Annotated in this window: 94 protein-coding genes and 4 pseudogenes (1 of these 98 running past the window's edge); 57 read left to right on the forward strand and 41 right to left on the reverse strand. The window is 67.0% G+C overall.

Annotated features, from left to right (window positions below):
• Complete coding sequence (locus PQB87_RS17680; protein ID WP_021163723.1) at positions 1 to 1,368, forward strand: replication initiation protein; 1,368 nt, start codon at positions 1 to 3, stop codon at positions 1,366 to 1,368.
• Positions 1,369 to 1,458: 90 nt separating this feature from the next.
• Here PQB87_RS17680 and PQB87_RS17685 read toward each other — a convergent pair whose 3' ends face one another.
• The gene (locus PQB87_RS17685; protein ID WP_021163724.1) at positions 1,459 to 2,520 is read right to left on the reverse strand and encodes a ParB/RepB/Spo0J family partition protein; all 1,062 of its coding nucleotides are present in this window, start codon (positions 2,518 to 2,520) and stop codon (positions 1,459 to 1,461) included.
• A 23-nt stretch (positions 2,521 to 2,543) separates the two neighbouring features.
• Positions 2,544 to 3,206, reverse strand: a complete 663-nt coding sequence (gene parA / locus PQB87_RS17690) for a ParA family partition ATPase (protein ID WP_027790199.1) — start codon at positions 3,204 to 3,206, stop codon at positions 2,544 to 2,546.
• 215 nt (positions 3,207 to 3,421) lie between these two features.
• Here parA and PQB87_RS17695 point away from each other — a divergent pair, with 215 nt between their 5' ends.
• Both PQB87_RS17695 and arsC read left to right on the forward strand, forming a co-directional pair.
• Positions 3,422 to 4,216, forward strand: coding sequence for a hypothetical protein (locus PQB87_RS17695; RefSeq protein WP_489243407.1), 795 nt, complete (start codon positions 3,422 to 3,424; stop codon positions 4,214 to 4,216).
• A gap of 391 nt (positions 4,217 to 4,607) precedes the next feature.
• Complete coding sequence (gene arsC / locus PQB87_RS17700) at positions 4,608 to 4,964, forward strand: arsenate reductase (glutaredoxin) (protein ID WP_059688143.1); 357 nt, start codon at positions 4,608 to 4,610, stop codon at positions 4,962 to 4,964.
• A gap of 122 nt (positions 4,965 to 5,086) precedes the next feature.
• Here arsC and PQB87_RS17705 read toward each other — a convergent pair whose 3' ends face one another.
• Positions 5,087 to 5,302, reverse strand: a complete 216-nt coding sequence (locus PQB87_RS17705; RefSeq protein ID WP_091920804.1) for a zf-HC2 domain-containing protein — start codon at positions 5,300 to 5,302, stop codon at positions 5,087 to 5,089.
• Complete coding sequence (locus tag PQB87_RS17710) at positions 5,280 to 5,879, reverse strand: RNA polymerase factor sigma-70 (RefSeq protein ID WP_042976293.1); 600 nt, start codon at positions 5,877 to 5,879, stop codon at positions 5,280 to 5,282. The genes PQB87_RS17705 and PQB87_RS17710 overlap by 23 nt, the downstream gene beginning before the upstream one ends.
• Positions 5,880 to 6,244: 365 nt before the next feature.
• Between PQB87_RS17710 and PQB87_RS17715 the strand changes: the two genes are divergently transcribed.
• Positions 6,245 to 6,799: an NADPH-dependent FMN reductase gene (locus PQB87_RS17715; protein ID WP_059688142.1), complete on the forward strand. Its 555-nt coding sequence runs from the start codon at positions 6,245 to 6,247 to the stop codon at positions 6,797 to 6,799.
• A gap of 45 nt (positions 6,800 to 6,844) precedes the next feature.
• Here the strand turns inward: PQB87_RS17715 and PQB87_RS17720 are convergent, their stop codons facing one another.
• Positions 6,845 to 9,103, reverse strand: coding sequence for a hybrid sensor histidine kinase/response regulator family protein (locus PQB87_RS17720; RefSeq protein ID WP_059688141.1), 2,259 nt, complete (start codon positions 9,101 to 9,103; stop codon positions 6,845 to 6,847).
• Between the two features lie 481 nt (positions 9,104 to 9,584).
• Here PQB87_RS17720 and PQB87_RS17725 point away from each other — a divergent pair, with 481 nt between their 5' ends.
• From PQB87_RS17725 to PQB87_RS17735, 3 genes are read left to right on the forward strand one after another with little or no spacing between them, the layout of a single operon-like run.
• The gene (locus PQB87_RS17725) at positions 9,585 to 9,953 is read left to right on the forward strand and encodes a response regulator (RefSeq protein WP_021161390.1); all 369 of its coding nucleotides are present in this window, start codon (positions 9,585 to 9,587) and stop codon (positions 9,951 to 9,953) included.
• Positions 9,946 to 10,572: a chemotaxis protein CheC gene (locus PQB87_RS17730; RefSeq protein WP_021161391.1), complete on the forward strand. Its 627-nt coding sequence runs from the start codon at positions 9,946 to 9,948 to the stop codon at positions 10,570 to 10,572. Before PQB87_RS17725 ends, PQB87_RS17730 begins: the two co-directional genes overlap by 8 nt.
• Positions 10,569 to 11,507, forward strand: coding sequence for a GGDEF domain-containing protein (locus PQB87_RS17735; RefSeq protein ID WP_111938665.1), 939 nt, complete (start codon positions 10,569 to 10,571; stop codon positions 11,505 to 11,507). The genes PQB87_RS17730 and PQB87_RS17735 overlap by 4 nt, the downstream gene beginning before the upstream one ends.
• 56 nt (positions 11,508 to 11,563) lie before the next feature.
• On the opposite strand, the gene PQB87_RS17740 is transcribed toward PQB87_RS17735, so the two are convergent.
• Positions 11,564 to 12,448 carry an alpha/beta fold hydrolase gene (locus PQB87_RS17740; RefSeq protein ID WP_059688139.1) on the reverse strand — a complete coding sequence of 295 codons (885 nt, stop codon included), beginning with the start codon at positions 12,446 to 12,448 and terminating at the stop codon, positions 11,564 to 11,566.
• A 175-nt stretch (positions 12,449 to 12,623) separates the two neighbouring features.
• Between PQB87_RS17740 and PQB87_RS17745 the strand changes: the two genes are divergently transcribed.
• From PQB87_RS17745 to PQB87_RS17765, 5 genes are all read left to right on the forward strand, one after another.
• Positions 12,624 to 12,956 (forward strand): hypothetical protein, encoded by a 333-nt coding sequence (locus tag PQB87_RS17745; RefSeq protein WP_027790205.1) that lies wholly within the window; start codon positions 12,624 to 12,626, stop codon positions 12,954 to 12,956.
• 259 nt (positions 12,957 to 13,215) lie between these two features.
• Positions 13,216 to 14,064: a presqualene diphosphate synthase HpnD gene (gene hpnD / locus PQB87_RS17750; protein WP_027790206.1), complete on the forward strand. Its 849-nt coding sequence runs from the start codon at positions 13,216 to 13,218 to the stop codon at positions 14,062 to 14,064.
• Positions 14,065 to 14,077: 13 nt separating this feature from the next.
• Positions 14,078 to 15,331, forward strand: a complete 1,254-nt coding sequence (gene hpnE / locus PQB87_RS17755) for a hydroxysqualene dehydroxylase HpnE (RefSeq protein WP_111938666.1) — start codon at positions 14,078 to 14,080, stop codon at positions 15,329 to 15,331.
• A gap of 15 nt (positions 15,332 to 15,346) precedes the next feature.
• Entirely contained in the window at positions 15,347 to 17,320 is a 1,974-nt protein-coding gene (gene shc, locus PQB87_RS17760) for a squalene--hopene cyclase (RefSeq protein WP_021161397.1), read from the forward strand.
• Between the two features lie 24 nt (positions 17,321 to 17,344).
• Entirely contained in the window at positions 17,345 to 18,028 is a 684-nt protein-coding gene (locus PQB87_RS17765) for a phosphorylase (protein ID WP_153490792.1), read from the forward strand.
• A gap of 137 nt (positions 18,029 to 18,165) precedes the next feature.
• On the opposite strand, the gene PQB87_RS17770 is transcribed toward PQB87_RS17765, so the two are convergent.
• The gene (locus PQB87_RS17770) at positions 18,166 to 19,125 is read right to left on the reverse strand and encodes an MlaA family lipoprotein (RefSeq protein WP_060068032.1); all 960 of its coding nucleotides are present in this window, start codon (positions 19,123 to 19,125) and stop codon (positions 18,166 to 18,168) included.
• Complete coding sequence (gene hpnN / locus PQB87_RS17775) at positions 19,118 to 21,751, reverse strand: hopanoid transporter HpnN (RefSeq protein ID WP_489243408.1); 2,634 nt, start codon at positions 21,749 to 21,751, stop codon at positions 19,118 to 19,120. Before hpnN ends, PQB87_RS17770 begins: the two co-directional genes overlap by 8 nt.
• 305 nt (positions 21,752 to 22,056) lie before the next feature.
• On the opposite strand from hpnN, the gene PQB87_RS17780 reads away from it, so the two are divergent.
• A complete protein-coding gene (locus PQB87_RS17780; protein ID WP_027790211.1) occupies positions 22,057 to 22,653 on the forward strand; it encodes an MlaC/ttg2D family ABC transporter substrate-binding protein in 597 nt (198 codons plus the stop codon).
• Positions 22,654 to 22,823: 170 nt separating this feature from the next.
• Here the strand turns inward: PQB87_RS17780 and PQB87_RS17785 are convergent, their stop codons facing one another.
• The 5 genes from PQB87_RS17785 to PQB87_RS17805 all read right to left on the reverse strand — a co-directional run bounded on the left by PQB87_RS17785 (position 22,824) and on the right by PQB87_RS17805 (position 29,019).
• A complete protein-coding gene (locus PQB87_RS17785; RefSeq protein ID WP_489243409.1) occupies positions 22,824 to 24,005 on the reverse strand; it encodes a fimbrial protein in 1,182 nt (393 codons plus the stop codon).
• Positions 23,993 to 26,572: a fimbria/pilus outer membrane usher protein gene (locus PQB87_RS17790; RefSeq protein ID WP_489243410.1), complete on the reverse strand. Its 2,580-nt coding sequence runs from the start codon at positions 26,570 to 26,572 to the stop codon at positions 23,993 to 23,995. Before PQB87_RS17790 ends, PQB87_RS17785 begins: the two co-directional genes overlap by 13 nt.
• A 120-nt stretch (positions 26,573 to 26,692) precedes the next feature.
• Entirely contained in the window at positions 26,693 to 27,466 is a 774-nt protein-coding gene (locus tag PQB87_RS17795; RefSeq protein WP_489243411.1) for a fimbria/pilus periplasmic chaperone, read from the reverse strand.
• A gap of 89 nt (positions 27,467 to 27,555) precedes the next feature.
• The gene (locus tag PQB87_RS17800; RefSeq protein ID WP_174413348.1) at positions 27,556 to 28,104 is read right to left on the reverse strand and encodes a fimbrial protein; all 549 of its coding nucleotides are present in this window, start codon (positions 28,102 to 28,104) and stop codon (positions 27,556 to 27,558) included.
• A gap of 273 nt (positions 28,105 to 28,377) precedes the next feature.
• On the reverse strand, positions 28,378 to 29,019 hold the full coding sequence (locus PQB87_RS17805; protein WP_060058053.1) for a TetR/AcrR family transcriptional regulator: 642 nt from the start codon (positions 29,017 to 29,019) through the stop codon (positions 28,378 to 28,380).
• Positions 29,020 to 29,163: 144 nt separating this feature from the next.
• Between PQB87_RS17805 and PQB87_RS17810 the strand changes: the two genes are divergently transcribed.
• Entirely contained in the window at positions 29,164 to 30,687 is a 1,524-nt protein-coding gene (locus PQB87_RS17810) for an MFS transporter (RefSeq protein WP_489243412.1), read from the forward strand.
• A 49-nt stretch (positions 30,688 to 30,736) separates the two neighbouring features.
• Here the strand turns inward: PQB87_RS17810 and PQB87_RS17815 are convergent, their stop codons facing one another.
• The 8 genes from PQB87_RS17815 to glcD all read right to left on the reverse strand — a co-directional run bounded on the left by PQB87_RS17815 (position 30,737) and on the right by glcD (position 41,544).
• On the reverse strand, positions 30,737 to 31,381 hold the full coding sequence (locus PQB87_RS17815) for a response regulator (RefSeq protein WP_489243413.1): 645 nt from the start codon (positions 31,379 to 31,381) through the stop codon (positions 30,737 to 30,739).
• A gap of 29 nt (positions 31,382 to 31,410) precedes the next feature.
• On the reverse strand, positions 31,411 to 32,793 hold the full coding sequence (locus tag PQB87_RS17820) for a cache domain-containing protein (RefSeq protein WP_059688127.1): 1,383 nt from the start codon (positions 32,791 to 32,793) through the stop codon (positions 31,411 to 31,413).
• 147 nt (positions 32,794 to 32,940) lie between these two features.
• Entirely contained in the window at positions 32,941 to 34,503 is a 1,563-nt protein-coding gene (locus PQB87_RS17825) for a sensor domain-containing diguanylate cyclase (protein WP_060068026.1), read from the reverse strand.
• Positions 34,504 to 35,082: 579 nt separating this feature from the next.
• On the reverse strand, positions 35,083 to 37,257 hold the full coding sequence (locus PQB87_RS17830; protein WP_124546474.1) for a malate synthase G: 2,175 nt from the start codon (positions 37,255 to 37,257) through the stop codon (positions 35,083 to 35,085).
• A 41-nt stretch (positions 37,258 to 37,298) separates the two neighbouring features.
• Positions 37,299 to 37,703, reverse strand: coding sequence for a GlcG/HbpS family heme-binding protein (locus tag PQB87_RS17835; protein WP_027790222.1), 405 nt, complete (start codon positions 37,701 to 37,703; stop codon positions 37,299 to 37,301).
• Between the two features lie 20 nt (positions 37,704 to 37,723).
• Positions 37,724 to 38,944, reverse strand: a complete 1,221-nt coding sequence (gene glcF / locus PQB87_RS17840) for a glycolate oxidase subunit GlcF (RefSeq protein WP_059688124.1) — start codon at positions 38,942 to 38,944, stop codon at positions 37,724 to 37,726.
• Positions 38,945 to 38,968: 24 nt separating this feature from the next.
• Positions 38,969 to 40,045 (reverse strand): glycolate oxidase subunit GlcE, encoded by a 1,077-nt coding sequence (glcE, locus tag PQB87_RS17845; protein ID WP_489243414.1) that lies wholly within the window; start codon positions 40,043 to 40,045, stop codon positions 38,969 to 38,971.
• Positions 40,045 to 41,544 carry a glycolate oxidase subunit GlcD gene (glcD, locus tag PQB87_RS17850; RefSeq protein ID WP_060068019.1) on the reverse strand — a complete coding sequence of 500 codons (1,500 nt, stop codon included), beginning with the start codon at positions 41,542 to 41,544 and terminating at the stop codon, positions 40,045 to 40,047. Before glcD ends, glcE begins: the two co-directional genes overlap by 1 nt.
• 230 nt (positions 41,545 to 41,774) lie before the next feature.
• On the opposite strand from glcD, the gene glcC reads away from it, so the two are divergent.
• From glcC to PQB87_RS17870, 4 genes and pseudogenes are all read left to right on the forward strand, one after another.
• Positions 41,775 to 42,545 (forward strand): transcriptional regulator GlcC, encoded by a 771-nt coding sequence (gene glcC / locus PQB87_RS17855; protein WP_027790226.1) that lies wholly within the window; start codon positions 41,775 to 41,777, stop codon positions 42,543 to 42,545.
• A gap of 247 nt (positions 42,546 to 42,792) precedes the next feature.
• A pseudogene (locus PQB87_RS17860) lies at positions 42,793 to 43,230 on the forward strand (DUF6306 domain-containing protein); the annotation flags it as partial.
• A 35-nt stretch (positions 43,231 to 43,265) separates the two neighbouring features.
• Positions 43,266 to 43,563 (forward strand): annotated as a pseudogene (locus tag PQB87_RS17865) (DEAD/DEAH box helicase); the annotation flags it as partial.
• A 190-nt stretch (positions 43,564 to 43,753) separates the two neighbouring features.
• Complete coding sequence (locus tag PQB87_RS17870; RefSeq protein ID WP_489243415.1) at positions 43,754 to 45,028, forward strand: tetratricopeptide repeat protein; 1,275 nt, start codon at positions 43,754 to 43,756, stop codon at positions 45,026 to 45,028.
• Positions 45,029 to 45,239: 211 nt separating this feature from the next.
• Here the strand turns inward: PQB87_RS17870 and PQB87_RS17875 are convergent, their stop codons facing one another.
• The 5 genes from PQB87_RS17875 to PQB87_RS17895 form a co-directional block, all read right to left on the reverse strand.
• The gene (locus PQB87_RS17875; RefSeq protein ID WP_489243416.1) at positions 45,240 to 46,091 is read right to left on the reverse strand and encodes a carbohydrate ABC transporter permease; all 852 of its coding nucleotides are present in this window, start codon (positions 46,089 to 46,091) and stop codon (positions 45,240 to 45,242) included.
• Between the two features lie 26 nt (positions 46,092 to 46,117).
• Complete coding sequence (locus tag PQB87_RS17880) at positions 46,118 to 47,086, reverse strand: carbohydrate ABC transporter permease (RefSeq protein ID WP_489243417.1); 969 nt, start codon at positions 47,084 to 47,086, stop codon at positions 46,118 to 46,120.
• A gap of 70 nt (positions 47,087 to 47,156) precedes the next feature.
• Positions 47,157 to 48,416 carry an ABC transporter substrate-binding protein gene (locus tag PQB87_RS17885; RefSeq protein WP_489243418.1) on the reverse strand — a complete coding sequence of 420 codons (1,260 nt, stop codon included), beginning with the start codon at positions 48,414 to 48,416 and terminating at the stop codon, positions 47,157 to 47,159.
• 66 nt (positions 48,417 to 48,482) lie between these two features.
• On the reverse strand, positions 48,483 to 50,474 hold the full coding sequence (locus PQB87_RS17890) for a beta-galactosidase (protein ID WP_489243419.1): 1,992 nt from the start codon (positions 50,472 to 50,474) through the stop codon (positions 48,483 to 48,485).
• 9 nt (positions 50,475 to 50,483) lie between these two features.
• Positions 50,484 to 51,632, reverse strand: a complete 1,149-nt coding sequence (locus PQB87_RS17895) for an ABC transporter ATP-binding protein (protein ID WP_059622172.1) — start codon at positions 51,630 to 51,632, stop codon at positions 50,484 to 50,486.
• A gap of 189 nt (positions 51,633 to 51,821) precedes the next feature.
• On the opposite strand from PQB87_RS17895, the gene PQB87_RS17900 reads away from it, so the two are divergent.
• Complete coding sequence (locus PQB87_RS17900; protein WP_059688117.1) at positions 51,822 to 52,862, forward strand: LacI family DNA-binding transcriptional regulator; 1,041 nt, start codon at positions 51,822 to 51,824, stop codon at positions 52,860 to 52,862.
• 196 nt (positions 52,863 to 53,058) lie between these two features.
• Here the strand turns inward: PQB87_RS17900 and PQB87_RS17905 are convergent, their stop codons facing one another.
• On the reverse strand, positions 53,059 to 53,700 hold the full coding sequence (locus tag PQB87_RS17905; RefSeq protein WP_060068006.1) for a GntR family transcriptional regulator: 642 nt from the start codon (positions 53,698 to 53,700) through the stop codon (positions 53,059 to 53,061).
• Positions 53,701 to 53,831: 131 nt separating this feature from the next.
• On the opposite strand from PQB87_RS17905, the gene PQB87_RS17910 reads away from it, so the two are divergent.
• The 6 genes and pseudogenes from PQB87_RS17910 (at position 53,832) to PQB87_RS17935 (ending at position 67,159) form a co-directional block, all read left to right on the forward strand.
• Positions 53,832 to 54,308, forward strand: coding sequence for an OsmC family protein (locus tag PQB87_RS17910; protein ID WP_027790236.1), 477 nt, complete (start codon positions 53,832 to 53,834; stop codon positions 54,306 to 54,308).
• A gap of 28 nt (positions 54,309 to 54,336) precedes the next feature.
• A pseudogene (locus PQB87_RS17915) lies at positions 54,337 to 54,615 on the forward strand (glutathione S-transferase N-terminal domain-containing protein); the annotation flags it as partial.
• Between the two features lie 297 nt (positions 54,616 to 54,912).
• Positions 54,913 to 64,329, forward strand: a complete 9,417-nt coding sequence (bcpA, locus tag PQB87_RS17920) for a contact-dependent inhibition toxin BcpA (protein WP_489243420.1) — start codon at positions 54,913 to 54,915, stop codon at positions 64,327 to 64,329.
• Between the two features lie 2 nt (positions 64,330 to 64,331).
• Entirely contained in the window at positions 64,332 to 65,144 is an 813-nt protein-coding gene (gene bcpI / locus PQB87_RS17925) for a contact-dependent inhibition immunity protein BcpI (protein WP_175892972.1), read from the forward strand.
• Between the two features lie 71 nt (positions 65,145 to 65,215).
• A complete protein-coding gene (bcpO, locus tag PQB87_RS17930; protein ID WP_226159916.1) occupies positions 65,216 to 65,398 on the forward strand; it encodes a CDI system lipoprotein BcpO in 183 nt (60 codons plus the stop codon).
• A gap of 75 nt (positions 65,399 to 65,473) precedes the next feature.
• A complete protein-coding gene (locus tag PQB87_RS17935) occupies positions 65,474 to 67,159 on the forward strand; it encodes a ShlB/FhaC/HecB family hemolysin secretion/activation protein (RefSeq protein ID WP_369869661.1) in 1,686 nt (561 codons plus the stop codon).
• A gap of 166 nt (positions 67,160 to 67,325) precedes the next feature.
• Here PQB87_RS17935 and PQB87_RS17940 read toward each other — a convergent pair whose 3' ends face one another.
• Positions 67,326 to 68,276: a LysR substrate-binding domain-containing protein gene (locus tag PQB87_RS17940; protein WP_174413357.1), complete on the reverse strand. Its 951-nt coding sequence runs from the start codon at positions 68,274 to 68,276 to the stop codon at positions 67,326 to 67,328.
• A gap of 114 nt (positions 68,277 to 68,390) precedes the next feature.
• Between PQB87_RS17940 and PQB87_RS17945 the strand changes: the two genes are divergently transcribed.
• The 7 genes from PQB87_RS17945 (at position 68,391) to PQB87_RS17975 (ending at position 76,870) form a co-directional block, all read left to right on the forward strand.
• Positions 68,391 to 70,142, forward strand: a complete 1,752-nt coding sequence (locus PQB87_RS17945) for an IlvD/Edd family dehydratase (protein ID WP_027790240.1) — start codon at positions 68,391 to 68,393, stop codon at positions 70,140 to 70,142.
• Positions 70,143 to 70,270: 128 nt separating this feature from the next.
• Complete coding sequence (locus tag PQB87_RS17950) at positions 70,271 to 71,200, forward strand: dihydrodipicolinate synthase family protein (RefSeq protein WP_489243421.1); 930 nt, start codon at positions 70,271 to 70,273, stop codon at positions 71,198 to 71,200.
• 36 nt (positions 71,201 to 71,236) lie between these two features.
• Entirely contained in the window at positions 71,237 to 72,166 is a 930-nt protein-coding gene (locus tag PQB87_RS17955) for a Gfo/Idh/MocA family protein (RefSeq protein ID WP_111938681.1), read from the forward strand.
• A gap of 85 nt (positions 72,167 to 72,251) precedes the next feature.
• Positions 72,252 to 73,265 carry an arabinose ABC transporter substrate-binding protein gene (locus tag PQB87_RS17960; protein WP_059688111.1) on the forward strand — a complete coding sequence of 338 codons (1,014 nt, stop codon included), beginning with the start codon at positions 72,252 to 72,254 and terminating at the stop codon, positions 73,263 to 73,265.
• Between the two features lie 20 nt (positions 73,266 to 73,285).
• Complete coding sequence (gene araG, locus PQB87_RS17965; protein WP_489243422.1) at positions 73,286 to 74,863, forward strand: L-arabinose ABC transporter ATP-binding protein AraG; 1,578 nt, start codon at positions 73,286 to 73,288, stop codon at positions 74,861 to 74,863.
• 30 nt (positions 74,864 to 74,893) lie between these two features.
• A complete protein-coding gene (gene araH, locus PQB87_RS17970; protein ID WP_059688109.1) occupies positions 74,894 to 75,919 on the forward strand; it encodes an L-arabinose ABC transporter permease AraH in 1,026 nt (341 codons plus the stop codon).
• A 51-nt stretch (positions 75,920 to 75,970) separates the two neighbouring features.
• The gene (locus tag PQB87_RS17975; RefSeq protein WP_489243423.1) at positions 75,971 to 76,870 is read left to right on the forward strand and encodes an SMP-30/gluconolactonase/LRE family protein; all 900 of its coding nucleotides are present in this window, start codon (positions 75,971 to 75,973) and stop codon (positions 76,868 to 76,870) included.
• Positions 76,871 to 76,931: 61 nt separating this feature from the next.
• Here the strand turns inward: PQB87_RS17975 and PQB87_RS17980 are convergent, their stop codons facing one another.
• Complete coding sequence (locus PQB87_RS17980; protein ID WP_059676673.1) at positions 76,932 to 77,822, reverse strand: amidohydrolase family protein; 891 nt, start codon at positions 77,820 to 77,822, stop codon at positions 76,932 to 76,934.
• Between the two features lie 169 nt (positions 77,823 to 77,991).
• Between PQB87_RS17980 and PQB87_RS17985 the strand changes: the two genes are divergently transcribed.
• The 8 genes from PQB87_RS17985 (at position 77,992) to PQB87_RS18020 (ending at position 89,187) form a co-directional block, all read left to right on the forward strand.
• Positions 77,992 to 78,819, forward strand: a complete 828-nt coding sequence (locus PQB87_RS17985) for a p-hydroxycinnamoyl CoA hydratase/lyase (RefSeq protein WP_021163522.1) — start codon at positions 77,992 to 77,994, stop codon at positions 78,817 to 78,819.
• 43 nt (positions 78,820 to 78,862) lie between these two features.
• Entirely contained in the window at positions 78,863 to 80,314 is a 1,452-nt protein-coding gene (locus PQB87_RS17990) for an aldehyde dehydrogenase (RefSeq protein WP_060067991.1), read from the forward strand.
• Between the two features lie 101 nt (positions 80,315 to 80,415).
• Positions 80,416 to 82,320, forward strand: a complete 1,905-nt coding sequence (locus PQB87_RS17995; RefSeq protein WP_175830380.1) for a feruloyl-CoA synthase — start codon at positions 80,416 to 80,418, stop codon at positions 82,318 to 82,320.
• Between the two features lie 10 nt (positions 82,321 to 82,330).
• On the forward strand, positions 82,331 to 84,082 hold the full coding sequence (locus PQB87_RS18000) for an acyl-CoA dehydrogenase (RefSeq protein WP_489243424.1): 1,752 nt from the start codon (positions 82,331 to 82,333) through the stop codon (positions 84,080 to 84,082).
• A 171-nt stretch (positions 84,083 to 84,253) separates the two neighbouring features.
• Positions 84,254 to 84,748: a MarR family winged helix-turn-helix transcriptional regulator gene (locus PQB87_RS18005; RefSeq protein ID WP_059487681.1), complete on the forward strand. Its 495-nt coding sequence runs from the start codon at positions 84,254 to 84,256 to the stop codon at positions 84,746 to 84,748.
• Between the two features lie 273 nt (positions 84,749 to 85,021).
• A complete protein-coding gene (gene mhpT / locus PQB87_RS18010) occupies positions 85,022 to 86,227 on the forward strand; it encodes a 3-(3-hydroxy-phenyl)propionate transporter MhpT (RefSeq protein ID WP_059651509.1) in 1,206 nt (401 codons plus the stop codon).
• 67 nt (positions 86,228 to 86,294) lie between these two features.
• Positions 86,295 to 87,434: a porin gene (locus tag PQB87_RS18015; protein ID WP_027790253.1), complete on the forward strand. Its 1,140-nt coding sequence runs from the start codon at positions 86,295 to 86,297 to the stop codon at positions 87,432 to 87,434.
• A gap of 28 nt (positions 87,435 to 87,462) precedes the next feature.
• Complete coding sequence (locus PQB87_RS18020) at positions 87,463 to 89,187, forward strand: tannase/feruloyl esterase family alpha/beta hydrolase (protein ID WP_060067987.1); 1,725 nt, start codon at positions 87,463 to 87,465, stop codon at positions 89,185 to 89,187.
• Between the two features lie 83 nt (positions 89,188 to 89,270).
• Here the strand turns inward: PQB87_RS18020 and PQB87_RS18025 are convergent, their stop codons facing one another.
• Positions 89,271 to 89,747 carry an Lrp/AsnC family transcriptional regulator gene (locus PQB87_RS18025; protein WP_027790255.1) on the reverse strand — a complete coding sequence of 159 codons (477 nt, stop codon included), beginning with the start codon at positions 89,745 to 89,747 and terminating at the stop codon, positions 89,271 to 89,273.
• Between the two features lie 180 nt (positions 89,748 to 89,927).
• Between PQB87_RS18025 and PQB87_RS18030 the strand changes: the two genes are divergently transcribed.
• On the forward strand, positions 89,928 to 91,160 hold the full coding sequence (locus PQB87_RS18030; RefSeq protein WP_489243425.1) for a diaminopropionate ammonia-lyase: 1,233 nt from the start codon (positions 89,928 to 89,930) through the stop codon (positions 91,158 to 91,160).
• A 49-nt stretch (positions 91,161 to 91,209) separates the two neighbouring features.
• Positions 91,210 to 92,394, forward strand: coding sequence for a M20 aminoacylase family protein (locus PQB87_RS18035; protein ID WP_489243426.1), 1,185 nt, complete (start codon positions 91,210 to 91,212; stop codon positions 92,392 to 92,394).
• Positions 92,395 to 92,582: 188 nt separating this feature from the next.
• Here the strand turns inward: PQB87_RS18035 and PQB87_RS18040 are convergent, their stop codons facing one another.
• Complete coding sequence (locus PQB87_RS18040) at positions 92,583 to 93,941, reverse strand: aspartate aminotransferase family protein (RefSeq protein WP_489243427.1); 1,359 nt, start codon at positions 93,939 to 93,941, stop codon at positions 92,583 to 92,585.
• Positions 93,942 to 94,068: 127 nt separating this feature from the next.
• On the opposite strand from PQB87_RS18040, the gene PQB87_RS18045 reads away from it, so the two are divergent.
• Both PQB87_RS18045 and PQB87_RS18050 read left to right on the forward strand, forming a co-directional pair.
• The gene (locus tag PQB87_RS18045) at positions 94,069 to 94,344 is read left to right on the forward strand and encodes a hypothetical protein (RefSeq protein ID WP_489243428.1); all 276 of its coding nucleotides are present in this window, start codon (positions 94,069 to 94,071) and stop codon (positions 94,342 to 94,344) included.
• 254 nt (positions 94,345 to 94,598) lie between these two features.
• Positions 94,599 to 94,802, forward strand: a pseudogene (locus PQB87_RS18050) (endopolygalacturonase); the annotation flags it as partial.
• A gap of 75 nt (positions 94,803 to 94,877) precedes the next feature.
• On the opposite strand, the gene PQB87_RS18055 reads toward PQB87_RS18050, so the two are convergent.
• Together PQB87_RS18055 and PQB87_RS18060 are read right to left on the reverse strand one after the other, a co-directional pair.
• Positions 94,878 to 95,387 (reverse strand): GNAT family N-acetyltransferase, encoded by a 510-nt coding sequence (locus tag PQB87_RS18055; protein ID WP_113044862.1) that lies wholly within the window; start codon positions 95,385 to 95,387, stop codon positions 94,878 to 94,880.
• 164 nt (positions 95,388 to 95,551) lie between these two features.
• Positions 95,552 to 96,187 (reverse strand): helix-turn-helix domain-containing protein, encoded by a 636-nt coding sequence (locus PQB87_RS18060; RefSeq protein ID WP_489243429.1) that lies wholly within the window; start codon positions 96,185 to 96,187, stop codon positions 95,552 to 95,554.
• A gap of 299 nt (positions 96,188 to 96,486) precedes the next feature.
• Between PQB87_RS18060 and PQB87_RS18065 the strand changes: the two genes are divergently transcribed.
• The 3 genes from PQB87_RS18065 to PQB87_RS18075 all read left to right on the forward strand — a co-directional run bounded on the left by PQB87_RS18065 (position 96,487) and on the right by PQB87_RS18075 (position 99,620).
• Complete coding sequence (locus PQB87_RS18065) at positions 96,487 to 96,840, forward strand: RidA family protein (protein ID WP_489243430.1); 354 nt, start codon at positions 96,487 to 96,489, stop codon at positions 96,838 to 96,840.
• 31 nt (positions 96,841 to 96,871) lie between these two features.
• A complete protein-coding gene (locus tag PQB87_RS18070; RefSeq protein WP_489243431.1) occupies positions 96,872 to 98,122 on the forward strand; it encodes an NAD(P)/FAD-dependent oxidoreductase in 1,251 nt (416 codons plus the stop codon).
• 106 nt (positions 98,123 to 98,228) lie between these two features.
• Positions 98,229 to 99,620 (forward strand): amino acid permease, encoded by a 1,392-nt coding sequence (locus PQB87_RS18075; RefSeq protein WP_489243432.1) that lies wholly within the window; start codon positions 98,229 to 98,231, stop codon positions 99,618 to 99,620.
• A gap of 215 nt (positions 99,621 to 99,835) precedes the next feature.
• On the opposite strand, the gene PQB87_RS18080 is transcribed toward PQB87_RS18075, so the two are convergent.
• Positions 99,836 to 100,483, reverse strand: coding sequence for an outer membrane lipoprotein (locus tag PQB87_RS18080; protein ID WP_027790262.1), 648 nt, complete (start codon positions 100,481 to 100,483; stop codon positions 99,836 to 99,838).
• A 539-nt stretch (positions 100,484 to 101,022) separates the two neighbouring features.
• Between PQB87_RS18080 and PQB87_RS18085 the strand changes: the two genes are divergently transcribed.
• The 3 genes from PQB87_RS18085 (at position 101,023) to PQB87_RS18095 (ending at position 104,044) form a co-directional block, all read left to right on the forward strand.
• A complete protein-coding gene (locus tag PQB87_RS18085) occupies positions 101,023 to 102,222 on the forward strand; it encodes an amidohydrolase family protein (protein WP_301862921.1) in 1,200 nt (399 codons plus the stop codon).
• Between the two features lie 84 nt (positions 102,223 to 102,306).
• Positions 102,307 to 103,491 carry an amidohydrolase family protein gene (locus tag PQB87_RS18090; RefSeq protein ID WP_489243433.1) on the forward strand — a complete coding sequence of 395 codons (1,185 nt, stop codon included), beginning with the start codon at positions 102,307 to 102,309 and terminating at the stop codon, positions 103,489 to 103,491.
• Between the two features lie 67 nt (positions 103,492 to 103,558).
• Positions 103,559 to 104,044 (forward strand): nuclear transport factor 2 family protein, encoded by a 486-nt coding sequence (locus PQB87_RS18095; protein ID WP_489243434.1) that lies wholly within the window; start codon positions 103,559 to 103,561, stop codon positions 104,042 to 104,044.
• A gap of 113 nt (positions 104,045 to 104,157) precedes the next feature.
• On the opposite strand, the gene PQB87_RS18100 is transcribed toward PQB87_RS18095, so the two are convergent.
• On the reverse strand, positions 104,158 to 105,021 hold the full coding sequence (locus PQB87_RS18100) for a LysR family transcriptional regulator (RefSeq protein ID WP_059523154.1): 864 nt from the start codon (positions 105,019 to 105,021) through the stop codon (positions 104,158 to 104,160).
• Positions 105,022 to 105,243: 222 nt separating this feature from the next.
• On the opposite strand from PQB87_RS18100, the gene PQB87_RS18105 reads away from it, so the two are divergent.
• On the forward strand, positions 105,244 to 105,918 hold the full coding sequence (locus tag PQB87_RS18105) for an ankyrin repeat domain-containing protein (RefSeq protein WP_489243435.1): 675 nt from the start codon (positions 105,244 to 105,246) through the stop codon (positions 105,916 to 105,918).
• Here PQB87_RS18105 and PQB87_RS18110 read toward each other — a convergent pair.
• Together PQB87_RS18110 and PQB87_RS18115 are read right to left on the reverse strand one after the other, a co-directional pair.
• Positions 105,840 to 106,496, reverse strand: coding sequence for a nucleotidyl transferase AbiEii/AbiGii toxin family protein (locus PQB87_RS18110; protein ID WP_489243436.1), 657 nt, complete (start codon positions 106,494 to 106,496; stop codon positions 105,840 to 105,842). The genes PQB87_RS18105 and PQB87_RS18110 overlap by 79 nt on opposite strands.
• Positions 106,497 to 106,524: 28 nt before the next feature.
• Positions 106,525 to 107,004 carry a helix-turn-helix domain-containing protein gene (locus tag PQB87_RS18115; protein ID WP_489243437.1) on the reverse strand — a complete coding sequence of 160 codons (480 nt, stop codon included), beginning with the start codon at positions 107,002 to 107,004 and terminating at the stop codon, positions 106,525 to 106,527.
• Positions 107,005 to 107,468: 464 nt separating this feature from the next.
• Between PQB87_RS18115 and PQB87_RS18120 the strand changes: the two genes are divergently transcribed.
• The gene (locus PQB87_RS18120) at positions 107,469 to 108,272 is read left to right on the forward strand and encodes an ABC transporter substrate-binding protein (RefSeq protein ID WP_048023756.1); all 804 of its coding nucleotides are present in this window, start codon (positions 107,469 to 107,471) and stop codon (positions 108,270 to 108,272) included.
• A 39-nt stretch (positions 108,273 to 108,311) separates the two neighbouring features.
• The gene (locus PQB87_RS18125; protein WP_059553171.1) at positions 108,312 to 109,160 is read left to right on the forward strand and encodes a phytanoyl-CoA dioxygenase family protein; all 849 of its coding nucleotides are present in this window, start codon (positions 108,312 to 108,314) and stop codon (positions 109,158 to 109,160) included.
• Positions 109,161 to 109,264: 104 nt separating this feature from the next.
• Here PQB87_RS18125 and hutC read toward each other — a convergent pair whose 3' ends face one another.
• Both hutC and PQB87_RS18135 read right to left on the reverse strand, forming a co-directional pair.
• Positions 109,265 to 110,002: a histidine utilization transcriptional repressor HutC gene (gene hutC / locus PQB87_RS18130; protein ID WP_048023760.1), complete on the reverse strand. Its 738-nt coding sequence runs from the start codon at positions 110,000 to 110,002 to the stop codon at positions 109,265 to 109,267.
• Positions 110,003 to 110,032: 30 nt separating this feature from the next.
• Positions 110,033 to 110,575, reverse strand: a complete 543-nt coding sequence (locus PQB87_RS18135; RefSeq protein ID WP_060067969.1) for a helix-turn-helix domain-containing protein — start codon at positions 110,573 to 110,575, stop codon at positions 110,033 to 110,035.
• Positions 110,576 to 110,708: 133 nt separating this feature from the next.
• On the opposite strand from PQB87_RS18135, the gene PQB87_RS18140 reads away from it, so the two are divergent.
• The 3 genes from PQB87_RS18140 to PQB87_RS18150 are packed head-to-tail and all read left to right on the forward strand — an operon-like array spanning position 110,709 to position 113,142.
• Positions 110,709 to 111,491 (forward strand): aldolase, encoded by a 783-nt coding sequence (locus PQB87_RS18140; RefSeq protein ID WP_048023762.1) that lies wholly within the window; start codon positions 110,709 to 110,711, stop codon positions 111,489 to 111,491.
• A gap of 50 nt (positions 111,492 to 111,541) precedes the next feature.
• Positions 111,542 to 112,438 carry a dihydrodipicolinate synthase family protein gene (locus tag PQB87_RS18145; RefSeq protein ID WP_226216996.1) on the forward strand — a complete coding sequence of 299 codons (897 nt, stop codon included), beginning with the start codon at positions 111,542 to 111,544 and terminating at the stop codon, positions 112,436 to 112,438.
• The gene (locus tag PQB87_RS18150) at positions 112,435 to 113,142 is read left to right on the forward strand and encodes an MOSC domain-containing protein (RefSeq protein WP_153490387.1); all 708 of its coding nucleotides are present in this window, start codon (positions 112,435 to 112,437) and stop codon (positions 113,140 to 113,142) included. Before PQB87_RS18145 ends, PQB87_RS18150 begins: the two co-directional genes overlap by 4 nt.
• A gap of 13 nt (positions 113,143 to 113,155) precedes the next feature.
• Here the strand turns inward: PQB87_RS18150 and PQB87_RS18155 are convergent, their stop codons facing one another.
• Positions 113,156 to 113,920, reverse strand: coding sequence for an SDR family oxidoreductase (locus tag PQB87_RS18155; protein WP_060067966.1), 765 nt, complete (start codon positions 113,918 to 113,920; stop codon positions 113,156 to 113,158).
• 409 nt (positions 113,921 to 114,329) lie between these two features.
• On the opposite strand from PQB87_RS18155, the gene PQB87_RS18160 reads away from it, so the two are divergent.
• Positions 114,330 to 115,037, forward strand: a complete 708-nt coding sequence (locus tag PQB87_RS18160) for a YceH family protein (protein WP_060067964.1) — start codon at positions 114,330 to 114,332, stop codon at positions 115,035 to 115,037.
• Between the two features lie 91 nt (positions 115,038 to 115,128).
• Here the strand turns inward: PQB87_RS18160 and PQB87_RS18165 are convergent, their stop codons facing one another.
• Positions 115,129 to 115,343: the 3' portion of a hypothetical protein gene (locus PQB87_RS18165; RefSeq protein WP_489243438.1), read on the reverse strand. Its footprint extends 1,054 nt past the window's final position; only the last 215 of its 1,269 coding nucleotides appear in the window; its start codon lies off the right edge, out of view; the stop codon is at positions 115,129 to 115,131.

Consider the following 115,343-nt stretch of genomic DNA (forward strand, 5'->3'; position numbering starts at 1 on the left):
ATGGCCACGACGAAGCGCGCCAAGAAAACCGATGTGGATGTGGTGAGTGCCAGTTCAGCCGAATTGCGGAAGGCCGTCGAGGCGATCGCAATTCAGCCGAAGAGCGGCAAGATCACGCTCCTCACTCGCAAGCTGTTCAATGTCCTGCTGGCCGTGGCGCAGCAGGCCGACGACTCGGGCGATACGTATCGCGCGCTGCTCTCGGATATCGTCGCCAACTCCGCCTTCGATTCGAACGACACCGCGCTGGTGAAGGAACACCTGCGCCGCATGGTGTCGGTGCAGGTCGAATGGAGCACGGGGACGTCGAGCCAGAAGCCGGGACGCAAGTGGGGGATCTCGACGCTGATCGCCGACGCCGAAATTCTCGAGGATCCGGCGACCCGCCGCGTGTGGGTCGAATTCTCGTTCGCGCCGAAGATCAAGAAAAAGCTGCTCGACCCGGTCCAGTACGCGCGCCTGAGCCTGCAGTTCCAGAGCCAGCTGCGCAGCAGCGCCGGCCTGGCGCTGTACGAAATCTGCGTGCGCTACCTGACGAACCCGAGCCACCTGACGATGCGTGAGCCGTGGGAATGGTGGCGGCCGATCCTGTCGGGCACGCCCGACACGGAAGCCGGCGACGAAGCGAAACGCGAGTACAAGTACTTCAAGCGCGACTATCTGCGTCCCGCGATCGCGGAAGTCAACGCGGTCACCAACATCTTCGTCGAGCTGATCGAACACCGTGAAGGCCGTCGGGTCGCGGAGATCCAGTTCCGCGTGACCGAGCGCAAGCAGCCGATGCTCGCGCTCGACGAACATCCGAACGTGTTCGACAGCACCCTGGTCGACCGGATGGTGAAGATCGGGATCCCGCTGAAGGAAGCGCAGACGCTCTATGCGGACAGCGAGGAAAATCGCATTCGTGCCGCGCTGCAGATGACCGAGCAGCGGATGCGCAGCACGACGCTGCCGCCGGTGCGCAGCGCGCCGGCGTTGTTCAAGGATGCGCTGAAGAAGGGTTATGCGCCGCCGGTCGAATCGGTCGACGCGCTGCCTGCCGGCACGCCGCCTGCGAAGATTGCGGCGGCCCAGCCGGACGATCTGAAGGCACGCCTGTTGAGCGAGTTCGCTGCGTTCCGCCGCAAGGAAGCGAAGGTGCTGTACGAAGAGCAGGGCGACGCCGAGCGCGAAGTGGCGCGCGAGTCGTTCGAGTCGGAGGCGCTGCCGACGATGGGTACCCATCTGCGCGACGACTGGCGCAAGCGCGGCCTCGATTCCAAGCTGGCCGAGACGGCCTTTTTCGACTGGCTGGCCCAGAAGACCTGGGGCGAGCCGACGGACGGCGACCTGCTGTCGTTCACGCTGAACCAGTCGCGGGCCGCCTGAGGGCCGCTCAGGCCCGCTGACGGGCCGCCGCCGGTCCCGCCCTCGGTTGGCGGGCCCGGCATCTTCACCAGGCCCAACCGGCCGTTTCCATCACTCCGACAACAGCATCCGCTCGAGCTGCTCAAGGATCGCGTCGCGCTTGTCCTTCGGGAGGCCGCGCAGGCGCAGTTCGATGCGATCTTCGCCATACGACTTCAGGTCGCCGACCGACTTGCCGCCAAGCTTGATCTCGAGACGCTGCGCATAGCGCTGACGGCCGGCAGCCTTCGGCGTTTCCTGCGCCGCGACACGGCCCTTGACGATGTCCGACACCTGGCGCGTGCTGAGATCGTCCGACACGATCTTGTTGATCAACCGCAGCGTGGCCTCGGTGCCGCGCGCGTTGTGATAGCGGCCGACCTGATACGCCATGTTTGAACCGAAGCGGTCGGGGCGCGCGACCATTTCCTGCATGATCGCTTCCGGCAGTTTGCCGATCGACAGGGCGACGGCCACCGTCGATTCGTCGAGGCCGAGGTGCTCGGAGAGTTCCTTCTGGCTCTGGAAATGCTTGTCGTCGAGGAAGCGGCGCCACACGACGGCGTTGTCGAACACCGTCTGCGAATCGCGCTGGACGTTGAGATCGTAGCCGAGCTTGTAGCTCTGGATGCCGATCGGCACGTCGATCACGATCGCCTTGACCGACTCCTTGTTGGCTTCCTTCAGTGCCCGCACGCGGCGGCCGCCATCGCTGACGAAATACGTGCCCGGATTGTCATAGTCCGGAATTACGTGGATCGCCTGCTGTTGCCCTTGCTTCGCGAGGTTGACCGCGAGTTCGGCAATCGACGATTTCAGATAGAAGTGCCGCGGATTGAACGGGCTATGCTTGATCGCCTTCAGCGACAGCTCGATCACCTGCCCGGGCGCATAGCGGTTCTCGAGACGCCACGCACGATATTGCGCCGATTCATCGATCGACGGATCGAGCGTGAGCTCGGGAGCGGGCTGCGGCGCGGTGTCTTTCTTCGCGGATTTGGTCGGCGCCGGGGTGGGGGTCTCGGACTTGACGATGCCGTCGATCGCATTGAGTCGATCGAGCGCCGTGCGCTTCTCGCTCGTCGTGATATCCGGGCGCGCTTGGAATCCTTTGGCAAATTGGGAGGGTTTCATGTGACTCCTTTGTGCGCATAAAGTCAGGGCAGCATGGCGACGATTTCGTCGGCGCATGCGCGAATTTCCGTGGCGGCCAGCTTGCCGCCACGATCGTTCATCTGCAGCACGGTCTGACCGAGCGCCATCGCCTGCTTGTACGCCTCCCGGGTCGGGATCTGCGTTTTCAGCAACGGGAAGCCGAGTTCCTCCAGCGCGCGCTTGAGCTCGCGGGTCAGCATGCGCTTCTCTTCGGTCTTGTTCAGCAGGAAGACTGCACGGAGGTCTTCGTTCATGACCTGCGCCTGCTGGATCAGTTTGACCAGCCCGACGCTCGACCAGTAATCAGCCGGCGACGACGACGTCGGAATCACGGCGATCGATGCGGCCAGCAGGACGACGCCCGACACCTTCTCGGTGATCGACGGCGGGCAGTCCACGACGATGATGTCGTAGTCGTTGATGAACTTCTTGATCTCGCGATGGATCTGGCCATCGGCTTCGGCAAGGTTGACGACCGGAAACGGGATGCCGTTTTCGCTGTCGCCGGATGCGCTCGACCAGTGAACCAGCGTGTTTTGACGGTCTGCGTCGATGACGAGGACGCGCTTCCCTTTTTCATGGAACGCGGCACCGAGGTGCATGGCAATCGTGCTTTTGCCGACGCCACCTTTTTGTTGAGTGACTGCAATGATTTCCGCGGCCAATTTTCACTCCTATTTTGGTCGTTGGAATTCTACAGGACGATATTTGAATTTCAATGAAATTGTCGTTCGACAACTCCGCATTGGCCATTCGGCCTATCGGTTTATGCGCATAAACGAATCGGAGACGACGAGTGACCCGATTGGATTGTGTGGCGGATGTCCGCAACGTCGATGAACGGGGCGGGGTTTGAGTCATCAGGTGTGGCGTCGCTGATGTGAATAGCGAGTTGCCGCGGGATCGTGGTGCGCTGTTCTTTCGTTCGATGAGGCGGTTTGGGTTGAGAGCTGGGGAGTTTGTGCGCATAAACTCCGCTGAAGCCGAGGCTGTCGATCGCGCGATCCGGGGGAGCGACTCTTCTGAGAGTGGGGGGAGCGGTATTGTCCTGGCCCGGTACACCGCGTTGAGGCATGCCATTGAACCCAAGCGTGTCGACACAACCCGCCGCCTTGGGCGCCTCGTTTATGCGCATAAACTGCGGCCGATGGCGATGGCGATGGCGATGGCGATGGCGATGGCGATGGCGATGGCGATGGCGATGGCGATGGCGATGGCGATGGCGATGGCGATGGCGATGGCGATGGCGATGGCAAGCGGCAAGCGGCAAGCGGCAAGCGGCAAGCGGCAAGCGGCAAGCGGCAAGCGGCAAGCGGCAAGCGGCAAGCGGCAAGCGGCAAGCGGCAAGCGGCAAGCGGCAAGCGGCAAGCGGCAAGCGGCAAGCGGCAAGCGGCAAGCGGCAAGCGGCAAGCGGCAAGCGGCAAGCGGCAAGCGGCAAGCGGCAAGCGGCAAGCGGCAAGCGGCAAGCGGCAAGCGGCAAGCGGCAAGCGGCAAGCGGCAAGCGGCAAGCGGCAAGCGGCAAGCGGCAAGCGGCAAGCGGCAAGCGGCAAGCGGCAAGCGGCAAGCGGCAAGCGGCAAGCGGCAAGCGGCGAAGGATCACATCCCGACTGCTCCGGAATCCAGTGCGCGGCGATTGACCAGCGGGCATGTCGACGTAGCAATCGCATCCACGTGAGGAGGTTTCCACAGCTACCGCGCCGCGAATCGAGAGGTGCCTTACCCAGCAATCGCCCGCTTTATGCGCATAAACCAACCGACGCACGACGCAACCGCCCGCCTCCTTTCCGGTCAGAAACCGCCATCGTATTGATCCGGCGTGCGGAACCTCGATCCGTCGTCCCGCAACAGAAAGCTGCTCACCTTTATGCGCATAAACACATCACGCAACGCCGTGAAGCGCATCCCGAACAGCACGCCCCTCTCATGGTCCGTCGCACTGCCTCATCCACCTGCCTCTGCGAAGCAGCGAATCCACCCGAGATCCCGAGATCCCGCGCCAACCGCCCCGCCCAGACACCCGATGCAGACTGGCTACAATACGGGGCTCTACCCTCCAGGCTTGAACGATGATCACGATCTACCACAACCCCCGATGCTCGAAGTCGCGCGAGACGCTTGCTTTGATCGAGTCGCTGAATACCACCGGTGCGCCCCTGAATGTCGTCGAGTACCTGAAGACGCCACCGACGGTAGAGGAACTGGAAGCGCTGCATCGGCAGCTTGGCCGCCCGGTTCGAGACATGCTGCGCGACGGTGAGGAACCGTACAAGACGCTGAATCTGGCCCGCGCCGATCTGACCGACGCACAAGCCTACGCGGCGATTGCCGCTCATCCGATTCTGCTGCAGCGGCCCATCGTCGTTTATCGGGGCAAGGCCGCCATCGGCCGGCCGCCCGAATCGGTGCAGGCGCTGTTCGAATAATTCTTGCCCGCCGTATTTTTCTGATTGCATCGGCCCGGTGCAAACATCGGCATTCGAAGCCGACATGATCGCCGCACACCATGTGACCACCACCCGGGCAATCGCAACCAAGCGAGCCGCCCCTAGCCTTCCCCGGACGACCCATCGTCGTCGTCCGGCCCCCGCCCCGCCGCCGCTTTCGCGGCCGTCCGCAGCAGCGCGATCTGACCGCGATAGGCCCTGCAGCCACTGCAGGTCGGCAGGTGTATACGCACCTGCAGGCGCTCATGCAGGGTCAGATGCCGGTCGAGCGCATCCGACAGCAGTCGCGTCACGTCAGTACATTTCCCCGGCAGCATCTTCGGTCGTCAGTCCTTTTTCACTGAGGCAGGTTCGCAGGCGCGTGCGCGCCCGATACAGCAGCACGCTGCAATGATTCGTCGTCAGCGTCAATTCGCTGCAGATGTCCGTAATCTCGACGTCGAGGAATTCGCGCATCATGAACACGCGTCCGATCTGCTCCGGCAGGTGGTCGAGGCAGGTCTGGAACAGCGTCCAGAACTGCTGCTGCTGCAACAGCGTTTCCGGGCGCGGCCACGGTCGCGGCTTCGCATGCGCGGCCCAGTGCCCGTTTTCCTTGAACAGCTCGCGATCGAGCACCGATTCGCCGTCGAGCTCGGCATCGAGCGCCGACAAGCTCACCGTGCGCTGCCGCGCGCGCAGCACGTCGATCAGCTTGTTGCGCAGGATGCCGAACACCCAGGTCTTGTGGGCCGACAGCCCGGCGAAATCGCCCGCGTGCGACCACGCGGCGGCGAGCGCTTCCTGCACGGCGTCTTCGGCCGCGTCGGCATCGCGGAGCTGGAGTCGCGCGAAGCGCAGCAGGTCGCGCCGCAGTTGCGCGAGATAGGCGGGATCGTCGTATTCGGACGGCATGTCTGGGTTGCGGTGTCTCGAGGCAATCGCGTGCGCCACCAAGCGGGCGCGTCGCGGTGCGAGCAGCTTACTGGGCGCGGTGCCTGCCTGCAATGCATGTTCCGTCACGAATTCACGAAACCGGTCGACGCGCTGCGCTATGCTTGCCGAACCCTGTGTCGTGTGTCGACCTCGACACGCGGCGGGCAATGTGTAACGTCAGATCATAACGGCCAAGTTATCCACAATTTCTGTGGAAAACCTTGTGGAAAGTCGGCCGGGCGGCCCCGTGGGGCGGTTCGCGGGCTGGCTTGCCTATAAACAGACCTTTGTCGCTCGTTCGGAAGCAATCGATCCGATTCCTCACTCACCGGAAGGAGAATGTCATGTCCTATCGCATCGCTGTGGTCGTCGGCAGCCTGCGTCGCGCTTCGTGGAACCGCGCGCTCGCGCACGCCGTGATCTCGCTCGCCCCCGCCGATTTCTCGTTCGAGTTCGTCGAGATCGGCGAACTGCCGCTGTACAGCCAGGACTACGACGCGGATTTCCCGGAAGTCGCAAAGCGCTTCAAGCAGTCGATCGAAGCCGCCGATGCGCTGCTGTTCTTCACGCCCGAGTACAACCGCTCGATTCCGGGCGTGCTGAAGAATGCGCTCGACTGGGGCTCGCGCCCGTGGGGTTCCAATTCGTGGGCGGGCAAGCCGGGTGCGGTGCTCGGCACGTCGCCGGGTGCGACGGGCACCGCGCTCGCGCAGCAGCACCTGCGCAACGTGCTCGCGTACCTCGACGTGAAGACGCTCGGGCAGCCCGAGATGTTCATCAAGCACGATCCGGCACGCATCGACGATCAGGGCCAGATCGTCAGCGAAGACACCCGCAAGTTCCTGCAGGGTTTCGTCGATCGCTACACGGGCTGGGTGCGCTTGCTGAAGTCGGCCTGAGCGTCGCTCCGTTCATGCCGCCGGCGCCGGCCCGCGCGTAGCGGGTCACGTGCCGGTGTGCCGCGCGTGCCGTGCATCGCGCGCTTCGCGGATGCCCAGCAGGATCTCGTCGAGCAGCGCGATGTCGAACGGCTTCGACAGCACGCGGACGTTGACGGTGCGCGTGCGGTCGAGTTCCTCCGCGTAGCCCGTGACGAGAATCACGGGCAGCTTCTCCGGCCGCTTCTCGACCGCTTCGGCGAGGTCGATGCCGTTCAGGCGGCCCGGCATGTGGATATCCGAAATCACGAGGTCGAACGCGTCGTTCGCGGCCGCGCCTTCGATCAGGCGCAACGCGTCGTCGGCGGTGGGCGCGTAGGTCACGCGGTGCCCGAGCAGCGACAGCAGCGCTTCGGTGCCGGCCGCGACTTCACTGTTGTCCTCGACGAGCAGCACGTGCAGGCCGGCGAGCGCGCCCGTGCCCGCGTCGTGCGCGACCGCCGGCGGCCGTGCGACGACATCCTCGGCGCGCGCACGCGGCAGGTAGAGGCGCACCGACGTGCCGGCGCCGACCGCGCTGTCGATCGTCGCGAGGCCACCCGAGCGTTCGCAGAACGCGAATACCTGCGGCAGGCCGAGCCCCGTCCCCATCCCCTGAGCCTTCGTCGTGAACAGCGGCTCGAACGCGCGGGCGAGCACGTCGGGCGCCATGCCCGAACCCGTATCGTCGAGCGAGATCTGCACGAAATCGCCGGTCAGCGGAAAGCCGTCCTCGCGACGCAGCGTTACGTTGCGCGCGCCGACCGTGAAGCGGCCGCCGGCCGCCATCGCGTCGCGCGCGTTGACCGCGAGGTTGATCACCGCGAGTTCGAGCTCGGCGACGTCGACGCGGATCGGCCACACACCGGGCTCGATCGCGACGACCAGCGACGATTTCGAACCGAGCGACGTCTTCAGCAGTTCGCGGCATGTGCCGACCCATTGCCCGACGTCGATCGTCTCGTTGTGCAGCGGCTGCTTGCGTGCGACACCGAGGAGCTGGCGCGTGAGCGACTGCCCGTTCTTCAGCGCGCGTTCGATCGCGCCGAGTTCCTTGTCGAGATGCTGGACCCCGCGCCGCCGCACGATCTGCACGTTGCTCGAGATGATCATCAGCAGGTTGTTGAAATCGTGCGCGACGCTGCCGACGAGGTTGCCGAGCGCCTGCATCTTGCGCGACTGCCGGTACGCCGATTCGATCGAACGGCGCATCGACGCTTCGGCCTGCCAGCGGTCCCACGCCTCCTCTTCCGCCTTCAGCCGCTTGAGCGACAGCCAGATCACCGACCACAGCGCGACCGACGGCGCGAACATCGAGAGGAACAGCACGCTCAGGTGTTCGTACCATTCACGCCAGATCGCCGACGTGCGATACGAGCACGTCACGTAGACGGGATAGCTGCCGACCTGGCGATACGCGACGATCTCGCTGCTCGCGCCGTCGTGACGCACCCGCACGACACCGGCGCGCGGATCGTTGCGTGCGTCGCCGAACGTGACGGCGCGGTCGGTGTGCGCGAGTGCCGGCGGCGGCGGATACGACGCGATCACCGCGCCGTCCGAGCGCGCGAGCGCCATCGTCATCGGCGTGCTGGCGCCGCCGAGCAGGTCGCGGTAGAACGCGTTGAAATACGACGACTTCAGCGCGATCGACACCATCCCGGCGAACGAACCGTCGCTATGGCGACGCGCGACGCCCGTGTTGAACACGGGAATGTTCTCGAGCTTGAGCGGCCCCATCATCAGCCGCGAGATGTGTTCGATCACCTTGCCGTCGCGAATGCCGGCGAAATCGTCGCGGTTCGCGATCGACGCATAGGGCGCCGGATAGTAGAGGCTGTTCGCGAGCAGCATCCCGCTCGCGCCGAAGATCGACACGGCCGCCACCTGCGGATAGCCGCCGCCGATCGTGTTCAGCGCTTCGTGGATGTCGGACTCCCTGTTGCGCACGGTCGCGTCGTCCATGTCCTGCACGAGATCGACGATGCGCGCATCGAGCGTCTCGCTCAGGTCGAACACCTTGAGCGCGTGCTCCTCGGCAACCCGCACGGTGCGCATCGTCACGTCGCTCGCGGCGGCCTCGCGCGTCTTCAGGTCGTTATACGCCATCACCACGACGTAGATGCAGGGCAGCACGATCGCCGCGACGAGCAGCACGATCAGCGTCACGCGCCGCACCGCGAAATCGTGCTCGGGCGCACCGGACGCATAGTTGCCGTCGTCCTGCCAGTCGTCGGCGGGCGTGGAAGCGGGAGCGTGGGAATCGGCGGGCCGGTCGGACGTCATCGAGGAAGCGGGTGAGGCGAAGGTGCCTGCCATCATAAACGAGTTGCGACGGCCCGCCGTACGGCCCCGGATGCACCCGGACGCAAGTAATCCTGTCGATTCCGACAGGGGGAAATTGTCAGATTGAAAACGCGACGAATCCGGCAGCGCAAACGTACACAAGGAAAAATTTTGCGTGCTTATCTCGAAAATGGTCGCGGCTGTTTTCCGAATGGCGCATGTTCGGACCGATTCTGTCCGAAATGGTGAATATGGCGAGTTGCATCGCCTCCGGTTTACTCCGAGAATCGCGCCTTGCTTTCCCTATGACAGATATCTGCGCCCGCCGGCATTCGCCGCGCGGCGCGTCGCGCGCGCCCGCGTTGCGGCGCCCGCGCGCGGTTGCAAGGCGGCTGCCCGCGCCCGAACGCATTGGCGCCTCAAGAAGTGCGCCGCGCGGTCGTTAACGCGAGAGAGACCATTCCGTATACCGCTTCGCCCCATGCCTTTGCCGATTGTAATTGCCGACGATTCGCTGCTCGCTCGCAAACTTCTGACAAAGGCGCTGCCGGGAGGCTGGGACGTCGATGTCGCGTATGCCGCGAATGGTCGAGAGGCCTTGGCGCTGTATCGTGACGGCAAAGCTTCCGTAATGTTTCTGGACCTGACGATGCCCGACATGAGCGGATATCAGGTGCTGGAGACACTGCGCCACGAAGATCTGAACACGTTCGTGATCGTGGTATCCGCCGATATCCAGCCGCAGGCGCAAGCACGCGTGCGCGAATTGGGCGCGATCGCATTCGTTGCCAAGCCCGTGACGTCGGAGGCATTGCTGCCCATTCTCAAGGAGTATGGGTTGTATGCCTGACTCGGTGTTCACGGCGGAGCAACGCGACGCGTTGCAGGAGATCGCCAACCTCGCAATGGGCCGTGCCGCCGCACGGCTCGCGTTGTTGCTCGGGCGCTTCATCGAACTGTCGGTGCCGCGCGTGCGGGTCGTGAAAGCGACCGACGCGGGCGATGCGCTGCGCGAGATGACGGGCATCTACGACAACGTGACCGCCGTGCGCCAGGGCTTCCGTTCCGACATCAAGGGCGAGGCGATCGTGCTGTGCCGTACCGCGAGCATCGCGCGGCTCATGTCGGTCGTCGACCGCACGTTCGGCGAAGGCGTGTACGGCGGGATGGCGACACCCGACGAAGTCGTGTTCGACGTCGCGAACGTGCTGATGGGCGCCTGCGTCGCATCGATCCTCGACGAGCTCGGACGCAAGCCGGTGTTCTTTCCGCCGGGGCTGCTCGGTGCGAACGTGTCGTTCGACGACGTCTTCCAGCCGACCGAGCTGGCATGGAGCGTGGCATTGCTGCTCGAGGTGAACTTCGGGCTCGAGGATCACGCGTTCCGGGCTCACTTCGTGATGCTGATGGCCGAGGATTCGATCCGGCTGATGGGCGACGCGCTCGACGCGTTGCTGTCCGCGCTATGACGACCGCTGCCCCGTCGCTGAGCGACCTCGTGATCGAGCGGGTGGGCTTCGGCCTGTTCGTGCTCGACCGCGCGATGACCGTGCTGATGTGGAATCGCTTCATGCAGGACCACAGCGGCATCCCGGCCGCCGACGTGATCGGCCGCAACCTGTTCGACTGTTTTCCCGACCTGCCGCGCGCGTGGCTGTCGCGCAAGCTCGAGAGCGTGTTCCAGCTCGGCAGCTTCGCGTTCAGTTCGTGGGAGCAGCGGCCCTACCTGTTCCGCTTCGAGCACGACCGGCCGATCACGGGCGGCGTCGACTACATGCAGCAGGACTGCACGTTCATGCCGCTCACGCGCGGCCGCGACGTCGAAGCCGTGTGCGTGACGATCTCGGACGTCACGCACGTGAGCGTGATGCAGCGTGAGCGCGAGGAGGCGGTCGCGAAGCTGCGCGAACACGCGAATCGAGACGGCCTGACCGGCATCGCGAACCGGCGCTTCTTCGAGGCGCGGCTCGGCGACGAATTCGCGCGCTGGCAGCGCTACGGCGGCGACATGTCGGTGCTGCTGTTCGACCTCGACCACTTCAAGACGATCAACGACCGTTTCGGGCACGCGGCCGGCGACGCCGTGCTGCGCGAGACGGCGCGCCGCGTCGCGTCGATCGTGCGTGCGCAGGATACGTTCGGCCGCTTCGGTGGCGAGGAATTCGCGCTGCTGCTGCCGTGCACGAATCTCGACGAGGCGATGCTCGTGGCCGACAAGGTGCGCGATGCGATCGGCAGCGTGCCGGTCGATGCCGAGGGCGTCAGCGTGCCGGTGACGGCGAGTGTCGGCGGCGCGTGTGCAAAGGCGGGCGCGACGACTTGCGACGTGCTCGTCAACGAGGCCGATGCCGCGCTCTATCGCGCGAAGCGCCTCGGGCGCGACCGCTCGGTGGCCTACGCGTAGGCGCACCCGCACCGCCCTGCTGCGCGCGGAGCGGATGCGCCCCGCGCGTGCCGTGCTCAGCTTTTCGCGATGTCGGCCAGCACGCCGGCCAGGACGGCCGGCTGCGACATGAACGGCGAATGGCTGCTGTCGAGCTGGTGCACGTGGGTCGGGTTGCCGGGCGCGAACGCGTCGGCTTCGTCGATGAAGCGCTGCTGCAGCGCGGGCAGGATCACGCGATCCTGCAGGCACTTGATGTAGTGGCGGTCGATTGCGCCCCAGCGCGCGGCCGTCGTCGGGATCGCGGTCGCGAACGGCGCGGCCGGCACGTCGCAGGTCATCAGGTTCGCGACGGCTTCGAAGTCGGCTTGCGGCACGTCGTCGTACAGCGCGCGCTTCGCCAGTTCGCGATACGCGGCGTCACCGCTGCGCGGATCGATGCGCAGCGCACCGGCGACGCGCGGGCTCGCCAGCATCAGCGGGCCGAGCATCTCGCCCTTGTTCTCGGGCGCACGCACGTAGTCGAGGCCCGGCACGCCCGACGCGGGCATGAAGGCCGAGAGATAGACGATCTTCGCGATTTTCTCGGGCGCGCGTTCGGCAGCCGCCGTGATCGCGAGGCCGCCCATGCTGTGCCCGACGAGCACGACCTTGCCGTGGCCGAGCGCGTACGCGTCGTCGACCGCCTGCATGACCTGCGTCGCGTAATCGTCGAGCGTCGTGTTCGCGACCGGCGACGGCTCGGCGCCGAACGCATCCTTGTCGAGCGGGCGGGTGAAGTAGGAAACCGGAAAGCGGGCGTTGATGCCGTGCGCGGGCAGGTCGCGCGCGATCGACAGGTGGCCGCGCTCGGCCAGCGCGGCCGCAACGTGCGCATAGCACCACGCGCCGTGCCAGGCGCCGTGCACGAGCACGAAAACGGGATGATCGGACTGCGGGGTGGCGCTTGCGTTCGTCTCCATGATGTCCGGGTCTTCAGATTTTGAGAAAGGTGTCATCTTAGACGAACCCGCGCGCACCCAGACGGGCCGCTTTCGATCTGTCCCTCTTGTCTCGTACAGGCCACATTTCGTCCGTATCCGATATGAATTTATCCCGAAGCGCGCTAATTTGTTGCTTTGCCCGCGATTGCGCCCCATGAACGTCGACTATCTCTTCTATCGGAAGCCGAACAAACCCGGCCCCTATTCGCTCGACGACCTGGGCGACATCGCGCCGCCGATCGGTCCGGGCGACCTGATACGCGCGGGCATCGCGCGTGTTTTCGCGCAGATCGACTGGCAGGAATCGCCCGACGTGCCGGGTGCGTGGTTCGGCACGGGCGGCGCGGTGTTCCAGTTCACCGCGGAGCCCGACGGCCACGTGACGAGCTTCATGGGCTCGCGCCTCGAACGCCGCTCGATGTTGCAGCTCACCCGCGAAATGGGGCTCATTGCGCTCGACCTGCAGCGCGACATCGTCTACGGCTGACGCAGCGCCGGCACCGCTTCCTGCCCGGGCCGGGCGCCCTTGCCGGCCAACGGCCTCCAGCATGCCGCCGCATGCGGCGAGTGTCCGCCATCGAACTTCAAAGATTGCTATACTTTCGCCCAATTCCGGCTTCCGGCCGGTAATTTGTGCCTGTCTGCGTCGATCGTTCGCATATCTCGCACGCATTTGACGCCCTGACCATCCCAGCCGGGCATGGCTTCTTCAATCGCCCCGCGTGGGTGTCTCCGTGGAGCTTGTCTTGGCCGTTTCCAATTCCGTCGTGGACGAACAAGAAACCGACGCCGCTGCCGTCACATCGGGCAGTTCTTTCTATCTTGCGATGCGCATCCTGCCGGCCGTGCAGCGCGACGCGATGTTCCAGGTCTATGCGTTTTGCCGCGCGGTCGACGACATCGCCGACAGCGACCTGCCGCGCGCCGAGCGCAATGCGGGCCTCGATCGCTGGCGCGCCGACATCGACGCATGCTACGCCGGCCGCCCGCCGCGCCACCTGGCCGCGCTCGACCGCGAGATCCGTGCATTCAACCTGCAGCGCGACGATTTCCACGCGATGATCGACGGGATGGCGATGGATGCGGTCGAAGACATCTGCGCGCCCGACGAGCCGACGCTCGACCTCTTCTGCGATCGCGTGGCGAGCGCGGCCGGCCGGCTGTCGGTGAGGATTTTCGGGATGCCTGAAGCCGAAGGGATCAAGCTGTCGCATCACCTCGGCCGCGCGCTGCAACTGACCAACATCCTGCGCGACATCGACGACGATGCGGCGATCAACCGCTGCTACCTGCCGCGCGAGCTGCTCGCGCGCGAAGGCATCGCGATTACCGACCCGGCGACGATCGTGCGCGATCCGGCGCTGCCGCGCGTGTGCGCGACGCTCGTCGAGCGCGCGCTCGAGCATTTCCGCCAGGCCGACGCGGTGATGGATACGTGCCCGCGTGCGCAGGTGAAGGCGCCGCGCATCATGTCGGGGGCGTATCGCTGCATTCTCGAAGCCGCGATCGCACGCGGCTTCGCCTTCCCGCGCGCGCCGCTGCGCAAGCCGAAGGCGCGCATGCTGATGATCGCCGCGCGCTACGCGCTGTTCTGAGTCGACCGAGTCGATGCCCAGGACCGTCCACGTGATCGGCGCCGGCCTTGCCGGCCTGTCGGCCGCGGTCGAGCTGCAACGCCGCGGGCGGCGCATCGTGCTGCACGACGCGCACGCGCATGCGGGCGGCCGCTGCCGCTCATGGTTCGACGGGACGCTGAACACGACGCTCGACAGCGGGCTGCACACGGTGTTCGCGGGACAGCCCGCGACGCAGCGCTACCTGCGCGCGATCGGCGCGGCCGACCGGCTCGCGGGGCCCGCGCTGCCTGAATTCCCGGTCGTCGACGTCGCGTCGCAGCAGCGCTGGACGCTGCGCTTCGGCGACGGGCGCTGGCCGTCGTGGCTGTTCGATGCCGCATCGCGTGCGCCGGGTACGACGCCGTTCGACTACCTCGCGCTCGCCCCGCTCGCGTTCGCGCGCATGGGCCGCTCACTCGCACAGACGATGCGATGCGACGGCATGCTGTGGGAACGTTGGCTGCGGCCGTATTTCCTCGGCGTGCTGAACGTCGAGCCGCGCCACGCGAGCGCCGAACTCGCGCGTGCGGCGCTGTGCGGCACGTTTGCCGCGGGCGGCCCCGGCTGCCGTCCGCTCGTCGCGCGCGATGGTCTCGGCAGCGCATTCGTCGAGCCGGCGCTGCGGATGCTGCAGCACGGCGGCGCGCAGATCCGGCTGAACTCGCGGCTCGACGCGTTCGAATTCGGCGCGCACGGCAATGCGGTCGATGCGGTCTCGGTCGGCGGCGAGCGGATCGATCTCGCACCGGGCGACGCCGTCGTGCTGGCCGTGCCGCCCGAGGTCGCGCAGCCGCTCGTGCCCGAGCTCACCGCGCCCGACACGTTCAGCGCGGTCGTGACCGCGTATTTCGCGATCGAGGCGCCGGCCGGCACGCCGTTGCAGACGGCGGTCGTGAACGGCGTCGTCGATGCGGTGCGCACCGGCGGCGGCCAGCTCGCGGCGACGATCCGCGACGCCGGCCGCTGGCTCGACACGCCGCGCGACACGCTTGCGCGGCGCATCTGGGAAGACGTCGCGCGCGTGACGGGCGCGAACCCGGAAACCATCCCCGCGTGGCAGCTCGTCGTCGAGCCGCGCGCGGGCTTTGCGGCGGTGCCGTCGCAGGAAATGAAGCGTCCGGCCGTGCGTACGCGCTGGACCAATCTCGTGCTGGCGGGGGACTGGATTGCCACCGGCTTGCCCGCCACGATCGAGGGCGCGATCCGCTCCGGCCAGCTGGCCGCGGACGTGCTCCAGACACAGTAAGCAACAGAGGGACCGATGAACGATCTCACCGAAATGGCTACCTTGTCCGCCGGCACCGTGCCGGCCGGCGTCGATGCGGCCGTCGCGCGTGCGACCGACGCGCTGCTGGCCGCGCAGAACGCGGACGGCCACTGGGTCTACGAACTCGAAGCCGATTCGACGATTCCCGCCGAATACGTGCTGCTCGTCCACTATCTCGGCGAGACGCCGAACGTCGAACTCGAACAGAAGATCGGCAAGTATCTGCGCCGCATCCAGCAGGCCGACGGCGGCTGGCCGCTGTTCACCGACGGCGCGCCGAACATCAGCGCGAGCGTGAAGGCGTATTTCGCGCTGAAGGTGATCGGCGACGACGAGAACGCCGAGCACATGCAGCGTGCGCGCCGCGCGATCCACGCGATGGGCGGCGCCGAGATGTCGAACGTGTTCACGCGCATCCAGCTCGCGCTGTACGGCGCGATTCCGTGGCGCGCGGTGCCGATGATGCCGGTCGAGATCATGCTGCTGCCGCAGTGGTTCCCGTTCCACCTGTCGAAGGTCTCGTACTGGGCGCGCACCGTGATCGTGCCGCTGCTCGTGCTGAACGCGAAGCGCCCGCTCGCGAAGAACCCGCGCGGCGTGCGCATCGACGAGCTGTTCATCGATCCGCCCGTCAACGCCGGCCTGCTGCCGCGCCAGGGTCACCAGAGCCCCGGCTGGTTCGCGTTCTTCCGCGTGGTCGACCATGCGCTGCGCGCGGCTGACGGCCTGTTCCCGAACTACACGCGCGAACGCGCGATCCGCCAGGCCGTTTCGTTCGTCGACGAGCGCCTGAACGGCGAGGACGGCCTCGGCGCAATCTATCCGGCGATGGCCAACGCGGTGATGATGTACGACGTGCTCGGCTACGCGGAAGATCATCCGAACCGCGCGATCGCACGCAAGTCGATCGAGAAGCTGCTCGTCGTGCACGACGACGAAGCGTATTGCCAGCCGTGCCTGTCGCCGGTGTGGGACACGTCGCTCGCCGCACATGCGCTGCTCGAGACGGGCGACGCGCGGGCCGAGGAAGCCGTGCTGCGCGGCCTCGAATGGCTGCGCCCGCTGCAGATCCTCGACGTGCGCGGCGACTGGATCTCGCGCCGCCCGCACGTGCGGCCCGGCGGCTGGGCTTTCCAGTACGCGAACGCGCACTACCCGGACGTCGACGATACGGCGGTGGTCGCGGTGGCGATGGATCGCGCGCAGAAACTCCGGCAGAACGACGCGTATCGCGATTCGATCGCACGCGCGCGCGAGTGGGTCGTCGGGATGCAGAGCAGCGACGGCGGCTGGGGCGCGTTCGAACCGGAAAACACGCAGTACTACCTGAACAACATCCCGTTCTCGGATCACGGCGCGCTGCTCGATCCGCCGACGGCCGACGTGTCGGGCCGCTGCCTGTCGATGCTGGCGCAGCTCGGCGAGACGCCGCTGAACAGCGAGCCGGCGCGCCGCGCGCTCGACTACATGCTCAAGGAGCAGGAACCGGACGGCAGCTGGTACGGCCGCTGGGGGATGAACTACGTGTACGGCACGTGGACGGCACTGTGCTCGCTGAACGCGGCCGGCCTGACGCCGGACGATCCGCGCATGAAGCGCGGCGCGCAGTGGCTGCTGTCGATCCAGAACAAGGACGGCGGCTGGGGCGAGGACGGCGACAGCTACAAGCTGAACTATCGCGGCTTCGAACAGGCGCCGAGCACGGCGTCGCAGACGGCCTGGGCGCTGCTCGGCCTGATGGCGGCCGGCGAGGTGAACAACCCGGCGGTGGCGCGCGGTGTCGACTACCTGATCGCCAACCAGAACGAAGAAGGCCTGTGGGACGAGGCGCGCTTCACGGCGACGGGCTTCCCGCGCGTGTTCTACCTGCGCTACCACGGCTATCGCAAGTTCTTCCCGCTGTGGGCGCTCGCGCGCTATCGCAACCTGAAGCGCGACAACACGACGCGCGTCACGTTCGGGCTGTAACGCGTGGCGACGCAATCCACCGGCATGCTGCCCGTCATCGCCGTGACGGGGATGGCGTTCGAGGCGCGCATTGCGCGCGGCGACGGCGTCGAAGCGGTCTTCGCCGCGCGCGCCGACCGGCTCGAACGCGCACTGACCGAGGCGACCGCGCGCGGTTGCGCGGGCATCGTGAGCTTCGGCACCGCGGGCGGGCTCGCGCCCGACCTCGCGCCCGGCGCGCTCGTGATCGCGAACGCGATCGACGGGCCGTTCGGCCGCGTCGAGACCGATACGCGCTGGAGCACACGGCTCGTCGCCGCGCTGCACGACACGCCGGTGTGGGCGCGCGTCACGCGCGGCACGATCGCGGCCGTGGGCGCACCGGTCGTCAGCGAACAGGAAAAGACGTCGCTGCATCGCGCGAAGGGCGCGCTCGCCGTCGACATGGAGTCGCATATCGCGGCGGCCTTCGCGGCGGCGCGCGGTGTGCCGTTCGCGGTGTGCCGCGCGATCGTCGATCCGGCGTGGCGCACGTTGCCCAGCGCGGCGACGGCCGGCCTGCGCGACGACGGCAGCACGGCGATCCTGCCGATCCTGCGTGAACTGCTGAAACAGCCGTCGCAGCTCGGCCCGCTGCTGCAGGTGGCCGGCGATGCGCGCGCGGCGCGCACGACGCTGATCCAGGCGCGGCACGCATTCGAGCGTGCGGGCGCGATGCGGATCGTCTGAGCGGCGTTCGCCGCTTTTCGTACCCCTCCCTTTCCGGCTTTCCTTCCGTTTCTCGCGGACAAATCGCGGATAAAAAAAGAGCGCTGCAGACTTGAACTGCAGCGCTCTTTTTCCTTGCGGCGGTAGCCGTTGCAGCGTTACTGCGCGGCCGGGCCGCTCGCAGGCGTTGCCGGCGCGGTTGCCGATGCCGCGGCAGGCGCAGCAGCCGGCGTGCTCGCCGGCATCGCACCGTCCGCACCCGGATCGTCGTATTGCGGCAGCCCCGGCGCGGCCGGTGCATTGTTCGGCGCCGCGCCCGGTGTACCGCCCGACTCGCCCGGATCCTCGTAGTTCGGCAACCCCGGCACGGCAGGCGTCGCGGCCGGCACGGCGCCCGATTCACCCGGTTCGTTGTAGGTCGGCAGCGTCGCCGCCGACGACTGGCTGCGATACGTCAGCGACTTGCGCTGCTGCAGGTACGCGTCGCGCACGAACGAATACGGATCGAGCGCGGCCTGCTTCAGCAGGTCGGTCGCGCCGAGCAGGTCCGAACGCGCGCTGATGAACTGCGCGATGTACATCGGGTTGCGCGCGGCCGGCTCGATGTAGTTGAGCAGGTTGAAGCGCACGTCCACCGCGCGGCCGACGCCGTCGCGGAACGTGCTCGGCCCGAACACGGGCAGCACGAGGTACGGGCCCGACGGCACGCCCCAGCGTGCCATCGTCAGGCCGAAATCCTGGTGATGCTTCGGCAGCCCGGCCGGCGTCGCGATGTCGATCAGGCCGGCGACGCCGAACAGCGAGTTCATCGCGACGCGCATCAAGTCCTGCGTCGCGTCGGTGATGCGCAACTGCAGCAGGTTGTTCGCGATGTTGCCGAGGTCGCCGAGGTTCGAGAAGAAGTTGCTGATCGCGGTGCGCACGGGCGTCGGCGTGACCTTCTGGTAACCCTTCGCGATCGGCTGGGCGATGTTCGTGTCGACGGTGTCGTTGAACGTGTACATCGCCCGGTTCATCGGCTCGAGCGGGTCGTTGGGGTTGCGGTTCGGTCCCGTCGCGCAGCCGGTCAGCACTGCGCTGGCGGCAACGGTCGCCGCAATGATTCGCACCTTATTCATTGATTCCTTGCGATTGGTTCTTGGCACGTTTGACGCGCGGTTTGCCCATCAGGACGGGCTGGAACACCACGGCGCCGATCAGCGTGCAGGTCAGGGCCAGCGCGAGCAGCTTGCCCATGCTCGACGTGCCCGGGTGGTGCGACAGCCACAGGCTGCCGAATGCGGTCGCCGTCGTCGCGGCGCTGAACAGGACGGCGTGCGTGAGGCTCGAGTGCAGCAGCCCGGTTTGCCCCCCGCGCCACGCCATCACGAAATACACCTTGAACGCGACGCCGACGCCGAGCATCAGCGGCAGCGCGATGATGTTCGCGAAGTTGAGCGACATGCCGAGCACGACGCACAGTTCGAGCGTCACGATGCCCGACACGAGCAGCGGCACCAGCGTGCGCAGCACGTCGCCGAAGCGGCGCAGCGTGACCCACAGCAGGATCGTGATCGAGATGATCGACCACAGTGCCGCATGCAGGAACGCGTTGATGATCGTGTCGGCCGAATGCAGGATCGAGATCGGCCCGCCGGTCGCGCCCGGCTCCGCGGCCTTCACGGTCTTCGCGAAGCGGCGCAGCATGTTGTCGTCGTTCGGGTCGACGCCCTTCGGCACCTTCGGCGAAATCTGCACGAGTGCGTGGCCGTCCGGTGCGACCCAGTCGCGCACGAGCTGCGGCGGCAGCGATTCGCGCGTGATGTCCTGCGGCTGCAGCAGCGAGGCGAGCTGGTTGAGCGCGATGCGCAGCGTGTCGGAGAACGCACGCTCGGCGCGGTCGCGCGTCGCGGCGTCCGCGGCGGCGAGTTTCGCGAGCGAGGCCGACAGGTGCTGCGCGGCGGCCGCGCCCGGGCCCGGGTGATCTTCGGCCGCGTAGCTCAGCAGGTCCGACACGCGCTTGAGCGCGGCGACGCGCTGCGCGTCGGTCGCGGGCGGCGCGGCCGGCTGCGTCAGCGCGGGCAGCAGGTCGCTCGCGGCGGCTGCGATCGCCGCGCGCTTGGCCGGCTGGTCGGCGGGGATGAAGGTCGACAGCGTGGTCGTGCGGCCCACTTCAGGCAGTGCGTCGAGGCGCTTCGCGGCCGCGTCGGCATCGGCGAGCGACGGCGCGAGCAGCGTGACGTCGTTGACGGCGGCTTCCGGCGAATCCTTCAGCGCGAGCAGCGTCGCCATCGATTCGCTGTGCGGATCCTTCAGGTGCAGCGGGTTGAAGTCGAAATGGAGGAACGCGAGCAGCGGCAGCGCGCCGATCACGACCACGAGCGTGCCGATCAGGATCGGCTTGCGATGGCGATCGAGGTAGTCGTCGACCGGCGCGAGCCACGGGAAGCCCGGCGTCTTCGATTCGCCCGGCGGCGCGAACAGGCGCAGCAGCGCCGGCAGCAGCGTGATCGTGGTCAGCAGCGCGACGAACATCCCGACGCCCGCGATCAGGCCGAGTTCGGACACGCCGCGATAGGCGGTGGGAATGAACGAGAAGAAGCTCGCCGCGACGGCCGCAGTGGCCAGCGCGAGCGGCATGCCCATCGAGTGCGCGGCGCCGATCAGCGCGTGATCGATGCGCGGATCGCGGAAGCGCTCCTCGCGGTATTTCACGCCGTACTGGATCGAGAAGTCGACGCCGAGGCCGACGAACAGCACCATGAACGCGACCGAGATCATGTTCAGCGAGCCGACCATCGCGAGGCCGAGCGCGGCGGTCACGACGAGGCCGACGAACAGCGTGACGAGCACCGAGCCGATCATCCGCTTCGAGCGCAGCGCCAGCCACAGGATGACGAGCACGGCGAGCAGCGTGAGCGCGCCGTTGAGCGCCGCGCCATCTTCGACGGACGCGAATTCGTCGTCGGCGAGCGGCTGCTCGCCGGTCAGGCGCACGGCGGCGCCGTAGCGCTTCTCGAGGTCGAGCGAACGGGCCGCGTCGCGGATCACCTGGCTGGTTTCCGCGCCGGCCTTCAGCGCGCCGTAGTTGACCACCGGCTGCACGGTGACGAACGCGCGCGCGGGCTGCCGCGCGGCATCGTTGTCGACCAGCGCGCGCCACGAGAACGCGGCCGGCTTGCCGGCCAGCACGTCGTCGACCGTCGCGGCGCTGCGTGCGAGCAGCTTCGCCATCGCGGGCAGTTTCACCTGGCCTGTCAGGAGCGGCTGGCCGAGCGTGGTGGAGAGTGTGGTCGCGAGGCCGGTCAGGCTCGGGTTCTTCGCGAGTTCGTTGACGAGCGGGCGCGCGCTTGCGAGCTGCGAGGTGGTATCCGCGACCTCCTGCGGCGACAGGAACAGCAGCCCGTTGTGCTCGAAGAACGGCCCGCCGCCGGGCTCGGCGACCTGGCCGATGCGGCCGGCGTCGGCATCCTTGCGCAGCGCTTCGGTCAGCGCATGCGCGGCGGCGTTCGCGAATTCGGGCGCCGGCGCCTCGACGACCGCGAGGATCGTGCCGTTGCGTTGCGGGAACGCCTTGTCGACGGCCTGCCCGAGGGCGGCCCATTGCGGCTCGGCATCGACGAGCTTGCTGATGTCGGTGTTGATCTTGAAATGCTGCGCGACATAGACGCCGCTGAGCGCGGCGATGACGAGCGACAGGACGACGACCCAGACGGGGCGGCGCACCGACCATGCAACGAGTCGGACGATGAGAGATGTCACCATGTGGCGGTGGGGAGCGGCTGGCAAGGGCAAAGTAGCCAAGTATACCGGCGCAGCGTGGCGGCGGTCGTGACGTTGGGGGTTTCGGGGCGGGAAGGAGATTTGTTCGCGACGGCGGAATCGATACCGATGGTTCGCCGGTTTGTAAGGGGATATTTACATAATCGGCGCCGCTGCACGCCTGTGACAAAGGAACCTGAAAGGTAACAGTCGGTCACGGCGGCACACCGAGGCGTCGGGCCCGGTATACTTTGCTCCGTCGGCCGGTGCAATGAACCGGTCGTTTTTTCTCATCGAGCGATATTCGTATGAAACGTCATCTGTTTGCTTTCGTCGCGGCGGCCGCCGTGTCGGTTTCCGCTTTTGCGCAGAGCGCGCCGGTCGATATCGTCCGCAATGCGGTCGAAGGTACCGTCAATGCGATGAAGGCCGATCCGGCCGCACGCGGCGGGGACATGGCGAAGGTCTCGGCGGTCGTCGAGCAGCGCTTCCTCCCCGCGACCAACTTCGAGCGCACGACCCGCATCGCGGTCGGCGACGCATGGAAGCAGGCCACGCCGCAACAGCAGCAGGAGCTTTACAAGCAGTTCAAGCTGCTGATGACGCGCACCTACGCCGCGTCGCTCGCGCAGCTCGGCAGCCAGGACGCGAAGTTCTCGTTCAAGGCCGGTGGCGCGTCGGGCGCCGACGCGCTCGTGCAGTCGACCGTCACGACGCCGGGCGACAGCCAGTCGGTCGGCTATCGTCTCGGCAAGGTCGGCAACGACTGGAAGATCTACGACATCGACATGTCGGGCGCATGGCTGATCCAGGTCTACCAGGGCCAGTTCAAGAGCCAGCTCGCATCGGGCGGGATCGACGGCCTGATCGCGTATCTGCAGAAACACAATTCGCGGACGAACTGACCGCTGCTGCGCGGTTCGGAATCCGGATGCATGAAGGGCGCCCTCGGGCGCCCTTGTTTGTTTACCCTGGGGCGTGGTGAGCGGTCGAACGACCGATGTGACCGCGCGTCCGGGCGTCCACGCGCAAGTCCACACCGCCTTCGCACACATCGAGGCTCGCTGTGCGCGGCCTACTGATACGTCATGGTGAAGGTCAGCACGGCGTTTGCGCTGCCGGCTGTTACCTTCGCGGCCGTCTGGTAGTACCTGGCGGTGAGCGGGATCGTGTAGGAGCCGCCGGTCGATTTGCTGTAGCTCGTCAGCGTGTACTGCGTGTTGTATTTCAGCGCGTTGCCGTTGCCGTCCTTCAGTTGCAGGCCGATACCGGTGGCCGTCGAACCGCTCGACAGCGCCAGCACGCCGTTGGTGCTGTCGAGGACGGCATTGACCGGGATGAACTGGTACTGGATCGAGTTCAGGCCTGTCGGGCAGGCGTTGACCGCCACGTTGAGCGAGACGGCCTGCTTGTTGGTCGAGCCGATGCCCGTGAATTCCGACTGCATGGGCGAGCCCATGTTGACCGTCACGTTCGGCGTGGTGCATGCCGCGACGTTGACGATGGTCGAGGTCAGCGAATACGACACGTGGCTCGAAGCGGAGACCGCAAACGGGCCGTTGATGTTTGCTCCCCCCGTCGAGGGCGCTCCCTCGAACAGCACGCCGCCCGTCACCGTGCCCGCCGTGATGGCGCCGGTCTTGACCAGCGCCACCTGAACCTGGCCGCCGTTGGTGACCAAACTGTTCGTACCGTTTTGGTTACAGGCCCACCCAGCCCAAGGGCTGGGTAGCGGCGGCCTCGGCGTGCCGAGATCGTCCCATGGCTGCCATCCACAACCGTTCGCATAGGAACGCACGCCGATCGCGACACCGACGCCCGGCACATTGGTATTCCAGACCGTATAGGCCACACCATTCGGCCCGGCCACCGTCATGCCGGCCTTGGTCATCGACAGCGCTTCGAAGGCCATACCCGAGAATGCAGAACCCGATACGAGGCAACTATAGAAGTTGGTGGTGGCCGGAGTACTGGCCCAGGTCGTCAGCACCGTACCGATCGCTGCGTCGCGCGGGATCGTCACCGAAGCCGGCATCGAGATCGTCACCGTCTGTGCCGTACCCGTGCAACTGGCGCTCTGCGCGAACGCGGCACGCGAACCCGGACCAAGCATCAACGCTACCAGCGCGAACAGCCAGAACACCACGCGGCCCCAGCCGCGCGCCGACTTCGCCTGCCGGCGCTTCGCGGTCGAATTTTCGTTTCGTTTCATGACCTCTCCCAGGCTCATTTCATCAGCAGCGCTCATTTCGTACATACCGCTTCCGTATCGGTCCAGCTTTGCCGGTTCGTCTTGCTCGCCGGCGCAAGCGTGTAGGACAGCGAACAAACCTCGGTGGCCGTGTCGCCCCACTTCACCTTCAGCGTGCCGGTATCCGTTTTCACGCCGCGCAGCACGACGCGGCCATCCTGCGCGACGGTGCCGACGTTCTGCCCCGCCGCATCGCTCACTTCTGCGCCGAAGGGAACCGGCTCACCATCGGCCATGCGCGCGCGCATGATCACCGCGCGTCCGCCGCCCTCGGTCTCGTACTTCAGCCGCACCACCGCACCCGCGGTCGGCGCGATGTGCTGCGCGCTGGATTTCAGCTCGACGCTCATCGGCACGCCCTTCGGATCGATTTCCACCTCGTTGGTCGAGAACGGCGTCAGGGTCGACACCAGGGCATGACCGAACCGATCGATGCGCAGGCCGCTGCTGGCCGTCACGCGTGCGCCGTTTGCGTCCTTGGCCTCGACGATCGCCATTGTCTCGCCCATGGTCGGCGTAAAGGCCACGCCGCCGGCATAGGCCACCATACCGCCCGAGATGCCGCCGCCGTACTGCGTAAAGCCGGTGCCCTTCGAGGCGTTGCCCGACAAGGTCGCATACGGCGACATGTAGGACACGTTGCCGCCGACGTTGACGGTCGCCCCGGTGCCGCTGCCGCGGGTATGACCGACGTTCACGCCATAGCTGAGCGCGTTGTCGATGCCGAGCGAGCCGGTCAGCGACTGCTGGACCAGGGTTGCGCCATGGCTGTCGTGTTGCAGGCTGGTCGACGAATACAACGTGCGCGAGCCGAGGTTCAGCGGGATCGACACGTTCAGCATGAAGCGGTTGTCCCAGCGGTTTTGCGTCGCGTCGAATTGGCGCGCGACCGACACGCCGTAGTTGATGCGCCGGAAATTGTTGCTGTAGCCGGCCTGGAACTGCGTGTCGTTGCCGCTGCGATTCCAGTAATTGACGGTCGAGCCAGACAGGTAGAACGAGCCCCAGCCTTCCGGCAGGCCCTGGTTCAGCATGACCTGGAACTGGCCGCGACGCACGCCGCCGGACAGCAGGCCGTTCACGCCGCCGGTCTGCTGGCTGCGCAACTGCATGGCGTCCTGCAGGCCCAGGTAACCGCTGCTCGAATAACGATAGGCGGCCACCGCGATATTGGTATTGGTCGGACTGATCAGCTTGCTGTACGAGAGCTTCACGCTCTGGCCGTGGCGCGTGCCCATGCCGGGCAGATCGGTGTTGGCCTGCGTGATGTCCAGCGCGAACGAGCCCAGCCCGGTGTTGAGCGCGACGCCGGCCAGGCCTGCCAGGTAGCCGGGCGCGGCCGTCATGCCGCCGTAGCCGGTGATCAGGTTGGTGAAACCGTGCTGTACGGTCGCCTGGAACAGCGCGGGCTTGCTCGACAGCAGCGGACTGCGGTACTGGCCGGCCGTCACGCTGAAACGCGTGATGCCGGGCCGCAGCGAACTGACGGCCGACGCATACGGCACCTTGAAGGTGTGGATGCTGCCGTCGGCTTCGGTCACGATGACGTCGAGGTCGCCGCCATAACCGGTCGCATAGAGATCGTCGATCTCGAACGGGCCGGTCGCGACGTTGGCGCTGTAGACGATGTTGCCGTTCTGGCGCACCTGCACCAGCGCATTGCTGTTGGCGATGCCGTGGATGGTCGGCGCATAGCCGCGTTGCGATTCCGGATACATGCGCTCGTCGCTGGCGATCCGCACGCCGCGAAAGCCCACGCTGTCGAACATCGTGCCGTCGGTGAACGCGTCGCCGATCACGAGCTGCGCCTTCAGGCGCGCAATCGAGCGCTGCAGGCTGGTCTGCACGCTCTGGTAGTGCGTGCCGCCGTGCGTGTTGTAGGTGGTGTTGCCGTTGTGGCGGAAGCGCCAGGGCCCGACGTTCAGGCCGGCGGTCAGGCCCAGGTAGGCCTGGGTCGACGAGGCGCCCTGGTTGTCGGCGCGGTAGATGTTGCCGTTGTACGACAGCAGCGCAGCCGGCACGCCCTCGTCCCAGTAGCGCGGATCCACGTAGCCGCGCGCCGCGCGGCTCAACGAGGCCTGCGGGATGCTGACGTCGAGCCGCTGCTCGCCATTGTCGAAAGTGGCGACGGCGTCCGGCACCAGCATGTCGATCGTCGCGCAGGCGTGGTTCGAGTCCGTCAACATGCGCGTCGCTTCGGGCGACAGCTTCGCGAGATCCACCCCGACCTGCTGCAGCAGCTCGCGATCGAAGCAGGGCTGGACGTTGTTTCGGCTGTCGCCCACCTGGCGCAGCGTGATCGCGGTACGACCGATCCAGTTCGTGTTGACGTACAGGTCGACGCGATACGAACCCGGCGCCGCGGCATTGCCTTTTTCGAAGCGACTGACGTCCACCCGCGTGCCGCCCGGGCGCTGCAGGAACAGGTCGTCGAACTGGACTTCCGCCACCTGTGTGGCGCTTGTGGTCTGCGCCATCGCGCCCGTCGACGCGAACACCGACAGCGCGAGCAGGAAGCACGGGCGCGGGCGCCAGCGCACGAATGGCGGCAAACTCGAAAGACGTTGGATCACGATAGGCACCCGAGCGTGAGCAAGCCTCCGCCCTGCCCGGGCGGGCATGCTTGGTCTTGCTGTGGAAAGGACGTGGCGCGCTACCCGCGCCTCGCGCAATGGAAGAGAGTCAGTCGCGCATCATCGCGACGGCGCGGCGGCGTCTGACCGCAATGGCGTCTCGCCGATGACCGAGCCGCCGTAGTCGTTCAGTGTCGTGTAACGCACGCTGGCGCCGGCCGAGCCGGGCACATCGCCTTTCAGCGGGAAGGCGCGCGTCTCGCCGGGCCCGACCATGCCGCCATCGTCGAAGATTGCGCTGCGTCCGCCCGACTGCACGCTGATCATGGTCAGCGACACATGGAACGGCGTCGGGTTGTGCGCCTCGATGGCCGGTTTGCCGTCGGCCTGTGTGAGCCGCCAGGTGAGCCGCGCCGGCGCGTCGGCCGATGAACCCGCGAGTTTTTCCGGACGATAGAACAGCTTGATGCGCGAACGGAATGCGAGCTGGATACGGCTCATGTCCGCGTCCGCCGCGCTCGGCTTGGGCGGCACCTCGAGCACGTTGAGCCAGAACACCGACTCGTGATCCTGCGGCATGGGCTCGCCGGTGTAGACGATGCGCAGCGTCTGCGATTTGGACGGATCGATCCGCGAGATCGGCGGCGTGATGGTGAAGGGCACCTTGGTCGTGGACGGCGCGCCGCGCACGTCACCTGTATCGACCCACGACTGCACGAGCGCGGGCGACTGGCCGGCGTTCGACAGCTTGAGCGTGACCTCGGATTCGCTCGCGGCATAGATTACGCGCGTGCCGCCGATCACCACCGATGCATCGGCGGGCGCTGCCAGGTAGCCGAGCCATGCGGCGCATGCGGTGGCGATCGCGCGCCGGAGTGTGTTTCGAAGCTTCATGATGGAGATCGATGCAGGTAGCGAGCACGAGGGGCGGTGCGACGTCGTGCCGCTCCGCCCGATCTTGCTATGTATAACTAAGTGATTGGTTACTGATAAACGAGCGAGTACATCACGCTCGACGTCGCCGCGCCTGCCGTTGCAGCGCCGGTTGCGAAGTACTGCGCGTAGTAGTTCAGCGTGGCGGTGCCGGTCGAGCTGATTGCGACCGACTTCGAGTTCTGCGAGGCGTCAGCTGCGCCGATCCTGATAGGCGAATAGGTGCCGTCGCCGTTCAGCAGCTGGATCTCGACGTTGGTCGCGCCGCCGGCGGCCAGGATCAGGTTGCCGGTGGCGGTGTCGACCGTCGGGCCCGGTTCGAAGTAGGTGTGGACGTTGCCCGACGCCGGCGTGCAGGCCGTCAGCGCGATGTTGAAGGGCGTGCGGTTGGCCCACTGGCCTGCGGCGGCCAGCGCGCTGGTCGCCACCGATTGCAGCGGCACATTGAAGTTGTTCGAGCCGCTGCCGTTGCCGTTGATCGTGCAGGTTTGCGCGGTAACGCTGCCGTTGAACGTGATTGTGCCGTCGGCTGCGGATGCGATTTGCGACGCAGTGGCTGCAGCCACGAACAACACGGCGGTAATGAGTTTGGTTTGCATGTTTTGGTTTCAGAAAGAATCGATCTGGATGGTGATACGACGCCGACGCGATATCCGTTGACAGCGCGACGCGACATCCAACGGCAACCCGAAAAGGCATCACACGGCCGAATATTATGTTTTCGGCTTGGTTACACTTGGACAGAACGAATGCTACTGGCGTCAACAATTCGTAAGATGAACAATTGTCACTTCGCGATGGCACCAATGAAAAATGCCGTTCAGCATGACTGAACGGCATTCGCCCTCGGGTGCCTGGTGCGTTGCCGTGCGTCAGGTGCCGACGCCGAGCATCCGCAGGCAATCGTCGACCACCGCGTCGACGAACGCGGCGCGATCCGTTTCCGGCGCCGCGATGATGTGGTCGGTCGCGCCGTGCACGCCCGCATAGATCAGCAGCGCGGTGACCTGCGGGTGCGCGAGCCGCCAGGTGCCGGCCCGTGCGCCGCCGTCGAGAATCGCGCCGAGCTGTTCGAGGATCGCGTTCTTGTCGGCATTCGCGCGATCGTGGTGATGGTGATTCGCGTAGACGATGTCGTGCGTGCGATAGGTCGCCGCGTAGGTTTCGATGTTGGTGCGGATCCACGCGCGCAGGCGCGCGAGCCAGTCGTCGGCATCGCACGCGTCCACCGCGTGCTGCAACCGGTCGAGGAACGACGCCGTGTAGCGCTGCGCGAGCGCGGCGAGCATGTCGGATTTCGATTCGAAGTAGTGGTAGAACGTGCCCTTCGCCACCTGCGCGTGCTCGACGATCTCGCTGATGGTCGTCGCTTCCACGCCCTGCGCGAGGAACAGCGTCTCGGCCGCGGCCATCAGCTCCTCGAGGCGCACTTCCGCCGGCTTCGTGCGCGGCAGCTTCCCCGCCGGCGCGTCGTCCTTACTTGTCGTGGTTCCTGCCTTTGTCCTGTCCGTCATCGCGCGGCTCGACGCCCGTTCGTGCAAAGCCCGCAGTTTAGGCCAGCGCCCCGTTCACGGCCAACGCAATCCATTGACCGACGGTCAGTCGATATATATGATGCGAATCATTCTCATCTTCGTGCCCGTGAAGGGCCGACCGCCATGCCTCGCTACCGCCGCGCCGCACTCGTCCTGGCCGCCTGTCTCGGCACCTTTCTCGCCACGCTCGACATCAGCATCGTCAACGTCGCGTTGCCGACGCTGCAGACGGCGCTCGATACCGACATCGGCGGCCTTCAGTGGGTCGTCAACGCGTACGCGCTCGCGCTGTCGGCGTTCATGCTGTCGGCCGGCCCGCTCGGCGATCGCTACGGACACAAGCGCGTGTGGCTCGCCAGCGTGGTCCTGTTCACGGCCGGGTCGGTGGTCTGCGCATGCGCGAGCCGGCTCGAGCCGCTGCTGATCGGGCGCGCGATCCAGGGGCTCGCCGGCGCATTGCTGATACCGGGCGCGATGCCGATCCTCACGCATGCGTTTCCCGATGCGCGCGAGCGTGCCCGCGCGATCGGCGGATGGTCCGCGTTCAGCGCGCTCGCGCTGATCCTCGGGCCGCTGGTGGGGGGCCTGCTCGTCGAGCATGGCGGATGGCAGGACATCTTTCTCGTCAACGTGCCGATCGGCATCGTGACCGTGCTGCTCGGCGCGTGGGGCATTCCGGAGCGCCGGCATCCGCAGCACGCGGCGTTCGATCCGCTCGGCCAGGCGCTGAGCGTGGTCTGGCTCGGGTTGCTCACGTACGGGCTGATCGGCATCGGCGAAGCCGGCGCGTCGCACGTGAAGGTGCTCGCGCCGCTCGCGGGCGCCGCGGTGGCGTTCGTCGTGTTCGTGCGTGTCGAAACGCGCGTCGAGCGGCCGCTGCTGCCGGTCTGGCTGTTTCGCGACCGGCGGCTGGTGCGCGCCAATCTCGCGTCGTTCGTGCTCGGGTTCTCGGGGTACAGCAGCCTGTTCTTCCTGTCGCTGTTCCTGCAGCAGGCGCAGGGCCGCACGCCCGCCGCCGCGGGCTGGCAACTGATGCCGCAGTTCGTGATGACGGCGATCACGTCGATGCTGTTCGGGCGCATCGCGGCGCGCATTCCATTGCACGCGCTGATGGTGGCCGGGTATGGCCTGGTCGGCGCGATGCTCGCGGCCATGGCGGGCTTCGGTGCGGGAACGCCGTATGTGCCGGTCGGCATCGCGCTGGCGGTGCTCGGGGTCGGCATGGGGCTCGCGGTGCCCGCGACCGGCATGACCGTGATGGAACTCGCGCCGGCCGAGCGTGCGGGCATGGCGTCGGCGACGATGAACGCGTTGCGCCAGACGGGGATGAGCATGGGCATCGCGGTGCTCGGCAGCATGATGAGCGTCGGTGCGCTGCACCGGATGACGGCCGCGATGCAAGCGGCCGGCAGCGCGCAAGCGGATACGCTGGCGCGGCAGGCGGTGATGGAGCATGTGTTTGCGGCGGGACAGCCGGCGCTCCTCGGCGCGTATCGGGATGCGATGGCGCACGGGTTTTCGATCGCGGTCCTGTGTTCCGGAATCCTCAGTGTTGGTGTTGCGGTGATGCTGATGATGCGGCGTGAAACGAAGAAGCAATCGGGGCGCGCGGCGGCGGCGTGTGTGACGTCTTCACGGCCGGAATGATGCGGCTTGCCGGCCGGCCGAGCCTTTTGCGGCAGATCGCGGCGCCTGCCTACCTTCGCCGATGCTCGACCGCGAACTTGATCAGCTCGGCCTGCCCCTCGATCTCCAGCTTGCGCTTCAGGTTGAGCCGGTGCGTCTCGACCGTGCGCACCGACAGCCCCGTCTGCTGCGCGATCTGCTTGCTCGACAGCCCTTCCGCCAGCGCGTCGAGGATGTCGCGTTCGCGCGGCGTGAGCCGGTCGAGCGGCGACGCGGTCGTGCTCGCGTGGATCATCCGCGCGGCGAGCCCTTCGCTGAAGAACGTCTGGCCCGCCAGCACCGTGCCGATCGCGCGCACGATCTCGCTCGCGGGCGAATCCTTCAGCAGGTAGCCGCTTGCGCCGGCACGCACGGCCTGCGTCACGTATTCGACGTTGTCGTGCATCGACAGCATCAGCACGCGGATGCCCGGAAAGCGTTCGTGAAACACGCCCGCGAGCGTGATGCCGTTCATTCCGTGCATGCCGATGTCCATCAGCGCGAGATCGGGCTCGAGCGACGCGGCGAGCGCGAGCGCCTCGTCGGCGTTGCCGGCTTCGCCGACCACGGACAGGTCGGCCGCTTCGAGCCGCATCCGCAAGCCGTCGCGCACGAGCGGGTGATCGTCGACGAGCAGCAGTCGGGCGACGGGCCGGGCGGTGTCGGGGGCGCTCATGCGAAAGGTCTCCTGTGATGGGGGCGTCGTCACGCGTCGCTGCGCAGCGGCACGCGCGCGGCGACGATCGTGTGGCCGACCTGCGACGTGATCGTCAGGATGCCGCCGAGCGCGTCGAGGCGCTCGCGCATGTTGCGCAGGCCGATGCCGTGGCGCACGTCGGCCTGCGAGCGTTCGGCGTCGAAGCCGCAGCCGTTGTCGGCGATGGTCAGCGTGACGGATTGCGCGCCGACGTCGAGCGTGACGGCCGCGCGCGACGCCCGCGCATGATGCACGATGTTGCTCAACGCTTCCTGCGCGATCCGGAACAGCGCGGTGTTGACCGCCGCGGGCAGCGGCCGGGCGCCGCTGTGCGCGACCTGCGTGTAACCGATGTCGATGCCGCTTTCGGCGCCGAGCTCGCGCACCAGCTGCTCGAGCGCCGCCGCGAGGCCGAGATCGTCGAGCATCGCGGGGCGCAGCGCATGCGAGATGCGCCGCACTTCACGCAGCGTGTCGCCGAGCCGCACGACGCCCGATGTCAGCGCCTGCTCGGCCTCGGGCATGCGCGCGGTACCGCGTTCGAAGCGCGCGAGCGCGGATTCGAGCATCAGCTTCGCCGATACCATCATCTGGCTGATCCCGTCATGCAGCTCGCGTGACAGCCGCGCCCGCTCCTGTTCCTGCGATTCGACGACGCGCTGCGCGAGCAGCTTGAGCTTCGCGTCGGCGCTGCGCGACTCGCTGACGTTCAGCACCAGCGCGCACACGGCGATCGCGGCGGCACCCGTGAGCGCGATCGCGGTGAGCCAGCTCATCGTGCGCTCGATGTTCGCGGACGCGCGCGCGTCGATGCGCTGCAGCGCGGTGTCGACATCGTCGAGATAGATGCCGGTGCCGACCATCCAGCCCCAGCGTTCGAGCGCGATGACGTAGCCCAGCTTCGGCGCGACGCGGCCCGTCGACGGCCGCTGCCACGCGTAGCGCACGTAGCCGCCGCCGCTCGACGCCGCGCCGATCAGCTGCTGGATCGTCAGCGCGCCCTGCGGGTCGCGCATCGACCAGTAGTTGTGGCCGACCCGCTCGGGCTCGCGCGGATGCATCAGGGAATTGCCGTGCAGGTCGTACACGAAGAAGTAACCGTCCGGGCCGAAATCCATCTTCTGCAGCATCGCGAGCGCCTGCGTGCGCAGCAGCGCGTCGTCGCGCGCGTTGCGGCCGCTCGCGTCGTAGAGCGGCATGATCGCGCTCGTCGCGAGCTCGACGTAGTGCTTGAGCTCGACCTCCTTGCTCGACAGGTACGCGGCCTGGATCGTCGCGTGCTGCGTGCGCGCGAGGGACGTCGCCTGCTGGCGCACGCCGAAACCGATGCCGGCGATCGCGAGCAGGAACGGCACGATGGCCAGAAGGAAGATCTTTGCCTTGAGTCTCATGGTGGTGCGAAGCGGCCGCGCACCGCGCGGGCCGGCCGGGCGAGGCAGCCGCGCGGCGGCGTGTCGAGGCGACATTGTCGGCGATTTTGCGCGCGGGCGGCGACAGTGGCCGAGCAGCCGCCCTGCCGGCGCCCGGCGGCGGCCCGTTCAGGCCCGCCGCGCCGCGAGGCCGCCGGAGGGGGCCGCGTGCACGACGATGCGGTTGCGCCCGCCTTCCTTCGCGCGATACAGCGCGTCGTCGGCCAGCTTCAGCGCGGCCTGCATGTCGTCGTCGTGTTCCGGATAGCTCGTCGTCACGCCGATGCTCACCGTCAGGTGGCCGGTCGCCCCGGCGTCGTGCCGGATGCCGAGATCGAGGATGCCGGTGCGGATCGTCTCGGCGATCGACGCCGCGCCGTCCGTATCGACGTCGGGCAGCACGACGACGAACTCCTCGCCGCCGTAGCGCGCCGCGTAATCGGCCGGGCGGCGCAGGCAGCCGGCGATGCAGTGGCCGACCGCGGCGAGCGCGTCGTCGCCGGCCTGGTGCCCTTGCGTGTCGTTGTAGCGCTTGAAGTAGTCGACGTCGATGAACAGCAGCGACAGCGCGTGCTGCGAGCGTGCGGCCCGGCGCCATTCGCGTGCGAGCGTGACGTCGAGCATGCGGCGGTTGTCGAGGCCCGTGAGGCCGTCGGTGCGCGCGAGCGCCTGCAGTTCGGTTTCCGCGCGGTGGCGCTTGCGCAGCTGCACGTCGAGCAGCAGCGACAGGCCGACGAAGCCGATCGCGAGCGCGACCATCGCCGAGCCGATCGGAATTGCACGGTCGTACCACGCGGCGTAGGTATCCGCTTCCGAGCGCGCGACCATGATGATGAGCGGCAGGTGCTCGAGATGCCGGAACACGTACAGGCGGCGCACGCCGTCGATCGACGCGGTATCGGCGAAGCTGCCTTCGTTGGCGGTCATGAACCGCCGGAACGTGCTGGCGTGGCTGATGTCGCGGCCGACGATCTTCGGGTCGTACGGCTCGCGCGCGACCATCTTGCCGTCGGTATTGATCAGCGCGATCGAGCCGCGATCGCCGAGCGACAGCCGCGAGAACAGGTTCTGGAAATATTCGAGCCGGATCGACATCACGGCGGCGCCGCCGAACGAGCCGTCGGGCTTGGTGATCCGCCGGCTGAGCGCGATGCTCGGCGAGCCGCCGCGCAAGCGCGAATGATACGGGGGGCTGACGTACAGGCCGACGTCGGGATGGTCGCGGTGCACCGTGAAGTACGGCTCGTTGCCGAAGTTGGCCTTGCGCGGCACGTCGCTCTTGCCGTCGACCGCGATGTCGCCCTTCGCGTCGAGCACGTAGATGCCGCCGAGGTACTTGGCCGTCGTCGCACGGTCGAACAGCACCTGGCGGCGCAGCGGCATCGGCAGCTTGACGACATCCGGGTCGTTTTCGCCTTCGACGACGGCCTGCAGCGACAGCGAATAGATTTCGATGTTGCGCTCGATGTCCCACGACGCCATCAGCGCGAGATTCTGCTGCATCGAGATCGAGCGGTCGCGCGCGTCGATGCGGCCTTCGTACAGCACGATCCCGCACAGGGACAACAGGAGCAGCGCGATCAGCAGCCCGGTATAGAAGATCAGGTGCGGCAGCAGGAACCGGCGCAGATGTGCGGCGACACGGCTCGTCAGGCCGGATTCGCTGGGCACTGCGTAATCGGTTTCTGCCATGGTCCGTGGATCGATGGGCATTGCCGCCGGGCGGCGGGCCGATGCAATTGTTCGTATGACGTGGCGGCGGCGATCCGCCACGCGTCCATTCGACGACTTCCTGCCGGCCGGCGAGAAAATGGACACTGATTACCGGGAATCGCGGCCAGATATACCGGTAAATCGCGCATTTACTGGTGACATCTACGCCGATTCAACGATCCGACGAATCGGGCAGTGCGAATTCAACGGAGTATAACGCGCGCGTTCGCGCGCGCGGAAAATGTTGCGGGCCGTTGATCCGGATCAAGTTTCAGTGAATTCCCGGGCTTGCGAATATCCGGCAAAGCGTTCCGGCGCAAGGCTGTACGGCATGAGCGGCGAAACCGCGGCGCGCGGCCGCCGATTCCATCGGGTTAACGGCAGGCGAGCGAAAAAAATGAAGGCCTCGATATGTGCGCCGATTATTCGTTTCAACAGCCGGGCGAACGCGAAAATGAAAACGGGCGGCCGTTGCGGCCGCCCGTTTCGTGAAGCCCGGCATACGGGCTGCCGGCATACGGGCTCCCGGCACGCCGGAAACCCGCCGCACGGCCGTGCTTATCCGCCGTGCTGTTGCGCCTTGAACGCGAGCCGGAACCGGTGCAGCAGCGGCTCGGTATAACCGCTCGGCTGCGACGTGCCCTGCAGCGCGAGCGCGCACGCGGCCTTGAACGCGGTCGACTGGTCGTAGCCGGGCGCCATCGGGCGATAGTTCGGGTCGCCGGCGTTCTGCTGGTCGACGACGCGCGCCATCCGCTTGAACACGTCGAGCACGAACGCCTCGGTGATCACGCCGTGGCGCAGCCAGTTCGCGATGTGCTGGCTCGAAATGCGCAGCGTTGCGCGGTCTTCCATCAGGCCGACGTCGTGGATGTCGGGCACCTTCGAGCAGCCGACGCCCTGTTCGACCCAGCGCACGACGTAGCCGAGGATGCCCTGCGCGTTGTTCTCGACTTCGCTCAGGATCTCGGCTTCGCTCCACGCGGCGCGCTCGACGACCGGCACGGTCAGCAGCCCTTCGAGCAGCGTGTCGCGTTCGCTCGCGTACGGCGTCTTCTCGAGTTCCTGCTGGACGGCCTGCACGTCGACGAGGTGGTAGTGCAGCGCGTGCAGCGTCGCGGCGGTCGGCGACGGCACCCACGCGGTGTTCGCGCCGGCGCGCGGATGCGCGATCTTCTGCTCGAGCATCGCGTGCATCAGGTCGGGCATCGCCCACATGCCCTTGCCGATCTGCGCGCGGCCGCGCAGGCCGGCCGACAGGCCCGCGAGAACGTTGTTGCGCTCGTAAGCCTGGATCCACGCCGACGACTTCATGTCGCCCTTGCGGATCATCGGGCCTGCTTCCATCGCGGTGTGCATCTCGTCGCCGGTGCGGTCGAGGAAGCCGGTGTTGATGAACGCGACGCGCGCGGCGGCGGCGGCGATACACGCGGCGAGGTTCACGCTGGTGCGGCGCTCCTCGTCCATGATGCCCATCTTCAGCGTGTTGCGCGGCAGGTTGTACAGATCCTCGATGCGCGCGAACAGCGTATCGGCGAATGCGACTTCGACCGGGCCGTGCATCTTCGGCTTCACGATGTAGATCGAGCCGGTGCGCGAGTTGCGCTTCGCCTTCAGGTCGTGCAGCGAGCACAGCACCGTGACGACGCCGTCGAGGATCCCTTCCGGAATCTCGTTGCCGTCGCGGTCGAGCACCGCGCCGTTGGTCATCAGGTGGCCGACGTTGCGCACGAACAGCAGCGAGCGGCCGTGCAGCGACAGCGTGCCGCCGTCGGGCGTCGTGTACTCGCGGTCGGCGTTCAGGCGGCGCGTGAAGGTCTTGCCGCCCTTCGCGACTTCCTCGACCAGCGTGCCCTGCATCAGGCCGAGCCAGTTGCGGTAGAGCTGGACCTTGTCGTCGGCGTCCACCGCCGCGACCGAATCCTCGCAGTCGATGATCGTGCTGACCGCGGCTTCGAGCACGACGTCCTTCACGTTCGCGAGATCGGCGCGGCCGATCGGCGTCGATGCGTCGATCTGGATCTCGAGGTGCAGGCCGTTGTGCTTCAGCAGGATCGCGGACGGCGCGTCGGCCGCGCCCTGGTAGCCGACGAACTGCGCCGGCTGCGCGAGGCCGACGATCCCCTTGGCGGTTTCGACGGCAAGCTGGCCGTCCTGCACGCGGTAGCGCAGCGCGTCGCGGTGCGAGCCGCTCGCGAGCGGCGCCGCGTTGTCGAGCACGTTGCGCGCGTAGTCGATCACGCGCTGGCCGCGCGTCGGGTTGTAGGCCGTGGTGCGTTCGGCGCCGCCGTCTTCCGGCAGCGCGTCGGTGCCGTACAGCGCGTCGTACAGGCTGCCCCAGCGGGCGTTCGCGGCGTTCAGCGCATAACGCGCGTTCGACAGCGGCACGACGAGCTGCGGGCCGGCCTGCGTCGCGATCTCGCTGTCGACGTTCGCGGTGGCTGCCGCGACGTTCGACGGGACCGGCACGAGGTAGCCGATTTGTTCGAGGAATGCGCGATACGCGGCGTGGTCGCGCACCGGGCCGGGGTGCGCGCGGTGCCAGGTGTCGAGTTCCTGCTGCAGGCGGTCGCGTTCCGCGAGCAGCTCGCGGTTGCGCGGCGCCAGGTCGTGCACCAGGGCGGAGAAACCGCTCCAGAACGCGGCCTTGTCGATGCCGGTGCCCGGCAACGCTTCGTTTTCAATGAACTGGCTCAGCGCTGGCGCGACTTGCAGTCCTGCTTGGTCGATCATCGTTAATCCTCCCGGGGAAAAATCGCGCGCGGCTTGGCTGGTCATACCGCGACGCTTTGTGTGCCGGCGCGGGCAATCTGCGCGTCCTGTTCGGACTTTACGCCAGACACGCCGATCGCGCCCGCGATCCGGCCGCCGACCGTGACCGGCACGCCGCCTTCGAGCAGCCCCGTCAGCGGCGCGCTGAGAAACGCGGTGCGGCCACCGTTGATCATATCCTCATACGCCTTCGTCTCGCGCCGGCCGAGCGCCGCCGCGCGCGCCTTGTCCTGCGCGATACAGGCGCTGGCCGGCGATGCGCCGTCCAGGCGTGCAAACGCGAGCAGGTGGCCGCCGTCGTCGACGACGGCGATCGACACGGCCCAGCCGTGGCGTTCCGCTTCCGCGCGGGCGGCGGCGAGCATGCGGTCGGCATCGGCCAGTTCGAGTTCGGGTTTCGTCTGCATGGAGATCCTCCGGAATCAGGTCAGTTGACGAGTCGGTTGTCGACGAGCTCGATCCAGTGGCGCACCGGCGTGCGGCCCGCGCCGTTCAGGTGAGTCTGGCAGCCGACGTTGGCCGTGACAATCAGGTCCGGCCGCGCGGCTTCGAGCGCATCGAGCTTGTTGTCGCGCAGCGTCGTCGCGAGTTCGGGCTGCGTCAGCGAATACGTGCCGGCCGAGCCGCAGCACAGATGGCCGTCGGCGACATTCGTCAGATCGAAGCCGAGCCGCGTCAGGATGTTTTCCACTGCGCCGCCGAGCCGCTGCGCGTGCTGCAGCGTGCACGGGCAATGAACCGCGACGCGGCGCGGCGTCGATTCGGCCAGCGCGTCGAGCGGCTCGGCCGCGATCACTTCCGCGAGGTCGCGCGCGAGCGCGCTGACGCGCCGCGCTTTCTCCGCGTAGACGGGGTCGGAGCGCAGCAGGTCGCCGTATTCCTTCACGAACGCGCCGCAGCCGCTTGCCGTCAGCACGATCGCTTCCGCGCCCGCTTCGATCGCGGGCCACCATGCGTCGATGTTGCGGCGTGCGCGGGCGAGGCCGGCATCCTGCGCGTTCAGGTGATATTCGGTCGCGCCGCAGCAGCCGGCCTCGCGCGCCGGGCTCACGCTGATGCCGAGCCGGTCGAGCACGCGCGCGGCGGCCGCATTGGTGTTCGGCGACAGCGACGGCTGCACGCAGCCCTCGAGCATCAGCACGCGCCGCGCGTGGCGCACGGGCGGGCGCGGCGCGGCCGCGGGCACGGCGGCCGGGATCTTGTCCCGCAGCGTGCCCGGCAGCAGCGGGCGCAGCGCGCGGCCGGCCTTCAGCAACGCGGCGAACGTCGCCGGGCGCGGCACGACGTGCCGCAGCCCCGCGCGCAGCAGGCGCTCGCGCGCGGGCCGTTGCGCACGCTTTTCGGCTTCCGCGCGGCCGATGTCGAGCAGCGTGTGATAGCGCACGCCGGACGGGCAGGTCGTCTCGCAGTTGCGGCACGTCAGGCAGCGGTCGAGATGCCGCTGCGTGCGTTCGCCGCACGGCTCGCCTTCGAGCAGCTGCTTGATCAGGTAGATGCGCCCGCGCGGCCCGTCGAGCTCGTTGCCGAGCACCTGGTAGGTCGGGCAGGTCGCGTTGCAGAAGCCGCAGTGCACGCACGCGCGCAGGATCGCTTCCGCTTCGTCGGCCCGGGCGAGGGCCTTGCTTGCTTCGCTGAGATTGGTTTGCATCGGCGGGTCGGGATCGGGTTCGCGTCAGAAATCGGCGTACAGGCGGCCGGGATTGAAAATCGCATGCGGATCGAGCTGTGCCTTGAGCTGGCGGTGCACGCGCAGCAGCGCGGGCGGCAGCGGCTGGAACGGCTCGCGCGTCGTGCCCGGCGTGAAGCAGGTCGCGTGCCCGCCCCATTGCGCGGCGAGCCGTTGCACGTCGGCCGGTGCGGCGTCGCTTTTCAGCCAGCGCTGTGCGCCGCCCCAGTCGGCCAGCAGCGCGCCGGGCAGGGCGTCGAGCGGTGCGGCGGCCGGCACCGACACGCGCCACAGCGGGCGAGGGTCGTCGAAGAACGGCAGCGCAAGGTCGCGCAGCCGTGCCCAGAACGCATCGTCATGGTCGTCCATGCAGTCGCCGCCGATCGTGTCGCGCGCGGCCTTCACCGAGCCCTCGCCGCCTTCGATCCGCACGCGCAGCACGCCGTCCGCGTGGCAGGCGCCCGCGAGCGGCAGCCCCGCGCGCCGCCATGCGGCGACGCGCTGCACGGCTTCGTCCACTGCGAGCGGCAACGCGAGATCGCACGTTGCACGAGGCTTCGGCAGCACCTTCAGCGACACCTCGGTCACGACGCCGAGACAGCCGAAGCCGCCCGCGAGCAACCGCGACACGTCGTAACCCGCGACGTTCTTCATCACCTCGCCGCCGAAGCGCAGGTGTTTCGCGTGGCCGGTGATCACGCGGCAGCCGAGCACGAAGTCGCGCACCGCACCGGCCCACGGGCGGCGCGGGCCCGACAGCGCCGCCGCGACCATGCCGCCGACCGTGGCCGCGCCGCCGAACGACGGCGGCTCGCACGGCAGCATCTGGCCGGCCGAATCGAGCATCGCCTCGAGGTCGGCGAGCGGCGTGCCCGCGCGTGCGGTGACGACGAGTTCGGTCGGGTCATAGGACACGATGCCGCGATGCGTGCGCACGTCGAGCGTGCGGCCTTCGACGGGGCGGCCGAGGAACGCCTTGGTACCGGCGCCGCGAATGTGCAGCGGCTGGCGGTCGTGGATCGCCGCGTCGACCTGGGCGACGAGTGCCGCGCTGTCGTCGATCGATTCGATTTCGCGTCGCATCAGAAACGCTCCAGTTCGGGAAACGGCAGCTTGCCGTGATGGACGTGCATCGCGCCGAATTCGGCGCAGCGGTGCAGCGTGGGGATGTTCTTGCCGGGATTGAGCAGGCCCTGCGGATCGAACGCGGCCTTCACCGCGTGGAAGAACGTGATTTCGTCGGCGTTGAACTGCACGCACATCTGGTTGATCTTCTCGCGCCCGACGCCGTGCTCGCCGGTGATGCTGCCGCCCGCCGCGACGCACAGCTCGAGGATCTTTCCACCCAGCGCTTCCGCGCGGTCGAGTTCGCCGGGGCGGCTCGCATCGAACAGGATCAGCGGGTGCATGTTGCCGTCGCCCGCGTGGAACACGTTCGCGACCGGCAGCCCGTATTCGGCGGACAGCGCGGCGATTCCTTCGAGTACGCGCGGCAGCTCGCGGCGCGGGATCGTGCCGTCCATGCAGTAGTAGTCGGGCGACATGCGGCCGACCGCCGGGAACGCGTTCTTGCGACCGGCCCAGAAGCGCTGGCGCTCCGCCTCGTCGCGCGCGACACGGATCTCCGATGCGCCGGCATCGCGCAGCAGCGTGGCGACGCGTTCGGCATCTTCGTCGACGTCGGTGGGCGAGCCGTCGAGTTCGCACAGCAGGATCGCCTGTGCGTCGACCGGATAGCCCGCGTGGATGAAATCCTCGGCCGCGCGGATCGCGAGGTTGTCCATCATCTCGAGGCCGCCGGGGATCACGCCCGCGCCGATGATCCGCGCGACGGCGGCACCGGCTTCGGCGACGTCGTCGAAGCTCGCCATCAGCACCTTCACGCTCGGCGGCTTCGGCAGCAGCTTCACGGTCACTTCGGTGACGATGCCGAGCATCCCTTCCGAGCCGGTGAACAATGCGAGCAGGTCGAAGCCGGGTGCGTCGAGCGCGTCGGCACCGAGCGTGAGCGTATCGCCGTCGATCGTCAGGATCTCGACCTTCAGGATGTTGTGCACGGTGAGCCCGTATTTCAGGCAGTGCACGCCGCCCGCGTTTTCGGCGACGTTGCCGCCGATCGAACACGCGATCTGCGACGACGGATCGGGCGCGTAGTAGAGGCCGTGCGGCGCGGCTGCCTGCGAGATCGCGAGGTTGCGCACGCCGGGCTGCACGCGCGCGACGCCGGCATCGGGGTCGATGTCGAGAATCCGGTTGAACTTCGCCATCACGAGCAGGAGGCCTTTTTCGAGCGGCATCGCGCCGCCCGACAGCCCGGTTCCCGCGCCGCGCGCGACCACCGGCACGCCGAGCGCGGCGGCGACGCGCAGCACCGCGCGCACCTGCTCGACCGTGTCGGGCAGCACGACCGCGAGCGGTACCGTGCGATAGGCGGCGAGGCCGTCGCATTCGAACGGCTTGAGCGCTTCACGCTCATGCAGCACGTCGAGGCCGGGCGCCGCCGCGTGCAGTGCGGCGACGAGTGTGTCGCGGCCGACGGTCGCCAGCGGGCCGTCGATCCGTTCGTCGTAGGTGAAACTCATCGTGTGTCTCCGTCTCCACTCTTCACCATGCGGGCGGCCGCGGGATGCGCGACGCGCCGGATGGACGGCATTCTTGGCGGCCGGCCGGTGTGTGTCCATACGTCGCGAGTGTGGTCATACCAGTTTTTCGAGGCGTGCCGTGAAGCCGGGGTGGGTCTTGACGTAAAAGCCAGTCACGACAAGGGTTTATGAGAAAATCGGCGACATCCGTCCAAAGTGGTCATACCAGTATGGAAATGCAGGATCGACAAGCGCCGGCGCGCAATGTCGCCGATGTCGTCGCCGAGCGGATCGAGCAATTGATCGTCGACGGCGTGCTGAAGGCCGGGCAGGCGTTGCCGTCCGAACGGCGGCTGACCGAGAAGCTCGGCGTGTCGCGCACGGCCGTGCGCGAAGGGATGAAGTTGCTGCGCGCGCGCGGGATCATCGAGACGACGCACGGCAAGGGTTCGTTCGTCGCGAGCCTGACCCCGCAGCGCGAAGTCTCGCCGATGATGCACCTGCTCGGCTCGCAGCCGCGCACGCTGTACGACCTGTTCGAAGTGCGCGGGATGCTCGAGACGGAGGCCGCGCGACTGGCGGCGCTGCGCGGAACGTCTGCCGATTTCATCCTGATCAAGCGTCGTTATGACGAGATGACCGCGGCCGATGCGCAGGATCTCGACCCGGCCGCGCGCGCGAAGCTCGATCACGCGTTTCATCTCGCGATTTGCGAGGCGTCGCATAACCCGGTGCTCGTGAATACGTTGCAGTCGCTGACGGATCTGCTGCTGAGTTCGGTGTTTGCGTCGGTGAACAATCTCTATCACCGCGAGCCGTTGAAGAAGCAGATCGATCGCCAGCATGCGCGGCTCTATAACGCGGTGACCGGGCGGCTGCCCGAGCAGGCGCGCAAGGCGGCGAGCGAGCATATCCGCCAGTGCGTCGAATATCTGAGGGAGATCGAGCAGGAGGAGCAGCGGCTCGTGCGGTCGACGTTGCGGCTTGAAGGGTGGACGTGAGCAGGCACCGGTGTGTTCGTGCCATGACGTCCATCAAGCGAAGTGCGTTGACGATGCGGGTTGATTGGTTATTGCATCATGATGTGACGTATATGGCACGAGGCACGCCCTGATTTGCACGTTCGTGCAACACGCGCCGTGTACCGTCGCACGTATTACGCCATCGATCCTGACAGGAGGGTGCTGCATGTCGATTCCGACGCATGGCGGCGGGCCTGACGCCCGCGCCGATCCGACTCCGCATGAAGACCGCGCCGCGCTGGTGGCGATGCTCGACGAACTGCTGGAGGCCGAGCGCGCAGGCGCGCGTGTCGCATCCGAAACGGCGGCCGAGGTGAGCGACGATCCTGAACTGCAGCGGCTGATCGCCCATATTCGCCAGGATGACGCGCACTGGTGCAGCGTGCTCGTCGATGCGATCCGGTCGCTCGATGCGGAACCGACGCGCGCGACCGGCGTGTTCTACGAGAAGGCAATGGCGATCGACGATCTGGCGGAGCGGATGGCGTTCCTGAATCGTGGCCAGCGCCGGGTGGTCCGCAAGCTGCAGACGCTGCTGCCGACGCTCGCCGATCGGGACATGCATCACGCACTGTCGTTGATGCTGGTGGCGCACGAGAAGAATATCGGGGCGGTCGATGTGCGGCTGCGCGGCGGAGCGGACGGGGCGCAACGTGCGCCGTAATCGCCAGGATTGCGGTTTCAGCCCGGAATACGTCCATGTCATTTGCCTCGCTTCGCCTGATCGAGCCTCTGCTGCGTCATCTGCAGGGCCTCGATTACCAGACACCTGAGCCGGTGCGGGCCGAGGCGATTCCTGCCGTGCCGAGTGGCGAGTACGTCATGGCCGCGGCCGAAACCGGCACGGGCAAAACGGCGGGTTTTGCGCAGCCGCTGCTGCAACGCTTCGTCCGACACGGCCCGGCGGTGTCGAGCAACCGCGCGCCTGCTCGCGCCTGCGCGTGAACCGGCCGGACAAGTACTGCAAAGCTTCGTCGAGTCCGGCAAGGCCCTCGAAGAAACGGGCTCCGACTGTGATTGCGCGGCAACGGTGCCTGCGCCGAGACGGGCTGGGCCAACCCCATTCGCGGCCATCGCGTAATAGTCGATACTATCCGGCGGGCGGCGCCATTCTCTGTCGATCATCGCCGCCGCCGGATGCCACGTACGCCGCTTGAACCACGCGCTAAACAGTTACCAACCGACCTATGAACCGATCGCTTCTATCCGTCGTCTCGGCAATGTTGTTGATTTTGGTTCCAATGACCGAGGTATTGGCTAGCGAGCCCGGCAAAACGGTAACCACTGACCCCTCGCTCGCACCGGCGACGGTAGATTCAGCAAGCGCGCAACAGACAGCTGTCACGCTCGCTCAACGTGGGCAGGCAGCAGAAAAAGCCCAAAACTACCCGCTAGCCATCAGCTATTACACCGCGGCGCTCAACTTGCACCCGCTTCTTCTTGACGCGCTGGTAGGGAGAAGTCTTGCATACGACAAGATCCACGAGCGGGAAAATTCCGCGGATGATGCCTTGGCTGCGGCGAAAATAATAAGCGACGAGGGAAAAAATTATAGGCTTGCGTCCTATCTTTACAGGTTCGCGGGTCTTGGATACTCCTTGTCGAACAAGTATGAAAAATCCGTAGACGCCTTTACGGGGGCAATTAATATTGATCCATCAGATCCAGGCGCCTATGTGCACAGGGCGGGTTCTTATAAATTGATGCTGGATTTCGATCATGCTCTCCTGGACCTGAAAAAGGCGTTGGAGCTCGATCCTGGGAGCATCGACGCAAAAGACAGTTATGCAATGGCTTTCGCGGATATGGGGTTGTATCAGGTCGCCATCGACAAATTGAACGAGTCGCTGGCCGCGGATAAAAATGCGTCGACGACCTACGTGAATCTCGGCCAGGTGTATATGTCGATGGGAAGGTATGACGACTCCCGCCGAAATTTGAACAAGGCGCTGCAACTCGATCCGCGAGATTGGGATGCTGTCTTGAAAGACGTGAAGCTGAATTTCTATACAAAGAATTATGCGGCCGCATTGCGTGAAGCCAATGCATGGCTGGACAACAACAGGGAAAACAGCAGTTCCGAAGATGTTGCATACATGCTGATCTGGAAGCATCTGGCATCGCAACGGCACGGCGTGGATGATCGGGTGAGCCTGAACGGCGAATCTTCGAGCTTGCGGAATCAGGAATCCTGGCCTCGCCCGATCATCGATTACTTCCTGTCGAAAATAGATGCCGACCAACTCAGGGTGGCAGCGGCCAAGGGTGATGACGGGCCTCCTGGGACGCGTCAATGTGAAGCCGAGACTTATATCGGGGAAGCGAATATGATGGCCGGCAAGATGGAGGATGCAACGAGAAATTTCGAAACGGCTGTTTCCCTATGTCCGGTTTCGTGGGCTGAATATGATTTGGCGAAATTCGAAATACAATCGATAAAGAATTTCATCGCGTCACCGTAATTAAAACCGGGATGGGGTGTGAGTCACCGAAGGCCGCATTTGCTGTTGGGCGCTTGCGCAGTCACCAGGTGACCGTCGTCGTGAAATCTGGCGGTCGCTTGCAGATCGTTTGGCGACATCCATCCCGATCCGCGAAGATAAAAAAAGCCCGCCGAAGCGGGCAACCTCTCGATGCGGAGGGGGAGATACGAATACGCAGGGCTGCGCGCGTTCAGCCTTTGGTCGCCCCGAACGTCAGCCCCGCCACAAAATGCTTCTGCATCGCGAAGAACATCGCGACGGACGGCAACGCCGCCAGAATCGACCCGGCCGACACGAGGTTCCACGACGTCGTCCATTGCCCCTTCAACGCGGCAACCCCTGCCGTGATCGGCGCAGCCTCATCCCCTTGCGTGAGACACAGCGCCCAGAAGTAGTCATTCCACACGAACGTAAACACAAGAATCGCCAGCGCAGCCAGCGCAGGCCGGATCAACGGCAACACGATCCGCCAGAACACCGTCCATTCCCCCGCCCCTTCGATCCGCGCCGCCTCGATCAGCTCGAACGGCAGTTGCTTGATGAAGTTGCGCAGGAACAGCGTGCAGAACCCCGTCTGGAACGCGACATGAAACAGGATCAGCGCCTCGACCGTATTGAACACGCCGAGCCTGAGCGACAAGTCCCGCACCGGAATCATCAGCACCTGCACCGGCACGAAATTACCCGCGACGAACGTGCCGAACAGCGCCGTGCTCCCGCGAAACTTGTAGGTCGCAAGCGCAAAGCCCGCCATCGCCGCGAGCGCGATCGAGCCAAGCACGGACGGCACCGTGATCTGCACGCTGTTCCAGAAGTAATGCAGCATCGGCGACGTGGTCAGCGCATCGCGATAGTTCTCGATCATCGAGAAGTGCCGCGGCCAGCCCCAGTAGTGGCCTTCGACGAGTTCCTCGGTCGAGCGCACCGACGTGACGAACACGGCGACCATCGGCAGCAGCCAGATCACGAGCGCGACGGGCAGCGACAGCTTGTACAGCCGGCGCGATACCGGCTTCCATTGGGCAACGGGTGTCGGAAACATGATGAAGGCATCCCCGGAAGGTCAGGTCACTGCTCGTTGCGCAGCAGGCGGCGCAACTGGAACACGATGTAGACGAGCATGATCGCGAACAGCACGACTGCGATCGACGCGGAATAGCCGAGCCGGTAGTACTTGATCGCCTGGTCGTACATGTAATACGCAAGCACGGTCGAGCTCTCGAACGGGCCGCCGCTCGTCATCACCGAGATCAGGTCGAAGCTGCGCAGCGCACCGATCACCGTGACGACGATCGCCATGAACGTGGTCGGCCGCAGTTGCGGCAGCACCACGTGCCACAGCAGCGCGAAGCCGCGCGCGCCTTCCATGCGTGCGGCTTCGATCTGTTCCGGATTGAGCGACGTGAGGCCGGTGAGGTACAGGATCATGCAGTACGCGGTTTGCGGCCACAGCGCGGCGAACACGATGCCGAACGTCGCGTAGCGTGCGTCGCCGAGCACCGGGATGCCGTGTCCGGCGATCAGCGCGAGCAGCCCGAACGTCGGATCGTAGAACCACGAGAAGATCAGGCCGACGACCACACCCGACAGCACGAACGGCGCGAAGAACAGCGACTTCACGAGCCGGATGCCGGCGACCGCCTGGTTCAGGTACAGCGCGAGCGCGAGGCCGAGCGGCGGCGCGAGCATGAAGAGCGCGAGCCAGATCACGTTGTTGCGCAGCGCGGTGTAGAACGTTGGCGCTTGCAGCAGCTCCGCATAGTTCGCGAGACCGACGAACGTGCGCTCGGTCATCCCGTCCCAGTTGTACAGGCTCAGCCACAGCGTCGACAGGATCGGCCAGATCACATAGACGGCAACCATCGCGCAGGCCGGCGCGAGAAACAGCCACGCGGCGCGCCGTTGCCGCCGCACGGCGGGCGACGGGCGGCGCGCGGGTAATGCAACAGCGGTAACCGCGGCAGGCGCGCGAGGGTGCAGCGGTTCCGGCGGCGCGGCGGGCGGCTCGAGGTGTCGGGACGAAATCGGACTGGACACGGCAGGGCTCCTGAACGAGCGAACGATGGGGCAGCCGCAGCGGCGGAGCACCGCCGCGCGGGTCACGGCATTACTTCTTGTAGATCCGCTTGCGGGTCTGTTCGAGCTGCGCGAGCACCGTATCGAGCTGCGCCGGATTCGCGAGGAACTGCTGCATGCCCTTCATCCCCTCGTCGGCCATTTCCTTCGTCATGTCGCGGTCGTAGAACTGCGCGACGCCGCCCTTCGTGTCGGCAAGAATCCGGAAGCCGATCCGCGAGACCGGATCGGCCGGCTCGGGCGACTTGCTGTTGGCCGACAGCGAACCGAGGCCTTCCGCGAGTTTCGCGCCCATCTCGGGGTTTTCGACGAACGCGAGGAACGTGTGCGCGTCGGCCTTGTTCTTCGCCTTCGTCGGGATATGCAGCGATTCGACCGGGCCATCCTCGGCGGTCGGCACCTTCGGGTCGATGATCGGGAAGCGGTAGTAGCCCATTTCCTGCTTCACGTTCGGCGGAAAACCCGCCGCGATGAAGGTGCCCATCAGCATCATCGCGGCCTTGCCCTGGAACAGGAACGGCTGGGCACCGTCGAGATCGTAGGACAGCGCGTTGTCGATGAAGTAGCCCGCGTCGATCAGCGACTTCCACGTCGTGTAGACCTTCTTCACGCGCGGGTCGGTGTACGGCACGTCGCCGGCCATCAGCTGCTGGTGGAACGCGTTGCCGTTCAGGCGCAGGTCGAGATAGTCGAACCAGCCGGCGAGCGTCCACGCGTCGCGGCCGCCGATCGCGACCGGCGTGATGCCGGCCGCCTTCAGCTTCTTGCACGCGTCGAGAAACTGGTCCCACGTCTTCGGCTCGTCGGCGATGCCGACCTTGCGGAACAGGTCCTTGCGGTAGAACAGCCCCCACGAGTAGTAGACGGTCGGTGCCGCGTACTGCTTGCCGTTGTACGACGATGCGTCGCGCGTCGATGCGTACATCGCGCCCCAGCCGTTCTTCGTCCAGTCGCCGCTCAGGTCCTCGAACAGCCCGCGCTTCGCGTAGTACGCCATCCGCTCGCCGGCGTGCCAGTTCACGACGTCCGGCGCGACGGTCGTGAGCCAGGCGGGGAGCTGCACCTTGTACGCTTCCTCGTCGACGAAGGTCGCCTTCACGTCGATGTCGGGATGCGCCTTGTGGAACGCGTCGAGCGTCGACTGCCAGACCGCGCGCTGGCTGGCGCCCTTGAACGCGATGTTGATCGTCAGCGTGCCGGCATCGGCGGGCGCCGTCGTGCCGAGCGATGCCAGTGCGACAGCGGCGGCCGTGGCGAGCCGGGCGGCGAAGCGAAGGGGGCGATGTGTCATGCGTGTCTCCATTCCTGTGTGTCGTCTTGTGCGTGACCGGCGCATCGCGGCGCCGGTGTCGGGGTGCTACGAACGGCTTCGATACACGGCCACGTCTTGCGGCCCGACTTGCGCGGTGCCGAGCACGAGCGCCGACGGCGGTACCGCGTCGATCGTGTGCGGCGTGTCGCCATAGTTGAAAACGTAGGTCAGGCCGCCGCGCCGGCTCACGCGCACGCCGTCGCCGAGCGGCGTCGGCGTGAGGCCGGCTTCGGCCGCGACATCGGCGAACAGCCGGGCGGTGGTCGCGTCGTCGAACAGCGCGGCCCAGTAGTGCAGCGTGCCGTGCGACACGCAGGCCGGGTGACCGTCGGCGAAGCGCGCGCGCACGACGCTGCGCGTGTCGTCGTGCAGTTCGACGAAGTCGCGCCAGTGGCGCGCATGGCCCGCGAGCGGCGTACCGTCGCATAGCGTGCCGTCGATTCGCTCGGTCACGTTCGGCCGCAGCGATTCGACGCGCCATACGCGCACCGGCAGGATCGAGGCGAGCGGGCCGGGCGGCAGCGTCGGCGGAATCTGCAGGTCGACGGTCTTCGAGCCGGTGCGCGGCCCGAACACGGCGTGCGCGCCCGAGGCCGCGAGCCGCGCGGCGAAATCGTCCGGGACGACCGGCAGCGGCGGCACGACGACGAGCCGGTAGCCGTCGAGCGGCGCATGCGCGGAAACGATGTCGACGTCGAGGCCGAGCGAACGCAGCGCCGCGTAGTACTCGAACGCGAAGCGCGGGTAGTGGAAATCGGCGCCTTGCGGCTGCACTTCGAACAGCCACTTCGCTTCGTAGTCGAACACAAGCGCGACGGGGGCACGCACCGCGCCGTTCGGGTCGGCGTCGGCACCTGCGTCGCGTATGGTCGCGATCTCGCGCGCGACGCGCTGCGCCTCGCGGCCGCCTTCGTCGAGCCGGTTGTCCGGCGTGTTCATGCCCGCATGCATCTGCTCCTGCGCGAACGGCGCCTGACGCCAGCGGAAGTACGACACGCAACCGGCGCCGTGCGCGAACGCCTCCCAGCTCCACAGGCGCACCATCCCCGGCAGCGGCGCGGGGTTCCACTGCGCCCAGTTCACGGGGCCCGGCTGCTGCTCCATCACCCAGAACGGCAGCGTCGACATGCCGCGATAGAGGTCGTGATTGAACGACGCGAAATCGGGATGGCCGGTGCGCAGCCAGCGCGCCTTCACGTCGGGCGCGAACCATTGCTCCTCGAGCGCGCCGAGCGGATAGCTGTCCCACGTCGCGACGTCGAGGTCGCGCGCCACTTCGTAATGGTCGAACTCGGTGAACAGCTGCATGAAGTTGTGCGCGACGGGCCGGCCCGGCGAGTGTGCGCGGATCACGTCGACCTGCATCCGGTGATAACGCGCGACTTCGTCCGACGCGAAACGCCGGTAGTCGAGGCGATGCGACGGGTGCGCTTCGGTCACGGTGCCGACGGGCGCATCGACCTCGTCGAAATGGCGATACTCCATGCTCCAGAACACGGTTCCCCACGCGCGGTTCAGTGCGTCGATCGTGCCGTAGCGCGCCTTCAGCCACGCACGGAAGCGCACGAGCGCGGCCGGCGAATAACTGACGACGGTCTGGTGGCAGCCCAGCTCGTTGTCGGTCTGCCAGTAGCGCACGGCCGGGTGCCGGCCGTAGCGCTCGGCGACCGCCGTGCAGATCTGGCGCGACGCCTCGAGATAGGTCGGCGACGAGAAGTCGTAGTGGCGGCGCGAGCCGAACGCGCGCGGCCGGCCGTCGGCGCCGATCGCGAGGATGTCCGGATGGCGGTCGACCAGCCATTTCGGCGGCGTCGCGGTCGGCGTGCACATCACGATCTCGAGGCCGGCCGCGCCGAGCACGTCGACCGCCCGATCGAGCCAGCCCCAGTCGTATTCGCCGGGCGACGGCTCGATACGGCTCCACGCGAATTCGGCGATCCGCACCTGCTCGATGCCGAGCGCTTTCATCCTGCGGGCATCGTCGGCCCACATCGATTCCGGCCAGTGTTCCGGGTAGTAACAGACTCCGAGGCGCATGCCCGATCCTTATGCGTAGTGGTGAACGTGGACGTCGGCGCACGCGGGCACCGCGCGGCCGTCTTCGGTGAAGAGATGGCAGGCCGCGGCCGGCGCATGTACGTGCACGCGCTCGCCGGTACGCACCTGCGCGTCGCCGGGCACCTTCGCGATCATCGTGTGGCCGCCGGGCTGGTCGAGGTGCACGTAGGTCTGTTCGCCCAGGCGTTCGACGAGCGCGACGTCGCGTGCGAGTGTCGTGGCGTCGTGCGCGGCGCCGAGCGTCAGGTGTTCGGGGCGAATGCCGAGCGTCACGGCGGCGCCGGCGCCGAGCGCCGAGCCGTCGCGCGGCAGCGTGAAGGTTTCGCCGGACGGCGTGAGCGTGACGGTCGTGCGACGGGCATCGCACGCCGTGACGACGGCCGGCAGGAAGTTCATCCGCGGCGAGCCGATGAAGCCCGCGACGAAGCGGCTGGCCGGGTGGTGGTAGAGGTCGAGCGGCGCCCCGACCTGCGCGATGCTGCCGTGCTGAGCGGTATCGGCGCCGGCGTGCAGCAGCACGATCTTGTCGGCGAGCGTCATCGCTTCGGTCTGGTCGTGCGTCACGTAGACGACGCTCGCGCGTTCGAACTGCCGGTGCAGCCGCGCGATCTCGATGCGGGTCTGGCCGCGCAGCGCGGCGTCGAGATTCGACAGCGGCTCGTCGAACAGGAACACGCCGGGCTCGCGCACGATCGCGCGGCCGATCGCGACGCGCTGCCGCTGGCCGCCCGACAGCGCCTTTGGTTTGCGTTCGAGCAGCGTGTCGAGCTGCAGGATGCGCGCCGCATCGCGCACCTTCCGGTCGATCTCGGCTTTCGGCACGCGCGCGAGCTTCAGCCCGAACGCCATGTTCTCGTAGACCGTCATGTGCGGAAACAGCGCGTAGCTCTGGAACACCATCGCGACGCCGCGCTCGGCGGCCGGCACGTCGTCGACGCGGCGGCCGTCGATCGACAGCTCGCCCGCGCTCAGGTCCTCGAGCCCGGCGATCATCCGCAGCAACGTCGACTTCCCGCATCCGGACGGCCCGAGGAACACGCAGAACTCGTGCGCGCCGATCTCCAGATCGACGTCGCGAATGACCGGCGCGTGATCGCCATAGGCTTTCTGCACGCGTCGCATCGAGATGCTCGCCATTGTCTCCGCTCCATGTTTTAATGCGCCAACATCGGTGATTAAGCGCTTAATCATCGCGATCAAAAAAAGAGGCGATGCGATCGCGGCCGAGTCGCGCCCGTCGGTCGGGCGGCAGGGTGTGCGGCGATAGTGCGCCGCTTCGGTGAGCGAAGCAAATACTGGATAGACGTCTCATATAGTGAGCAAGCGATGGCAACCCTGGATGAAGTGGCGCGCCGCGCCGGCGTGACGGCCGCGACCGTGTCGAACGTGCTGCGCGAGCGCGGCCGGGTGGGCGAGGCGACGCGCGCGCGGGTGCTGGAAGCCGTGGAGGCGCTCGGGTATCGGCCGCATCTCGCGGCGCGTGCGCTGGCGGAAGGGCGCGCGCCGACGGTCGCGCTGATGGTATCGAGCATCGCGAACCCGTTCTACCCGGAGTTCGCGCTGGCGGTCGAGCGCGCGGTGCGCCGCAACGGGCAGTTCCTGATCGTCTGCAATACGAATGAAGATCCGCTGCAGGGGCGGGCGTATCTCGACCAGATTGCCGGCACGATCTCCGAAGGGATTCTCGTGACCAACGCGAACCTGCATCTGCCCGATCTGCTCGACGTGGCCGCGCGCGGTGTGCCGGTCGTGCTGTGCCTGTGGGAGCGGCCGGAGGCGCCGCCCGACGGATTGCCGTGCGTGGCGATCGATTTTCGGGAGGCGGGGCGGATCGCGACGCGGCACTTGCTCGAGCTGGGCCACGAGCGGATCGGCGTGATCGTCGGCGGGTCGGCGAGCGGCGTGCAGGCGGCGCGCTACGACGGCTTCGTCGACGTGATGCGTGAAGCCGGGCTCGATGCGTCGATCGTTGCGGCGGAACCCGATTCGATCGAAGGCGGCGTGCGCGCGGCGGGGCGGCTCCTCGACGCGCATCCGCGGCTGACCGCGCTGGTCGCGACCAACGACCTGCCGGCGATCGGGGCGCTGCATGCGGCGGCCGATCGCGGCCGGCGTGTGCCGGACGATCTGTCGATCGTCGGGATCACCGACATTCACCTGGCCAGCGACACGCGCCCCACGCTGACGACCGTTGCGATCCCGACCGCCGAGGCCGCGGGGCTCGCGGTCGAATTGCTCAATGCGCTACGCGACGCGGGCGAGCGCAGCAGCGCTGCGTCGCGCGTGCGGATCGCGTCGCTGCCGAAACTGGTGGTGCGCGGGACGACCGGCCGCGCGCCCGGCGGGAGCGCGACGCGGTCGATTTGATGTATCGACGTGCTGAATGTCGCGATGGAGGTCGTCGCCGCAATCGGGGCGACTCGACAAGGCCCGACAAGGCCCGACAAGACCCGACAAGACCCGACAAGACCCGACAAGACCCGACAAGACCCGACAAGACCCGACAAGGCCCGACAAAACCGGCCCGCGCGCGGTGCAGCAGGCGGCACACGCAGCGCCGGCTTCAATCGCCTTCGACGAGCCCCGTCACGATGCGCCTGGCCGATTCGAGATGCGCGACCGTCATCGACCGAGCGGCACGCGCATTGCGCTCGCGGCACGCCTGCAGGATCTCCTCGTGCTCGACCTGGAACGACGGCGTATCGGCGAGCAGCGTGGCCTGCAGGCGCTCGTACCGTTCGACCTGGCTGCGTAGCTCCGCGATCGTCTTCAATTGCCGTGCGTTGCCGCAGCACGAATACAGCAACGCATGGAATTCGCGGTTCAGTTCGCCCTGCCGGCGCGGCACGGCCGCATCGCCGAGCAGGCGATGGACGAGTTCGGCACGCGCGAGCGTCTCGTCGTCGAGCCGCTTCACGCTTCGGTAGATCGCGTCGCCTTCGAGCAGCACGCGCAGGTCGTAGATTTCCTGCACGTCCGATGCGCCCAGCATGCGCACGACGGCGCCGCGATTCCTGAAGATGTCCAGCAACCCTTCGCGCTCCAGGCGCTGGATGGCCTCGCGCATCGGAATCCGGCTGATGCCGAACCGGTCGGCGAGGTCGCGCTCGACGAGCCGCTCGCCCGCTTCGAACTCGCCGTTGATGATCATGTCGCGCAACGAGGCGGCGACCGCGTCCGCCGTGGAATCGAGTTTGGCTTCCATGCCTGTGTGTTCCGTCAATTTGGAATAATGGTATACCAAACGAAAATCCGGTGCCAAAATGGCGAACGCAGGCGGGCTCCGTATAACGAAATCCGGCCCGGTCGAAGCAACCCACATCAATGGAGAGCGAGATGGCATCTGGCGAACACAAGTATCGCGTCGCAGTCGCGTGGACGGGCAATCGCGGCACCGGCACGTCGGGGTATCGCGAATACGGCCGCGATCATGTGATCCGGGCCGGTTCCAAGCCGGATATTCCCGGTTCGTCGGACCCGGCGTTTCGGGGCGACGCGTCGCGCTGGAACCCCGAAGACCTGTTGCTGGCGTCGGCATCGGCGTGTCACAAGCTCTGGTACCTGCACCTGTGCTCCGAAGCGGGCATTCGCGTGCTCGCTTATGTCGACGATGCGGAAGGCACGATGGTCGACCGTGACGAGCCGGGCCGCTTCACGGAAATCGTGCTGCGCCCGCACGTGACGATCCAGGCCGGCGACGATCGCGAGCGGGCGGAACATCTGCATCACGATGCGCACGCGAAGTGCTATATCGCGAACTCGGTCAATTTTCCGATCCGCTGCGAGCCCACGATCGAATTCGCCGCGGCGTGACGCCGACACCCACCGGACGAAATCGACGATGAAGCTTTTCTACTACCCCGGCAACGCCAGCATGGCGCCGCACTTCGTGCTCGAGGAAATCGGCCGGCCGTTCGAGCTTGAATACGTCGACCGCACGCATGATCGACACAAGTCGCCGGACTACCTCGCGCTCAATCCGAACGGGCTCATTCCGGTACTGATCGACGGCGACCTGGTGCTGTACGAGGCCGCGGCCATTTGCCTGCATCTCGCCGATACGCATCCCGAGAAGCGGCTGGCGCCCGAACTCGGCACCCCGGAACGGGCGCAGTGGTTACCGCAGCGACTCGTGCGCCCGGCGATCCAGCGCGCGATGAAATTCGATTCGCCGTTGTTCCGGAGTGCGTACAGGTGGATATACGAAAGGTCCGCTTGAAATCGATCTGGTCTGGCCGACGGATTCTTTGAGAAACCGATTGGGGATGTCCGATTCCATGTCAATCAGACGAGACTGAAATTCGGAATTTGTGGTTTCCATTCAACGGCTTGGCATTTGTTGACAGTTGCCTTTCGATCGGCTCGGTAAGATCGCGTTCCATAACCAAACGAACGGACGCGGGCCGCGTCGACCAGAATGAATAAGAATGCGCACCGTCTGGTGTTTTCCAGGCTTCGGGGTATGGTGGTGGCCGTCGCGGAGACAGCGACAGCTGAAGGGAAATCCGCAACAGGCGAAGCTCGCGCGCGGCGGCGGTCGTCGACGTCCGGCGCTCGCGTCCTGGTGGCGGGCGTCGCCGCACTCGGTATGCTACCCACCCAGTCCAATGCGCAGATCATCCCGACGCCCGGCACCAGCACGCAGGTGATCCAGACGCCGAACGGCTTGCCCCAAGTCAACGTGGCCAAGCCTTCGGGGGCCGGCGTATCGGTCAACACCTACAACCAGTTCGATATCCAAAAGGCTGGCGCGATCCTGAACAACTCCGCCACGATGGTTCAGACGCAGCAGGCGGGCTGGATCAACGGCAACCCGAATTACGGAGCCGGGCAGGTCGCGCGGATCATCGTCAACCAGGTCAACAGCCCGAACCCATCTCAAATTCGCGGCGCCTTGGAGATCGCAGGCGCTCGCGTAGAGCTGGTCATCGCTAACCCGTCCGGGATTTTAGTGGACGGTGGAACCTTCCTGAATACCAGTCGCGCGACCTTGACGACCGGCGTGCCGTTCTACGGCGCCGATGGTTCGCTCGCCGGTTACAAGGTCGACCGTGGGCTTGTGACCGTCTCGGGCGCTGGCCTGAACGCTACCGGCACCGATCAGGTGGACCTTATCGCCCGCGCTGTACAGGTCAATTCTGCTATCTATGCGAAGAGCCTGAACGTGATCGCAGGTGCCACCCAGGTCAATCACGACACGCTTGCCGCGACGCCGATCGCCGGCGACGGCTCCGCTCCGGCGGTCGCGATCGACGTGAGCCAGTTGGGTGGCATGTATGCCAATAGGATCGTCCTCGCATCGAACGAGTTTGGTGTGGGGGTCGCCAACGCCGGCACCATCGCTGCGCAGGCAGGCGACCTGACGTTGCAGTCGAACGGCCGGCTCGTGCTCACGGGCAAGACTACGGCAAGCGGCAACATGGCGCTGTCGGCCTCGGGTGGTATCCAGAACAGCGGCACAACGTACGCGCAGCAATCGCTCTCGGCCAATACGAGCGCCGATCTCACGAATACCGGCACGCTCGCGGCGCAGCAGAATACGGCAGTGAATGCCGGGAGCGTCAACTCGACCGGCACGCTCGGCGCCGGTGTGAGCAATGACGGCACCGTCGCACACAGCGGCGACTTGAACCTGACCGCGTCGGGCCTACTGACCGCGACCGGCCAGAATGTGGCGGGCGGCAATGCATCGCTGACGGGCGGCAGCATAAATCTCGCCGGCAGCCAGACAGCGGCGAACGGCAATCTGTCGCTGAACGCGACGGTCGGCGACGTGAACCTCTCGAACGCGACGACGAGCGCGCAAGGCGCCATTCAGGCGAACGCATCGGGCACCGTGATCAACGACCACGGCAACCTGTCGAGCGGCGACAGCACGACGCTGACCGGTGGCAATCTGTCGAATCAGGGCGGCGAGATCTCGTCGCAGGGTCCGTTGTCGGTGAATGTCGCCGGCCAGATCGCCAACCAGTCCGGCGGACTGGTATCCGAAAGTACGGCGGACGTGCGTGGTGGCGCCATCGCAAACAACCAGGGCACCGTTCAAAGCGCGGCCGGCATGACGGTGGCCGGCGCGTCGCTGGACAACTCGGCCGGCCGGATCACGTCGCTTAACGGCGACGGCCTGTCGGTGATGACCACCGGTCAATTGACCAATGCGGCGGGTACGACCGCGAACGGCGCGCACGGCGGCGTTATCGGCGGCAACGGCGATGTGTCGGTCCAAGGCGCAAACGTTGTCAATCGCGGCGCGATCACCTCCAATGCGAATCTGCGGGTATCGGGCCAGTCGGTCGACAACGGCAGTGGCACGCTGCAGGCTGCGAAAAAGGTGGTTGTCGACGCTGGCGCGCGCCTGGTCAACAACGGCGGCTCGATCGTCGGTCTGACGGCCGCGCTGACGGGCACGACCCTCGACAATAGCGCGGGTGCCGTACAGGCCAATCAGGTGTCGTTGAACGCAACCGACCTCGTGAACCACGGTGGCACGATCACGCAGACCGGCGCCGGCCCGATGGCCGTCAATGTGTCGCGTACGCTCGACAATTCCAAAGGCGGCACGCTGCAAACCAACAGCGCCGACCTGGCGCTCACCCCCACCGCACTCGTGAATGACGGCGGCACGATCACGCATGCCGGCAACGGCACACTGACGCTCGGAGGCGGCTCGGGCTCGATATCGAACGTAGGCGGTTCGATCGCGAGCAACGGACGCGTCGCCGCCCAAACCGGCGCGCTAAATAACGCGGCGGGCTCGATCAACGCGCAGAGCGGACTGACGGCAACCGTTGCCGGCACGCTGAACAATGCGAGCGGCAAGCTGTTGTCGAATACGGATCTGAGCGTCACCAGTGGCATGCTGACGAACGATGGCGGCCAGATCGGTGCGGGCACGAACGCGACAATCCACTCAGGCTCGATGACGAACCAGGGCGGTTCGATCGTCGCGCCGAACCTGTCGATCACAGCCGCGTCGACGCTCGATAACAGCGGCGGCAAGCTCGAAGCCAATCAGCTTGCGCTCACGGCCGAAAACCTCGTCAACCACGGCGGCACGATTACGCAGTATGGGTCGTCAACGATGGGCATGAATGTCAGCGGCGCGCTCGACAACTCGGCCGCTGGCGTGATCCAGACCAACAGCACGGATCTGACGCTCAAGCCCGCCGAGCTGAACAACGCAGGCGGCACCATCACCCATGCCGGCACGGGCACCCTGACGATCGCGCCGGGCAATGGCTCGAACGCGCTGAACAACGCGTCGGGCACCATCGTGACGAAGGGACAAGCCATCGTCAACGCGGCCGCCTGGAACAACGCGAGCGGTATCCTCGCCGCGCAACGCGGCATCGACGCGACCATTGCAGGCGACGTGAACAACGCGCAGGGCCTGCTGCGATCGGACGCGTCGCTGTCGTTGAAGAGCGGCGGTGCCCTGTCGAACCAAGGCGGCCACGTCCAGGCCGGACAATCTACTGCTGGTGACACCAGCACACTCGACATTCAATCGGCTTCGATCGACAACGCGGACGGCGCCATTGTCGACCTCGGTGCGGGCAAGATGACGGTGCAAGGCGACAACCAGATCGCGAACAGTCATGCCGGCGGTGTGTCGGGCATGGGTGCGATTACCGGTAACGGCGACGTGACGGTCAGCGCGGCATCGATCAGCAATACGCAGGGCGGTCAGCTCAGTGGTGCATCGCTGCATGTCCAGGGGAACTCGCTCGACAACAGCGGCGGCATCATCGGTAACGTCACGAATTCGAACGGCAACGTGAACGTTACGACGACCGGCGCGGTCACGAACACGAAAGGCCAGATCGGCTCGACGCACGACCTGTCGGTCGCAGCGGCCACGCTGCAAGGTGGCGGCACATACAGCGCGGCGCACGACGCCAACGTGAACCTGCAGGGCGACTACACGGCGGCATCCGACACGCAGTTCAACGTCGGTCACGATCTCGCCTTCACGCTGCCCGGCACCTTTGCGAACAACGCGAACCTGCAGTCGGTCAACAACCTGAGCGTCAATGCGGGCAACATCGTCAACGCGGGCGCCCTGACGGCCGGCGGCTTGCTGCGTACGCAGTCGACCGATTTGACCAACACGGGGGCGCTGGTCGGCGCCAGCGTATCGCTCAACGCGACGAATACGATCTCGAACCTTGGACCGACCGCGTTGATCGGCGGATCGGACAGCAACGGTACGCTCGAAATCCTCGCGCATGACATCGAAAACCGCGACGACACGACGGCCACCGACTCGATGGCGACGACGGCCATCTTCGGGATGGGCAAGGTCGTGCTGGCGGGCGGCAAGGACGCGAGTGGCAACTACACGAACGCAGCGTTGGTCAACAACGTGTCTGCCTTGATCCAGTCCGGCGGCGACATGGAATTGCATGCCGACAAGGTGACAAGCACGCGCCGCGTGATGAAAACTTCCACCAGCCAGATCGATCCGGCTTCTCTCGCGCAGTTCGGCATTCCGATCAGCGGACGCACGGGCCAGGTCGGCGTGAAGGATCCGTACAGCATCGGCGGCGTCTACACCGAGCCGCCTCACGGCGGTCAGTGGAACAGCACGTATCAGTTCACGACCTACTATGCGGACAGCGCGACGGCGACGACCGTAACGGACATCAGCCCGGCCGCCCAGGTCGTGTCGGGCGGCAAGATCGACGCCTCTTCGGTCGGTACGCTGCAGAACTACTGGAGCAACATCGCGGCGGTCGGCGACATCAAGATGCCAGCCCGCTACGATGCCGACGGCTGGGCGGCGTCCGGTCAGAAACTGCCGGGCGTGTCGGTTTCCTACTCGGGGCAATATCACTACAACAATTACGATAATTCCGAATATGACTGGAAGCTTCCGTTCGGCAATGCGCCGTTTGTCGGCTCTCGGCCGGGTGGCTACACGCAGGCGGCGCCAGCATCGATCAAAGACTACAAGCTGCCGCGTTACGATGCGACGTTGAATTCGAACGGCACGATTTCCGGTACTGGAGTGAGTGTCAACAACTCGGCGGGCAACGCATCGATCCCGTCGCTCGGCCTGCTGCCGGGACAGTCGGTGCCGGGTCTCACGCCTACCAATCTGAGTGGGAACGCGAGCGGTGCTAAATCGGGGGCATCGTCCGTGCACGGTGGTGCGCCCGCGCCGGTCGACCCGATCATCGCCAGCGCGACGGCGCTGAACGTGCTGAACAATCTCGCCATTCCGCAGGGCGGATTGTTCAAGCCGACTACCGCGCCGAACGCGAGCTATGTGATCGAGACGAACCCTGCGTTCACGAACCAGAAGAATTTCATTTCGAGCGACTACTTCTTCGGCCAGCTCGGCGTCGATCTCACGCACATCCCCAAGCGCCTCGGCGACGGTTTCTACGAGCAGCAGCTTGTGCGCAACGAAGTCACGTCGTTGACCGGCAACGCGGTACTCGGGCCGTACGCCGACCTGGAGACGATGTACCAGTCGTTGATGGCGGCCGGTGCGAGCCTGTCGAAATCGCTCGATCTCCCGATCGGCGCGAGCCTGTCTGCCGATCAGGTATCGAAGCTGACCGGCAACGTAATCATGATGGAAACGCGTGTGGTCGACGGTCAGTCGGTGTTGGTGCCCGTCGTGTATCTCGCGAAGGCCAGCCAGCAGAACATCGACGGCCCGCTGATCAGCGCAACGAACATCGATTTCCAGAACGCGCAGTCGTTCACGAACAGTGGCACGATCAAGGCGGACAATACGCTGGCAATCCAGGGCAAGCAGATCGACAACGCATTCGGCGCGCTGCAAAGCGGTGGGCTGATGTCGCTGAAGACAGAGAACAACATCGATCTGACGTCGGCGAACGTGAAGGCGGGCAGCCTTCAGCTTGATGCCGGCAAGGACTTGATTCTCGACACGGCGACGAAGACGAATACGCGCGTGAGTCGGGACGGCGCGACGAGTGTGGTGACGACGCTCGGGCCGACCGCCAAGCTGGAGGTCGCGGGTGACGCGTCGCTCGTCACCGGCGGCAACTTCCAGCAGAACGCGGGCAATCTGTCGGTAGGCGGCAACCTCGGGATGAACGTCGGCGGCAACTGGGATCTCGGTGCGGTGCAGACGGGCGAGCACAAGATCGTGCAACGCGCCAACGGCGTATCGAACACCGACATCAACACGGTCACCGGCAGCTCGGTGAAGGTTGGTGGGCAGTCGAGCATCGGCGTGGGCGGTGATTTGACGGCCAAGGGCGCGCAGATCGACCTCGGCCAGGGCGGGACGATCGCCGCCAAGGGCAACGTGACGCTCGGCGCGGCGAGCGCGACGTCGACGGTCGACAGCAACAGTTCAGGCAGTGATAGTCACGGCAGCTACGCGGAAACGCTGCATACATCCGATCAGGCGCTGACCGGCACGACGCTCAAGGGCGGCGATACCGTTACGCTGGCGTCAGGCAAGGATCTTACAATCAGCGGTAGCACGATCAGCCTGGATAAAGGTAATGCGAACCTGCTGGCGGCCGGCGATGTGAATATCGGCACCGCAACCGAAACGCACGAGTTGAACTCTCACGAAACGCATAGCCACAGCAATGTTGTCAGCGGAGCGAAGATCGCGAGCGGGATCGACCAGACGGCGACCTATAGCCAAGGCAGCACGGTGTCGGCCGACGGCGTCAACATCGTCAGCAACCGCGACATCAACGTGACGGGCAGCAACGTCGTTGGTACGGACGACGTCACCTTGCAGGCGAAGCGCGACGTCAACGTCACGACCTCACAAGACACGACTCAATCGTCCAGCTATTTCGACAAGAAGGAGTCGGGTCTGCTCACGAATGGTGGTTTGTCTGTGACAGTGGGCTCACGCTCGGCCGCGCAGCAAGACCAAAGCAGTTCCGTGACGAACAAAGGGAGTGTGATCGGGTCATCGCAGGGCAATGTGACGATCCAGGCAGGGAAGGATGCGTCGATTGCGGGCAGTACGGTTGTTGCGGGCCAGGATGTCGGCATCACGGCACAGAACGTGACCGTAAATGCTGCATACGATACCTACAAGGACGCGCAGTCTCAGCAGTTCAGCCAATCGGGTTTGAGCGTCGGATTGGGTGGCGGCCTGGTTGGACTCGGACAGTCGATGGCAGGTGCGGTCCGCCAAGGCCAGCAGTCGGGTGACTCGCGTCTCGTGGCAGTGCAGGCGGTGGCGGCCGCCGAGCAGGCTTACCAGAACCGCGGTGGGATCAAGGACGCGGCCAATGCCCTGTCGAACGGCAACGTAAGCGAGGCTGCCAAGGGTGTTCAGGTACAGCTCAGCATCGGATCGAGCCATAGCAGCAGCAATGCGACGACATCGATCTCGAGCGCGAAAGGTTCGTCGATCATCGGCAACGGCAACGTCTCCATTACTGCGACCGGCGCGCCGGACGCGGACGGAAATGTTCAGGCAGGTACCGGCAACATCGCGATGACCGGAGCGTCGGTACTCGGCAAGAATGTTGCTCTCGACGCCAACCACGCGATCACGCTGCAAAGCGCGCAGAGCACCGATCAGAGCACGAGCTCGAACAGTTCGACTGGCTGGAATGCGGGCGTCGCGATCGGCGTGGGCAAGAACACGGGCATCAGCGTCTTTGCGAATGGCTCGAATTCGCATGGCCAGGGCAACGGCGACAGCGTGACGCAAACCAACACGACGGTGGCGGCCGGCAACTCGCTGACGATGATGTCGGGCGGCGACACGACGCTGTCGGGCGCCAAGGTGTCTGGCGACAAGGTCAAGGTAGATGTCGGCGGAGACCTGACGATGACGAGCCTTCAGGATACGTCGAACTACAGCAGCAACCAGCACAACACGGGCGTCAGTGGCAGCTTTACGTTCGGCTATGGTGGTGGCGTTGACGCGTCGATCGGCCATACCAGTATCGACGCGAACTATGCGTCGGCGAACCAGCAAACTGGCATCGTGGCAGGCAAGGGAGGGTTCGATGTCAACGTGACGGGCCATACGCAGCTCAATGGCGCGCAGATCGCGAGCGCGGCGCCGGCCGACAACAATACGCTGACGACCGGCAGCCTCGGATTTACCGACATCCAGAACAAGATGTCGTATTCGGGCTCGTCGGAAGGTTTTTCGACGTCGGGCGGTCCGAGCTTCGCGCAGACGAGCGATAGCGCAAGCGGCGTCACGCACGCGGCGGTGAGCCCGGCGAAGATTGTCGTGAAATCGGATGAGCAGAACGGCACGGACAGCACGTCCGGCCTGTCGCGTGACACGACGAACGCGAACCAGACGGTGGAGAACACGTTCAACCTGCAGAAGGTCCAGAACAATATGGCCTTCGCCCAGGCGTTCGGCAAGGTCGCGACTTTCGCGGTGGCGGAAGCGGCGACGCAGCTGGAAAACAGCAGCCCGCAGATGAAGGCGGTGTTCGGCGAAGGCGGTGCAGGTCGTGACGCGCTGCACGCCGCAGTGGCGGCGATCGGGGCAGCGCTGTCGGGTGGGAACATCGGTGGAGCGGTCGCGGGTTCGCTGGCCGGAGACGTGTTGCAGTCGCTGGCGCAGCCTATCATCGATCAGACCGTGAGCCAGTTGCCGCTGAGCGCACAAGCCGCCGCGCGGAATGCGCTGAACGAGATCGTGGCGACGGCGGGCGGTGCGGCGGCTGGCGCTGTCGCAGGTGGCGGTTCATACGGTGCGCTGGCCGGTGCAGGTTCGGCCGTCAACAACGAGCTTTACAATCGGCAGCTTCACGTAGAAGAGGTGAAGGTTGTCGAGCAGCTCGCAAAGGAAAAAGCGCAGGCGGTATGCCGTGGCGATTCCAGTTGCGTGGCGAAGGCAACGACCTACTGGACCGACATGCTCGAGCGCGCGGCGAAGGGAATGGTCGACGACACCGCCAACAAGGAAAACATGGCGTATCTCCAGACGCTGATCCAGACGGCTAACAATCCGACCAGCGAAGGTGCAATGGGCGGCCTCAGTTCCTACCTGGCGAACCTTCAGACCGCGCAAGATATGTTGTCGCAGTATATGGGCAAGCCGATTCTGGTCCGCGGCACGCCGATCATCTCCGACGGTTCGGCTCAGACGTATTTCAGTGCGACACCGGAGCAACGTTCCAATCAAAGCCTCAATGCGATATTGGGCTCGCTGCCTGGCTCGATCGTGCCGGGTGCGAGCCAACGCGATCAGAATCGAGTGGATTCCTTCGCGACGCAAAACGGCTCCGTGAAACCCGATTACACGATCGAGGAAACAGTCATCGGCGGTATCCTTACCAACAAAATCGCGTCGACAGCCGCGCGCGTGGGCGAGTCGATTGATGTTTGGTTGGCGGGGCCGGTGAATCCGACGGGCAAAGGGTTCATCAGCACCGGCGAGGTGACGATGGAGAGCATGCCGGTGAAATTGAATACCGCAGAACAAGGCGTGCTGTCACAACTCGACCAGCTGCCGTCCAAGGATTTGCAGGGACAGGCCCGTGAATATGTGGCGAACAACTACTTCGTACGGAATGGCTTTACGCCGCTTGATGGGAAGTGTGGGGCCAATTGCTTTGACGGCGTCTACATCAAGGGCGACACTGTCTACGTCAATGAAGTAAAGCCGTTGAACAAATCTGGCTCGATTAACTTAAATCCTGAAAACCCGGCGACCGGACTTCCGACTCAGCAAACGGATAATTGGGTGGAATACGCCATTAAACGTCTGAAAGACACCGAGGACCCGCAATTCGTTAACACGGCAACTGTTATAGAGCAAGCCATGAAGAAAGGAAAGCTAGTGAAGTTGGTTTCCGGAGTTGACTCCAATGGAATGGTTATTGTAAAGATTCCCCGGAATTAACCATGACAAATCGAACAGCATTGGATAAATTGGCGAATTTTGTTCAAATTGAGAGAAATGGAATTCCCGAGCTTGTTCATGATGCGATATATCGACGAAATAAAGTTCGCCTTGGCATTGTTTACAATGCATTGGCAAGTCGTGCGCGAGCACAGGCAGTTTTTGATTATTTTTCCGATAGAAATATCGCTGCGAGCAAGCAAAATTTTTATCTATCGTCAAAGTTATCCATAGCGAGTTGCGATTTGGATGGAGGTGCTAGTTTCACCACAGGACTTGAGATGCTCTGTGCGATCTTGTCTGATAACGAAAGTGTTATTGAGGCAGCGGCGCGTATGGAAACGTCGACGCTGTTGAATGGAAGAAATGATCCAAAATCGGCGGCAGCGTTTCAATACAGATTCCAGCTCGCGATCTTGGGTAAGGATCAGGAGTTGGGGGCGCGTATCGAGGAGGTGAAAAAAAATGGAACCAAAGCTGATCGGCAGGCCATTTCAAATGGTGAGTATTTTTTCTCATTGCTTCTAGCTCGCGATGCCGCAGGGTTAAGGGCGTTGATCGAAAAGCGGCACGCAAACGTCAAATGCGTTTGGCCGGATTTGGAGAACTTCATCTCATACCTTGGGACGCTTGAGACAAAAATTTGCTGGCGACGTGGCATCCAAATTGAAATCGACCATCCGCTGGTGCCAATGGAGTTGATGCCAGTCAAGCCACTCGATCACTACGATGACGTCTACGACTTTCTGAAGCCGGGGTGGGTGCCGCCTCCGCAGGGACTGATTGGCCGCGTTTCCCGGTGGTTTAAGACGTGATCGGCGCACATCGCACTCGCTTTGAGGCAACGATGAAGAAATCCAAATGGCCCGTAGCCCTAGCGTTTGTCATGTCGACGCTTCTCGCTGCATGCGAGACCGTGCCACCTGATGCACCGCCGCGTCCTCCGCCGAAACCGGAAATGGAGCCTGTGTTGCCGTCGTGGTCGAGCACGATCTGGGTGATGGGCTTCTGGAAATGGAGCGGTACCGAATGGGTTTGGATTCCGGGGCATTTAGCACCCAAACCATAAAATCGAACGAACAACACCACCTCTATGACAATCCGTACCCCGGTCGTGCTGCTGTCGGCCGCATGGTTGATTCCAATGGCCGCGTCGGCGCAGGAAGCGCCGCGCCTGATCATTCCGGGCAACGACCAGCAAACCCGACAGCAGGAAGAGGCACGTGAGCGCGAACGGGCCGTCACCGCGCCCGGGGTACGATCGAACGTGGCGGCAAGCGCTGGGTATCCCACGCTGCCGTCCGAAACGCCCTGCTTTCGCATTGACCGCTTCGCACTCGACGTACCCGATGGGCTACCCGCTTCCCTGAAGTTGCAAGGCGCGTCGGCGTTGCCGATGGATCGCTTCGCCTTCGCGCGCGAATGGCTCGAGCACTACACTGGGCAGTGTGTAGGCAAACAGGGACTCGACATGCTCGTCAAGGGTCTGTCGCAAGCCATTCTGGCACGCGGGTACGTCACGACGCGCGTGCTGCTGCCCGAACAGGATCTGTCGACCGGCGCCCTCAAATTTTCGCTAATCCCCGGCGTAATCCGCCATGTACGTTTTGCCGGCGAGAAGCTGCGCGGCACCTGGAAGACCGCCTTCCCGACCGGCGACGGCGAACTGCTCAACCTGCGCGACCTTGAGCAAGGTTTGGAGCAGATGAAGCGAGTGTCGAGCCAGGACGTGTCGATGCAGATCGTGCCAGCCGACGTGCCCGGCGAAAGCGACGTCGTGCTCGACGTGAAGCGCGACAAGCCGTGGACCGTCGTCGCGTCGATCGACAACTCAGGCACGCGTGCGACCGGCCGCTTGCAGGGCAACCTGTCGCTCGGCATAGACAACCCGCTCGGCCTGAACGACATCTTCAACATCGGCGTGAGCCAGGATCTCGAGTTCGGCGACAAGCGGCTCGGTTCGCACGGGTGGAACGGTTTCTATTCGATTCCATGGGGCTACTGGACCGCGACGCTCTCCGCATATACGAGCACGTACTACCAGCAGATCGCCGGCGTGAACCAGACGTTCATCGCGAGCGGCAATTCGAAGACGGTCGACTTCAAGTTGAACCGCGTGCTGTCGCGCAGCCAGAACGACGTGTTCGGTGTGCAGTTTCGGGTGTCGCGCCGCTTCGGGCAAAGCTTCATCGAAGACACCGAGATTCCGCAGCTGCGCCGCAACAATACGTTCGTCGAGTTCGGCCTGACCGATCGGCACTACTTCGGCAACGCGCAATTCGACGGCACGCTCGCGTACCGACAGGGCATCGGCGCATTCGGCGCGCAGGACGACATGCTGGCAGCCGACGGCGGCCCGACCTACCGCTACAGGATGGCCGTGCTCGACGCGAACCTGTCGGTGCCGTTCGCGATCGCGCAGCATCCGTTTCGCTATGTCACGACATTTCATGGCCAGTACACGGGCAACACGCTGTACTACATTGACGACCTGACGATCGGCAGCCGCTATACGGTACGCGGCTTTGACGGAGAGACGATGCTGGCGGCTTCTCGCGGCTTCTACTGGCGCAACGAATTGCAGGCGTCGATCGGGAAGACGGGTATGGCGGTCTACGCGGGCCTCGACTACGGTCGAGTGTGGGGCCCGCAGCCGGTCGCGCTGGTGGGCACGCAACTGGCAGGCGCCGTGATCGGCGTAAAGGGCAGCGTCGCGACTCGATTGGGAGCCTACGGTTACGACCTGTTTGCCGGCACACCGATCTACAAGCCATCCGGATTCCCAACGGCACGCGTGACGGTGGGTTTTCAGGTCACGGCACAGTTCTAATGAAGCGAGCGCAATGCGGCACCCGGCCCGCCGTCGTTGGAGAGGGTGGTGGCGAGGCTCGAGAGCCGACGACTTCGACCGTATAGAGCGGGTACTGTTGTCGGAAAGCCCCGAACGGCGACCTTGCTCTCCACGTCCGGCGGTGGAACCCTACCCTACCGCTATCTCACAGCACGACCCCATAAACCCCCCGCGCAGCCGCGCGAATCGCATCGGCCATCACCGCGACGGCCGGCGAATGCAGCCGGTCGGTGCGCGTGATGATCCCGAAATCGTCCATCCGGCAATCCATCTCCAGCGGCAGCACCGTGACGATCCCGTGCCGCGCGTAGTAGCGCGCGACGTCCTCGGCCAGCACCGCGATCATGTCGCTCTGTTCGAGCAGTTGCGTGATGAACAGCAGCGCGGACGTCTCGACGAGGTTCGCCGGCGGCGCGAGGCTCGCGCGCTGGAACACGAGCTCGAAGCGATGGCGCAGCACGCTGCCGGCCGGCGGCACGACCCACGCGGCGCGCTGCACGTCCGCGAGCGCCAGTGGCGCCTGCGCGAGCAGCGGATGGCCGGTCCGCACGACGGCCGCCACCGACTCGCCGGTCAGCGGCTCGTAGCGCAGCCGCAGCTTGTCGTGTTCGGCGGAAAGCCGGCCGACCACGATGTCGATCTTGTCCTGCGCGAGATGCTCGAGCAGCACGTTGCTGGTGTCGATCTCGACCGATACGTGCAGGCCCGCATGCGTGCCCTTCACCGCTGCCACCGCCGGCGGCACGAGCCGCAAGCCCGGCGACGTGATCGCCCCCACCGCCACGTGGCCGAGATGGCCGGCCTTCAGCGCGGCCAGTTCCTCGTGCGCCTGGTCGAGGCTGCCGAGCGCCGCGCGCGCGTGACGGATCAGCGCGTCGCCGTACAGCGTCGGCCGCATCCCGCGCGGCAGGCGTTCGAACAGCACCGCACCGATCGATTCCTCGAGTTCGCGCAGCAGCTTCGACGCGGCCGGCTGCGTCATGTTCAGCGCGGCCGCCGCGCGGTGAATGCTGCCTTCGTCGGCAAGCGCGACGACCAGCAGAAGCTGGCGCGTCTTCAGGCGGCCACGGTTTCCCCACGGGCTGGCTTCGGGCATCGTACGGGTTTATATCGATATCGGAATCGATATCGTAATCGCCAAAAACGTCATTAGCCAGTTATCAAAATTCTGCCTAGACTGCGCCGGTATCCCGTCACCACAGGACTGACGATGTCGGCAACAAAACCCAGGCTGCGCTCCGCCCAATGGTTCGGCACGAACGACAAGAACGGCTTCATGTACCGGAGCTGGATGAAGAATCAGGGCATTCCCGATCACGAGTTCGATGGCCGTCCGATCATCGGCATCTGCAACACGTGGTCCGAACTGACGCCGTGCAACGCGCACTTCCGCAAGCTCGCCGAGCACGTGAAGCGCGGGATCTTCGAAGCGGGCGGCTTCCCGGTCGAGTTCCCGGTGTTCTCGAACGGCGAATCGAACCTGCGCCCGTCGGCGATGCTCACGCGCAACCTCGCGTCGATGGACGTCGAGGAAGCGATCCGCGGCAATCCGATCGACGCGGTCGTGCTGCTCGCCGGCTGCGACAAGACGACGCCCGCGCTGCTGATGGGCGCGGCGAGCTGCGACGTGCCGGCGATCGTCGTGTCGGGCGGGCCGATGCTGAACGGCAAGCTCGAAGGCAGGAACATCGGCTCCGGCACGGCCGTGTGGCAGCTGCATGAATCCCTGAAGGCCGGCGAGATCGACCTGCATCACTTCCTGTCGGCCGAAGCCGGGATGTCGCGCTCGGCCGGCACCTGCAACACGATGGGCACCGCGTCGACGATGGCGTGCATGGCCGAGGCGCTCGGCGTCGCGCTGCCGCACAACGCGGCGATCCCGGCCGTCGATTCGCGCCGCTACGTGCTCGCGCACATGTCCGGCATCCGCATCGTCGAGATGGCGCTCGAAGGGCTCGTGCTGTCGAAGGTTCTCACGCGCGCGGCGTTCGAGAACGCGATCCGCGCGAATGCGGCGATCGGCGGCTCGACGAATGCGGTGATCCACCTGAAGGCGATCGCCGGCCGCATCGGCGTGCCGCTCGAACTGGAGGACTGGATGCGCATCGGCCGCGACACGCCGACGATCGTCGACCTGATGCCGTCGGGGCGCTTCCTGATGGAGGAGTTCTATTACGCGGGCGGGCTGCCGGCCGTGCTGCGCCGGCTCGGCGAAGGCGGGCTGCTGCCGCACCCGGACGCGCTGACGGTGAACGGCAAGTCGCTGTGGGACAACGTGCGCGAAGCGCCGAACTACGACGACGAAGTGATTCGTCCGCTCGACCGGCCGCTGATCGCGGACGGCGGCATCTGCATCCTGCGCGGCAACCTCGCGCCGCGCGGCGCGGTGCTGAAGCCGTCGGCGGCGAGCCCCGAGCTGCTGAAGCATCGCGGCCGCGCGGTCGTGTTCGAGAACCTCGACCACTACAAGGCGACGATCAACGACGAGGCGCTCGACGTCGACGCCAGCTCGGTGCTCGTGCTGAAGAATTGCGGGCCGCGCGGTTATCCGGGGATGGCCGAGGTCGGCAACATGGGCCTGCCGCCGAAGCTGCTGCGCCAGGGCGTGAAGGACATGGTGCGGATTTCCGACGCGCGGATGAGCGGCACCGCGTACGGCACGGTCGTGCTGCATGTGGCGCCGGAGGCCGCCGCCGGCGGGCCGCTCGCGGCCGTGCGCAACGGCGACTGGATCGAGCTCGACTGCGAGGCCGGCACGCTGCATCTCGACATTCCGGATGACGAACTGCAGCGCCGCCTGTCGGACGTCGATCCGACCGCGGCGCCGGGCGTGGCCGGGCAGCTCGGCAAGGGCGGCTACGCACGGCTGTACATCGATCACGTGCTGCAGGCCGACGAGGGGTGCGACCTCGACTTCCTGGTCGGCACGCGCGGCGCGGACGTGCCGAGCCATTCGCATTGAGCGGCAGGCGGCGCGAGAGGTGCCACAAACGCGCGCCGCAGCCGGTTGCGGGCCCGCCCGGGCCCGCTTCGTGAAACCGTGAACGCATGACGGCCGGTCACCACCGACGCCGAAGCAGGACGCGAACCATGACATCGAGCAGCACGCCGCGTTATCGCGGCATCTTCCCCGTCGTCCCGACGACCTTCACCGACACCGGCGAGCTTGACCTCGCGAGCCAGAAACGCGCGGTCGATTTCATGATCGACGCGGGTTCCGACGGGCTGTGCATCCTCGCGAATTTCTCCGAGCAGTTCGCGATCACCGACGACGAACGCGACGTGCTCACGCGCGCGATTCTCGAACACGTCGCGGGCCGCGTGCCGGTGATCGTCACGACATCGCACTACAGCACGCAGGTGTGCGCGGCGCGCAGCCTGCGCGCGCAGCAGCTCGGCGCGGCGATGGTGATGGCGATGCCGCCTTATCACGGCGCGACGTTCCGCGTGCCGGAAGCGCAGGTCTTCGATTTCTTTGCGCGCGTGTCGGACGCGATCGACATCCCGATCATGATCCAGGATGCGCCCGCGAGCGGCACGGTGCTGTCCGCCTCGTTCCTCGCACGGATGGCGCGCGAGATCGAGCAGGTCGCGTACTTCAAGATCGAGACGCCCGGGGCGGCGAACAAGCTGCGCGAGCTGATCCGGCTCGGCGGCGACGCGATCGAGGGGCCGTGGGACGGCGAGGAGGCGATCACGCTGCTCGCCGACCTCCATGCCGGCGCGACCGGCGCGATGACGGGCGGCGGGTTTCCGGACGGCATCCGGCCGATTCTCGAAGCCTGGCGCGAAGGGCGCCACGACGACGCTTTCGAGCGCTATCAGGCGTGGCTGCCGCTGATCAATCACGAGAACCGCCAGTCCGGGATCCTCACCGCGAAAGCGCTGATGCGCGAAGGCGGCGTGATCTCATGCGAGCGGCCGCGGCATCCGATGCCGGAACTGCATCCGGACACGCGCGCGGAACTGCTCGCGATCGCGCGCCGGCTCGATCCGCTCGTGCTGCGCTGGGCGCACTGAACGACCACCGAACGATTCGCGAAGGAGGCATGCACGATGAGTGATCAGGTTTCGCTGGGTATCGTCGGCGTCGGCAAGATCGCGCGCGACCAGCATCTGCCGGCGATCGACGCCGAACCGGGCTTCAAGCTGACCGCGTGCGCGAGCCGCCATGCGGAAGTCGATGGCGTGCGCAACTATCGCGACCTGCGCGCGCTGCTGGCCACCGAGCGCGAGCTCGACGCCGTGTCGCTGTGCGCGCCACCGCAGGTGCGCTACGCGCAGGCGCGCGCCGCGCTCGAAGCCGGCAAGCACGTGATGCTCGAGAAGCCGCCGGGCGCGACGCTCGGCGAAGTGGCCGTGCTGGAGGCGCTCGCGCGCGAGCGCGGGCTCACGTTGTTCGCCACGTGGCATTCGCGCTGCGCGAGCGCGGTGGAGCCCGCGCGCGCGTGGCTCGCGACCCGCACGATCCGCGCGGTGCAGGTGCGCTGGAAGGAGGACGTGCGGCGCTGGCACCCGGGGCAGCAATGGATCTGGGAACCGGGCGGCCTCGGCGTGTTCGATCCGGGCATCAACGCGCTGTCGATCGTCACGCGGATCCTGCCGCGCGAGCTCGTGCTGCGCGAGGCGACGCTGATCGTGCCGAGCGACGTGCAGACGCCGATCGCCGCCGAACTCGATTGCACGGATACCGATGGCGTGCCCGTGCGCGCGGAATTCGACTGGCGGCACGGCCCGGTCGAGCAATGGGAAATCGCGGTCGACACGGCCGACGGCGTGCTCGCGATCAGCCGCGGCGGCGCGCAACTGTCGATCGCGGGCGAGCCGGTCGAGATCGGGCCCGAACGCGAGTACCCGGCGCTGTATGCGCACTTCCACGCGCTGATCGCGCGGGGTGAAAGCGACGTCGACGTGCGGCCGCTGCGGCTCGTCGCCGATGCGTTCCTGTTCGGCCGGCGCGTGCAGACCGACGCGTTCGGACGCTGACTACGCTGACTATGCGCGGGCGCGCTGCGGCGCGATCGCGCACGACGAATCATTACGGCACAAGCCGACATCAAGGAGACACCGCATGAACCGCACGACCCACACGATTCGCCGACACACCCTGCGCGCGCTGCTCGCCGCGCTGTGCATCGCGCCGCTCGGCATGCAGGGCGCGGCGCGCGCCGACGCGCCGCTGAAGATCGGCTTCCTGGTGAAGATGCCCGAGCAGGCATGGTTCATCAACGAGCAGAACGCGGCGTCCGCGCTCGGCCAGAAGGAGAATTTCTCGGTCGTGAAGATCGGCACGCCCGACGGCGAGAAGGTGCTGGCCGCGATCGACAACCTCGGTTCGCAAGGCGCGCAGGGTTTCGTGATCTGCGCGCCCGACGTGCGCCTCGGGCCGGCGATCGCCGCGCGTGCGAAGCGCTACAACATGAAGTTCGTGACCGTCGACGACCAGCTCGTCGATTCGACCGGCAAGCCGCTGTCGAACGTGCCGCACCTCGGGATGTCGGCGACCAAGATCGGCAACCAGGTCGGCCAGGCGATTTCCGACGAGATGAAGCGACGCGGCTGGAAGCCCGAGGAAGTCGGCGCGCTGCGGATCACGAACTACGAGCTGCCGACCGCGAAGCTGCGCACCGACGGCGCGACGCAGGCGCTGCTCGCGAACGGCTTCCGCCAGGAGAACATCTTCGATGCGCCGCAGAAGACGACCGACGACGAAGGCGGCTTCAGCGCGGCCGCGCCGGTGCTCGCGCGGCATCCGAACATCAAGAAGTGGGTGGTCTACGCGCTGAACGAGGAAACCGTGCTCGGCGCGGTGCGCGCGACCGAACAGCTGCATATTCCGGCCGCCGACGTGATCGGCGTCGGCATCAACGGTGCCGGCGAGGCGTTCGCCGAATTCCAGAAGAAGGAGCCGACCGGCTTCTACGGGACGATCGCCGTCAGCTCGACGAACCACGGCAAGGACAGCACGCAGAACCTCGTCGACTGGATTCGCAACGGCAAGACGCCGCCGGCCGACACGCAGACGAGCGGCAAGCTGATGACGCGCGCGAACTGGCAGGCCGTGCGCGCCGAACTCGGCATCTGAGCGTGCGGGGCGAGCAAGCGATGACGACGCAGACGATGACGACCGTATCCGCCGGCAGCACGGACACAGTCACGGCCGCCGCTGCCGACGCAGCCGGCACGTCGCGGCCGGACGCGGCGCTGCTCGCGCTCGACGGCATCACGGTGACGTTCCCGGGCGTGCGCGCGCTCGACGCCGTGTCGCTGTCGGTGCGCGCGGGCGAAGTGCACGGGCTGATGGGCGAGAACGGCGCGGGGAAGTCGACGCTGCTGAAGGTGCTGTCCGGCGTGAACCAGCCGCAGGCCGGCACGCTGACGCTGAACGGCGCGGTGCAGCACTTCGCGTCGACGCGCGCGGCGCTGGAGGCCGGCATCGCGATCATCTACCAGGAACTGCATCTCGTGCCCGAGCTGACGGTCGCGGAAAACCTGATGCTCGGGCAGCTGCCGAGCCGGCTCGGCGTGGTCGACGAACGCGCGCTTGCCGTGCGCGCGCTCGATGCGCTGGAGCGGCTCGGCGAGCACATCGATCCGGGCATTCCGGTGAAGTATCTGTCGATCGGCCAGCGCCAGATGATCGAGATCGGCAAGGCGCTGATGCGCGACGCGCGCGTGATCGCGTTCGACGAACCGACGAGCTCGCTGTCCGCGCGCGAGACCGCGCAACTGTTCCGGATCATCCGTGCACTGCGCGCGGAAGGCCGCGCGATCATCTACGTCACGCACCGGATGGAGGAAGTGTATGAACTGTGCGACCGCGTGACCGTGTTCCGCGACGGCCGTCGCATCGAGACGTTCGAATCCGTGGCCGATCTCGACCGCGACCGGCTGATCGGCTGCATGGTCGGCCGCTCGATCGAGGACGTGTACGGCTACCGGCCGCGCACACCCGGCGACGTGCTGATCGAGGCGAAGGGGCTGGCGGGGCCCGGGCTCGCCGAGCCCGTGTCGTTCACCGCGCGGCGCGGCGAGATCGTCGGCTTCTTCGGGCTGGTCGGCGCGGGCCGCTCGGAGCTGATGAAGCTGCTGTACGGCGCCGCGCGCCCGAGCGCGGGGCACGTCGAGCTGAACGGGCGGCGGGTCGCGTTCGGGAGCCCGCGCGACGCGGTGCGCGCGGGCCTCGCGCTGTGCCCGGAAGACCGCAAGCAGGAAGGCATCGTCGCGATCGCGTCGGTGGCCGACAACCTGAACATCAGCGCGCGTCGGCATTTCAGCCCGGCGCGCATGCTGCTCGACGGGCGGCGCGAGCGTGAACTCGCGCAGCGCTATATCGAGCGGCTCGCGATCAAGACCCGCGACGGCGACACGCCGATCGGCGCGCTGTCGGGCGGCAACCAGCAGAAGGTCGTGCTCGCGCGCTGGCTGGCCGAGCGCATCGACGTGTTCCTGATGGACGAGCCGACGCGCGGCATCGACGTCGGCGCGCGCGCGGAAATCTACAACCTGTTCTACGAACTCGCGGAAGCGGGCCGCACGGTGATCCTCGTGTCGAGCGACCTCGCCGAGGTGATCGGCGTGTCGGACCGGATCATCGTGATGAAGGAAGGACGGATCGCGGGCGAAGTCGCGAAGGCGCAGGCGACGCCCGACGCGCTGATCAAGCTCGCGCTGCCGCGTTAGCGGCCTGCAGTCAACCGGAAAGCAACTGATATGAGCCAGGCAATGCAACCCCAACGCACTTCCCCGTCCCCCGATGCCGCGGCCACGGCCGCGCCCGCGCGAGCGCGCGGCGGCGTGTGGCAACTGATCAACCGCTCCGGCATCGTGATGGTGTTCCTCGTGCTGTTCGCGACGCTGTCGCTGACCGTGCCGGACTTCCTCACGCCGCGCAACATCCAGGGCCTGCTGCTGTCGGTCACGCTGATCGGCTCGATCGCGGTGACGATGATGTTCGTGCTCGCGCTCGGCGAGGTCGACCTGTCGGTCGCGTCGATCGTCGCGTTCTCGGGCGTCGTCGCGTCGACGCTGATCACCGCGACGCACAGCGTCGTGCTCGGCATCGCCGGCGGCGTGCTCGCGGGCGGCGCGGTCGGGCTCGTCAACGGCGTGCTGATCGCGCGCTGGCGGATCAACTCGCTGATCGTCACGCTCGCGATGATGGAAGTCGTGCGCGGGCTCGCGTTCATCACGTCGAACGGCGACGCGGTGATGATCTCCGAGGAGCGCTTCTTCGATCTCGGCGGCGGGTCGTTCCTCGGCATCTCGTATCCGATCTGGAGCAACATCGTCGGCTTCGTCGTGTTCGGCTTCCTGCTGCGCAAGACGGTGTTCGGCAAGAACGTGCTGGCCGTCGGCGGCAACGGCGAGGCGGCGCTGCTCGCGGGGCTGCCGGTGATGCGCATCAAGATCACCGTGTTCGTGCTGCAGGGGCTCGTGACCGGCTTCGCCGGCGTGATGCTCGCGTCGCGGATGAGCCTCGGCGATCCGAAGACTTCGGTCGGCCTCGAGCTCGGCGTGATCTCCGCGTGCGTGCTCGGCGGCGTGTCGCTGACGGGCGGCGTCGCGACGATCTCCGGCGTGCTGGTCGGCGTGCTGATCATGGGCTCCGTGCAGGACGCGATGAGCCTCTTGAACGTGCCGACGTTTTACCAATATCTGATACGCGGCGGAATTCTGTTGCTCGCGGTGCTGTTCGACCAGTATCGTCGCAACCAGCGGCGCGCGATGAAGATCTGACCCTGACGAACGCGCGGCCGCCTGCGAAGGCGACAGACATCGGGAGACGGCATGCAACAGATTCATCCGGGCGCGGCGGCGCTGCTCGTGGACGGCCGCAACACGCTCGGCGAAGGCGCGACGTGGTGCGACGCGACGCACGCGCTGTACTGGACGGACATCGAAGGGGCGCGGCTGTGGCGCTGCCGCGCGGACGGCTCGGGCCTCGCGCAGTGGCCGATGCCGGAACGGCTCGCATGCTTCGCGCTGACGCATGATCCGGACGTGCTGCTCGTCGGGCTCGCGACGCATCTCGCGTTCTTCGACGTGCGCAGCGGTGCGTTCACGCGGATCGTCGACGTCGAACCCGATCTGCCGACGCGGCTGAACGACGGGCGCTGCGATGGGGCCGGCGCATTCGTGTTCGGGATGAAGGACGAAGGCAGCGAGCCGCCGCAAGCGGTCGGCGGGTTCTATCGGTTCAATCCGGATCTCACGCTGCAGCGGCTCGCGTTGCCGCCGGCCGCGATCGCGAACAGCATCGCGTTCTCGCCGGATGGGGCGAAGATGTATTTCTGCGATTCGCTGGTGCGCGAGATTCTCGTGTGCGATTACCGCGCGGGCGGCGATGTCGCGAACGTGCGATCGTTCGCGCGGCTGACCGATGCGGACGGCGACCCGGACGGCTCGACGACGGATCGCGACGGTGGCCTGTGGAACGCGCAGTGGGGCGGCCGGCGGGTGGTGCGCTACGGGCCGGACGGCGTTGAAACGGAACGCGTCGAAGTGCCGACCGCGCAGCCGAGCTGCGTGGCGCTCGACGGCGAAGGCCGGCTGTACGTGACGAGCGCGCGCGTCGGGCTGAGCGACGACGCGCTGGCGAGCGATGCCGACGCCGGCGGCGTGTTCGTCGCCCGCACGCGCTACGCGGGGCTGCCGACCGCGCGGTTCGCGGGCAAGCCCGCGAACTGAGTACGGCTGACGCGGCCGGTCGCGCCGCCGCGCGCGGCCGGCGCCGTCACGGCCGGACGGGTCACGACTGCTGCGCGGCCTGCAGCCCCAGCAACGCGACCGCGTTGTCTTTCAGAATCAGCGAATGCACGTCGGGCCGGAACCCGGCGCCCTGAAAATCCTCGAGCCAGCGGTCCGGCCGGATCAGCGGAAAATCGGACGCGAACAGCACCTTGTGCCTGAGCAGCGTGTTCGCGTATTTCACCAGCTCGGGCGAGAAGTACTTCGGCGACCATCCCGACAGGTCGATGTAGACGTTCGGCTTGTGCAGCGCGATCGACAGCGCCTGCTCCTGCCACGGCCATGAAGGGTGTGCGATCACGATCTTCATGTCCGGGAAGTCGGCCGCGACGTCGTCGAGGTGAATCGGTTCGGAATACTTCAGACGCAGCCCGCCGCCGCCGCGCATCCCCGATCCCATCCCCGAATGCCCGCTGTGGAAGACGGCCGGCAACCCGTATTCCGCGATCACCTCGTAGATCGGATAGGCGAGCCTGTCGTTCGGGAAGCATCCCTGCATCGTCGGGTGGAACTTGAAGCCCTTCACGCCGTGCTCGTCGATCAGGCGGCGCGCCTCGCGCGCGCCGAAGCGGCCCTTGTGCGGGTCGATGCTCGCGAACGCGATCATCACGTCGGCGTTGTCCTGCGCGAATTGCGCGATTTCCTCGTTCGGAATGCGCCGCCGGCCGATGTTCGTCTCGCAGTCGACGGTGAACATCACGAAGCCGATCCGGCGCTCGCGGTAATGCGCGATCGTCTCCGGAATGGTCGGCCGACGGCCCTGCTTCAGCACGGTGCCGAAGTACTTGTCGGCCGCGTCGTCGAATGCCTTCGCGAACAGGTCCGGCGGCTGGCAGCACGACACTTCCGCGTGCACGTGCGTGTCGATGGCGATCAGGTTGTCGATGTCCAAGCGTGTCTCCTCATGTCGTGATGCGTCGGCCGGCACGGCGCGAAATCGGCTGTCCGGGCCCGTTTAGGGGTTTGTCCGGAGCCGCTTCCATTCTACTTTACATATCAGGTTACCTGATAGTAAATTGGTCGCGAGTCGCACAGGGCGGCATCGTCATTGGAGAACGAAAATGGGTTACGAAGGGCGCTGGAAAACGGTGAAGGTCGAGGTCGAGGGCGGGATCGCATGGGTGACGCTGAACCGTCCGGACAAGCGCAACGCGATGAGCCCGACGCTGAACGCGGAGATGATCGACGTGCTGGAGGCGATCGAACTCGATGCCGAGGCGCAGGTGCTCGTGCTGACCGGCGAGGGCGACGCCTGGACGGCCGGGATGGACCTGAAGGAATATTTCCGCGAAGTCGACGCGGGCCCGGAAATCCTGCAGGAAAAGATTCGCCGCGACGCGAGCCGCTGGCAGTGGCAATTGCTGCGCATGTATGCGAAGCCGACGATCGCGATGGTCAACGGCTGGTGCTTCGGCGGCGGCTTCTCGCCGCTCGTCGCGTGCGACCTCGCGATCGCGGCCGACGAAGCGGTGTTCGGCCTGTCGGAAATCAACTGGGGCATCCCGCCGGGCAACCTCGTCAGCAAGGCGATGGCCGACACCGTGGGCCATCGCCAGGCGCTTTACTACATCATGACCGGCGACACCTTCACCGGCCCGCAGGCCGCGCAGATGGGGCTCGTCAACAAGAGCGTGCCGCGCGCGCAGCTGCGCGACGAAGTGCGTGCGCTGGCCGCGAAGCTGCTCGACAAGAACCCGGTCGTGATCCGTAACGCGAAGCACGGCTTCAAGCGCTGCCGCGAGCTGACCTGGGAGCAGAACGAGGACTACCTGTACGCGAAGCTCGACCAGGCGAACTACCGCGATCCGGAAGGCGGGCGCGAGCAGGGCCTCAAGCAGTTCCTCGACGACAAGAGCATCAAGCCGGGCCTGCAGGCGTACAAGCGCTGACGCGCGCCGCCGCACGCAACCGGATCCGAGTGGAGACACGGAAATGCACGAAGTGAGTTTGTTGATCGACGGCGTGTCGCGCGGCGCGTCGGACGGCGGGACCTTCGACCGGATCGATCCGGCGACGGGACGGGTGGCGTCGCGCGCCGCCGCGGCGACGCTTGCCGACGCGGACGCCGCGGTCGCGGCAGCGGCGCGCGCATTCCCCGCGTGGGCCGCGCTCGCGCCGACCGAGCGCCGTCGGCGGCTGCTCGCGGCGGCCGACCGGATGGACGCACGGGCGGGCGAATTCATCGAAACCGGCCGCACGGAAACCGGTGCGATGGCGAACTGGTACGGCTTCAACGTGATGCTCGCGGCGAACATGCTGCGCGAGTCGGCCGCGATGACCACGCAGATCGACGGCGCAGTGATCCCGTCGGACGTGCCCGGCAGCCTCGCGATGGCCGTGCGCCAGCCGTGCGGTGTCGTGCTCGGGATCGCGCCGTGGAATGCGCCGGTGATTCTCGCGACCCGTGCGCTCGCGATGCCGCTCGCATGCGGCAACACGGTGGTGCTGAAGGCGTCCGAGGGTTGTCCGGGCGTGCACCGGCTGATCGGCAGCGTGCTGCACGACGCAGGGCTCGGCGACGGCGTGGTCAACGTGATCACGCATGCGCCGCAGGACGCGCCGGCGATCGTCGAGCGGCTGATCGCGAACCCGGCGGTGCGCCGCGTGAACTTCACCGGTTCGACACGCGTCGGCCGCATCGTCGCGACGCTCGCCGCGCAGCACCTGAAGCCGGCGCTGCTCGAACTCGGCGGCAAGGCGCCGGTGCTCGTGCTCGACGACGCCGATCTCGACGCGGCGGTCGAGGCGGTCGCATTCGGCGCGTTCTTCAACCAGGGGCAGATCTGCATGTCGACCGAGCGCGTGATCGTCGATCGCAAGGTCGCCGATGCGTTCGTCGAACGGCTCGTCGCGAAGGCCCGCACGCTGAAGGCCGGCAACCCGGCCGCGCCGGGCGTCGTGCTGGGCACGCTCGAAAGCGCGGCCGCCGCGCAGCGGATCGCGGCGATGGTGGACGACGCGCGTGCACACGGCGCCGCGCTCCCGCTCGGCTGTGAAGTCGACGGCGCGGTGATGCAGCCGACGATCGTCGACGGTGTCACGCGTGACATGCAGCTGTATGCGGACGAATCGTTCGGGCCGGTGGTGACCGTGCAGCGCGTCGACGGCGACGCCGCCGCGCTCGCGGCCGCGAACGACAGCGAGTACGGGCTGTCGGCGGCGGTGTTCAGCCGCGATATCGCGCGTGCGATGCAGGTCGCGAAGCAGATCGAATCGGGCATCTGCCACATCAACGGGCCGACGGTGCACGACGAGGCGCAGATGCCGTTCGGCGGCGTGAAGGCAAGCGGCTACGGCCGGTTCGGCAGCAAGGCGTCGATCGCCGAGTTTACCGACCTGCGCTGGATCACGGTCCAGACCACGCCGCGTCACTACCCGATCTGAGCCGTCCCGGGCGCCGCGGCGCCCCAGTTGAGACAACGACACAATGAAGTCTCCGCCCGGCGCGCGCACGCGCGCGGGGCGGAACCGACCGGAGACAGAACTTGGATGCGGATCCGACCCAACTGCGCGACGCGGCTGCCGCACAGCGCGTTCCCGCCGGCTATCGCCCCGTGGCGATCGGCACGGCACCGCCGGAGATCGTGCAACGCGACGGCTGCTGGACCTTGCGCGCGACGACCCCGCTCGGCGCGTACCCACACCGGCTGACCGACCGGCTCGCGAGCGGCGCGCGCGCGCATCCGGACCGCTGGCTGGTCGCGCGGCGCGGGCCCGACGGTACGTGGATCGGCATCACGTATGCGCAGATGCTCGAGCGCGCCCGCGCGATCGGCCAGGCGCTGCTCGATCGCGGGCTGTCGGCCGAGCGGCCCGTCGCGATCCTGTCGGGCAACGACCTCGAACATCTGCAAATCGCGTTCGGCGCGATGTGGGCCGGCATTCCGCATGCGCCGCTGTCGCCCGCGTATTCGCTCGTGTCGAGCGATTACGGCAAGCTGCGCCACGCGCTCGCCGTGCTCACGCCGGGGCTGGTCTTCGCGTCGGACGGCGCGGCGTTTCGTGCCGCGCTCGACGCGTCGGTGCCGCCTGATGTCGAGCGCGTGGTCGTGTCGGCACCCGACGGGATGGATGGCGTCACGCGTTTCTCGTCGCTGCTCGACACGACACCGGGCAGCGTCGATGCCGCGCACGGTGCGATCACCGGCGACACGATCGCGAAATTCCTGTTCACGTCTGGGTCGACACGGCTGCCCAAGGCGGTGCCGACCACGCACCGGATGCTGTGCAGCAACCAGCAGATGCTGCTCGAGACGTTTCCGCAGTTCGGCCTGGAGCCGCCGGTGCTGGTCGACTGGCTGCCGTGGAATCACACGTTCGGCGGCAGCCATAACGTCGGCATCGCGCTGTACAACGGCGGCACGCTGTACATCGACGACGGCAAGCCGGTCGCCGGCAAGTTCGGCGAGACGCTGCGCAACCTGCGCGAGATCGCGCCCACCGTGTATTTCAACGTGCCGAAGGGCTGGGAAGAGCTGGCTGCGGCGCTCGAAACGGATGCCGCGCTGCGCGAAACCTTCTTCTCGCGCGTGAAGATGTATTTCTTCGCGGGCGCCGGACTGTCGCAGGCCGCGTGGGACCGGCTCGAGCGCGTGACGCTCGCGCACTGCGGCGAGCGCATCCGGATCATGGCGGGCCTCGGGATGACCGAGGCCGCGCCATCGTGCATGTTCACCACCGGGCCGGTGTCGGGGGCCGGCTACATCGGCCTGCCCGCGCCCGGCTGCGACGCGAAGCTGGTGCCGGTCGACGGCAAGCTCGAGGCGCGCTTTCGCGGGCCGAACGTGATGGCCGGTTATTGGCGCGCGAGCGGCGACGACGCGCGCGAGGTATTCGACGAGGAGGGCTACTACCGCAGCGGCGATGCGGTGCGTTTCGTCGATCCCGCGCGGCCGGAGATCGGCCTGATGTTCGACGGGCGCATCGCGGAGGATTTCAAGCTGTCGTCAGGCACCTTCGTGAGCGTCGGGCCCATGCGCGCGCGGATCGTATCGAACGGCGCGCCGTACGTGCAGGACGCGGTCGTCACGGGGATGAACCGCGACGACGTCGGCGTGATGATCTTCCCGCGCGTCGACGATTGCCGTCGCCTGGCCGGCGCGGCACCGGACGCCGACGTGCGCACCGTCCTGCAGGCGCCCGCGGTGCGGGCGTTCTTCGCGGCGCTGCTCGAGCGCCTGAACCGCGATGCGACCGGCAGCGCGACGTTCGTCACGCGGCTGTGCGTGCTCGATACGCCGCCTTCGCTCGATCTCGGCGAAGTCACCGACAAGGGCTCGATCAACCAGCGTGCGGTGCTCATGCACCGTGCGGCGGTGGTCGACGCGATGTACGAACCGGGCGCGGCCGACGCGGGCGTGATCGTCGCCGGCACGGCGCGCCGCGCATGAGGTGCGCGCGATGAGCAACGCGTATTGCGCGCCGTTGCGCGACATGCTGTTCGTGATCGGCGAATGGCTCGATGCGCCGGCGCTGTGGCGCCGCGTGCCCGACTGGGCGGAGCTCGACCTGTCGACCGCCGGGCAGGTGCTCGACGAAGCCGCCCGCTTCGTGGTCGAACGCATCGCGCCGCTCGATTCGACCGGCGATCTCGAGGGCTGCCGGTTCGACGGTGCCGGCGTGACGATGCCGGCGGGCTTTCGCGATGCGTACCGCGATTACGTCGACGCCGGCTGGCCGACGCTCGCGCTCGACGCCGATTGCGGCGGCCAGGGGCTGCCGCATCTGCTCGACGTCGCGCTGCAGGAGATGCTCGCGGGGGCGAACCATGCGTGGCTGATGTCGCCGGGGCTCACGCACGGCGCGGTGGCGTGCCTGCGCGCGCACGGCGGCGAGCGCCTGAAGCGCGACGTGCTGCCGAAGATCGCGAGCGGCGAGTGGCTGACGACGATGTGCATCACCGAGCCACAGGCGGGCAGCGATCTCGGCCTGCTGCGCACGCAGGCAGTGCCGGACCCGGCCGCCGACGGCTACCGGATCAGCGGCAGCAAGCTGTTCATCACCGGCGGCGAGCACGACCTGACCGACAACATCGTGCACCTCGTGCTCGCGCGGCTGCCCGATGCGCCGGCGGGAACGAAGGGGCTGTCGCTGTTCGTCGTGCCGAAGTGGCTCGACGCGCCGGGCGGCCGCGTGCGCAACGGCGTCTGGTGCGACGGCATCGAGAAGAAGATGGGGCTGAAGGCAAGCCCGACCTGCACGATGCGTTTCGACGCGGCCGCGGGCTGGCTCGTCGGCGATCCGCATCGCGGGCTCGCCTCGATGTTCGTGATGATGAACGCGGCGCGCCTGCAGGTCGCCATGCAGGGTGTCGGGCATGCGCAGAGCGCATGGCAGGCCGCGTCGGCCTATGCGCGCGAGCGCGTGCAGGGCAGGGCGGCGCCGATCGCGCAACACGCCGCGATCCGCCGCATCCTGCTCGATGCGCAGGCGATCGTCGAAGGCGAGCGCGCGATCGGCTACTGGATCGCGCACTGGCTCGACGTCGCCGCGCACGATCCGCAGCCGCCGGCACGGCTCGCGGCGGTGCGGCTGGCATCGTTGCTCACGCCGGTTGCCAAGGCGTTCTTCACCGCGAACGGCTTCGCGGCCGCGTCGAACGCGCTGCAGGTATTCGGCGGCTACGGCTACGTTCACGAATACGGGATCGAACAGACGCTGCGCGATTGCCGCGTGTCGATGCTGTACGAAGGGACCAACGAGATCCAGGCGATCGATCTGCTGGTGCGCAAGGTGCTGGGGGATCGCGGCGAGGCGCTGCATGAGCTGCTCGAGTTGATTCGCGCGGAAGCCGCGCAGAGCGTCCAGGCGGCAGCGGACGAGCGGGCGAGGGACGCCGGGGCGCGCGTCGCCACGCTGTGCGCGGACCTCGAGCGCGTGACGGCCGGCGTGATCCGCGCGAGCGAGCACGATCCGGATCTGCCCTACCGCGTCGCGGACGACTATCTCGCGCTGGTCGGCTGGCTGCTGCTCGCGTTCGCGTGGGCGCGCACGCTGCGCATCGTCGGCGATGCGCCGGGAGACGATTCGTTCCGTGCGGGCAAGCGCGCGGTCGGCACCTACTTCTTCGACTATCCGCTCGCGGCATTCGCACATCGGCTCGCGCTGGTGGACGCGGGCTGCCGCGCGGCGTTGCCGGTTGCCGCGGCATGAGGTTTGTCCGAGCCGGGCATGGACGGCCCCCGGGGCGGCTCGCCGGCCGGCACGAGCCGCCGTGCGGGCCGATATGCGGGCCGACTACGGGGCCGACATAAGGGCCGATTACGGCCTGATATACGGACCGCGTGAGGTAAGATGGCCCGCGATCCTCCTTCCGACACGTTCATGAGTTCGACACCCGTCAAACCGGCCGGCCCGAAACGCACGGCCCGCGCCAGCGAAGCCAGGCCGCGCACGCGTTCGCAGCAGCGGCTTACCTACCTGATCGGCAATCTCGACCGGCTGCTGCGCCGCCAGATGAGCGATGCGCTCGTGCCGCTCGGTGTGACGCTCGCGCAGTACACGGCGCTGTCGGTGCTCGAGGCGCGCGGCGCGCTGTCCAATGCGCAACTCGCGGTGCGCTCGTTCATCACGCCGCAATCCGCGAACGAAGTGATGGTTGCGATGGCCGCCCGCGGCTTCGTGACGCGCGAGGCCGATCCCAGCCACGGTCGCGTGATCCTGCTGCGTCTGACCGACGAGGGCTCGGCAATCCTGCGCGAATGCGAGCAGGTGCTGCGGCCGCTCGAACGCCGGATGCTCGGCGACGACGTGAGCGCCGACGACGTCGCGCAGGTTCACCGCACGCTCGAGCTGTTCGTGCGCAACCTGCGCGACTGAGCACGCCGCCGCGTCTTTCGTTCCGGTTTCTCCGGCCGCGCCGCGCCATGCCGCGGCGTGGCGCGAGTCGCGAACGGGTTGCGGGTTAACACCGCGCTCGCGACACTTGAAATATCAGGTTACCTGTTATTAAATCATCCCGTCCCTCGACGGGATTTTCTTTCGGGTTCTTAATCAGGTTACCTGATAAACAGACGAGACCCGATCACGATAAAGCAAGGACACCGCGCATGCGTTCCGCGTATGCCGCGCGAGTCACGGTTAGGAGACAACATGGACACTTCCGTTGCCGCAAGGCCGGCCGTCGCGACGACGCTCGGCCTGTGTTTCGCGATCGCATTGCTCGAGGGGCTCGACCTGCAGTCGGTCGGCGTCGCGGCACCGCGCATGGCCCACGAATTCGGGCTCTCGGTTTCACAGATGGGGCTCGCGTTCAGCGCGGGCACGTTCGGCCTGCTGCCGGGCGCGATGCTCGGCGGCTGGCTGGCCGACCGGGTCGGCCGCAAGCACGTGCTGATCGCGTCGGTCTGCCTGTTCGGGCTGCTGTCGATCGCGACCGCGCAGGTGTCGAGCTTCGCGATGCTGGTCGCCGTTCGTGCGCTGACCGGCCTCGGCCTCGGCGGCGCGATGCCGAACCTCATTGCCTTGTCGTCGGAAGCGGTCGACGCACGCTCGCGCAGCAGCGCGGTGGCCGTGATGTACTGCGGGATTCCGTTCGGCGGCGTGATCGCGTCGCTGATCGGCGTGCTGCTCGCAGGCGACACCGAATGGCGGCACATTTTCTATGTCGGGGGCGTCGGCCCGCTGCTGCTCGCGCCGCTGCTGCTCGCACTGCTGCCCGAGTCGCGTGCGTTCCTCGACGTCAGCGCATCGGGCGCGGCGCGCCCCAGCGTCGGACAGACGCTGTTCGGCGGCTCGCGTACCGGCACGACACTGGCGTTGTGGCTCAGCTACTTCTGCACGCTGATCGTGCTGTATTTCCTGCTGAACTGGCTGCCGTCGCTGATGGCCGCGAAGGGGCTCGCGCGCAGCCAGGCCGGGATCGTGCAGATCTTCTTCAATATCGGCAGCGGCCTCGGCGTGCTCGGCATCGGCATGTCGATGGACCGCTTGCGTCCGTCGCGCGTGGTCGGCGGCATGTACGCGGGGATCGTGCTGTCGCTTGCCGCGCTGGCGATCGCGCCCGGCCTCCTGTGGCTGTCCGCCGCCGCGTTCGCGGCCGGGATGTTCGTCGTCGGCGGCCAGTCGGTGCTGTATGCGCTGGCCGCGATCTATTACCCGACCGCGATGCGTGGCACCGGCGTCGGCTCCGCCGTCGCCGTCGGCCGCCTCGGCTCGGTGGTCGGGCCGCTCGCCGCCGCCGAACTGCTCGCCATGGGCCGCAGCGCGTCGGTCGTGATCGGCGCGAGCATTCCCGTCACGCTCGTCGCCGCCGTCGCTGCGCTGATGCTGATCCGGCGCCCGCAGGCGCACGACTGATTTCTTCCCATTTCAACCACGAGCGCCGGTAGAGCGCGATTACGACACAGGTCTGGAGACGAACACCATGAAGCACACCAAAGCCTTGCTGGCGGCCGGCGCATGCGCGCTGGCCGCGACCGGCGCGCACGCGCAGTCGAGCGTGACGCTGTACGGGATCATCGACACGGGCGTCGAGTTCGTGTCGCACGCGAACGCGGCCGGCGACCACGTGGTACGCATGCCGGGCGTGACGGGCGAACTGCCGTCGCGCTGGGGCCTGCGCGGCACCGAGGATCTCGGCGGCGGCTACCAGGCGGTGTTCACGCTCGAAAGCGGTTTCAACGTGCGCGGCGGCGATCTCGGTCAGGGCGGCCGGCTGTTCGGGCGGCAGGCGTTCGTCGGGCTGAAGGGCGGCTTCGGCACGCTCGCGTTCGGCCGCCAGTACACGATGACCTATCTCGCGCTGCAGGGCGCGGACATCATCGGCCCCGACATCTACGGGCTCGGTTCGTTCGATGCGTACGTGCCGAACGGCCGCTCCGACAACGCGGTGACCTACGTCGGCACCTATCGCGGCGTGACGCTCGGCGCCGCGTATTCGTTCGGCCGCGACGGCGCGGGCACCGGCAACTCGCCGGGGCAGGGCACGTGCGCGGGGCAGGTGCCGGGCGACGCCACGCAGTGTCGCAACTGGTCGGTGATGCTCAAGTACGACAGCGCGTATTTCGGTGCGGCGGCGTCGTACGAGGAGCAGCGCGGCGGCACCGGCGCGGCCGCCAACTTCTTCGATGGCGTGGCGCCGGTTCCTTTCACGAGCAGCGGCGGCAAGGACGCACGCACGCATGTGAGCGCGTATGCGCAGGCGGCCGGCGCGCGGATCGGCGCGGGCTGGATCGGGCGGCGCGTGTCGACCGGTTCGCCGGCCGCGCCGGGCGCGCATTCGGACCTGTTCTTCGTCGGCGCGTCGTATGCGGTGAAGCCCGATTTCGTCGTCGACGGCGAGGGCTACCGGATCGTCAACAGCGCGCACGACACGCGCGCGACGATGGCCACGCTGCGCGCGACCTATCTGCTGACCAAGCGCACGGCCGTCTATGCGCAATCGTCGTATCTGTGGAACAGCGCGCATGCGCGCTACGCCGTCAGCGGCGGCGGGCCGGGCACGACGCCCGGCGAAGGGATGGGGCAGCTCGGCGCGATGGTCGGCGTGCGGCACATGTTCTGATTCGGCAGCCTGACGAACGAGGGATATCTTGAACAGAAAATCTGCATTCCTTTGCATTGCGCCGCTGTCCGCGGCGGCGATGCTTGCCGGGTGCGGCGGCGACGATTCGGTCAACGCCACGCCGACACATATGAGCGCCGCGACGCCGGCCGCGATGACGCAGACCTGCGACGCGCTCGCCGCGAAGCTCGCGTATGCGAACACGTCGTTCACGTCGGTGACGACCGCGGCCGCGGGCGCGCTGACGGTGGCCGGCAAGCCGGTCGCCGAGCACTGCGTGATCGAGGGGAAGATGAACCAGCGCGTGAGCGCGGTGGACGGCAAGACCTACGCGATCGGCTTCGAGATGCGCTTGCCGAAGGCGTGGAACGGCCGCTTCTTCTACCAGGCGAACGGCGGGCTCGACGGCAATGTCGTGACCGCGACCGGCGAGATCGGCGGCGGCGGGCCGCTGAACGATGCGCTGAACATGGGGTTCGCGGTGATCAGTTCGGATTCCGGGCACAGTGCCGCGCAGAATCCGCTGTTCGGCCTCGATCCGCAGGCGCGCATCGACTACGGCTACGGTGCGGTCGACGCGCTCACGCCGATGGCGAAGCAGGTGATCCGGCTCGCGTACGGCAAGGCGCCCGACCGCAGCTATTTCGGCGGCTGCTCGAACGGCGGCCGTCACGCGATGGTCACCGCCGTGCGCAACCCGGCCGACTACGACGGCATCATCGCGGGCGATCCGGGTTTTCATCTGCCGAAGGCGGCGATCGGCGAGATGTACGGCGCGCAGCAGTTCGCGAAGATCGCCTCGGCGACCGGCACGAACGGGCTGCCGGACATCCGCAGCGGCTTCACCGACGCGGAGCGGCAGTTCGTCGGCGCGAAGATCCTCGAGAAATGCGATGCGCTCGACGGCGCGGCCGACGGGATGGTGCAGGACGTGGCCGCGTGCCAGGCGCACTTCAGCGTCGAGTCGGACGTCCCGACTTGCGCGAACGGCACGCGCACGGGCGCCTGCCTGACGCCCGCACAGAAGACCGCGCTCGAGAACGTGTTCACGGGCGCACGCAACAGCGCGGGTACGGCGCTCTACGCGGGTTTTCCGTACGACCCGGGCATTGCCGGTGGCGGCTGGGCCGCGTGGAAGCAGTCGAATTCGATCACGCTCGATCCGGCCGCGATGGCGTTCACGTTCACGACGCCGCCGAAAAGTACCGCGACGCTCGCGAACCTGCCCGGTTTCGCGCTCGGCTTCGACATGGACAACGACGCACCGGCGATCTTCGCGACGAACGGTACGTACACGCAATCCGCGTGGACGTTCATGACGCCGCCCGACGAGACGAACCTGTCCGCGCTGAAGGCACGCGGCGCGAAGCTGCTCGTCTATCACGGCACGGGCGACCCGGTGTTCTCGTACGACGACACGCGTGACTGGTATGCGCGGCTCGCACAGGCGAACGGCGGCGATGCGTCGGATTTCGCGCGCCTTTATCCGGTGCCGGGGATGAACCACTGTTCGGGCGGGCCGGCGGCCGACCAGTTCGACCTGCTGACGCCGCTCGTCGCGTGGGTCGAGCAGGGGCAGGCGCCCGCTACGGTGGTGGCCGCCGCGCGCGACGCGACGAACGCGGTGCCGAGTGCGGATGTGCCGGCGTCATGGGGCGCGGGTCGCACGCGCCCGCTGTGCCCGTATCCGCAGGTGGCGCGCTACAACGGTTCAGGCGACGTGAATTCGGCGGCGAGCTTCAGTTGCCGCTGACGTAGCCGTCGATGGGAAACGGCCGGTGCGCGCGATCGCGTGCCGGCCGCTTCATGTGTGCAATCGCACACGCATTCACTCACTCATTCGCCCGGATCGACCGGCACCTCGAGCCCGACCTTCACGCGGCTCATGCTCACCAGCGTCTTGAACCGCTTCACGTTGTTGTTCGCGAAGAACAGCTCGCGCGTGAGCGCGTTGTACTGATCCATGTTGCGCACCGCGACGATCAGCACGAAATCCCATTCCCCCGTCACGTAGTAGCACTGCTGGATCTGCGGGCAGCGCTCGAACGCACGCTTCATCGCGTCGAGCTGGTCGATCTGCTCGCTTTCGACCTCGACGTTGACGACGATCGTCAGCGGATGATCGACCTTGTCCGGTGCGACGACGGCGGTGTAGCGCTCGATCACGCCGTCGTCCGCGAGACGTTTCAGGCGCCGGTTCACGGCCGCGGTCGACAGGTTGACGCGCGCGCCGAGTTCGCTCTGCGGCGTCTGCGCGTCGCGCTGGATTTCCATCAGCAGCTTGCGATCGAACGCATCGAGTGGGGTGGTCATGATGGTGCGTGAAACCTCGGAAGAATGAGAAATTTTTGCGTATGGGCGGTCGATTCGGCGATTTTATTGACCGCGATGCGAAATATTATTTTTCGGACCGACGGTGAGCGCAACCCGCGCTTGCCCGATCCGATCCACCCGACGGGCCGCCGGCGCGGCCCTGTTCCCGAGCCTTTCGCCATGCTGATCGCCAACCCCCGCGCATCGCGCGCCGCCTATCCCCACGCGCTGCGACGCGTGATGAACATCGCGTCGGCCGACGAAAGCGGCGCGTGGCTGTCGCACTGGCCGCTCGTCGGCCACGCGCACACGCCGCTTCGCATGCTGCCGGATCTCGCCGCGCGGCTCGGCGTCGCGAGCGTCAGCGTGAAGGACGAGTCGTGCCGCTCGCCGCTCGGCAGCTTCAAGGCGCTCGGCGCGCCGATCGCGCTGGTGCGGCTCGTGAAGCGGCTGCGCCGCCAGCAGGATCTCGATCCGCAAGGGCTCGTCACCGGCCGCTATGCGTCCGAACTGGCCGACCTGACGGTGATCAGCGCGACCGACGGCAATCACGGCCGCGCGCTCGCCGCCGCCGCGCGCGCGATCGGCTGCGGGTGCGTGATCGTGCTGCACGCGAACGTCGACGCGGAGCGTGAGCGCGCGATCTCCGCGTACGGCGCGCGGATCGTGCGCATCGCGGGGAACTACGACGAATCGGTGGTCTGCGCGGCACAGCTCGCGCAGGCGAACGGCTGGTACGTCGTGTCGGATACGTCGTACGACGGCTACGAAGCGATTCCGCGCGACGTGATGCAGGGCTACGGCGTGATCGCCGCCGAGGCCGCCGCGCAGGCGGCGCGGGACGACGGGCGGCCGTTCACGCATGTGCTGCTGCAGGGCGGCGTGGGCGGTCTCGCCGCGGGTGTCGCGAGTTATCTGTGGGAGCGCGACGGCGTGGAGCGGCCGCATTTCATCGTCGTCGAGCCGCGCCAGGCCGACTGCCTGTACCAGAGTGCACTGGCCGGGCGTGCCACCAAGGCGACCGGCAGCGTCGATTCGGTGATGGCCGGGCTCGCGTGCGGCGAGGCGTCGCCGCTGGCGTGGGATTTCCTCGAGATGTGCATCGACCATTTCATGCTGATCGACGACGAAGACGCGGTGCAGGCGATGCGCGGCCTCGCGGCCGGCAGCGAACGCGACGTGCCGGTCGTGGCCGGCGAATCGGGCGCGGCCGGCATCGCGGGGCTGGACGTGCTGATGCGCGACCCGGCACGCGCGCGGCAGGTGGGGCTCGACGCGCATTCGCGCGTGCTGGCGATCAATACGGAAGGCGCGACGGCACCGTCCGTGTACCGGAGCTGCGTCGGCGAGGCGGCCGACGCCGTGCTCGCGCGGCAGCGCGACTGGCTGGACCGCGCGACGGTGGCGGCCTGAACGACATCACGACCCACGACGACCGACTATGACCGACGAGGCAAACGCAATGGACGCAATCGACGCAATCGACGAAAGCACGCTGCAGGGGCAACTGAAGACCTGGCGCCGCCACCTGCACCAGCATCCGGAGACGGGTTTCGAGGAAGTGAACACGTCGGACTACGTCGCGCGCATCCTGACGGCACTCGGGCTCGACGTGCATCGCGGGATCGGCGGTACGGGGCTCGTCGCGAACCTGACGGCCGGCACCGGCAAGCGCGCGATCGGCATCCGCGCGGACATGGACGCGCTGAACATCGCCGAGCACGCGCCGGGCCGCGAACATGCGTCGCGCACGCCGGGCAAGATGCACGCGTGCGGGCACGACGGCCACATGTCGATGGTGCTCGGTGCGGCACGGTTGCTGGCCGAGCGCAAGGATTTCGACGGGACGGTGCGTTTCATTTTCCAGCCGGCCGAGGAGCATGGCCGCGGCGCGAAGGCGATGATGGCCGACGGGCTGTTCGAGCGCTTCCCGGTCGACGCGATCTTCGGTGCGCACAACATGCCGGGCATGCGTGCGGGCACCTTCTCGACGCGCGCCGGCGGCATCATGGCGAGCGAGGACAATTTCGTGATCCGGATCGACGGGCGCGGCACGCATGCGGCGCGCCCGCACATGGGCATCGATCCGATCGTGATCGGCGCGCAGGTCGTGCTCGCGCTGCAGACGATCGTGTCGCGCAATCTCGACCCGGGCCAGCAGGCGGTGATCTCCTGCACGGAGTTCATCACCGACGGGCTGCGCAACGTGCTGCCGTCGACGGTGACGATCAAGGGCGACACGCGCAGCTATTCGCGCGACGTGCAGGCGCTGCTGGAAACGCGGATGCGCGAGATCAGCGAAGGGATCTGCCGGACGCACGGCGCGGCGTGCACGTTCGAGTACACGCACGAGTTCGCGCCGACGGTGAATTCGCCGGAGTGGGTCGACACGGCGGTGCGGGCCGCGGCGGAGGTCGCGGGCGCGGAGGCGGTGAATGCCGACGTGCAGCCGATGATGATCTCGGAGGATTTCGGCGCGTTCCTGCAGGCGGTACCCGGCAATTTCGTGTTCATCGGCAACGGTGAAGCGGGTGGCCTCGGCGGCGTGCCGCTGCATAACGCTACGTATGACTTCAACGACGCGATCCTGCCGGTGGGCGCGCGGTATTTCGCGGAAGTGGCGCGGCGGGCGTTGCGGGCGGTGTAACGTGTCGTCGCGCGATTGACGTATCACGGGAAGCGGCTCGCCTGATGGCGGGCCGCTTTGCCGTTCGGCGACACAAGCGACACGAGCGACACGAGCGACACGAGCGGCTCCGCAACGCGGCAGCGCATCGCGAGCACACCGACAGCGCCGTGCCCGCACGATGCGTATCCGCCGCGAACGTCACCGCGTCATACCAGTTCCCCCAGGCACGCGTCGAACTGCGCGACCAGCCGATCGACGTCCTCGGCGGTAGTCTGCGGACACACGAGCATCATGTTGTGGAACGGCGTGATCAGCACGCCGCGATTCAGCAGGTACAGGTGCACGATGTGCTCGAGTTCGCTGTCGAGTTGCGCGCCGGCGATCGTGCCGTTGCGCGGCGGCACGGGTGCGAACTGGAACTCGGTGCGCGCGCCGATACGCGTCACGCACCACGGCAGCCCGTGTTTCGCGATCGCCTGCTCGAGCCCCGTCGCCAGCCGCGCGGCGAGTTCGAACATGTGCGCATACGCGGCGTCGGTCGCGACTTCGGCCAGCGTCGCGCGCATCGCATGCATCGCGAGCATGTTCGCGGTGAGCGTCGTGCCGATGCCCGAATGGCCGGGCGGCGCGTTCAGCTTCGCCTGCTTCGCGCGTTCCGCGAATTCGGCGCTGAACCCGTACACCGCGCACGGCACGCCGCCCGCGATCGGTTTGCCGACCACCAGCATGTCCGGTTCGAGATCGTGCGCGACCGCGTAGCCGCCCGGGCCGCTGCTGATCGTGTGCGTCTCGTCGATCACGAGGAGCGTGCCGTAGCGGCGCGTCAGTTCGCGCGCGGCCGCCCAGAAGCCCGGGTCGGGCAGCACCATCCCGATGTTCGTCATCGCGGGCTCGGCGAGCACGCACGCGACGTCGCCATCCTTCAATGCGGCTTCGAGCGCGGCCAGGTCGTTGAATTCGACGACGCGCGTGTTCGCGAGCAGGTCGTAGGCTTGCCCGAGCAGGCTGTCGCGCTGCACCGGGCGGCTGTCGACGAGATCGACGAATACGTCGTCGACCGTGCCGTGATAACAGCCGTTGAACACGACGATCGTGTTGCGGCCGGTGGCCGCGCGCGCCCAGCGCAGCACGAAGCGGTTCGCGTCGCTCGCGCTCAGTGCGAACTGCCAGATCGGCAGCTTGAAGCGGCGCGCGAGTTCGCGCGACACCCATGCGGCGTCCTCGCTCGGCAGCATCGTCGTGTAGCCGCGCGTCGCCTGTTCGACGAGCGCACGCGCGACAGGTTCGGGCGCGTGGCCGAACATCGCGCCCGTATCGCCGAGGCAGAAATCCACGTAGCGATGGCCGTCGACGTCGGTGAACGTTGCGCCGCGCGCCTCCTTCACATACAGCGAGAACGGCGTCGACCAGTCCTGCATCCAGTGCAACGGCACGCCGAACAGCAAGTGCTCGGATGCTTCCGCGGACAGCGCGCGGGAGACCGGCATGGCTTCGGTGAACGCTTGGCGCTCGCGATCGAACAGCGCGCGGGCGCGGATGAGGTCGACTCCGTGGCGGGAAGGCAAAGGCAGCTCCTGGGCTGTGAAGAAGGAGAAACGATAGCGCGGCCGGCAGGGGGCTGAACAGAGGCGGAATTACCGAGGCGAGGGGGCGCGCGAATATCCGCTGCGGCTGTCGAACGGTCGCGACGACATGGCCGACGCAAGGGGTGTGCTGACGGGCAAGACAGGCGACGCGGAAATCGTATCCGGCGCCGCTCGCACGATCATTCTGGTCAAGCCCGGGCACGACGGCTTTGACGGCTACGACGAAACCCGCAACTTGAAAGTCAGCGCCCATGTGCCGGTCGTCAGCGGGGCGACCTCGACCAACGGGAGTGATCACGGCGATCTGGTGCTGGTGTTCGAACCGGCTGCTTCGGCTGGGCGCGAGCCGGCGACGGGTGCGGTAGCGGCTGCCGGCGAGTAGGTCGTTGCCCCGGCGGACGGTGTCAGCCGGGGCATTTCAGTTGAAGTTTTTGCGCATAAACATACGACAACGTATTTCTAACAGCGCATTCGACGATGTGAGTGGGCACACACATTCAGCGGGCCGGTTCGGTAAAAACGGGGTAAGCGACAAATGCGTGTCCTGTTTTGATCGCATTTAGACTGCGCGTCGTGATGCGACGACGTATCACTCGTGATCTGCCGCCGGACGTGTCGATACCCCATGCACTGAACAACGGCACGCCGCCTGTGCCGGCCGTGCAGCCGATCTCCGGCGAGACGATCAGCGACTGTGACTTCGGCACGCCGGTCGCGTCGGGTACGCCGACGGTCACGTCGCCGGGGCCGATCCATGCTTTCAACGTGAGCGCGCTGACGCTGACGAACGTGACGATCGCCACGCAGGCCGTCAATACGACGATCACCGACAAACGGTGACGTGATGTGAGATGAAGGTGAAGGGCATTCGCGTGCCGCGGTCGATGCACGCGACCGCGAACCTGATTGAACGCGTCAAGCCAGCGTCTTGACCATGTGGTGTTCGTCGTAGAACCGCCCGTCGACGAACAGCGAGCGCGGTTCCGTGCCGAACCGGACGAATCCCTGCGACGCATATAGCCGTTCCGCGGTGCCGTTGACCTCGTTTACGCACAGCATCAGTTGCTTGCACTGCCACGCCTGCGCCGCATGCGCGGTTGCGCTTTCGAGCAGCGTCTGCGCGATGCCCTGCCCGCGATAGGCGGGATCGACGAACACGCCCCAGATCGTCGCCTTGTGCGCGATCTTCGCGCGCGCATCGCGGCGCACGCCGGTGATGCCGACGAGCGTATCGCCGTCGAATGCGCCGAACACGGCACGTTCGTGGGTCGGCGTGATGCGTATCGCGAATTCGTCGACCGGCACCTGCGATTCTTCGTCGGGTGTCGGCAGGAAAGACGTGGGCGCGGTGTCGACCGCACGCAGGCGAACGGTCTGGAAACGGGCGGCGTCGGCCGCGTCGAGCAGGCGAGTCGTGATCGTCATCGAGGGGATTCCGGTTGAGGGTCGTGCATGCCGGAGCGGGCCGCTATGGCCGCTATGACCGATAGGGCCGCGGAATGCATCGTACTAATCCTAATAGGAATCCGGATCGCGCGTGTCGGCGTTCCGCGTTCCGCGTATCGCTCGCCGTGGCCGCGCCGTTGCGTTCAGATCGCGTCGCGCGGCCGTCGCGCGTCGCCGTCGACGCAGCACGCGAGCACCTCGGCATCGGTGTCGCCGAGGCTCAGGTACACGTGCCCGACAGCGCTGTCGAAGTACAGGCTGTCGCCGGCGCCGAGCCGGTACGCGTGGCCGTTCTCGAAGCGCAGTTCCAGCTCGCCGCTCAGCACGAACACGAACTCCTCGCCGCTGTGCCGGATGTAGTCCGCGAAGTCCGACAGCTTGCGCGCATGGATCCGCCCGCGCACGGGCACCATCCGTTTGCCGGTCAGGTCGTTCGCGAGCATCCCGTACGCATAGTTCGGCGTGTCGTAGACCATCTGCTGGCCGGCCGGCGTGAACGACGGCGTCATCGCGCCGGCGGGCGCGGGCCGGCCGAACATCGTGTCGAAGTCGAGCGCGAGCGCATGCGTGAGCGCCGCGAACTTGTCGTAGGTGAGCGCAATGTCGCCGCGCTCGGCCTTCGAAATCGTCGACACCGCGATACCGGAACGCTCGGACAGTTGCGCGAGCGTCAGGCCGCGTGACTTGCGCGCGTCGCGCAGCCGCGCGCCGACTGTCTGGTGGTCGAGTTGCGGCGTGGTGTCGGTGGGCGGCGGAACGGGAACGGTGGATTTGGGCATGCGGATACAGGGCGCGACGTGAATACGGGTTTTGTCGTATACGAGAATAAATTTTCTCGTATATGATAATTTTCGTCGAAAGCGCCGACGGTCGGCGTGACGGCCACTCTAGCATCGGACGACGCGAAACTCGCGCGGCCGGTGCGGCCGGCCTGAACGACACGTGCGCGACACGTGTACGAATCGTGTCCGAATCGGCACAGCCCGCCCGTGCGGCGGCGCCCCGATCCTGCGCACGCCAGCGGTCTTTCCAGTCATTTCCCCGGCCGGTCGCGGCCGGGCCCGTGAAGGTGCAATCCATGTCCAGTGAAATCAAACGTCTGCAGACCGGCGCACGCATGAGCCAGGTCGTGATCGCGAACGGCATCGTCCATCTGGCCGGCCAGGTGCCCGATACGGCCGGCGCGCCGATCGCCGTACAGGCGACCGAAATCCTCACGCGCATCGACGCGCTGCTCGCGTCGGCCGGCGTCGACAAGACGCGCGTGCTCACGGCCAACGTATGGCTCAGCGACGCCGCGCATTTCGACGCGTTCAACGAGGTGTGGGACGCCTGGGTGCCGGCCGGCCACGCGCCGACCCGCGCGTGCGTGCAGGCGTTGCTGATGAAGCCCGGTCTCGACGTCGAGATCGCCGTGACCGCGCTCGCCTGACGCCGGCGCCGCCCGCCGCGAGGAGCTCCCGATGACCTACGACACGCTTGTCCTGGGCGGCGGCATGATCGGCGTATCCGTCGCCGTTCACCTGCAGCAGCGCGGCCTGTCGGTCGCGCTCGTCGACCGCAAGGCACCCGGCAACGAGACGTCGCTCGGCAACGCCGGGCTGATCCAGCGCGAAGGCGTGTACCCGTATGCGTTTCCGCGCGGCTTCGGCACGCTGCTGAAATACGCGTGCAACCGCGCGCCCGATGTCCGCTATCACGTCGGCGCGCTGCCGAAGCTGATCCCGTTCCTGTACCGCTACTGGCGCAATTCGCATCCGGCGCGCCATGCGGAGATCGCGCGCGCGTATGCGCCGCTGATCGAACATTGCGTGACCGAGCATCGCGCGCTGATCGAAGCGTCCGGCGCCGGCGCACTGCTGCGCGAAGGCGGCTGGCTGAAGGTGTTCCGCACGGCCGCGACGCGCGATGCCGAAACGCGCGACGCCGAGCGCTGGCGTGCCGAATACGGCGTGACCTTCGATGCGCTCGATGCGGCCGCGCTGCGCGACGCGGAACCGAACCTGAGCCGCGCGCTGATCGGCGCACTGCGTTACACGGGCTCCGATTCGATCAGCGATCCGAATGCACTCGTCACCGCTTATGCGCGCCGCTTCGAGCAACTCGGCGGCCGCATCCTGACCGGCGACGCGCTGACGCTGTCGGCCGCGAACGGCTGGCGCGTCGATACCGCGCAAGGCCCGGTCGACGCGCGCGCGGCGGTCGTCGCGCTCGGGCCCTGGTCGGACCTGCTGTGCGAGCGGCTCGGCTACACGCTGCCGCTCGCGGTCAAGCGCGGCTATCACATGCACTACGCGCCGCAGCCGGGCGCGCGGCTGAACCGGCCCGTGCTCGACGCCGACAGCGGCTTCCTGATCACGCCGATGACACGCGGCATCCGCCTGACGACCGGCGTCGAGCTCGGCCATCGCGACACGCCGCCGACGCCGTCCCAGCTTGCCGCCGTCGAACCGGTCGCGCGCGAGCTGTTTCCGCTCGGCGCGCGCGTCGACGGCACGCCGTGGCTCGGCCGCCGGCCCTGCACGCCCGACATGCTGCCCGTGATCGGCGCGGCGCCGCGCCACCGCGATCTGTGGTTCGCGTTCGGGCACGCGCATCACGGCTTCACGCTCGGCCCCGTGACCGGCCGGCTGATCGCCGACCTGATGACCGGCACGCAGCCGTTCGTCGATCCGGCGCCGTTTCGCGTCGAACGTTTTCTGCACGGGCGCTGAACCGGCGTCCGTGCGCTGCAGCAGGGCGGCCGGCACACGACGCCGGCCGCTCCGTCCAGCGGCCGGCCCATCCGGCTTGCCGCGACGATCAACGACTGGAGACGACATGCAACAGCACACGATGCGGCGCGAGCTCGGCGCGCGCCAGATTTCGTTCATGGCCCTCGGCATGGCCATCGGCGTCGGCCTGTTCCTTGGCTCGGCGTCCGCGATCAAGGCGGCCGGGCCCGGCGCGCTCGTCGCGTACCTGATCGGCGGCGCGATGATCTTCCTGATCATGCGCGCGCTCGGCGAGATGGCCGTGCACCGGCCGGTATCCGGCTCGTTCGGCGCGTATGCGTTCGAATACCTCGGGCCGTACGCCGGCTACGTGGTCGGCTGGAGCTACTGGCTGCTGATGGTCGGTGTCGGCGTCGCGGAGACGACCGCCATCGGCATCTACATGGGCTTCTGGTTTCCGGAGGTGCCGCAGTGGCTGTGGGTCGTGGCGGCGATCGCCGCGATCTCGGCGTTCAACCTGCTCAACGTGAAGGTGTACGGCGAGCTGGAGTTCTGGTTCGCGATCGTGAAGGTCGTGACGATCGTGCTGATGATCGCGGGCGGCGCGCTGATCGTGTTCACGGGGATCGGCCATCACGGCGAGCCGGTCGGTCTGTCGAACCTGTGGCGGCACGGCGGCGTGTTTCCGCACGGCGTGCTCGGGGTCGTGAGCGCGCTGCCGATCGTCGCGTATTCGTTCGCGGGCGTCGAGATGATCGGCCTCACGGCCGGCGAGGCGCGCGAGCCGCAGAAGATGATCCCGCGCGCGATCAACTCGGTGCTGTGGCGCATCCTGATCTTCTACGTCGGCGCGCTGTTCATCATCATGGCACTGTATCCGTGGCACGAGCTCGGCGCGCACGGCAGCCCGTTCGTGACGACGTTCGAATCGCTCGGGCTGCGGCAGGCGGCCGGCATCGTCAACTTCGTGGTCGTGACGGCCGCGCTGTCGAGTTTCAACTGCATCGTGTTCAGCGGCGCGCGCATGCTGTCGAGCATGGCCGGCAACGGCCTCGCGCCCGCGTCGTTCGCGGCGCTGAGCGCCAGCGGGTCGCCGTCGCGCGCGGTGCGGGCGACCGTGCTGTTCATGTCGGTCGGCGTGGTGCTGAACTACGTGATGCCCGCGCGCGTGTTCGGCTGGCTGATGTCGTTCCTGTCGTTCGACGTGGCCGTGATCTGGGCGATGATCGTGCTGACGCACATGCGGTTCCGGCGCGTGCTGGCCACGCGCGGCGAGACGGTCGCGTTCCGCCTGCCGTACGCGCCGGTCACGTCGTGGATCTGTCTCGTGTTCGTCGCGTTCGTGTTCGTGATGCTCGGCGTCGATCCGTCGACGCGCGGGTCGCTGTATGCCGGTGCGGCGGTGATGGTGGTGATGACGATCGTCTACCGGCGGTCGCGGCATCTGCAGGCGGCCGCGCGGTCGACGCGGGTCGGGCTCGGGGTCGAGCGGGTGTGACGGCCAGGCTCGGGGGCGCGGATGTCGGAGCGTGTGAGTGGTGGCGCGGTCGTGCGCCGGGTGCGCTGAAGGCGGATGCCGGCGCGTGCGTCATGTGCGCCGCGCCGGCACGAAGGATGAGGATGGGGTGAAGCAGGTACGCCGTCGCGCCGAACCGGCCCCGACGTCAAACGCGCGACGATGCGCCCGATCAGGTCAGGCGCACCGCATCCGAATCAATACCGCGCCAGCTGGTTGCCGTTGATCTGCACGCGATCGCCCGGCCGGAGGTTGCCCGGCGATTGCACGTCGAACGAGCGCATCGTGCCGTCGCTGACCTGCACGTCGATCCGGTAGCTGCTCGGGCCTTGCGCGGCGCCCATCTGCTGGCCGATCTGGTTGCCGGCCACCGCACCGCCGAGCGCACCGATCACGGTCGCCGCATCGCGGCCGTGGCCGCGGCCGAACTGGTTGCCCACCAGGCCGCCGACCAGCGCACCGACGACGGTGCCGGCCACGCCCGACGGGCCGACCGAGCCGTTGACCGGCTGGATGTTCGAGACCGTGCCGTACTGCGTGCCGTAGCCGTTGCCGTATTGCTGCTGATTGCCGTACTGGTCATACGGCTGCGACCCGTATTGCTGCTGGTTGCCGTACTGGTCGTACGGTTGCGGCGCCTGGTTCGGATACGGCTGTTGCTGCTGCACGTAGCCCGGTTGCGAATACGCGGGCTGCGCGTAGCCGGGCGTCGCGTATTGCTGTTGCTGCGGATAGCCCGGCTGCGCGCCGTAGTAACCCGGCGCGACGCAGGCGGTCAGCGGAAGCGCCGCGACGGCGACGAGCGAGGCGAACAGAACGGTCTTCGTGGAAGGCATGCGCATCATGATGATTCCTGCATCGGCAACGGGTTCGCCGACGAATGCCAGGACGGGTGGCGAACTCGGCGTGAGTATAAGGAATGGCGGGTGGCGCGTCCGGTGCGGCCGGGTAACAACGTGTAAAGTCTGTTGCCGCGTAAATCGCCGCCCGGGCGGGGCGATCGCGCAATGCCCGGCGAGGGCGGCGGCGCCCGTTCGGCAACTGCGATGACGCGGATCGACAGCGGTCCGGCGGCTTATCCTGCGAGGCAGTCGGCCCCTCGATGCCGGCGCGCGAAACTTCGGCGTCGGCGACGTCACCCGACGCGCCATCGGCATGCGGGCCGTCGCCGACGAGATCGGACCCCGCAGCCGCACGTGGCTGGCACGGCGTTTGCGCCGCGCATCGCGAAATCGAATGCGCGGCATCGCGACATTTAATTGGCCTCTGCCGGCGCCGTCGGATATCGTGGCCGGATTCCCTGCCAACGCTCGCGCCGGGCCGGCTGCGGTTCCTTCCCCTGTCCGCGCCGATGACGTGCCGCGACCGCCCCACATTCCGAGCCATGACCGATCGTATCTTCATCAACGCCGTCGATGCCGGCGGCCAGCCCATCAACCTCGTCGTCCGTGACGGCCGCTTTACCGCGATCGGCGCCGATCGTGCGGCCGCGCCCGGCGCGGAAACGATCGACCTCGACGGCCGCGTCGTGCTGCCCGGTTTCGTCGATGGCCATATCCACCTCGACAAGAGCTTCGTCGGCGATCGCTGGGTGCCGCACGAAACGGTCGGCACGCTGCGCGAGCGGCTCGCGGTCGAGAAGCGCCAGCTCGCGGCCGCGCCGCCGATCGTCGAGCGCGCGAATGCGCTGATCGCGCAGGCCGCCGCGTTCGGCACGGTCGCGATGCGCAGCCACGTCGACGTCGATGCGACGACGGGCCTGTCGAACCTCCAGGCCGTGATGGCCGCGCGCGAGCAATGGCGCGGCATCGTCGATATCGAACTCGTCGCGTTCCCGCAGGCCGGCGTCGTCACGTGCCCCGGCACTGCGGAGATCCTCGACGCAGCGGTGCGCGAGGGCGCGGACGTGGTCGGCGGGATCGACCCGACGACACTCGACGGCGACGCGGACGGCCAGCTCGACATCGTGTTCGGCATCGCCGAGAAGCGCGGCGCGAAGATCGACATCCACCTGCACGAGCCGGGCGAGACGGGCATCGCGCAACTGCTGCGGATCGCGGCGCGCACGCGCGCGGCGGGGCTCGGCGGGCGCGTGAACGTGAGCCATGCGTACGCGCTCGGCCAGGTGAGCGACGACGACGTGCGGCGCACCGCGGCGGCACTGGCCGAAGCCGGCGTGTCGATCCTGACGAATGCGCCGGGCGACTGCGCGTTTCCGCCGGTACAGCCGCTGCGCGACGCGGGCGTGCTGGTGATCGCGGGCAACGACAACATCCGCGACGCATGGTGGCCCTACGGCAACGGCGACATGCTGCAGCGCGCGATGATGGTCGGCTATCGGTCGGGCTTCTACACCGACGAAGCGCTCGGCATCGCGCTGGACATGGCGACGCATGCCGGCGCGCGTGTGATCGGCAAGGAGAACTATGGAATCGCAGTCGGCTGCGACGCGACGTTCGTCGCGGTGCGTGCGCCGAATGCGGCGGCGGCCGTCGCGGGCGTGCCGGCCGAGCGCTGGGTGTTCCGCCGCGGCGAAAGCGACACGGGCGCGCCGTTCGCCCCTGCGCTGCGCTTCACGCGCTGACCGACCTGGCCGGCGGCACGGCACGCGCCGTGCCGCGTTGCACTGACCGCACTGACTGCACTGACTGACCACACCGGAACCGACATGACGAACCTGCTGATCCGCAACGTCCGCCCGAGCGCCGACGCCGCGCTCGACATCCTGATCGAAGGCGATCGCATCGCGCGCATCGGCCCGTCGCTCGACGCACCCGCCGGCTGCGCGATCGAGGACGGCGCGGGGGCGCTCGCGCTGCCCGGCCTCGTCGAAGGCCACACTCACCTCGACAAGACGCACTGGGGGATGCCGTGGTATCGCAACCAGGTCGGCCCGCGCCTCGTCGACCGGATCGAGAACGAGCGCCACTATCGCGCGACGAGCGGCCACGACGCCGGCGTCGCGTCGCTCGCGCTGGCGCGTGCATTCCTCGCGGCCGGCACGACGCGTATCCGCACCCACGTCGACATCGATACCGAAGCCGGGCTGCGGCATCTGCACGGCGTGCTCGCGACACGCGAGACGCTGCGCGGGCAGGTTGAAATCCAGATCGTCGCGTTTCCTCAATCGGGCGTGCTCAAGCGGCCGGGCACCGACGCGCTGCTGTCCGACGCGCTCGCCGCCGGCGCCGATCTGCTCGGCGGGCTCGACCCGTGCGCGATCGAAGGCGATCCGGTCGAGGCGGTGGACGTGCTGTTCGCGATCGCCGAACGCCATGGCCGCGGGCTCGACCTCCACCTGCACGAGCGCGGCTCGATGGGCGCGTATTCGCTCGACCTGATCCTGCAGCGCACGGCGGCACACGGCATGCAGGGCCAGGTGACGATCAGCCACGGGTTCTGTCTGGGCGATATCGCCGAACGCGAGCGCGATGCGCTGCTTGCCCGGATGGCGGAACTCGGCGTCGGGCTCGTCACGACCGCGCCGGCGGCGGTGCCCGTGCCGCCGGTGGCCGCGTGCCGTGCGGCGGGCGTGACGGTCATCGGCGGCAACGACGGCGTGCGCGATACGTGGACGCCGTACGGGTCGCCCGACATGCTCGAACGCGCGATGCTGATCGGCATGCGCAACGATTTCCGCCGCGACGACGCGCTCGAGGTCGCGCTCGACTGCGTGACGCACGGCGCGGCGCGCGGTTGCGGCTTCGATGGTTACGGGCTGCAGCCGGGCAGCCGCGCGGACGTCGTGCTGGTCGACGCGCTGACGTTCGCCGAGGCCGTCGTCGCACGGCCGGTGCGGCGGCTCGTCGTGTCGTCGGGGAAGATCGTGGTGCGTAACGGCGCGCTGGTCTGAGTGAAACCCGGGTGAAGCATCGCCCCGGTATGATCCGGTTTTCAGCCGGATTTCCCGGGAGAAGACGATGCGACGCACGACCGCGGCACGGGCCGCACGATGGATGGCGGCGGCCCTGTTCGCCGTGAGCGCCGCGCATGCGGTGGCGGCCGGGCCGACGGACACGCGAACGGACGCGCAGCAGGAAGCGAACCGGCGCACGGTGCTCGCGTTCTATGAAAAAGGCCTGAACGAGAAGGATGCCGACGCCGCACTCGCGTATGTCGGCGATCGTTACGTGCAGCACAACCCGAACGCGGCCGACGGCCGCGACGGCTTCCGCCAATTCGTCGCGTTCCTGCGCGACAGGTATCCGCGGTCGCACAGCGAGATCAAGCGCTCGTTCGTCGACGGCGACTACGTGATCCTGCACGTGCACGCGGTGCGCGAACCCGGCACGCGCGGCAGCGCGATCATGGACATCTTCCGGCTCGAGAACGGCAAGATCGTCGAGCACTGGGACGTCAATCAACCCGTGCCCGAGCAGGCCGCGAACGGGAACACGATGTTCTGACGGGGATCGGGCGCGCGGACGTGCCGACGCGCGCGCGAGCGCGAGCGCGTCGCATCGGCCGTGCCGGCGGCGTCGCGGCGTCCGCTCGCTTGCCGCATCCGGCGTTCTCTTTCCTACTGCTCCTCGTGCTCCAGCATGGCCGCGAGCGCCTTCGTCAGTTCGCTGACCATCGGGTCGGCCGTCGGCCGATGCAGGATCGCGATGTCCATGTGTTCGATCGGCGCGAAACCCTGCTTCGCGGTCAGCACGACGTGCTCGTCCGTCACCACGCGTGCGGGCAGCACGCTGATGCCGAGCCCGTCGGCGACGGCGGCCTGGATGCCGCTCAGGCTCGACGTCGTGAAGCTGATCCGCCAGCGGCGGCCGCGTTCCTCGATCGCCTTGATCATGTCGTCGCGATAGAGCCCGCGCGGCGGAAACACGACGATCGGCACCGGGTCGAGATCGATCGACGGATGCGCGGCGCTGTCGATCCAGCGCAGCTTCTCGGGCCAGCGCACGACGGCCTCGCGGCTGTCGCGGCGCTGCTTGATCAGTACGAGGTCGAGTTCGCCGCGGTCGTATGCGGCGCTGATGTCGCGGCTCAGCCCGCACATCACCTCGAGCTTCACTTGCGGATGCTCGCGCTTGAATGCCGCGAGCGCATGCGTCGTGCGGCCCGCCGCGAAATCGTCGGGCACGCCGAGCCGGATCGTCAGCGCGACCGTCGCACCCGACAGCGCTTCCAGCATCTCGTCGTTCAACGCGAGCATGCGCCGCGCATAGCTGAGCACCGTCACGCCCGCGTCGGTCGGCCGCACGTCGCGCGTGCCGCGGTCGAGCAGGCGATGCCCGGCGATTTCCTCGAGCCGGCGCACCTTCTGGCTGACCGTCGACTGCGTCGAGTGCAGGCGCGCGGACGCCGTCGTGAAGCTGCCGCAGTCGGCGACCATCACGAGCGCGCGCAGCAGGTCGATGTCGAACAGGGGTCTATTCATTTCTGCACTTCTGTGGATTCGGGCATTTCATTTTCAAATGCGTGCGACGACTTTTAACATGGCCGGATGCCGTGGGCAATCGCGGTTTCGCCGGACCCGGCGGGGCGTCAGGTGGTGTCGCGGGGGTGACTGACGGATCGAATCCACCGGCTCGGCGCGCGCCGCACGCAAGGAGGACGCCGGACGTTTTTCAAACGGATCGCGATCACCGGCCCGTTTGCGTTGATCACGCTCACGTCGGCCGTGGCCGCCGCCGACGGCGGCACGCTCGAGTGCCGGTTGCGCAGCGCGGCCGACCGTGGCGACGCGGGCGAAGTGCGCACGCTGCTCGAACGCGGCGCGCCGATCGATTCGCGCGACGGGCAGGGCCGCACGGCGCTGCTGCTCGCGACGCACGGCAATCACGTTGAGGCGGCGCGCGTGCTGATCGACGCGGGTGCGGACGTCAACGCGAAGGATGCGATCCAGGACAGCCCGTATTTGTACGCCGGTGCGCGCGGCCATCTCGACATCCTGCGGATGACGCTCGCGCACGGCGCCGACCTGAGCAGCACGAACCGGTATCGCGGCACCGCGCTGATTCCGGCAGCGGCGCGCGGCCATGTGGAGACGGTGCACACGCTGATCGACGCGGGCGTGAACGTCGACCACGTGAACCGGCTCGGCTGGACCGCACTGCTGGAGGCGATCATGCTCGGCGACGGCAGCGAGCGTTATGTGCGGATCGTGCAACTGCTCGTCGACGGGCACGCGGACGTCGATCTCGCGGATTCGAACGGCGAGACGCCGCTGCGGCATGCGCGGCGGCGCGGTAGGGTTCAGCGGCCGCGAGACTTTTGTTCGGGCATGCCGCCGGGAAGTTTCCGCAGGAATGCTTCGGCCAGTTCGACGCAATAGTCGAACGACGGCGTGTAGCCGAGTGTCCGGATGCCGTCGAAACGCGACTTGACGAAGGCGCGATGCTCGTTGAGCAGGCGCAAAAACGTATCGCGATGCCGAACGAGAAATGGTCCGGCTTCCATCAGGCTCTCAGGCTCCCGCTCGATGACCAGACACAAATCGAACAGGTCCCGCGCGGTCGGGCGATCGCCACGGTGCCACATTTTCTTGGCGACGATTTCCGCGGAAGTCTCGACCTTGACGACGTGATCCATCAGCATCCATTCGTCGTAGCCGGGAGACATCAGATTTCGGGAGACTACGAAGTCGATTTCGCCGTCGGGCAGCACCAGCTTCACGAAACCAGCATGTTCTTCGTAGTGCGTCGTGATGTCGGATGCAGCGTCGCTGATGCGGGGATTCACGTACCCGAGATACTGCGGATCGGGTACGAAGATGTCGACATCCTTGCTGACGCGATGGCCGTGGCGCAGCATGAGAACCGTGCCTCCACCGAACGTCCAGAACGGATTCGACGTGCCGTGCTTGCGTATCTCGTCACCAGCGTCACGGCGTGACGAAAAAGGCCTTGCCACGGGCCGTCGGGCAACGCGATTGGTGCAGTCATGCCCATACCTCCCGATACAGGTGAAGATCCTTCGACCATGCCGCCAGGTTTTTCCAGATGGTCCGAAGCGGAGTGCCCGAGCGCTCCGCAGCCTCCTCGGCTGCTTGCACCACAACAGGTAACGGCACTTCGTCGAGGATGACGGAGAACTGCGATTCGTATCCTTCCGGAATGTGTCCGGTGATCAACGCGTCGGCCAGCAAGCGTTCGGTCAATTCGCCCTTGTAGCTGACGTTCGCGCTCACAACGGCCTTGTAAAGGCCGTTGTGAGCCTGTCGCGGCAATGCCAGGAGTTCGATGCCGAGCACGCTGAGCAACGGGATCAGCTTGTTGATGCCGAGATCCTTGACCTTGCCGGCTTCGAGCTGGTTGACGGTGAACCGGGACAGTCCGGCGAGCTTGGCAAGCTGGGCCTGTGTGAGATCGAGTTCCGCCCTCCGTTTCGCAACGGCCTGACCGATTTCGTAGAGTTGCACGTTGACCTCCCGGCGCAGGTTCGATGCGCGTGAATGCAAAGTATGTCTTACATGCAGGGGTGGCCAAGTGTCTCCGAGCATTGTCTTTTGCGGTATAGGACGCGTCGTCGATGCCGCCGGAGCGGAATCGGGTGATGCCTGTATAGACATCGTTATTTCACGGAAATCCGGAAAAACGCGCCCTGTGGCGGGCGCGCGTCTCCTAGGGTAAACACCCGAAAATCTCGTAAATCCACGCGATGTGCATGTGTTTAGGGCGTCATTTCCGGCCTCTCGCAGTCTCCTGACCTTAATCCGCGCATTCTGCCTTCCCCCTGCTTGCGCTCGAAATTTGAGCGGTCTAGACTGCATCGCAGTTTCATCGAAGTCCCAGTCTTTCGCGCACCGCGCCGGGCGTTCCGGCGCAACGCCCCCCACCGGACGCCGGCGCTCGCGCGCCGCGTCGAGACCATCAAGGACACGCCATGAACCGCACTGCAAAGCTTCTCGTTACCGCGCTGGCGTTCGCGCCGCTCGTGTCGTTCGCGCAGGACACGTCGACGATCCGCTGGGGCATCGACCCTACGTATCCGCCGTTCGAGGCGAAGCAGCCCGACGGCTCGCTCGCCGGCTTCGACATCGACCTGCGCAATGCGATCTGCGAGCAGCTGCGTGCGAAGTGCGTCTGGGTCGAGCAGGGCTTCGACGGGATGATTCCGGCGCTGCGCGCGCGCAAGTTCGACGTGATCATGTCCGCGATGACGGCCACCGACGAGCGGCTCAAGCAGATCGACTTCTCGAACAAGCTGTATGCGTCGCCGGGCGCGCTCGTCGCGCCGGTCGGCTCGAAGCTGCTGCCGACCGCCGCGTCGCTCGCGGGCAAGCGCGTCGGGATCGACCAGGGCACGACGCAGGAGGCGTACGCGAAGGCCGAATGGGCGACCAGGGGCGTGACGATCGTCTCGTACCAGAACCAGGACCAGGTGTACCAGGATCTCGTCAACGGCCGCCTCGACGCGACCTTCCAGGACAAGACGCAGGCCGGCTATTCGTTCCTGAAGACGCCGCGCGGCAAGGGCTATGCGTTCGCGGGCCCTGACGTGACCGACGTGCGGATCACCGGCTACGGCGTCGCGATGGGCGTGCGCAAGGGCGACGACGCGATGAAGAAGCGGCTGAACGACGCGATCGTCGCGATCCGCGCGAACGGTACGTACCAGAAGATCGCCGCGAAATATTTCGACTTCGACATCTACGGTGCGAAGCAGCAGCTGACTTCGGCACCGTGATTCGGTGACTCCGCAATTCATTCAATCGACAGGCACACCATGACGAGTATCGAGGATCGCGTCGCGCAAGCCGTGACGCCCGAACTGATCGCCGCGTTCCGCGAGGAAGGTGCGGTCTGCATCAAGGGCATCTTCTCGCCCGACGAAGTCGCCGCGCTGCGCGCCGGCATCGACGCGAATCTCGCGCAGCCGAGCCCGCGCGCGAAAGTCGCGAGCCGGCCCGACGATCCGGGCTGGTTCTTCGAGGATTTCTGCAACTGGCAGCACAACGACGCGTATCGCGACTTCATCGTGCGCTCGCCCGCGCCGTCGGTGGCCGCCGCGCTGATGGGCACGGAGAACGTGCGGCTCCATCACGACCACCTGCTCGTGAAGGAGCCCGGCACGCGGCAGCGCACGCCGTGGCACCAGGACCAGCCGTACTACAACATCGAGGGCGACGACAACGTCAGCATGTGGATTCCGGTCGATCCGGTGCCGCTCGAATCGACGCTGGAATTCGTCGCGGGCTCGCATCGCGGGCCGTGGCTGATGCCGCGCACGTTCATGGACAAGGAAGCGAAGTGGTTTCCGGAAGGCAGCCTCGCGGACCTGCCCGACATCGAAGGCGACCGCGCGGCCTTCCCGATCCGCCATTGGGCGCTCGAGCCCGGCGACATGGTGTGCTTCCGGATGCTCACGCTGCACGCGTCGGGCGGTACGCAGAACCGTCGGCGCGCGTTCTCGATCCGCTTCGTCGGCGACGATGTCCGTCACGCGCCGCGCCGCTGGAAGACGTCGCCCGATTTCCCCGGGCTCGCGGAGCAACTGCCCGATGGCGCACCGCTCGACCACCCGCTGTTTCCGGTCGTGTGGTCGCGTGGCGCGGGGCAGGCCGGCGCGCTTTGACGCCGGCGGGCGGGCGTGAACGACGCGGCGGCCGTTTTCTGACGAAACGGCCGCCGCGCGCTTTTGTGCGGGCCGGTGTTTGACGAAGGGTGTGTGACGAAGGATCAGGTCGGGTGGCGCCCGGCGCCCGGCTTGAAGCGCGAGCCGAGCCGGTAGCGGTTGCCCGGATGCAGGAAGTGCACGAACGTGACGGGCAACCCGTTCGTCCAGGTGCGGCGCGTGAGCGTGAGACACGGCTCGTCGGCGCGCATGTCGAGCAGCCGCGCCTGTTCGCCGGTCGGCAGCGACGCATCGACCACGTGCTCGATTTCCAGTTCGTAGTGCGACACGTTGTTGTACAGGTACTCGGACGGCGGTTCGACCTGGAAATCCTGGTCGATGAAACCGGGCGCGGCGGCCGGGTTCACGTAGCGATCCTCGAGCTGGATCGGGCGGCCGTTTTCCTCGTGCACGCACACCACGTGAAAAACCGGCGTATTGACCGGCAGGCCGAACGCGGCCGCGACGTCGAACGACGCGGGCTCGCTCGACTGGCTCAGCACGCGGCAGCGGTATTCGTGCCCGCGCGCGCGGATTTCGTCGCGGATGTGCGCGATCATCAGCAGGTTCGACTGCGGCTTCACCTCGGCGACGAACGTGCCGACGCCCGCGATGCGCTTCAGCACGCCTTCCTCGGTCAGCTCGCGCAGCGCGCGGTTGACCGTCATGCGTGCGACGCCGAACTGCGCGGCGAGATCGAGCTCGGACGGAATGCGGTCGCCGGGGCGCCAGTCGCCCGAGTCGACGTTCTGGCGAACGAGCGTCTTGATCTGCTGGAACGGTGCGGTGGCCTTCGTGACCATCGGGGATCCTTGCGCGAAGAGGTGGCGAGGCTAGTCGTCGTGACTGACGATGACCAGGATCTCCGCCTGCGCGGCGCCGAGGCTGCGCGTGCGGTGCGGGATGAGTGCGTTGAAATAGACTGAATCGCCGGTCTTGAGTTGCACCGTCTCGTTCGGGAATTCGATTTCGACGCGCCCCTTGTGCACGAACAGGAATTCCTCGCCTTCGTGCTCGCGGAACGTCGATGCGACGAATTCGTGCGGCGGATGCACGACGAACGGCAGCATCTTCTTCGGCGCGACGCCGGCCGCGATGCTCTCGAAGCGGTGTGCGCGGCTGTCGGCCGCCGCGCCCATCGCCGTGCGCTCGCCGGCGCGCGTGACCGTGATCAGCTCGCGGTTGCGGCTTTCCGAGAACAACTGTTCGACATCGACATTCAGTGCCTTCGACAGCTTCAGCGCGACCGCGATCGACGGCACGCTCAGGCCGCGCTCGACTTTCGACAGGTAGCTCTTGGTGAGGCCCGTCTCGTCGGCCAGCACATCGAGCGTCCAGCCCTTCTGTTTTCTGAGCAGCTTCAGGCGAATCGTCATGGGGCGCCAGGTGTCCTTCGAAAAACCGATTGTAACGCATGACACAAAGTGTCCTGTGGTGTATCGTGTGTCCCGTGTTCCCGGGAAAGCGGCGCGGACGGCGCGACCAACCCGGCCCATTCAGGAGGTGAACATGGCGGAAACGCTGAATCTGACGAAGGAGGCGCTGGTCGCCCTGGCGGAGCGGCGTCTCGACAACGAGGTGGGCGACAGCGGCTGGTCCGCGCGGCAGAAGCTCGCGCTCACGTGCCGGATCCTGTTCGACGCCGGCCACGATTCCGGCCTGGCCGGGCAGATCACCTGCCGCGCGGGCGACGCCGGCACGTACTACACGCAGCGGCTCGGGCTCGGTTTCGACGAGATCTCGGCCGCGAACCTGCTGCGCGTGAACGAGGATCTCGACGTCGTCGACGGCGAAGGCATCCCGAATCCGGCCAACCGGTTCCATACGTGGATCTATCGCGAGCGCCCGGACGTGAACTGCATCATCCATACGCATCCGGCGCATGTCGCGGCGCTGTCGATGCTCGAGCAGCCGCTCGTCGTGTCGCACATGGATACCTGCCCGCTGTACGACGATTGCGCGTTCCTGAAGGACTGGCCCGGCGTGCCGGTCGGCAACGAGGAGGGCGAGATCATCTCGAAGGCGCTCGGCAGCAAGCGCGCGATCCTGCTGTCGCATCACGGCCAGCTCGTGGTCGGCAAGACGATCGAGGAAGCGTGCATCCTCGCGCTGCTGATCGAGCGGGCCGCGAAGCTGCAACTGCTCGCGATGGCGGCCGGCGAGATCAGGCCGGTGCCGCCGGCGCTGGCGCGCGAAGCGCACGACTGGATTTCGAAGCCGAAGCGCGATGCGGTGACTTTCGACTACTACGCGCGCAGGGCATTGCGCACGCATCGGGACTGCGTCGCGTGAGCGGGCGATTCGCCGCTGCCGTGCCCGACCATCACTGAGGATTACCTATCGTGTCCATCCTGCTGAAAGGCATCATTGCCTACCCGGTTACACCGTTCTCCGCCGACGGCGGCGTCGACCTCACGGCGCTCGACGCGCTGATCGAGCGCCTGATTGCCGACGGCGTCCACGCGATCGCGCCGCTGGGCAGTACCGGCGAGAGCGCGTACCTGTCCGACGCGGAATGGGAGGCGGTCGCCACCGCGTCGATCCGCGCGGTGCGCCGGCGCGTGCCGACCGTCGTCGGCATTTCCGATCTCACCACGGCGGGCGCGGTGCGTCGCGCCCGCTTCGCCGAGCAGGCCGGTGCCGATGCGGTGATGGTGCTGCCGGTGTCGTACTGGAAGCTCGGTCACGACGAGATCGTCGCGCACTATCGCGCGATCGGCGCCGCCGTCGGCATCCCGATCATGCTGTACAACAACCCCGCGACGAGCGGCGTCGACATGTCGCCCGACCTGATCGCGACGATCTGCCGGACCGTCGACAACGTGACGATGGTGAAGGAGAGCACGGGCGACATCGGGCGGATGCACCGTCTCGCGCAACTGAGCGACGGCGCGATTCCGTTCTACAACGGCAGCAACCCGATGGCGCTCGCGGCACTTGCAGCCGGCGCGGCCGGATGGTGCACGGCCGCGCCGAACCTGAATGCGGCGTTGCCGCTGGCGCTGTTCGACGCGATGCGCGCGGGCGACCTGGCGCGCGCCCGGGCGGTCTTTCAGGCGCAGCTGCCGCTGCTGCAGTTCATCGTCAACGGCGGCTTGCCGGTGACCGTGAAGGCCGGGCTGCGCCTGTGCGGCTTCGATGCCGGCGAACCGAGGAAGCCGCTGATGCCGCTCGGCGACGCGCGCACGCGCGAACTCGAACGCCTGCTCGCGGCATTGCCTGACGGTGTGACGACATGAGCGACGCGGCACGGCCGGCGATCTCGGCCCCTATCGGCGCGGTGCGGATCGGCGCGAGCCGGCCGCTGGCGGGCACGCCGCACGCCAGCGCGATCGACAAGCAGCCGGTCGGATCGCGCTTGTGGCTGGGCGCGCTCGGCTTTGCCGGCGACGAGCAGGCCGATGCGCGGCATCACGGCGGCCCCGACAAGGCGGTGCACCACTATGCGCACGATCACTACGCATGGTGGGCCGCGCAGATCGGCGCACGCGACGTGCTCGCGCAACCGGGTGCGTTCGGCGAGAACCTGTCGACGCACGGCGTGACCGAGCACGACGTGTGTCTCGGCGACGAGTTCACGCTCGGCGGCGCCGTGCTTCAGGTGTCGCAGTCGCGGCAGCCGTGCTGGAAGCTCAACGCGCGCTTCGATCATCCGCGGATGGCCGCGCTCGTGCAGCAAAGCGGCCGGACCGGCTGGTATTACCGCGTGCTGCAGGCGGGCTGGGTGGCGCCGGGCGACGTGCTGGCGCTGCAGCGGCGCGCCTATCCGCAATGGACGCTGTCGGCGGTGCTCGACGTGCTGTACCGGCGCACGCTCGACATGGCCGCGCTCGACGCGCTGTGCGAGGTCCCGATACTGCCGGCCGGCTGGCGCAAGCTGCTCGACAGGCGCCGGGCGGAGCGGCAGGTCGAAGACTGGACGAAGCGGCTCGAAGGACGTTGACGTCCGGCGTGGCTCAGTGGCTCGGCAGCTCGCGCACGTCGGCGGTCGGTACCGAGCCGAACGCATCGCTCAGCGCATAGCCGATCAACTGCCGCGCGGCCGCCTCGGGCGTCGCGAGCGCGCCGCTCGACTTCAACTGGTCGAATTTCTCGCGCATCGGGAAGTTGTCTTCGCTGGTCGAGCGGATCGTTGCCTGCATGCCCGTGTCGACGACGCCCGGCGCGACGCTGCAGACCCGCAACGCGCGGTTCGCGTCGAGCGCGACCGCGCGCGCATGGTGATCGAGCGCGGCCTTGGTCGCGCAGTAGACGCTCCAGCCCGCGTACGCGTTGCGCGCCGCGCCGCTCGACACGTGCAGGATCCGGCATTCGGTCGTGGCCGATGCCGCTTGCGCGAGCGCGGCCGACAGCATCAGCGGCGCCGCGACGTTCACGCCGACCGCGCGTGCGACGATCGCCGGATCCTGCGCGGCGAGCGGGCCGATCGGATCGACGATGCCCGCGTTGTTGAACAGCAGCACGATCGACGCGCCGTCGACGAAGCGGCGCAGCGTGTCGCCGGCCAGCCAGGTCGCGACGGCCGGCGTGTCCGACAGGTCGAGTTCGATTTCGGTGAACCGGTCGCCGGCTTGCGACGCAAGCGTCGGATGACGGCTGCGCGACACGCCCAGCACGGCGATGCCTTCCAGCAGCAGCTGTTCGGCGAGCGACGCGCCGAGGCCGCGTGTGTGTCCGGTGACGATGGCGCGCACGTGCGGTGCGGAAGAGGATGCGGTCATGGCGGTGAGCGGGTCGAAGGGGTGAATGGATGAACGGATGAGCGGCGTCGACGGGCGACGCGCATGCACGGCGGCATGGCGTGCGGGACGGGCGATGCGTGGTGATGCGTGCGAAAACGCTCGCGCCGCGCCGCGGACGTCGGGGTGACGCATATCGTAGCGCCGGCATGCGTGTCGCGCAAACGCCGCCGCGTGCGAGGCGGCGGAATCGCCGGCACGGCGCGCATCCGTCGCCGCGCGGCACCGGCCGGCGGGCAGGGCGGACGAAAGCCGGCTGCGGCAAGTGCGCGCGGCGGTTGGTGAGTGGCGCCGGGCCGAGCGACGCGAGCTATCATATGGCTCGCCCGTGCGCGATGCCGGACGGGCCGCGACTGTTTCCCTTCACCTGCTGCACGCTGCGACGCCACTCATGACCACCACGCCGGATACGCCCACGCCACGCGCCCTTCGCGAACTCACGCCCCTCGAGGCCCGCATTCTCGGTGTGCTCGTCGAGAAACAGCACACGGTGCCGGACACCTATCCGCTGTCGCTGAATGCGCTGACCGCGGGCTGCAACCAGAAAACCGCGCGCTCGCCGGTGATGAACGTCAGCGAGGACGAAGTCACGACCGCGCTCGACGGGCTGAAGCACCTGAGCCTCGTGATGGAAGGCAGCAGCAGCCGCGTGCCGCGTTTCGAGCACAACGCGAACCGCGTGCTCGGCATCCCGAGCCAGGCGATCGCGCTGCTGACGATCCTGCTGCTGCGCGGCCCGCAGACGGCCGCCGAGCTGCGCCTGAACAGCGCGCGCCTGCACGGTTTCGCGGATATCTCGTCGGTCGAGGCGTTCCTCGACGAACTCGCGGCGCGCGCGCAGCCGCTCGTCGTCCGGTTGCCGCGTGCGCCGGGCGCGCGCGAGAACCGCTGGATGCACCTGATGTGCGGCGAAGTGAACGTGGCCGACTTCGCGGGTGCGGATGCCGGCGGCGCTGATTCCGTGCCGCCTTCGGAATTCGAAGCGCTGAAGGCCGAACAGAAGCGCCTCGCGGATGAAGTGGCGCGACTGAATGCGCTGGTTCTGCGGATGGCCGGCGAGCTTGGCATCGACGTCGACGCACAAGGCGACGCGTCCTGACACGAGCGACTGCGGTTCATGCGCCTTCGCCCGGCCCGGTCGTTATGCGGCCGGGCCGGGGCGCGACGCGGATAGCGCCCGCGCCGCCGCGTTACTTCAGCTTGACGCCCGGTACGAGATAACGCGCGCCGCCCGGCCTCAGGATCGGCGTGAGCGCCGCGAACGGCACATCGAGTTGCGGCCCGAGACAGGCGCCCATCGCGTGGCCGATTCCGGATACGACGAACGACAGCTTGCCGGGTGCGTCGAGTTCGAACGCCAGATACTCGGGGAACACGTCCGCGCACGACAGCGAGACGCCTTCGC

The organism is Burkholderia sp. KL41 (genome assembly GCF_057005415.2).

What these genes read in the sequence shown, in the direction of transcription:
- PQB87_RS17680 (WP_021163723.1), top strand. Translation starts at nt 1, where the DNA reads ATGGCCACGACGAAGCGCGCCAAGAAAACCGATGTGGATGTGGTGAGT.
- PQB87_RS17685 (WP_021163724.1), bottom strand. Translation starts at nt 2,520, where the DNA reads ATGAAACCCTCCCAATTTGCCAAAGGATTCCAAGCGCGCCCGGATATC.
- arsC (WP_059688143.1), top strand. Translation starts at nt 4,608, where the DNA reads ATGATCACGATCTACCACAACCCCCGATGCTCGAAGTCGCGCGAGACG.
- PQB87_RS17705 (WP_091920804.1), bottom strand. Translation starts at nt 5,302, where the DNA reads ATGCTGCCGGGGAAATGTACTGACGTGACGCGACTGCTGTCGGATGCG.
- PQB87_RS17710 (WP_042976293.1), bottom strand. Translation starts at nt 5,879, where the DNA reads ATGCCGTCCGAATACGACGATCCCGCCTATCTCGCGCAACTGCGGCGC.
- PQB87_RS17715 (WP_059688142.1), top strand. Translation starts at nt 6,245, where the DNA reads ATGTCCTATCGCATCGCTGTGGTCGTCGGCAGCCTGCGTCGCGCTTCG.
- PQB87_RS17720 (WP_059688141.1), bottom strand. Translation starts at nt 9,103, where the DNA reads ATGACGTCCGACCGGCCCGCCGATTCCCACGCTCCCGCTTCCACGCCC.
- PQB87_RS17725 (WP_021161390.1), top strand. Translation starts at nt 9,585, where the DNA reads ATGCCTTTGCCGATTGTAATTGCCGACGATTCGCTGCTCGCTCGCAAA.
- PQB87_RS17730 (WP_021161391.1), top strand. Translation starts at nt 9,946, where the DNA reads ATGCCTGACTCGGTGTTCACGGCGGAGCAACGCGACGCGTTGCAGGAG.
- PQB87_RS17735 (WP_111938665.1), top strand. Translation starts at nt 10,569, where the DNA reads ATGACGACCGCTGCCCCGTCGCTGAGCGACCTCGTGATCGAGCGGGTG.
- PQB87_RS17740 (WP_059688139.1), bottom strand. Translation starts at nt 12,448, where the DNA reads ATGGAGACGAACGCAAGCGCCACCCCGCAGTCCGATCATCCCGTTTTC.
- PQB87_RS17745 (WP_027790205.1), top strand. Translation starts at nt 12,624, where the DNA reads ATGAACGTCGACTATCTCTTCTATCGGAAGCCGAACAAACCCGGCCCC.
- hpnE (WP_111938666.1), top strand. Translation starts at nt 14,078, where the DNA reads ATGCCCAGGACCGTCCACGTGATCGGCGCCGGCCTTGCCGGCCTGTCG.
- shc (WP_021161397.1), top strand. Translation starts at nt 15,347, where the DNA reads ATGAACGATCTCACCGAAATGGCTACCTTGTCCGCCGGCACCGTGCCG.
- PQB87_RS17765 (WP_153490792.1), top strand. Translation starts at nt 17,345, where the DNA reads ATGCTGCCCGTCATCGCCGTGACGGGGATGGCGTTCGAGGCGCGCATT.
- PQB87_RS17770 (WP_060068032.1), bottom strand. Translation starts at nt 19,125, where the DNA reads ATGAATAAGGTGCGAATCATTGCGGCGACCGTTGCCGCCAGCGCAGTG.
- hpnN (WP_489243408.1), bottom strand. Translation starts at nt 21,751, where the DNA reads ATGGTGACATCTCTCATCGTCCGACTCGTTGCATGGTCGGTGCGCCGC.
- PQB87_RS17780 (WP_027790211.1), top strand. Translation starts at nt 22,057, where the DNA reads ATGAAACGTCATCTGTTTGCTTTCGTCGCGGCGGCCGCCGTGTCGGTT.
- PQB87_RS17785 (WP_489243409.1), bottom strand. Translation starts at nt 24,005, where the DNA reads ATGTACGAAATGAGCGCTGCTGATGAAATGAGCCTGGGAGAGGTCATG.
- PQB87_RS17795 (WP_489243411.1), bottom strand. Translation starts at nt 27,466, where the DNA reads ATGAAGCTTCGAAACACACTCCGGCGCGCGATCGCCACCGCATGCGCC.
- PQB87_RS17800 (WP_174413348.1), bottom strand. Translation starts at nt 28,104, where the DNA reads ATGCAAACCAAACTCATTACCGCCGTGTTGTTCGTGGCTGCAGCCACT.
- PQB87_RS17805 (WP_060058053.1), bottom strand. Translation starts at nt 29,019, where the DNA reads ATGACGGACAGGACAAAGGCAGGAACCACGACAAGTAAGGACGACGCG.
- PQB87_RS17810 (WP_489243412.1), top strand. Translation starts at nt 29,164, where the DNA reads ATGCCTCGCTACCGCCGCGCCGCACTCGTCCTGGCCGCCTGTCTCGGC.
- PQB87_RS17815 (WP_489243413.1), bottom strand. Translation starts at nt 31,381, where the DNA reads ATGAGCGCCCCCGACACCGCCCGGCCCGTCGCCCGACTGCTGCTCGTC.
- PQB87_RS17820 (WP_059688127.1), bottom strand. Translation starts at nt 32,793, where the DNA reads ATGAGACTCAAGGCAAAGATCTTCCTTCTGGCCATCGTGCCGTTCCTG.
- PQB87_RS17825 (WP_060068026.1), bottom strand. Translation starts at nt 34,503, where the DNA reads ATGGCAGAAACCGATTACGCAGTGCCCAGCGAATCCGGCCTGACGAGC.
- PQB87_RS17830 (WP_124546474.1), bottom strand. Translation starts at nt 37,257, where the DNA reads ATGATCGACCAAGCAGGACTGCAAGTCGCGCCAGCGCTGAGCCAGTTC.
- PQB87_RS17835 (WP_027790222.1), bottom strand. Translation starts at nt 37,703, where the DNA reads ATGCAGACGAAACCCGAACTCGAACTGGCCGATGCCGACCGCATGCTC.
- glcF (WP_059688124.1), bottom strand. Translation starts at nt 38,944, where the DNA reads ATGCAAACCAATCTCAGCGAAGCAAGCAAGGCCCTCGCCCGGGCCGAC.
- glcE (WP_489243414.1), bottom strand. Translation starts at nt 40,045, where the DNA reads ATGCGACGCGAAATCGAATCGATCGACGACAGCGCGGCACTCGTCGCC.
- glcD (WP_060068019.1), bottom strand. Translation starts at nt 41,544, where the DNA reads ATGAGTTTCACCTACGACGAACGGATCGACGGCCCGCTGGCGACCGTC.
- glcC (WP_027790226.1), top strand. Translation starts at nt 41,775, where the DNA reads ATGGAAATGCAGGATCGACAAGCGCCGGCGCGCAATGTCGCCGATGTC.
- PQB87_RS17870 (WP_489243415.1), top strand. Translation starts at nt 43,754, where the DNA reads ATGAACCGATCGCTTCTATCCGTCGTCTCGGCAATGTTGTTGATTTTG.
- PQB87_RS17875 (WP_489243416.1), bottom strand. Translation starts at nt 46,091, where the DNA reads ATGTTTCCGACACCCGTTGCCCAATGGAAGCCGGTATCGCGCCGGCTG.
- PQB87_RS17885 (WP_489243418.1), bottom strand. Translation starts at nt 48,416, where the DNA reads ATGACACATCGCCCCCTTCGCTTCGCCGCCCGGCTCGCCACGGCCGCC.
- PQB87_RS17890 (WP_489243419.1), bottom strand. Translation starts at nt 50,474, where the DNA reads ATGCGCCTCGGAGTCTGTTACTACCCGGAACACTGGCCGGAATCGATG.
- PQB87_RS17895 (WP_059622172.1), bottom strand. Translation starts at nt 51,632, where the DNA reads ATGGCGAGCATCTCGATGCGACGCGTGCAGAAAGCCTATGGCGATCAC.
- PQB87_RS17900 (WP_059688117.1), top strand. Translation starts at nt 51,822, where the DNA reads ATGGCAACCCTGGATGAAGTGGCGCGCCGCGCCGGCGTGACGGCCGCG.
- PQB87_RS17905 (WP_060068006.1), bottom strand. Translation starts at nt 53,700, where the DNA reads ATGGAAGCCAAACTCGATTCCACGGCGGACGCGGTCGCCGCCTCGTTG.
- PQB87_RS17910 (WP_027790236.1), top strand. Translation starts at nt 53,832, where the DNA reads ATGGCATCTGGCGAACACAAGTATCGCGTCGCAGTCGCGTGGACGGGC.
- bcpA (WP_489243420.1), top strand. Translation starts at nt 54,913, where the DNA reads ATGAATAAGAATGCGCACCGTCTGGTGTTTTCCAGGCTTCGGGGTATG.
- bcpI (WP_175892972.1), top strand. Translation starts at nt 64,332, where the DNA reads ATGACAAATCGAACAGCATTGGATAAATTGGCGAATTTTGTTCAAATT.
- bcpO (WP_226159916.1), top strand. Translation starts at nt 65,216, where the DNA reads ATGTCGACGCTTCTCGCTGCATGCGAGACCGTGCCACCTGATGCACCG.
- PQB87_RS17935 (WP_369869661.1), top strand. Translation starts at nt 65,474, where the DNA reads ATGGCCGCGTCGGCGCAGGAAGCGCCGCGCCTGATCATTCCGGGCAAC.
- PQB87_RS17940 (WP_174413357.1), bottom strand. Translation starts at nt 68,276, where the DNA reads ATGCCCGAAGCCAGCCCGTGGGGAAACCGTGGCCGCCTGAAGACGCGC.
- PQB87_RS17945 (WP_027790240.1), top strand. Translation starts at nt 68,391, where the DNA reads ATGTCGGCAACAAAACCCAGGCTGCGCTCCGCCCAATGGTTCGGCACG.
- PQB87_RS17950 (WP_489243421.1), top strand. Translation starts at nt 70,271, where the DNA reads ATGACATCGAGCAGCACGCCGCGTTATCGCGGCATCTTCCCCGTCGTC.
- PQB87_RS17955 (WP_111938681.1), top strand. Translation starts at nt 71,237, where the DNA reads ATGAGTGATCAGGTTTCGCTGGGTATCGTCGGCGTCGGCAAGATCGCG.
- PQB87_RS17960 (WP_059688111.1), top strand. Translation starts at nt 72,252, where the DNA reads ATGAACCGCACGACCCACACGATTCGCCGACACACCCTGCGCGCGCTG.
- araG (WP_489243422.1), top strand. Translation starts at nt 73,286, where the DNA reads ATGACGACGCAGACGATGACGACCGTATCCGCCGGCAGCACGGACACA.
- araH (WP_059688109.1), top strand. Translation starts at nt 74,894, where the DNA reads ATGAGCCAGGCAATGCAACCCCAACGCACTTCCCCGTCCCCCGATGCC.
- PQB87_RS17975 (WP_489243423.1), top strand. Translation starts at nt 75,971, where the DNA reads ATGCAACAGATTCATCCGGGCGCGGCGGCGCTGCTCGTGGACGGCCGC.
- PQB87_RS17985 (WP_021163522.1), top strand. Translation starts at nt 77,992, where the DNA reads ATGGGTTACGAAGGGCGCTGGAAAACGGTGAAGGTCGAGGTCGAGGGC.
- PQB87_RS17990 (WP_060067991.1), top strand. Translation starts at nt 78,863, where the DNA reads ATGCACGAAGTGAGTTTGTTGATCGACGGCGTGTCGCGCGGCGCGTCG.
- PQB87_RS18000 (WP_489243424.1), top strand. Translation starts at nt 82,331, where the DNA reads ATGAGCAACGCGTATTGCGCGCCGTTGCGCGACATGCTGTTCGTGATC.
- PQB87_RS18005 (WP_059487681.1), top strand. Translation starts at nt 84,254, where the DNA reads ATGAGTTCGACACCCGTCAAACCGGCCGGCCCGAAACGCACGGCCCGC.
- mhpT (WP_059651509.1), top strand. Translation starts at nt 85,022, where the DNA reads ATGGACACTTCCGTTGCCGCAAGGCCGGCCGTCGCGACGACGCTCGGC.
- PQB87_RS18015 (WP_027790253.1), top strand. Translation starts at nt 86,295, where the DNA reads ATGAAGCACACCAAAGCCTTGCTGGCGGCCGGCGCATGCGCGCTGGCC.
- PQB87_RS18025 (WP_027790255.1), bottom strand. Translation starts at nt 89,747, where the DNA reads ATGACCACCCCACTCGATGCGTTCGATCGCAAGCTGCTGATGGAAATC.
- PQB87_RS18030 (WP_489243425.1), top strand. Translation starts at nt 89,928, where the DNA reads ATGCTGATCGCCAACCCCCGCGCATCGCGCGCCGCCTATCCCCACGCG.
- PQB87_RS18035 (WP_489243426.1), top strand. Translation starts at nt 91,210, where the DNA reads ATGGACGCAATCGACGCAATCGACGAAAGCACGCTGCAGGGGCAACTG.
- PQB87_RS18045 (WP_489243428.1), top strand. Translation starts at nt 94,069, where the DNA reads ATGGCCGACGCAAGGGGTGTGCTGACGGGCAAGACAGGCGACGCGGAA.
- PQB87_RS18055 (WP_113044862.1), bottom strand. Translation starts at nt 95,387, where the DNA reads ATGACGATCACGACTCGCCTGCTCGACGCGGCCGACGCCGCCCGTTTC.
- PQB87_RS18060 (WP_489243429.1), bottom strand. Translation starts at nt 96,187, where the DNA reads ATGCCCAAATCCACCGTTCCCGTTCCGCCGCCCACCGACACCACGCCG.
- PQB87_RS18065 (WP_489243430.1), top strand. Translation starts at nt 96,487, where the DNA reads ATGTCCAGTGAAATCAAACGTCTGCAGACCGGCGCACGCATGAGCCAG.
- PQB87_RS18070 (WP_489243431.1), top strand. Translation starts at nt 96,872, where the DNA reads ATGACCTACGACACGCTTGTCCTGGGCGGCGGCATGATCGGCGTATCC.
- PQB87_RS18075 (WP_489243432.1), top strand. Translation starts at nt 98,229, where the DNA reads ATGCAACAGCACACGATGCGGCGCGAGCTCGGCGCGCGCCAGATTTCG.
- PQB87_RS18080 (WP_027790262.1), bottom strand. Translation starts at nt 100,483, where the DNA reads ATGATGCGCATGCCTTCCACGAAGACCGTTCTGTTCGCCTCGCTCGTC.
- PQB87_RS18085 (WP_301862921.1), top strand. Translation starts at nt 101,023, where the DNA reads ATGACCGATCGTATCTTCATCAACGCCGTCGATGCCGGCGGCCAGCCC.
- PQB87_RS18090 (WP_489243433.1), top strand. Translation starts at nt 102,307, where the DNA reads ATGACGAACCTGCTGATCCGCAACGTCCGCCCGAGCGCCGACGCCGCG.
- PQB87_RS18095 (WP_489243434.1), top strand. Translation starts at nt 103,559, where the DNA reads ATGCGACGCACGACCGCGGCACGGGCCGCACGATGGATGGCGGCGGCC.
- PQB87_RS18100 (WP_059523154.1), bottom strand. Translation starts at nt 105,021, where the DNA reads ATGAATAGACCCCTGTTCGACATCGACCTGCTGCGCGCGCTCGTGATG.
- PQB87_RS18120 (WP_048023756.1), top strand. Translation starts at nt 107,469, where the DNA reads ATGAACCGCACTGCAAAGCTTCTCGTTACCGCGCTGGCGTTCGCGCCG.
- PQB87_RS18125 (WP_059553171.1), top strand. Translation starts at nt 108,312, where the DNA reads ATGACGAGTATCGAGGATCGCGTCGCGCAAGCCGTGACGCCCGAACTG.
- hutC (WP_048023760.1), bottom strand. Translation starts at nt 110,002, where the DNA reads ATGGTCACGAAGGCCACCGCACCGTTCCAGCAGATCAAGACGCTCGTT.
- PQB87_RS18135 (WP_060067969.1), bottom strand. Translation starts at nt 110,575, where the DNA reads ATGACGATTCGCCTGAAGCTGCTCAGAAAACAGAAGGGCTGGACGCTC.
- PQB87_RS18140 (WP_048023762.1), top strand. Translation starts at nt 110,709, where the DNA reads ATGGCGGAAACGCTGAATCTGACGAAGGAGGCGCTGGTCGCCCTGGCG.
- PQB87_RS18150 (WP_153490387.1), top strand. Translation starts at nt 112,435, where the DNA reads ATGAGCGACGCGGCACGGCCGGCGATCTCGGCCCCTATCGGCGCGGTG.
- PQB87_RS18155 (WP_060067966.1), bottom strand. Translation starts at nt 113,920, where the DNA reads ATGACCGCATCCTCTTCCGCACCGCACGTGCGCGCCATCGTCACCGGA.
- PQB87_RS18160 (WP_060067964.1), top strand. Translation starts at nt 114,330, where the DNA reads ATGACCACCACGCCGGATACGCCCACGCCACGCGCCCTTCGCGAACTC.